The sequence below is a fragment of the Bacillus sp. FSL R9-9410 genome, assembly GCF_038050385.1.
GTDB classification, from domain to species: domain Bacteria; phylum Bacillota; class Bacilli; order Bacillales; family Bacillaceae_G; genus Bacillus_A; species Bacillus_A cereus_U.
Map to the genome: position 1 here is coordinate 3686849 of NZ_JBBOTV010000001.1, position 115343 is coordinate 3802191.

Consider the following 115343-nt stretch of genomic DNA (forward strand, 5'->3'; position numbering starts at 1 on the left):
TCTTCATACAACCTATTCGCCTTATACGAGCAAACGAAAAACATCCCTATCATAACTGGGATAAATACCCATGAAATACCTCTCATTAATGCAAATGGTGTTTCAAATAAGAATGACCCTAAAAATGCTGCACCTTGCTTATCCCATAAACCCGGTGTAAAGTACAGTTCTCTTGGATTTATAATCGCTCCTATATTAACCGTATTATTAAACATAAATAGGATTAACAGCGGCAAATAACATATCGCCAATTCTAAAAATGTCTTAGATAGACGCTTGTACTTCCCTGCTCGTGACATTTGATCTGAAAAAATGTCATCTTCACTTTCCTCATTTACCTTTTTAAAATATTGCGTACCAGACCACCATTTACCGGCTATATGCTTCCAGCCACTATCTTCAAATAACGTACAATAATTAATAAAATCACTTCGTCTATTAAATATTCGATGATCTATTTTAATTTTCGTATCTTCCGGTTCTGCGATTCTAAATCTATAACCAAATGTATTACTTTTTAGTTGATAGCCTTTCCAAGCCATCTCTTCTAACCATTTCTCCTCTTTTTCAAAATCTAAAAAGAATTTCAATCTCCACATCATCGATTCCCCCTAACTATACATTTAATAAGCTTTTTGTAACTCCAACAATGTGCTGCATCCTCATAAAGTCTAAGTGTAATACTTCTTTCCCGCGTTCAGTAATGACATACACTTTTCTTCGTTTATCTTCACTTTTTACCGATTCTATTAATTGTTGCTTTAATAAATTTTCAACCGCACCATACAATGTACCCGCTGCGATTTTCACTTGATGATTACTAAGTTCCTCCACCTTTTGCATAATTAAATATCCATGTGCTGGCTCTAATAAAGCTAAAAGAACGTAATACGTTGTTTCCGTTAATGGTAAATTTTTATCTCTATTCATTGAGACCTCCAATGTAACGATAGTTATATAGCTAAACTATATAGTTCAACTGTATAGTTTTATTTTATACAGTCAGACTGTATATGTCAAATTCAGGTATAAAAAAACAACCTAGATCCTTCATGGATCTAGGTTGTTTTTACTACGTAAACGTAATCGTCACTAAAGAATATCCTTCTTTTGCATTATACGGCTCCGCTTTATAAGAAACGCGGTTCGCGCCTTGCGGGAAACGAATTTCTCCAATTGCCTTCTTCACATCTTGCAGTGAGCCGTCCATTGATTGTTTATACAGAATTTCAATCTTTTCAGGCTTTGCACTATAGCGCTGCTGCATTTTACTTTTTAATTCGTTATAGTTATTTGCGATGTATTCATTTCCTAAATAATTTAACTTTGTATCTTTCAAAATTTGCTCGTACGCCGTTGATTTAGAGTTTCTCCCTGCAATTTTACTCGTCAGTGTATCATAATAATTTGTTGTAGCCTGCGGATAATCCCCGCGGTTCCACTCATGATTTCTTGCGATTTGTTCATCTGATAAGTTGAAATAAGAATATGTTACTCGTCCTTGTTTATCAGGTATTGGATCATCGAATGTTGTATCAAGATGGTACCATTTGTTATCGATTTTAACTAAATTCCAAGCATGAGGCTGACCGTCTCCAGTTCCTACTACAAAATGATTCTCAATTCCAGCTTCTTTTAATAATTGATAGGTTAATAGTGCGTAACCTTGGCAAACGGCAGAACGATTCACGAGTGCCTCATATGCTGTATACGCTTTATAAGACGTATCGTAAGAAACATGTTTTACTACGTAATCATGAATCGCCTTCACTTTTTCATGATCATCCATTCCGACTTGAATAATAGAAGAAACGATTGCTTTCACTTGCTTCATCACATACTCTGTTTGTTCTTTCGTTTCGCGATATGTAATATTTAACGTAAACGTATAATCTCCAGGTGATCCAGAAAGTCCATATGAAACATTCGATCTATTATAATTTGTATACTCATTTTTACTTGCAACTTCTTTATATGCGGTGAAAAGTGTATTCATCACTTCTTTTGTATTACTATTTTTCGTTTTATATGGAAGTGTAATGTTCGTTTCGTACGTATTAATACGCGTTTGCACTTCATTTTTGAATGCTGTTAATAATGCCGCATCTCCTGTATCCTTTACATCAGTATTTTTATATTTCAAAGTTTTATATAAAAACTGTGCATACTGTTCACGTGTTACCGTGTTATATGGTCCAAACTTCCCTTCCCCAGTACCAGCTGCAATCTCATTTGACTGCACGGCACTAATCGCGTTTTCTGCCCAAAAACCATTTGGAACATCGTTAAATGTGTGTTTTTGTTTAGCAGAAAGATGAAAAGCATTTGTTAGAATTTGCGCCATTTCCGCACGACTAACAGAATCTTTCGGTCTAAAACCGCCATTTCCATCACCTTTAAAAATCCCCAATTTCGTTAGCGCTAAAACCTCTTCAGGAAAGAGTGTAGAACCTGAGCGAATATCACGATAAGGATTGTTTAAAGTAGACCCATCTTTTAATACATAACGAGCACCATCATTACTAAACGTACCACCTTGCTTATTCGGTACTAACACTCGATAAACTAAGGCTGCCACCTGCTCCCTCGTCGCAACATCACCAAAACCAAACATCCCATTTCCATAACCTGAAATAATATTTTTACCCGCTAAGTCTTTAATCGCAGGATAGGACCAGTGCGATGTAGGTACATCCGAAAAAGCACCCGTTTCAGCAGCTTTCACATCACTGCCATTTGTATATAATAAAGCACCACCAATAAGTGATAATGATGTAATTGATTTTAATAGTTTTATGTACATAATGCATTCTCCCAATACGCCTTCTATTTTTGTTATTTTTTGTCGAAAAATCTAAAATAATATGACAAAACACATTATACAATCAAAAGTTTTCGGAGGATATACTGAATTTCAAAATATGCAAAAATTCATATCACTATAGGGATTCATACTGATATTATGCTATTTCACTTGTGAATATATAAATAAAAAGTAAATATAACATACAGATAGTCCTCCGCAGCATATTTCACAAAGTTTTACAAAGGGACATGGTGTATCATGTCGAAAACACTATTTATAACCAAGTTAATTTACTTCTATTTGTAAAGGAGATGGAGAAATGTATTTTACAATAGAAAAACACACCAAAATAAATATCAACCTAAAGAGGTGTTAGTACTATGAAAAATAAGAGATGTGATAATTGCGGTTCTACTAAATTTAAAGAGGGGAAAGTTGGATTTGCTTATCATGCATATGTTTGTGAAGATACGTCTAGTTCGCTCTTTAAAGCAGGAGGCCGTTCTAAACTATTAACAACATTCTGTTTAGAGTGCGGTGAGGTAAAATCATTCAGAGTTGAAAAACCAGCAATATTTAAAGGATAAAATATATCCAAGACACTTAAATTATTTATACTTTTGAGTGTCTTGGAAATTAATTTGAAGAGACGCTTCGTTCCGGCAACAACATTGGCTAGAATAGCAATTATAGCTGCACCAATAATTATATATTTGATTTTAGGTTTAATAACAGATTCTAGAAAAAGAATAGATACAATTATTGGAATCCACTTCATACCTCCATGCAATATTCTTTGGAACTTTTGGATACATTAAATGTGCATAGCATTGGAGTTTGCATATATTTCACTTTTGTATTTTTGGACCACGTATTAGGAGGGTATTTATGATGAAAAGCTGTACAGCATTCCTTATTATTGATGTACAGGTAGGTTCATTTGAGGAGAGAAAAGTCCTATATAATAGAACGGAATTATTAAGAGTTATTCAATTATTGATTTCTAAAGCACGTTCTGCTTCAGCCCCTATTTTTTATATGAAGTTTAACGGGAAGCCTGGTTCCTCGCTTAGACAAGGGACACCTGGATGGGAAATTCATAAATCAATTGCTCCAGCAACAGGAGATGTCGTTCTTGAAAAGAATCATCCGGATTCTTTTCATAAAACGAGTCTTCAACAAGAGCTGGAAATGAGAAATATAAACCGAGTTGTTATAGCAGGCATTCAATCTGAAATTTGCATAGATGCAACATGCCGGCGTGCATACAGCTTGGGATATGACGTTACTCTTGTAAAGAATGGACATAGTACATATAATTCTACAGTATTATCGGCGTCTCAAATTATTAAGCATCATAACGAGATAATAGGTCAATGGTTTGCTTGCGTAAAAAATTCCGAAAGTATAGAGTTTTGATTCTATCTCTATATAAACGAAACCGCAGTCAGGGACTAGACTGCGGTTTTTCGACGTACAATGAATTACAGTAATTACTAAGAGTTGCATAATCTTTCATTGTAATTAACTTAACTTTTTATTTGCTAAGAAGCATTGCAACAGAACCTAGTAAAGTCTCAAAAAACAACTTATTATCAATCAATATTTAGTAAAAACATATTAATACTTTAGAATTTCTTTAATTTTCATTATTTTTTATTTAAGATTGTCCTTTATATTTATAATGTGTTATTTGAATTTATCGTATTGAAGCGGATTTTCACATCACTATAAGCAATTTGAAAATGGAAAAAATAAAGTCCCCATTAGATTAATTATCCTGTTCTTTTGCGTCTTTTATCTATTTATGTTAATTATTATGCAGCTAAAAAAAATACAACTTATTGATGGAGAGAGGAAATAAAATGAATTTAGTGAACTTACGTCCTAAACAGCGGTCTAAGTATCGCATTCTACTAGGGACATGGTATTACTCTACAAAGAGGTACATTCAGTGGTTAGCAGACGGCAAAACATATGCAAAAACGTTTCAACAAGAAAAGTTACCCTATACAGCGATTCAGCACCGAACGATACTACTTCGTAAGCTCAAAGATGTAGATATGTGGTATCAACAGAATAAAGTTGTTAATTTGAATATTGCTATTAAACAACTAAATGGTATCGTCATTAGACCGGGAGAAACATTCTCTTACTGGCGTTTAATAGGTAAGCCTACGAGAAGAAAAGGGTATGTAGAGGGCATGATACTACACTATGGATCTTTTCAAGCAGGCATTGGAGGAGGGCTTTGTCAGCTTTCAAATTTAATATATTGGATGACCTTACATACACCATTGACAGTAACAGAGCGATATCGTCATAGTTTTGATGTCTTTCCTGATTCCAAGCGGACCCAACCATTTGGAAGTGGAGCGACTTGTTCTTATAATTATTTGGATTTACAAATCAAAAATGAAACGGACCAATCGTATCAACTTCACCTTTATATTACAGATAAGCATTTAGTCGGTGAATGGAGAATTGCCCATCCGCAGCTTTATCAATATGAAGTATATGAAAAAGAACACTCAATCCAATCTGCATACTGGGGTGGTTATATACGACATAATGTTATTCAACGTAGAGTATATAATCAACAGAAACAGTTTATAGAAGACCAATATGTAACGGAGAATCACGCTATAATGATGTACGAACCACTATTAGCTTATAATAATGAGGAGGGTGAGTGAAGGTAACATTGGTGTATTAAGTATTTTTGTCTAGTAACACAATACATGCCTCTCTTCATATAATTAATAGGCACAACCCTTTTTGCAACATAACTTTTTCTTGTTAAAAAACTTTGTAACAGAACCTCTTTTTAGGTTCTAGTGTGAAAATAAAAGGATGTGATAATTAATTTTTTCTGTACATCATAAAAAATCAATTATCAAAGTCTTCTTTAAATGGTCTTAAGGATAATAACAATACAATTATACCAACGATACTTATCATTTCTTACAATCAAGTCTGATAAGTATTTTGTAATTTAATAAAAATCTCGTATGAGAATGTATTTTTGCTCATGCATTTCAGTTAATTTGAATTATGCTAGATTGTAATTTACTGATTTATTTCTACTTTTAAAACTAAAGCGACATGCTACATAAATCTATTTTGATTTCTCGACATATAAATCGCTGCTATGCAGAATATAACAGGACCGCTACTGACTTTCTCCCTTTGTTTTACACCTCGCACATGGAAGTAAAAGGAAATTTTCTAGCGATATCATTTCTCGTTTTTATTGAAAATGAATTTTATATCTTCCTTTCCAATGAACTGGTTCCTAAACTAAACTGCCACGTTTCTAGAATAAGAAAAGAGCTGCCCATAAGTCGGTTTCACCAACTTATGGGGCAGCTCTCATAGTTTCCCCTTATTCTATCGATGAATCCAAACTGCACCTGCAGACTTGTCTTCAGCTTGACCTACTACTTCAAACTTCAATCCTAGTTTCGGCAACTTACGTCCTGCATCTGGAATCGCGCTGTTGATGTACTGCTTAGAGTCATCAAATTTTGCAACTCCTGGTAATCCTTTATAGTCAAAGATACCGCGAGTTGGCGAGTCTACTCTCCATGCTGGCGCTTGATCAAATGAGAATGCCGCATCAGCAATTTGATAACGTGTACTGCTCTTCACAGTCGGTTGTCCGTTTAATGTACCTACGATTGCCTCTGGATGAGAATCTACTACTCCTAGGAATCCTTCACCTGGATGAACGCCTACCCAGTTATCTGTAAAGCTTTGATCCGCATACCATACAACCATTCCTGTATTAAAGACTGGGCCACGCGCATGTTGTAACGCCGTGTCAGAACCAGCGTAATTTCTCCACTCTACATAGTAGTTATGCTTTTTCTGTTCCAATCCGTTAGATACAGTAAATCCTTTTAACGTCATTGCTGACTGGCCTTCTGCATCATCCGAGAAGACAACTTTTCCATCTACAGTTAATGCTGCATTATCTAACGCAAATCCTTTATAAGCTACTGCAATATCTGTTAAATACTCAAATTGCAGTTTTACTTTTTTCCCTTTGAATTGACTTAAATCGTATGATTTATCAATCCACTTACCATCAGTCGTATCCACGCCGGCTTTTACATCTTTATCGCCCATTCTATCAATACGCTTCTTCGTTCCGTCTTCTGCAATCGCATATACGTCAAGGAAATCATACTGCGCTTCAAGTTCGTAGAATGCCTTATAATCGAACTTAGCATCCTTTGCATTTGTTAAATCAAATACTGGTGTCTCAAGTGTTGTATGAATGTCATTTCCTTTTGTACTGTAATAAAACTTCTTACCAAATGCCGATTCGATATTTTTGATATCTTTGTCTGGTAAGTTAACACGAACGATTCCTGGTCGTTTTGATTTTGTAACACTTTGATCTAAATATGTCGCAACACCGACTCCCGTGCGAAGTTTATCATAATCTACCTCAACGATATTCGCCCAGTTGCCCTTCATGTTCTTTTGGAAAAACTCTTTATTTTGTGGTGAGAAACTCGTTGGCTCTGTTCCTGCAATTTTTCCAGCCCAGCTGCCGCCGCTCATAATAGACCATGACTCAACAGGTTCACCTTGTCCTGAATACTTTGTATCGTACTCATCTGGTAAGCCTAAATCATGACCATACTCATGCGCAAACACACCAACCGCTCCATCTTCAGGCTCGATTGTATAATCGTATGCAGCCATCTTTCCGCCCCAATTCGAAACAGAAGATTTTGTGCCATCAATCGCATATGGTTTTGATCCAAGTTTTGAACGATGAGACCAAATCGCATCATCTTTCAATTTACCGCCGCCAGCTTCTTGACCAACGCCAGCATGCACAACCATTAAATGATCAATAATGCCATCTGGCTCGTTTTTATTTCCATCACCATTTTGATCATATTGATCGAATTGATCATAGTCTGCTAAATTAATTCCTTTTGCTACCGCTGCTTTTAATGCTTCTTTCACAAAATCGCGTGGCCCTAAAGGACCTTTGTTATCATGGCCAGTACCTGCATCCGCACCATAATCTGAAGCTTTTCCTGGAACAGTAAGCCATTCCGTTACAGTTCCATCAACTGTGTAGCTCCCGCCAGATTGTTCTTCATAATATTGTTTAAATGTATTAATCTTCGATCCATCAAATAACGTAAATGGTTCATTACCAAATAACATTTTTTGATAATGTTCACGATTAAAGTCCTTAGAATACATGTATCCTGGCTCTTGATCAATATTGTTATGCTTAAAATCGCTAAATTCTACAAGTAAAACAAGTACTTTATCTTTTCGAACAGCGCCGTTGTACTCTTCTTGCTTCGCTGGTGCAGTAGGTACTTTTCCATTTAATTTACTAGAATTCAATCCTGCACCTTGTCCAGCTGCTGGCCCTACTGTGGGCTGTTGCGCCTGTTCATTTTCCTTCATTTTTGCATCTTTTACTTTTTTCATAAAATCAGAAGCCTCTTGCGTAAGACTATCTCCTGTCAAGATTTCTTTCCCAGGGTTTTCCCCTTTCTTGTTCTCAACATATTTCTCAACAGCCTTTGACGTCTCAGCTTGTGATGCAGATTGATCAATTACTCCCCGTTGTTTTAGTGCTTCTGCCAAACGCTCTTCCGGTATTAAATGCTCATCTATTGGTAGAGATGGTGTTGGCGTCTCAGCATACGCTGCATGACTTCCAAAAGCAAAACTACTACTTAGCACTGCCGCTGTTGCTAATACTGATAACGGTTTTAACTTCTTATTCTTTTTCAATGCATTTCCTCCCCGATACTTGCGAATTATCGTTTTTTTGTCGATAACAACATAATATTCGTTATAATACGAATATTCAATATTTTTCAACGAATGCAATGTTGAGAAATATTTTTTGTGCAGGGTGAAATGCGTAGGATAGCAAAATACAAAGGTTCTGCTGGGTTATGCTTTTTTAAGTTTTTTACATAACCATAAAGTATGATCCACTTGTTTTTTTATCTTGATGACGATGGAGTAAAATGCTTATTTACAATATTAAGGAAATACAACATACAAACAGCCCAAGTTCCTCATTGGAACTTGGGCTGTTTGTTATTTGAATGAATACTTTCCATATGGATTCTTATAAGATTCTGAATCAGTTTATGTAGATTCACTTTACAAAAAGGCTGTTTATTTGTTTTAAGTGCAATAGTCATACTTGCTCGATTCACTTATTTTTTGGAAATAAATAAATGATCACCACCTAAGGAATCCCATTAAATTCCTTTTCTATTTATATTCTAATTACCCCTTAAATTATCAGAAAATTATTGAAAAAGTTTTTTCTTGCAATATATCACTCTATCACACTTAATTTCTTGTTAGTATATACATACCAATATACAAATAAACATAGTAGAAAGCGGGGAGAATTATGGTAAGTCATCTAAAAACAAAAGATATGATCACACAACTTTTAAATAATTGGTATCAAGAGATACGTGCCCAGCACCTAAAAGAAGCAAAACATTTAAAAACAGAGATTGATACACACATAAAAAGTATTAATGAAAATCCAAATTTACTATTCCATTACTCACTTCTTACTTTTCGCTTTAAAGTTTTGCTTGATCATTTAAGCATCACACCAACAAGCTTCCAGGCAATTGATTCACTGGATATACCTAAAAATGAATCGTTGTCTTATTATTATCACTTTTTCAAAGGGATTCACGCCACACTAATTTCCAACAACAATGAAGCCTGGGAATACTACGAAAAAGCCGAAACGCTATTACAACATATTCATGACGATCTTGAAATAGCCGAGTTTAGCTATCGTTTTGCTAACTTCTATCTTCATACTTATCAACCTCTATTAGCAATTCAACATGTGACTAAGGCTAAAGAAATCTTCTCTAAATATAATGGTTATGAAAATAATGTTGCCGCTTGTGAGAACTTATACGGTTTAGCATGTATTGATATAAAACAATTCCCTGTAGCAGAAGAAAAATTTAATTCTGCAATAGATATTTTACGTAAAAAGAATGAGGATTCCCTAATATTAAGAGTCCGCAATAATTTAGGTTTTTTATATAGTAGCCAAAACTTATCCACTTTAGCAATTCGACACTTATCAGAAGTAACAACTAAAACTCCAGAGCATTTTAGGGCCATCTTCCTTAAAGCTAGAGAACATTTAAAGATTGGTGAACTTGAACAGTCGGCCGAGTTAATCGAACGAGGATTAGCAATTTGTGAGAAGCTAGACAACAAAGAATACCTATATCATTTCAAACTTTTAGATTGTATGAATAAAGGTGTTCCAGCTGTTATTCTCGAAGAATTATCTTTGGAAGCTATCTCATTTTTCGACACACAACAACTCTATAATTACACACAAGAATACAATGAAAAATTAGCAATCAAGTTTTACGAAGAAAGCGACACTGTAAAAGCTAGTAAATACTTTTATATTAGTCATCAAGCTAAAGAAAAAACTTTCGAAAAAGGAGCGTTAAAATAATGAAGAAAATTTTCGGAACGATTTTAGGTTTAACACTTTCAGCTGCTTTATCTATAGGATTAGCATTCCCTTCACAATCAGAATTTAAGGAACAAGTTGATTCGACTAAATCTAGTACAATTATGTACATGCAATCCAGCCACGGTGACTCCTGGTAATATAAAGAGATTCTATATCATGAATTACGAAAAGGGCACTCCCTCAATGGAGTGCCCTTTCTTAAACAACATATAGCAGACTACTTATTAACTTCAGCCCATTTAACCTTGAACTATGCACCGAAATCATTTGCAACTAAAGTAATTGATTTGCTTCTAAACCATATTAATATATCATTCAACTATATAAAAAAACCCCCTCCACCATAAGGCAGAGGGGATTTTCTCATTCCTATTTCAAACTACCCGCAATCTCCGTAAAGATAACCCCAAGCGCATGCGCACCTGCATCTGGATATCCTAAGCTTCTTTCACCAACTGTACCAGCGCGGCCCATGCGAGCAACGATTTCTTTCGTATACTCTGCTCCCTTAACGGCTGCTTCTGCTCCTTTTTCAAAGGCAGTTTTCACGTCTGTGCCATTTGAAGCACTGTCGATCCAAGAATCTACACATGGAGCAAGTGCATCAACAAGTGTTTTATCACCAACTACCGCTCCTCTACCGAACGATCTTTCACCGATAGATTGTATGCCGTGAAGTGCTGCTTGTAACATTTCAGCAAATTCTCCTACTGTTAGTTCACGTTTTTCGCCCGCTTCTTTACTAGCTGCGCGGAACGCACCACCCCAAATTGGGCCTGAAGCGCCGCCGCAATGTTCCATAATAATCATAGAACAACTATCGAGGAACGATCCAATCGTTACATTCTCTTGTCCTAAAATAGAATGCCACTCACGTTTTAATTGCTTAAATCCTTTTGCCACACTCATTCCGAAGTCACCGTCACCAGCATGCGTATCTAACTCACAGAACGGTACTTCGTTTTTAATAATGATGTCGCTCATTTTATCAACGAGATAAATCATGTTGTTTAACGTAATGACATTATCTTTCATAACAGCGTGCTCTTCCGCTGTTTCTATTTCAAATGAAACTTCCTTCTCTTCTACATCTTCAAGCACATTCACGTACTCTACACTTTCAACAGGTCCATCTACTTTAAACGCAGGTGTATTGCACTCTTTCGATAGTAATGTTTTTAGCTCATCATCTAATTTCATTACTGTTAAAGACATACCAGCCATATCGATACTTGTCATATAGTTACCGACGAATACTCTATTAATTTTAATGTTTCTAGCAGCTAATTCTCTCGTAACTGCATTATTAAATAAGTAAAGTTCTTGCAGTGGTGTGCCGCCAAAACCATTTACTAGAAGCGCGATTTCCTCGCCATCTTTTACTCCTAAATCTTTTATTAAATCATTTGTCATACGGTTAGCTAATTCATCAGCCGACAGCATTTTTTCGCGTTTAATACCTGGTTCGCCGTGAATACCTACGCCGTATTCCATTTCATCTTCAGCAAGTGTGAAAGTAGGTGATCCACTCGCTGGAACTGTACATGAAGTTAACGCTAAACCGATCGTGCGCACGTTAGCCGCTGCTTTTTCAGCGATAGTTTTCACCGCTCCTAAATCCATACCTGCTTCCGCTGCTGCGCCGGCAATTTTATGAACGAATATAACTCCCGCAACGCCGCGGCGTCCTACTGTATAAAGACTATCTTCTACCGCAATATCATCGTCCACTTTTACGTAGTCGACTTCAATTCCATCTTCAGTCGCTAAATGCGCACCGTTTTTGAAATTCATAATATCGCCGCTGTAATTTTTAATAATTAATAACGTACCTTTTTTACTAGCCGTCTCTTTAATCGCTTGATATATCTGAATTTGCGAAGGAGAAGCAAACACATCTCCGCACACTGCCGCATCTAACATTCCTTTTCCGACTAGACCTGCATGTGCTGGCTCATGACCACTACCACCGCCGCTAATTAACGTTACTTTATTTTCATTCATTTCTTTCTTCTTAATAACTTTATATTTTTTCAAAAACTCAAGCTCTGGATGGGCCATCACCATTCCGTTGCACATTTCCATTACTAATGTTTCTGGTTTATTTATAATCTTTTTCATTGTGATTCTCCCTCAATTCCTTTAATATATTGTGATATATTTGAAATCTTCTTCTTACTACTCATGTTAAAATGAAAGCGTTTTATAGTAAACGGACAAAATGGACAATTTGTCTAAAGACACTTCATTCATTTGTAGATAGGATTTTCATATTACTACATTCTAGGGATGATTATGATGACCTCTTCTATAATTTCTAAAAAGATAATCGCGAACTCGTTGAAACATTTAATGGAAACGGAGTCGTTTCATAAAATATCAGTAAGCGATATTATGTTACACTGTCAAATGCGTAGGCAAACTTTTTATTATCATTTTAAAGATAAATTCGAACTATTAAGCTGGATTTATAAAGAAGAAACGAAAGAAAATATTATAGACTTTCTCGATTATGAAACATGGGAAAACATTTTCGATTTATTATTTGATTACTTTTATGAAAATCAAAAATTTTACCGAAATGCATTTAAAGTCATTGAGCAAAACTCATTTAATCACTATTTATTTGAGCATACGAAAAACTTATATATGAAGATTATTGATGAACTATCGATGAGCTGTAGACTAACTCTTTCTATTGAAACAAAAAATACGATTGCCTCCTTTTATAGTCACGGCTTCGTTGGAACGATAAAAGATTGGATTGAAAGTAAATGTGAAGTAGATCCATCCATTATGTCTTCTCTCATGAAAAACATGATAAACAATCAATTATTACTTTTACTCGAGCAATCAGCAAAGTAATTAAAGGGTGGCAAAAGCAATGAAAAAGATTATGAATGATGTAGAAAATATTGTTCAAGATATGCTGCATGGCTTTTATTTTGAACATAACGACAAAGTAAACTATGACGAAACACATAACATCATTTATGTAAAAGATATCGAAAAAATGAAGCAAAACGTTTTCCTTATAAGCGGCGGTGGTAGCGGACATGAACCCGCTGATATTGGTTATGTAGGAAAAGGAATGCTTACAGCGGCAGTAAACGGGAGTATTTTCACTCCGCCTACAGTGGAACAAATTATTGCGGCAACCCGCCTCATGCCAAAAGATAAAAGTATTTTATTCATCATTAAAAACTTTAAAGATGACGTAGAAAACTTTCTAGCGGCGAAGCAAATCGCCAAAGAAGAAGGAAGACAAATTGACCACATCATCGTAAATGACGACGTTTCAATTGAAGATGATGCTTCATTCAATAAAAGAAGACGCGGCGTAGCGGGCACTGTTTTCATTCAAAAAATACTTGGTGCGGCCGCTCTTGAAGGCTATTCTTTAGAAGCACTAACAACACTCGGCCGTTCTGTCACCGAAAACTTACATACATTAGGAGTCGCCCTTTCGCCTGCCAATGATCCCATGCAGGGAAAAGATTCCTTCACATTAAACGACGATGAAGTCTTTTACGGAGTTGGTATCCACGGCGAAAAAGGTTACCGTAAAGAAGCACTATCCTCTTCTGAAATATTAGCGATTGAACTTATGAACAAACTAAAAAGCATTTATCGCTGGAAAAAAGGTGACAACTTCGCCATCCTCATTAATGGACTCGGTACGACACCATTAATGGAACAATACATTTTCGCAAACGACATTCGCCGTTTATGTGAGCTGGAAGGCTTACATGTGAAGTTCGTAAAGGTTGGTACCCTTCTCACTTCTTTAGATATGAAAGGTGTTTCGTTAAGTTTGCTTAAGGTAGAAGATTCTGATTGGGTGAAGTGGTTGAAGGCGGATGTTGGAGTGAGTAGTTGGTAACAAATTTGCAAGTTATCCACCAGTTCCCATAATCCAACACATGAAATGTGGTTATCCAGTCGGAGGAAGGCACCTTAGAGTGTCTTTTCTTTATTTTCAAAAGGACCTGCTCCATTCTTGCGTAAACAACATAAAGTAATTTGAATCCGTTAAAATACATGAGTGTACCCTTGTTTTCCCCTCTTACTTAAAGGAGGAACTATTGTGGGATATGGTGGTAGTTGCGGCGGAAGCTGCGGTTTTTCTGGAGGATTTGCTTTATTAGTTGTATTGTTTATTTTATTGATCATTGTTGGAGCTTCTTGCTTCTGCTAAAAAACTATCGGAAAAGACACTCTTATATGGGTGTCTTTTCTTTGTAATAAAAAACTATCCATAAAGGAAAGTTTTTAGGTTTATACATTCAAGTCATCCAAATTAGTTATTTACGCAACACTTTATCACTTTCGGTCAGTGTGACATACAAATAATCCTTCCGCTACATAAAGTTGCTCAACTAACTTTAATTCCTTAGATCCAAGACTTATATAATTAAAACACACATCATCATTTAACATATACACTCGTTTTCCATCTGTATGAAGAGCTGGTTTAGACTCTTTTAGTAAGTATTGAGATAATTGAACACTTAACACATTTACACCTACCTACCTTAATAATTTTAGAAGCAAGCCCCCTATTGAACTTTATACCCTTGAGGTAGAGATGAGCACAACACATAATGATGCCCTGTATCTTTATGGGAATATCATACATTAAATGCACCATTATAACCTTTTCCAGTTGTTTTATGAACTAATTTGCTATATTTATATTATCTGACAGTATCTTAATTACCTCACTGGAGGATTACAGGTCTTCCAAATACAACTGGATAATAAATTAACATCACACCTACAAATGAACACACCAAACAAAAAATAGCCTCGTATTTTATTACTAGAGAAGAGTTATTATCAAGCTTTTTTTCATCTCTTTTATCTATCATTTTAAATAAAACTCTATATAATACATACCCAACAATCGCCCCGAGGGTGTTCGTAAATAAATCATCTATATCTGTAATTCTATTATTTAGTAATTGATTTAACTCAATTGCCAATGAAAAAAAGAATCCCGCACATACGGTGTTTTTCATTTTTCTAAAATGCGGCCAAATAGTCGGTAATAAAAAACCTAACGGCATAAACAGAAAAATGTTTAAAAGATACGCAGTACTACCTGCAGAATCAAATAGAGTCAAGTTAATTTGACTTACACGAATCCACGTTTCATATCTACTTATATCCCATACAGTCGCTATTTGCGTCACCTTATACACTAACGAAAGGTAAAACAGAAAAACATACACCCATAGAAAATGCCGAATAGATATATTTTTTTTCGCTTTAAAATAAAATCCAATTTGAAACACAATACAAAAAATAATAGTAAAGAAATAAGTATACAAATAACTAATCAAAACTCCTGTATGCATGTAGAATCCCCTAACTTTACATTGTAATCTATGACTTCATCTTTTTTAGTCTCCTTCTTGATATAACTCATTTATAGGATAGGAAAAACTTTTAAAATAAAAAGCAGGGTAAACATTAAATTTCCCTTAAATTTTTACTTGGATTTTATTATTACTCTTCTTAGGAATCCGCCATTGTTAGCTAGACAACAACATGCTTAACCCTAACAATATTATCATTTTCGCACGAAAGCCTCATAGTACTTTAACCGATGAAGCATATATAAAATCATGTGAATCGTTTGTTCAGTTAAAACATGAAATGAAGAAACATATGACGTACTATAATCATTCTAGATATCAATGAAATTTAAAGAAGATGACTCCTGTTTGCATACAGAAATCATCTTTTTTAGGTTGCTTAACTTTTTTTAGAATGTCCTTTACAAAGGGTACAGATCAAGAGCACCTTATTCCTATTCAAAGGGATCACCTATACCTTCTTTCCTTAAAATCACCAAAAACCCATTTACAAATCTATAAAAATAGATATAATATCCTTATGGAACCTTTATTAATTTATAAAGCATTGTCAAATGAAACAAGATGTCAAATTTTATCATGGTTGAAAAATCCAGAAAACCATTTCGATGAAAAACCTTATATAGAGCAAGGCCTTAGCTTTCAAGTTGGAGTGTGTGTAGGAGATATCCAGCTTAAAACTTGCTTAGCCCAATCGGTTATTTCTAGTTATTTATTAACTATGAAAAAAGCAGGCTTACTAGAATCTGACCGAATTGGAAAATGGACCTACTATCGTCGAAATGAAAAAACAATACGAGAGTTTTCTGAATACGTTCAAAACGAATTATAAAATGAAAGCTAATAATCAATCTGCATATCAATTGATTATTAGCTTTCACACATTCTGCTTTTTTACAGGCATCCAATTACTCTTTTACAAATTGCACTGCCTAGAAAAGCAAGAAACATAGAAAGGAGAAAATTTTTTAATATATCACATCTAGTTATTTAGATATCTGTTATTGTATTTAGAATTACATAATCCTGATAATATTGGCATCCAATCATGCTTGTAATAATGCTTCTTTGTTAATGAATTCACTTTCAAAATACTGATACGAATGGAGAGTTTTATAAATGAAAAAAGTAAATCCTTTACTTATTCTGACACTCGCAATAGGTGTGTTCGGAATTATTACTACCGAGATGGGTATTGTCGGCGTATTACCACAAATCACTCAAAAATTCGGAATTTCAACTACACAAGCTGGATTTTTAGTAAGTATATTTGCACTAGTTGTTGCTATTTCTGGTCCGTTTTTAATTCTGCTCGTCTCTAGTATTAATCGCAAAATAATTTTATTAACAGCAATTTTCATATTTGTTATTTCAAATATAATCTACGCTTATACAACACAATTTGAAATCATGCTTATTTTTCGTATTTTACCGGCAGCGCTTCATCCACTCTTCTTTTCAATCGCTCTTGTCACAGCTGCTAAACTTGTCCCTCCAGAAAAGAGCGGTCAAGCAGTTACAAAAGTTTTCATGGGAATTACTGTTGGCTTTGCTTTAGGTGTACCACTAACCTCTTACCTTGCAGACCAATTTTCACTCGAAATTGCTTTCTTATTCGGAGCGCTTGTTAACACTCTTGCATTCATTGGAATACTAATCCTACTTCCTTCTATGCCTGTTAAAGAAAAAATGTCTTTCGGCAAACAAATTCGTATACTCGGCAAACCAGGATTATGGTTAAATATTTTAACCGTCACATTCCTTTTTGCAGCCATGTTTTCCGTATACAGCTACTTCGCCGAGTACCTTGCAAAAGTAACTTCCATGAATGGATCTCTCATCAGTATCATGCTATTCATATTTGGTATAGTTATGATTTTAGGGAATCATTTATTTGGTAGTCTCCTGCAAAAAAACATAATAAACACCGTAATATCATTCCCTATTCTATATTCTGTTGTTTACATATTGGTTTATTATTTAGGTTCCTACCTTGTTCCAATGATCTTTATCGTATTCATTTGGGGAATCGTACATGCTGGTGGATTAATTGTTGGTCAAACATGGTTAATAAGTGAAGCAAAAGAAGCACCTGAATTTGGTAATAGTCTATTCGTTTCGTTCTCAAATCTCGGAATTACTCTAGGAACAACTATTGGAGGCTGGTTCATTTCAAACTTAGGTATTCACCAGCTTATTTGGAGTGGATTTATATTCACACTACTCTCATTTCTATTAATTATAATAAAACTAAAATTTTTCAATTCAAATAGCCAAGCTTCATTATCAAGCTAGTACATTTTCAATTCCAAATTTGATAAAGTGAAACTTTACTCAGTGGGGGTTTTGTCCATCCCCCACTGAGTATTAGCCTTCACCAATCGGGCTGCCCGTTAATGCGGGATAAAAAAACATTATAAATCCTTCTCATAAGATTTTATAAAGTGAAAAGTATAATGCTCAAAGCCTTTAGCCATAATTACGACTAAAGGCTTTTTTTATACAAAAATAAATCTAAAAGGAGCTAGTTTTATGGAACATAATCAAAATGGAGTACTTGCTTTAATTGTTTTGTTTTTAGGATTAGTGTTTTTTGTTAGTGGAATGGTTTATCATTTATGGGGTTCTTATTAATTTCAACTTTTACACAAATAAATAATTCAAAAACTAAACCGTGTATTGTAATTATCGATATGAAATATTCCCAAAAACAACTTAACATGGTAAAATAATATTCGGACGGGAGTCCAATATTATTAAAATTAAGATGGTTCAAGTCGAAGGAAGGCACCTTAGGGTGTCTTTTCTTTATTTTCAAAAGGACCTGCTCCATTCTTGCGTAAAAAACATAAAGTAATTTGAATCCGTTAAAATACATGCGTGTACCCTTGTTTTCCCCTCTTATTAAAGGAGGAACTATTATGGGATTTGGTGGTAGTTGTAGTAGTTGTGGCGGCGGCTTTGCTTTATTAGTTGTATTGTTTATTTTATTGATCATTGTTGGAGCTTCTTGCTTCTGCTAAAAAACTATTGGAAAAGACACTCTTATATGGGTGTCTTTTCTTTGTAATAAAAAGCTCTCCATAAAGGAAATTTTTTAGGTTTATACATTCAAGTCATCCAAATTAGTTATTTACACAGCACTTTATTTCTTCGCATCTCTCATACTGTAATATCCTAAATTAATAATAATCAAGAAATACCCACCCATAATTCCAGCAGCAAATGTCCACATAAAATCATGGTGTTCAATTTCATACATAATAATCGCACCGAGTATCGCGGCTGCAAATCGATTCATCATTCCAAGCATCGGTGCTTTTTTATATTTGTCATTTCGAATAATCAAACATAATCATTAAACAAATTCCATATAGACCCATTATTGGTTAAAATGCTATAATAAAATCACCCTACATAGTTCCTCATCGCCAGACTGAGGAACTAGCGTCTTATTAAGTAATGCGCATAACTTAAATAAAAAAGACACTTTGCAGTGTCTTTTTTATTTACATCAAGTTTCCTTTTTATCCCAAAGTCAATATAATAAGATATAACATTTAATACACATAAAGAAAAATATAGATTTACTAAATCATCATGGCGCCCATGAAAGTACTTCTATTTTGGAGGAACAAACTATGAACAAAAAGTTATTAACATCATTATTATGTAGCACATTCTTATTTGGATTATCAGCTTGCAGTTCACATGATACATCTAGCAGTAACACGAAAAACGAACAGGAGACTTCTAAAGAAACAAAAAATGATGAACTTAGCAACAAGGATCCTCAAAAAGAACTTCCCACCCATGGAGATTCTTCTGATGTATACATATCAATAGGCTATGTCGATTCATTAGATGTTATAGGTAATGGAGAAGTTAAAGCACAAGGTGTATTTAAAGTATTAGACGTCGCAGTTTATAATCGTCAAGAGGAACCCATTACACTAAATAGCAATAACTTTACATTAATTGACGGAACCGGAAGAGAATATCACATTTCTAATGAATCTCAATTAACACTTAAAGCTGCCAATACCGCTACATTTAAATTTGGTGTTCTTAATCCTAATGAAAATTCGGAAGGGAACATTGTATTCGATGTACCGAAAAAAACGCAAGGATTAACTTTGAAAATTAATGGAGATATGCTGGATGAAGGGATCGAGCTAAAGGTGGAATAGTCAAAGAAAATACAAACCTCCTATCACAACTTAAACTAACACAACAAAAAGTACAGCCTCTGTATTAACTACAGTAGACTGTACTTTTTCATTTATAATTTTGTATAACTTACTATAACAGGATTTCTTAATCCCTTTGAGTAGATGCTCTCCAATCACGAAAAGATGTTGGGCGTCCAGAATTAGCTCTTTTCTTTGGAGCAGCTGGTTTTTCTTCAAGAGCAGTCGGTTTTTCTTCAAGAATGGTCAATGCTATTTGCATTTTCTCCAGCTGTTCTCTTAAAGCTTGCTGTTCAATCTTTAAATCCGTAAGTAAACGTAATATCATCTCAGAATTAGCCATAACGATCTCCTTTCCCCAAATGCACAGAATAAAATACCATATGTAATAAGCGTAATACTCGTGACAAAAATAAGTTCGTCAACTCTCCTAAAATACCCAGTACTTTTATTTTTCAAAAGGACCTGCTCAAGTTTATCCGTAAAAACATAAAGTGAAATAAATCCATTAATATATGGACTTTATGGAAGGAGGAGTTAATATGGGCTATGGTGGTAGTTGTGGTGGAGGCTGTGGTTTTGGCGGTGGATTCGCCTTACTTGTTGTGCTCTTTATTTTATTAATCATCGTTGGAGCTAGCTGTTGGGGCGGCGGATTAAGCTGCTAATAAGAGGCACTCTTGAGAGTGTCTTTTTTTTATTTCTCAATATGAAACTAACATATATGTGTTACTATCAAAGCGTGAGATTCCCTAAGCGTAATATAGTAGTTTACCAACTATGAAAGCCACTGTCACAAGAAAACAGTAGGCTTTTATTTTGTTATTTAACAAGATTAAAACAGGGATTACCATTTCCCCTCAGTAACATTTTAAAATTGACATAGCACTTCATGCACCATATACTGTTAACAACAGTACACTGTCATTAACAGTATAAATTCCAATTCATTCTAGGAGGTATATTCATGAAACATACAGGAAGACATACAGGTGCATTTCTTTTGTTATTTTTAGCAGAAGGTGATAACTATGGCGGGCAACTACTTCAGAAATGTGAAGAAGAACTTCCAGTCAATCCAATCGATAGTGCCATCCTTTACCGCACGCTGAAGAAATTAGAAAACGAAGGTGCTATTGAATCTTATGTAAGTACATCCGTTCCAGATAAGCCGAGAAAGATGTACAAAATTACTATAGCCGGAAAAGAACAATTAGCAGATTTTCAAATGGATATTGAGGAAAAAATGAAAAACTTATCATTTTTCTTAGACAAATATAAAGACTTAAAGGAATCTAATCATGATTAATGGCGCTATCCTTTACACTTTGGCCATTGTTCTTACGGGGATTTCTTTTATGAAGGATCGGAATAAAACGAAAGCTTCCCTATTAAAATCATGGAAAATATTTCGAAACCTCCTCCCTGCCATGCTCTCCATTATGCTTTTCGTTGGACTATCACTTTCTATCTTAACGCCGTCCTTTATCTCTTCCATCATTGGAGAACAGTCCGGATTTTTAGGTATTATTTATTCAGCATTACTCGGATCTGTGGCACTTATCCCAAGTTTTGTCGTGTTCCCACTTGGTAATACGTTAGTACAGCACGGCGCAGGCCTTCCTCAAGTTGCGGCACTCATGTCTACACTCATGTCAGTAGGAATTACAACATTACCGATGGAACAAAAGATATTCGGACGAAGCTTTGCTTACGCTCGTAATGCATCTGCATTACTCATGTCACTCCTATTCTCATATATCATTTGGGTGGTGATGGTATGAATGAACTAAAAAGATATCGCTTCTTTTTCATATTACTGTTTGGGCTTCTCGTACTAACTTTTATAAACCAATCGTTAGGATGGAGCGCATTACAATTAACGGGGAATAGCATTTTAGATATGCTGTTTCTACTCCCCCCTGTCCTTGTATTTGTAGGGTTACTTGATCAGTGGGTGAAAAAAGAAACACTAATGAAATACATGGGAGAAAAGTCCGGCATATATGGAATATTATTCTCCCTATTATTAGGCGGCATTGCAGCTGGCCCCCTCTATGTTGCCTTTCCGATTGCAGCACTACTATTAAAAAAAGGCGCCAGCATTAGGTACATCGTATTTTTCTTAGGTGTTTGGACAACTGCGAAATTACCAATTATGGTGTATGAATTTTCTTCATTTGGAGCTACCTTTACGCTCATTCACATTTGCTTCGGTCTATCGTTCTTCTATGTAATGGGCATTATTTTTGAAAAATTTTATGATCAGCAGCAATTGTTGCAGTATGATATTACGAAAGAAATGTAAAAAGACATCTTTAATCGTAAAGATGTCTTTTTAATATGAACCTTAATTCTCGTTCTGTAAAACCTGCGTTGCCTTTACTCCCTCTTTCTCTTCTTTTAAAAGCAATAACGATAAAGATTAGCCCTAGTGTAAATGCACCTTGGAATCCAGAAGTTAAACCGTTTAACTTCTCTACTGGGTCCATTAGATTTGCGGAGCTTTCCATATACTTAGTTGTTCCTGAAAACATTTTCGAGAAATTTACGTTTAGAGACAATTGTTACCGTATGACGTTACAAAATATATATTTTAAAAAAATCTTACATTTTTTAATTTTCCCTATTGTATTTTTGAATATTAGAATGTAAAATATTTCAATGTACTACATAATATTGGGAAAAGGGAGAAATTCATGAAAAAATTATTAGTTTCAGCAACAGCGTTCACACTTTTAACTGTGGGGTACAGTTCTTCTGCATTTGCAGCAAAAAATCCAAACGACAAGAACTGCGGTCACTTCAACAACAAACAAGAAGTTATGGAGTTCTGGCATAGCAATGGATATAGCGCAACAAATGATCCTCATGATTTAGATCGTGACAACGATGGTTTACCTTGTGAAGTAAAAAAAGGGGATTACGATCAATTTGTAGCTAGTAAACAAACTACTAAAAAAGAAGAAAATAAACCACAAGAACAACCTAAACAAGAAGATACTAAGCAAGAACCTGCTAAACAAGAAAACAAAAAGCAAGAACAAACTAAAACTCAAACAACTGCAAAAGAAACAAAGAAAGACACAAATACAGCTGTTAAACAAGAAAACAAAAAACAAGGCGAAAAATTGCCAAACACAGCATCAAATGGTGTTACAATGATGCTAGCAAGCTTAGGTTTAGCTGCAATTGGATCTGTATTAATGTTCCGTCGTAAAAAAACAAACGCATAAATAATTCCGTAAAACGACAGGTCTACTCCTGTCGTTTTAAAATGGAGTGATATAAATGAAAATAAACCAATGGATAGGCCTATGTTTATTTATAGTTGGAATTTCAATCTTTTCTTATTGTTTTATAGAATGGTATAGTGCTAGAAGTTCAGCGGAATCTTTAGCATCTAGTGAAATAAAGAAATACGAAACTCAAACACCAATCACAACATCTCCTGAAGACAATGAAGATAAAATAGAAACTCCTCAAAACCATGAAGAAATTGTACAGATTCCATCTTCAGAAGTAAATCATCAATTAGGGCAAAAAGTAGCATATTTAATCATTCCTAAAATACAAAAGAAATACTCCATATATTGGGGAGCTGATGATAAAGTACTAAAAAAAGGTGTGGGCATGTTCGTGAGCGAATTGACGACTACCCCATCCGGAAACGGTCATACAGTTTTAAGTGGACATCGAGATACTGTATTTACCGAACTAGGTCAGCTAAAAGAAAATGACCAACTGATTGTAGAATATGAAAATAAAACATACACATACAGCATTAACAAACATTGGATAACAGATGCAGAAGATCGGACTGTTATTGTAGAAACAAATGAACCTACATTAACATTAACAACATGTTATCCTTTCAACTACATCGGCGATGCTCCAGATCGATACATCATTGAAGCATCTTTAGTTTCTAAAACTTAAAAGGAGCTTTACCATAAGTCGCTTTTTTTGACTAGGTGACGGCTCCTTTTTAAAAACAGTACCAATAAAAAAACATCTTTCACTCGTGAAGAAAAAATGACGTGAATATTAAAGAAGGAATAAACAAAGGATTTAGTGAAGACTTGATCATTACATTCTTCGGATCCGTTATCGTAGGAGTCGCGGAATAGCTTGGATTGTTGTTGGATCGGAATCTTTAAATGGAAAGGGTCTATGTTATAGTCCGGTGAAATCGGCTTATAACATAGACCCTTTCTTATGGAGAAAAAACCGTCGATAAATTTTTGTTCCAAATATTCAGAATTAATATTAAAATAAACAATGGGGATAGGGGTATGGGATCATAAATTATACATAACGAGGGAATAGAAATGAAAATTCAATTAAAAGCTGATTTAGGGCTACTACTAGTTACATTTTTTTGGGGTGCATCCATCCTACTTACAAAGCTTGGACTTGATGGCATAGAAGAATATAATTTAATCGCATTACGATTTATTATTGCCTTTCTTTTATCAGGTTTAATATTTTACAAACACTTATTCAAAATTGATTTTAAAACTGTAAAGTATTCTTTTATACTAGCTTCCGTTTTATTTATCGTCTATATTTTTGCGACTTTCGGTACAAAGTATACGAGTGTGTCTAATGCCGGTTTCTTACTATGTCTCACAGTCATTTTCATTCCGATATTATCAGCTATATTTTTAAAACACATTCCTGAAAAGAAAGTTATATTAGGAATTGTGTTAACGATAATAGGAATCGGATTACTAACATTAACTAGTGAATTCAAGATCGGTAACGGCGATATATTTTGCATACTGTCTGCCTTATTTTATGCGATTCACGTCATCATTACTGGAAACGTAACAAAACATGTGAATTCAATTGCACTTGGGGTAGTACAACTCGGTTTTGTCGGCCTATTTAGTCTTATTTTTTCATTAGTGATGGAAACCCCAAAACTTCCTGGCACTATCGACTCATGGCTAATCATCTTAGCCTTAAGCATATTTTGCACAGCAGTCGCTTTCATTGTGCAAGTTATCGCCCAGCAATACACGACGCCCACACATACAGGTCTTATCTTTTCATTAGAACCTGTCTTTTCAGCGGGCTTTGCCTTCTTCTTCACAGGCGAAACACTCACAGGGCAAGGGTATTTAGGGGCGACACTTATATTATTAAGTGTGTTGATTGCTGAGGTGGATTTTAAGGGGTTGTTGCGGGTGAGTTATAAGAAGAACGTGGAGTAAGAAAAGTAAACTTTTACTTCTCTTATTCCACATCCGCATCATCTGAACGAATTAATAATATCCTGTTTCGTACTACCAAATCCTATCCCTTTTTCTAAAAATTCAATTCAAACTCTCCACAAACCTTCCAAACTCCTTCAAAAATCTTAGCTTAAAACTACCCACAGGCCCATTCCGATGCTTCGCCACATTGATCTCCGTCATCTCTTTCTGCATCGTTTCCTTATCATAATAATCTTCACGATACATAAGCATAATGACATCCGCATCTTGCTCAATTTGTCCCGTCTCTCTTAAATCAGATAAAAGCGGACGCTTATCTTGACGTGACTCTACGGAACGAGACAATTGCGATAATGCTACTATACAAACATTTAAATCACGCGCTAATAACTTAAGCTTACGTGAAATTTCACTTATCTCCTGAAATCGATTGCCCTTATGCTTTGGATCGCCCGTAATAAGCTGCAAGTAATCTACAATAACTAAAAGCTTTTTATCACCGTGCTTCCGCTTTAACTTACGAGTCTGCATCCAAATATCCTGCATTGTAACACCGGCCTTATCATAAATCTCAAGTGGTAACTCACCAATCTCCGCAAACGCCTTACTCACCTTTTCCCAGTCTTCTATCGTAAAACGATGCTTCGGATTTTTCAGCCTACCTCCCGACACTTCGCCCGCGCAAGACGCCAGCCTTTTTAACAATTGCTTACTACTCATCTCTAATGAAAACAATCCAACCGCCGCTCCAGACTTCGCCGCATGCAGTGCAATATTTAACGCAAACGCCGTTTTCCCCATAGAAGGACGCGCTCCAAGAACGACAAAATCACCTTCCTGCAATCCGCACGTCATCTTATTTAACGATGTATAACCAGTCTCAATACCAGTATTCTCTTTCGTATCTTGATGAAGCTCCTCATACAAACCAACTAACGCATCCTTCAAATCAAACTCACATACACAGTCCTTTTCCTCTAACTCACAAAGTTCCGTAATCGTCTCACCAATAATTTTCTCGTCCTTCTCCGCAATAAGACGCTCTCCCATCTTGTGCCCGAGAACACCGGCCTGATACATTTTCCATGCACCTCGAACAAGCCCCTCATAATAAGAGAAGTTGGCAGTTGTAGGCACACCCTCTATTAACGCTATAAAATACTCCATCCCCCCGATATTCTCCAAAAAATTTGGATTCATCCTAGAAACGAGCGTCACAAGATCAATTGGTTGCCTTTCATCTTCAATTTTTCGCATTAACCGAAATATAGACTTATGCACCGGCATAGAAAAATAATGCTCCGTCAAACGGCACTCCTTAATAAGCTCTCCATCAATTAATAGAGAACCTAATACCGTCTTTTCCGCCTCCACATTTTGAATACTCATGGACGCCACCCGCGTTCTGCTAAAAAGCGCTGCAACTCTTCCTCTGACAGCGCATTTTTCTCCCACTCCTCGCACCTCGTCAAAAACTCCTCCGTCTCCCCAGTACTAACAGACGACTCCTTCTTCCTAAACTGAGCCGTATCTGCCTCAACCTCAGACACTTTCGTAAACCCTTTCCCGTGCCATCCCCTCAAAATCCCCTTCACATAAGCAACCGTCCGCTTATTATTCTCAAACGCAATTTGAAGAGCCTTCAGCACAAGCTCCTCTGACAAATCTTCCATCCACGCACTCAGTTCCTCCACAGTATGAGGAGACAAACTACCGAAATGTTGCTCATAAAAAGAAAACACACGGCTTCCCGTTTCTTCCTCTACAACCTCTTCTTCCGCCTCTTCACAAACTGGCTCTACATCATCCACAGCCAAATCAATCGGCATACCGAAATGTGCTAAAAGCATCGGAACATTCAGCTCCTCCTCTACACACTTCTGAAGAAACATATGTACAAACTCCTTATTCTTCACACTCTTCAGCTCACGAAGCACACACTTCTCCACATTCGTATTCGTCACAGGATTATAACGAAGCCAATTTAGAATAAATAACTCCCTCGTCTCCGCATCATAAAGAATCTTCCCATAATCAACAAAGCGCTGCACAAGCTTATCAACAGTCCCCCTGTTATAACCCGTCTCCATCTCAGCTAACCGCTTCGGAAACGGAAAAATCCCACACTGCGTCGTCTTCGAACAAGTTAACAAATAAACATAAAAATACCGCTCCTCCGGCGTCAAATCCAAAACAAAATCATCCTGCCAAAAATTCACCTGCACATTACGATACACCGCCATCCCAATTCCTCCCATTCTCATTCAAAAATGAAAAATTCCTCTTTGTACTATATATAGGAAGGAAGGGTGGGTTTTTGGCGTGTTATTTCAAAAAAATTTTTACAACTACTACGGTCTTTGTAGTTGTTTTTGTTTTGTTGTGTTTTTTATTAGTGATTTATTACTTGGTAGGGGCTTGAAAGGGGCTTATGAGGGGCTATTTATCGGTTACTTCGATTAGAAACACTCGATCTGAGAAGCCGCCTCGTTCTTTTGCTTTCTTTTTACGGATGTTGTTGATTTCTTCTAGTGTTGTGCCTTCGTGTTCGGCTAGGGCGTTTATTAGTTCTAGTAGGTCGGATAGTTCTTCGAGTTTATGTTCTTTAGTATTTGCTTCTAGATATTCGGTTAGTTCCTCTTCTGTTTTCTTGCAGATTTCTTTTATGTATTCGTCTTTGGGTAGGATTCTTGTTGTGGGGGTTTTTCCGTTGGATTTTATTATTTGTGGAATTTTGTTTCGGATTAGTTTGTTGTAGGTTAGCATGGGATTTCCCTCCGTTTGGTTTTTCTTCTATTATAATGGAAAAACAGTTTAACTAATGAACTATACCTCTAATTCTTTGACTATGTCTAATGATTAGAGGTATAGTTTTTTATGAATAAACTTACTTCAAAAGACAAGATAAATGCAGTAATATATTATCAATATGGAAACAATAGTATAAAAGATATTGCAATCTCATAATGAAAATAAGATTACAGCTGTCCGATTTTATCAATTTCATATGCCATTAAAGAAGAAACATCATCTCTCTTCAAATTCTTAACAAAATAAATTAATTCTTGCCCCTTTAAATCATCAGGAATAAGATGATCTATTTTATTAATTACCGATGAAGGAATACCCATATCAATTAATAATGAAAACCTTTCTTCCACACCTTCATTTTCTAAGTATGAAGCAAAAAAGGAATAATCCCCACTTGTAGCTAATCCTTCGTTCTTACAAAGCACCTTTTGTAGTGAATTAACTACATTTAACCATTTTGGAACTTTATATGAAATCCAATGACGTTTTTCTCGAAAAACATTTTCAATCGCAGTATCAATAACTCTTTTTTCTGTCCATTTTGGATTTTGTTGTTTTAGATATTTTTGCTCATCCATAATTAAGACATATAAACTGTTTGAAATGTGCTTTCTAATAGTTACAGGCAACTTATTTATAGTCATTGGCCTTGTTGTCTCAGTTGGCTTTAGAAGATAATTCCAAGACAAAGAAATTAAAAAATTAAGTTGATATTTATTAGGGAACTTATCCCACATAATTAACTCTGGATTACTTTTTAACTTTTGTCTTAGTTTTTTAATAATTTCTTTTTGTCCCGCTACTGAAACTGCATTCTTTTTAATAACTTTTAACAGTTCTTCATCGTAGTCATGTAATTCATCGTATCTTTCTAAATGTGATGTATGGACTTCATTCCTGTCTAAATTAACTAATATTTCATCATTAATATATTTTTGATCATGATAAGGTATATCTAAATTAATATCCTCTCTTTGAGGAACACTATTAAATATGTATACCTTCCCAGTGTAATGTTTTAACATTCTTCCCGCTCTACCCTTAATATTCGAAAAATCAAAGAAGTCCAGTGGATTAGGTCCTTTTTTATTATCAAAAATAAATACGTTTTTGGCAGAAGTATTTACTCCTTCTATAATCGTAGAAGTACAAAATAACACATCTAGCTTTCCTTCATTAAAATATTCAATCATAGAATGTACTAAATGTTTCGGTATAATCCCCGAATGAACACCAATATAATTCTTTATAAGATTATTGAAACCCCAATCCTCACTTAAGTTTTCTTGAATCCATTCACTTACGGGCAAACATTGCTCTTCTTTCACAAGTCCATTTTCATTTAGATAATCATAATATTTCACGGCTAAATTATATGCTCTTTGCGGTGAAGAAACATATACAATAGATTGCTCATGCCGCTGCGTATACAATAATTCAAACAACTTTTGTTCTTTTTCTTTTGCCTGCCTTCGTACTCCTGTCGTTTGATATTCTAAATCTACTTCAACAATTTCAGTATTAACCAATGAATATTGAGTTTTAAAAAATATTGCATTATACCTTTCTTTAAATCCTTCAGGTATATTGTCAATATTAGGACCTATAAAGTAAAAAATAGGATCCGATTTCAAAACTTTTCTTAAGGCAATATTTAATACATCCGATCTTTCATCATCTCTAAAGGAACTCAATTTATAAAATTCGTCTAAAATACAATAATCTATCTCCGGAAGACCTTCATACTCTAAAACCCTCTCCGCAGTTAATATAAAAATATTTTTAGACTCCATTTCCTGAGAAGTGTTTACAATAATATTATAATTATTAATAAACTTTCTTAAGCTTACCCTAGTTTCATTAATTAAAGCTAGCGTAGGCTGTATTATCAGTATATTTTTATACTTATTCAAAGATATGATTTCTTGTATCAATAAACTCTTTCCAAAGCTGGTTGGAGCGCTTACTATTAAATTCTTTTCTTCTGCAATTAAATTCGCTAAAATTTTTTGTTCTTTGTGAAAAGTAATATTCTCTAGTTTTTTAGAAGAATGATATGCTGAGCGAATTTCAGATGTAGTATCTAGCTGATTCTTGGCTTCAATTATTCTAAGTAAGTATGGATAAAAACCTGCACTTTCTATTAAATCTATCCATAAATCTTTTGTCGAATCGTCAACATTCTCCCATATATCTAATACTTTTATAATAATTTTATTAGCGATTTCTTCTGTGACTACATCTTTTTGCAATATATATTTCGCCAAAGAAAAACTTTCCTCAAAATTTAAACTTTCTATATTAGATATGTCTACTTGATTCCAATCCACTAAAATCACTCTCCTAACATTTGCAAATTTTTTAATTTACGATGCAATGCAGCAATTAATTTTTTCTTGCTTTCCAAAGGCACTAAAATTACTATAATATTCAAACGTTCATTCCACGGATGACTTCCTTTTTTTTTCATAAATCGTTTATTTAATTTAGATATTTCTTTTATATATTCCCTTTCAAACTCTGTAGGATCACCATACTTAGAAAAAACTTTAGTTTCATATGCACAAAACATAGGTACTATTATGTTATTTAATTTATCTGATAATTTAGTGTATTTATTTAATATATTAATAAAATGTTCAGGATCTGTTCCTGCATCAACTAAATTTTGCTTTGTATCTTTTATTCTTTTAGATATGATAGTAAACTCGCTTTCAAAATAGTCACTATTAAAATGCTCAAATAAGTCTTCGACTAAAGCATCTATTCCTCGTCCACCATCGGTATATATTTTAGATTCGCCTAGCCATAAAGTATTTTCTGTAGGATCGATATGAACTGAGTCAAATCCATGTACAGCATGTCCATATGAATCCTTAAAATAAATCTTTGCAACAAGGGGTAATGTATTAAAGAAATATTTTAAGATAAAATGAAGTATTAATTCTCCAAATTCACCTCTTTTTAAATATTTATCCTGTAGGTCATCACTCCAACATTCATTATTTAAATATGTTGTTGCCGCCTTTTCATATGCATCAATTTTATAAATAGAATTTGCAGCCTCTATCAATACACGTAATATATTCTCTTGCGCAACCATTACTCCTTGATGATATCCTAAAGCAAAACTAGGTATCTCTTCAGTTAACAGCGTTACAAAATCTTTAAGCATTTGCTCAAGATTCCCGTCATCATTAATGTCAAAATCTATAAAATACGAATGTAAATTAGTATCATTAATTTTACAAGTTAATACACTTCTAACTTCCACGGCTCTACTCAATTTACAACCACCTTAAATAATTTTAATTTTATTATAATTATAACGTATTTTAATTTATTATAATATACATATTATACACCTGATAAAACATTAACCAGAAAAAGGATTGAATAATATAAAAACTATTTAAAACAAATTATAATACATGGTTTGTGTCATACACATTGTTTACCACTGTTTGAAGCAGGAGCTAGTATTAAAGCTCCAGATCGTTTAGGTCACGCAGATATAAAAACTGCGATGGACATCTACACACATTACACAAAAAACAACAGAAGAAGCTATCCGAAAATTTGAAACCTCTCTGCAAATGTGACTACACTTTTGAATACTTCAAAAGGTAGAGTTAACCAGCATCACCTAAAGTCATTGGATTTTTTCACTTTTCACTTTATAATTTATAAATGTACAATCTAATAAGGATAGGAGAAGATAATTTTGAAGTATAGTCTACTCGAAAACGGTATAGATTCACTTAAAGCAACGTACATTTCCCTTGAAACATTATATGAGTTAGTAGAAGGTGTGGAACATCATGCAAAAGATGCAATTTTATCTCTAAATCATGCCAATGAACTTTTATTCAAGTTGTTACTGAAAAGAAATAGAGAGTATCTTATTTTCAGTGATATAAATTCTTATATGAATGCCAAAGAAAAAATGATAACACAACAAAAGACAAATATATTTGAAATCGCTCCCGGATTACAAACAGTAGGCTTCAGTGAAGCCATTAGAAGGCTAGAACTGTTATGTGATATCGAGGTACCATCAAAACTAAAAAAAAGCTTAATGTATCTCAATAAAAAACGTAACGAAATTATGCACTTTGAAATAGAAATGAATGAAGGGGAATTCAAAGCGCTAATAGAAAAACTTCAGGTCTGTTATGAATTATCCATCACTTTCTTCTCCCAACATGAATCTGATTTAGAAGATTTAATTGCCGAATCAAGATTTGAAGTTACAGTAGAGGACTATTTTGAACCTGATGTAGAAGCAATGGCTGAGGATGCATATGCAGATTGGATTGAAGGAGCCTATGAAGATGCTGGAGAAGGTAAATGGTGAAAATTGAATTTAAATAGAGAAAATAAAAAACACTTAGTTTTTAATTTAAAGTGAACCCGAATAAGTAGTACATAATAAAAACACTCCCATTGAATTCGCATACTAAGTATACAAATTCAATGGAAGTGTTTTTCGTTTGAAGACAAGTGCTCATTCCCCAGAAGAAATAAAGTGAAAAGTAATTGAAATGAATAAGGATGGCTATTCTAACCGAGGGCGAAAAGTAAAAAATCCCCTTCTCCACTCGGATCAAGGAAGTATTTATACAACGAAAGAATTTCAAGCGTAAATTAAAGGAAAAGGCATGATCACCAGCATGTCCCGAAGAGGAAATTCCCATGATAATGCGATCATGGAAAGCTTCTTCGGTCATTTAAAAGGTGAAACTTTCTATTCATAAAAGATAACAAAAGTATCCAACACAACCGTGCGAATTCAAGAAAAAATCAAACCACCTATCCCCTTTTCGGGGTTCACTTCAACTTGACGAGGTTTTCCATACAAAATATTAATTGTTATGCATCAATAAAATTAATCACAAATGACTTATACTATGCAGTCCTCAAAATTACATTTTAAACTTTTACTGTATTTCGGAATATCTAAGACCACATTTAGATCTCCCGCACCTAAATATTTCAGATTCAAATAAACTGAATATAATTCTGCATCCGATTCTGTATCGGTAAAAATTACATGTAAATCAAAAATTGAATTATCTCGTTTAATTTCTACAATAGCATCCATGGCTTTCGCAATATCAACACTTGTTTCAGACGCAAAAAGATATTCATCATCACAAGTTATTACAAATACACCTGGTAAGTTAGAGTGTTCATCAATAAACTTAAAAATATCCCCATTTAAAACGAACAACTCAAACTTTGAAAAGGATTGAACATGCTTTTGTAAAGGTAATAAACTGATTCTTAAATTATCAGGATCAATTTTTGCATAATCATCGACCAAATCATTGGCATAATCCAAAAAGCTTTCGATGTCAAAGTTTTCTTCCTTTGAATCCGCTTCCCTAAGTTTCCAAGTAAACGTCTCTGAGGGTAATCTAATTCCACATTGTAAAAGAATATCATCATACTTTGCAGTAACAGTATGAATTAGATTAGCAAAATATAAAACTTTCACAGTATGTAACTCATTTATACCTAAAGAACGACATAGTTTACTACAGTACCTCGAATAAAAATCCGGATTATCTTTAAAATTCTCATACCAGTAATTACTCATTTGTATACCTCCATTCTTCATAATTATTAAAAATATTTTAATATAAAGATTTTCATGAAATTAGACTAGAAGAATAAAGTTATTGTTTGCAAAATACAAAAACAAGAGCTTAGAACTCTCTTAAGTCAAGGATTCTAAGCTTTTTCTAGTTGCTATTGTATTATTCCACTCGATAAAATGGATTACAGATAAAACGTTAATATATAAGGCCATTACTTTATAGAACATAGCTAAAATTATCTTATTAAGAAATTTTAGTATCAGAGTTGCATCATTTTTTAAGTTCATCAAACTTCCACTTTAATAACTCCTGCGAAGGCCAATCCTTTTGATTTATTGGGAATCTAATTTTTTCTCTATTTATACTAACATCCTCATGTTTAAGAATGATAGTTCCGTCTTCACAAATTTTTAATTCCCCACGGTCAAAAGCTATTTCGTGGTTCGTACATAGGCAAATCCCATTTTCAATAACTTCCTCTCCACCTTTTGCAGCATCTTTAATATGAGCTGCTCGTAAGGAGCTAGGATTAGATTGTAAACAAACAGCACATTGATTCTCGTATGCAGCTAATACTTTTTTACGAAAATCTTTTTGATTTCCTCTGTAAACTTTTTTATATTTCACTTCAACCCATTCTTTTCCATTGTAAGGCATTTTTTTACGAATTTCAGATTCTGAAGGGAACTTAATTTCACCATTTTGATCACACACAGCATTTGGGATCATTGAAAAGCGCTCCATCGACATATCTAATAAAGCAAAACCATGTTCAGGTCCCAAAAACACTCGAGTTCTAACTTCATCAACAACATTATGTACCATTAAATATTCAATAGGAAAGCGACATTCATCAGGAAGAGCATCTAAGATGGATGGCTCAATACATCGATTTCTTTTTTCTCTTTTCGCTGCATTATTGAACTCTATTAAGATTTTTTTCGGTAAAAATTTCATGTTATTTTTCATTCCTCCCTTATAGCTATAAAGTTTAGATTGCACAACAGACTATTAACAATGGTCTTAACTAAATTGGTTTTTGACAGTAGCAAAATTGATAATTATTCTAAAAAATCTAAAGAAACTATTGTCAACTCTATATGATAGTTCTAATTAAAATATTATTAATAAAAACAAAGTAATTTGCATCACCCCTAGGTTTACGCCACTCACATGCTTCATTTAATAATTTTATATTCAGCTCTCAATCCAATTAGGCGAATCAATATCTTTTCTTAGTATGTGTCATCCTTAATACAACTCGTCATAAATCTGGATAATTTAATTATGATACATAAATACCCCAGCCAAACATAAAAGATAAGTCTCTTAAAATACGAATTGAAAGTTTTAAAAAATTTGAGCTTGCAAGGTTTCCGGGACTTATTTAATCTCCAATATTTCCTTCATATACTTTTTAAATGCATCATTTTTCCAAAATCCCAATCGAATCCCGTCAATCCCTCTAGTCATTAGAATATAGTAAATATTCAATACAAACAAAGTAAACTCTTTTGCATTTTCCGGGCTTTCATCGTCTTTAGAGAATTTGCCGTTTACATTATGGAAATTTTCTGGATTGCCGAATAATCGGCCCTTTTCGTCGACTTGAAGATCGTTGCCGACTAATACGCCGACTTTATTCAAGTCAATTCCCTGAACTGCAAAGACGGAGCCAATTTGATCTTCAGCATCGGCATCCTCTGAATAAACCCAATTTTCTTGAGTGGAATTCCATCTTCGTTTGATATTTCCTTCATGCCAATGAGTGATTGACGGGTCTTTGCCATCAGCCTGCTTCCAAGGTTCAACTAATCCACCTAGCACGCGGTTTATATGTTCAGGACTGTAATTTCTGTCTTCTTCTATCCAATCAATCAAATTCTTTAAAGGTTCTGTTTCGAAATATCCAAAGTAAGCATCAACATCACTATCTTGGAACACAGCTCTGTCAAATTTCGGGTTAAAATTCGTTTGTTCTAATAGACCGGTATCCTTATACAAAAGATATTTTATGCCATTTACAAAATCTTCTGACGTATAGTTCTTTCCCACTGGAGCTTGGATTCTAAATTGAGTTGTTAAGTATCTCTGTTTAAAGTCTTTCGTTGCTTCATTGAATTGCGCACGTGTCATATTGGCAGGGCGAATAGCTTGTAATACGTCATACATTAACACCATTTGGTCGCCTAATTTTTTTAAAGCCTCCAAGTGATTCTCGTCCTGAGCAAATCTTCCCTTATACACTTCGTTAAAAGATGCCATTTGCTTGGAAAATTTTCTAGAAAGCTTATGAGATTCGTCAACAATTACAACATCATAATTTTCATTGGCATTAATGAGCTGTGTCGAGGTAGCAATTGTCAAATTGCTGTTGTTCATTCCATATACTCTAAAGATATCCTTTGCCGTTTTAATCCAATTAGGCTGCAAAACGACCGCTATTCGATGATTAGGTTTTTCTTTCAACAGCTTAGCGACCAAATGAGTCAGCAATACGGTTTTGCCAGTCCCTGCATCTCCATTAATTACAAAGCTTTTATCAGGATTCGATTCAATCTCCTCAAGATACTCCATTTGCTGGCTTGTTAATTCTTTGATTGGGCTATATTTGATCAGTGCTCCATTACGTAGCTCCTCTAAAGTCGGTGTACTTACCCATTCTTTAGGGTATAGCACTTTTTCCCAAAAAGGCAAAATGATTTCTAGAGCAACCCTTTCTCGTTCTCTGTAGTCATTCACCCTGTTGCCATTGTTCCGATTAATAACCTCATCATTATCATATTGAACCAGCTGTTTTTTAGATTTTGGATTATCGGCCATAAAGTAGGTAATCAACTGGCTTTCGACATCATCTAAGGCTGAACCGTTAAAATAGGATGAAGTAAGAATAATTACTTGGTCGAAGTCTGCTATATTAAATTTTTCCTCTTGACCACTGTAGTGTTGCTTATTCCGCTCAGTAAATTGTTTCGTTTGTCCAATGTAAATCTTTTTTGACTTCGTTCCTTTGTAGATATAAACGACATTGCGATTTCTAAGAATATTTTGTTCAGGCTGGCGAAGTTCATCGAAACCTTCCAGTTCTCCATCCTTCACTTTCAATGTTATATATTTGTACTTAACCATTGTTCAATCCACCTCATCCAATTCATTATATTTCTTTTTTTGACCAAAGCTTTTTGGAACTGGATATTTTTGGTCATTCTTAATTAGTTTTTCAGCGATGATTTCATCGATATCAAAGCCTAGATTATCAGCCATCATATAAGAGTAAATCAGCACATCGGCCAGTTCTTCTTTGAGTCGCTCGGGATTTCCCTTGGCTTCCTCTGGTGTTTTCCATTGGAATAATTCTAATAATTCATTTGCTTCTAAAGAGATGGAAATGGCTAGATCTTTTTCATTATGAAATTGCCGCCAGTTACGTTCATCTCTAAATTGATTAATTCGCTTCATTGATTCGCTCATATTCATTTCCTTTCATACCTTCCAGAAAATGTTCCCTTATCTCTTGATTACTAAACCAGATATAGGTTTCTTTTCTAGCTCGTGAGTTCGTATTACCAATTTAATAACATGGAAAATTTTTCTTGCAATCTTATTGTTATTTTATCACAGATATTATTTGGCTTGTTTAACAAATGTAGAATCCCTCATCTTTTCTAAGGCAAATTATCAGCACTGATTTTTCTTTTCCCAAAATTTTTTTGTTATATGAAACATTAATACTATCGCTATCAAGCTAATCCTAATAAAAAAATACCCCCATCAGAATTTGACAGGGATATTTGCTTCCACGCTCCACCAATTTTTGGGCGGAGTACCAATTAATTTCGAGTAAAATTAACCTTCCTATAACTCGCAAATCCCTATTGAATCAGCGTAAAAACTTCATTTCTATTTTATAATTTATTCCGAATGGTAATGTACGGTACTCCCCCAATCCCTTACCTGACAGTATTTCTCGAAAAATCATATTGTTTTGGTGGTGTGTTTGGTGAGAAATGCAATTACCGAGCATTCAGGGAGTTAATGCACACTATATAACAGGCAAAGTCGCCAAACCGTTTTCTATCATTTTCTATAATTCCTAAATCGTCCATCCATTCAGAGTCCCATCCTTGATTTTTCATATATCTCGCCAGTAAATAGTTCTGGGAGTTCTTGTACTTCTTTTAATAACACATAGTTGTTATTGTGTATGTTTGAATGCCATATCCTACTGAGCGGATGAGGTGGTCTAGTTTTTTCCACGGCTCTAGTTCGAAATGTACATACTCATCGTTTTGTTGCATTTGAATGTGTTTGATTTTTGCTACGTATTGAATTTCGCCATTTTTTCCGGTGCATATAATGCTATGTACTTCGTTCCTTGCCATCCTGGTTTTAGCTGTGTGACTGGTAGCTGATATAAGCCTTCTTTCCTATATTTTTCATGGTCGTTTTCAGTTTTCACGCTTCCTACTAATACTTTTTCTTCTAGTGAAGAGTGCCATACTTCTTTTTACACACTACAGCATATGAGAAAGATCCATCCCATTCTGCCCACACCACTGAAATGAACCCACAAAAACCAACAAAAAACACATTACAATCCAATAAATAAGGCCATATCAAAAGCATACTCCAATGTCATTTTGATACAGCCTCATCTTATCTACCAATACTACTTCTTAATCATTGTAAGGACATGCTGGTATTAAAAACTTAATCTACCTACAAAACATTACTATCCTTTAAATAATCATAAAGCTTATTATCCATCGATTTCTCCATAATCATATTCATCGTAACAACCGGTAGTTCTTTTCCATTTTTATCTTGCATTTCAGTTTGTTCTACACTTGCTGTATCAGGTCTCGCTTTTCCTAAATAGTAAAAGTCGCTTCCCTCGTCATCATCTTTTTTTACAAAAATATGGACATCAATATTATTTTCTTTAGCAGCAATAATCGTCTGAACTTCCTTTGACTTTAACGTTCTATTACTTCTTGTATACCATTTAAGAACATCTTGATTAAGGAATTCATCGCCGTAGTCCACACTAGATTCTACCTCATCATTTTTATGGTATGTGATAAATATTGGACAAGTATAGTACTTTGTCTTATAACCATACATAGTTGAGCTCTCATCATTATGCCAATTTAAAAGTTTACAAACATCTTTTCTTGAGTATTTTTTATATACAGTAAGGTTACTATCACACTCATAGTTTTTGCTCTTTTCCCTTGCACATTTAATAATGTCCATAACCATACGCTTAAAGTATTCATTTTGTTCTAAGCTTTTTCGGATAGAATCATTAAACATATACGTCTTATCGTCCTGTAAAGAGAGAATTGGCTTTTCTCCATATTTCTTTTGGCTGTTTTGCAAGAAAAATTCTAATTCAAAAATTCGTTGCACAGAAGTAATCGTGTCATCATCTGTTAAGCAATTAGATTTTTCAAGTTGTTTTATATACTCATCTTTATCAACTTTTTCTTGCTTTAATAATAAGTCTAACAAGACGATTTCGTTTTTACGTTTTCCATTTAATACTTCCAATGAGAACATTGTTAAAACTTTATTTTCGTACTCTGTTAATGCAGGGACATCCTCTTTCATTTTCAATAGAAACTGATAATAATTCGAATATCCTTCCACAAGTACAACTGGATCAATAGAATGGTTTACTATAAAGTCATATAGATATGGAGTTCTTCCTATTCTATTTTTCAACTCACCAAAAGCTTCTTTTAATATTTTCATTGCTGTTAAATTGCTATTATTAATCGCTTTAAAGATTTGTTTTTTCGCTATCTCTTCAAAGTTAACTGTTGAAATACCTTTAATATAACTCGTGTCATTTGTATATCGACGTATATTATCTTTATTTTGTGATCTATCTCCTGAAAGAGCAATTGGAATTAAATAGTTGTTTTTATAGTTTCCAATAAAATCAATGATCGTAACAAAATCTTTCGAATCGTGTTTTCGAAGTCCACGCCCCAGCTGCTGTATAAAGATAATACTTGATTGAGTTTGTCTCAACATAACAACTTGATTCACACTTGGAATATCAATTCCTTCATTAAAAATATCTACTGTTAAAATATAATCCAGTATGCCATTTTCTAATTGATTCACCCGCAGTTCTCTTTCCTCTTGGGAATGATCGCCGGTTAATGCAAATGTGCGAAAACCTCTATTATTTAAGGCACATGATAATTGTTCTGCCTCATCTTTTCGGCTGCAAAACATTAATCCTGTTACTTTCTCACCAGAAAAACCATAATATTTTACTTTTTCAACTACATGATCCACTCGCTCTTCCGTAACAAGTTTAGATAAAGCAGTAGTGTCATCTATCTTTTCACCATTATATTCAAAATCAGTAACTCCAAAATAATGAAAAGGACAAAGCATATCTTCTTCAAGTGCTTCTTGCAATCGAATTTCATAAGCAATATTGTAATCAAATAGCTCATAAATATTAAAATTGTCTGTACGTTCAGGTGTAGCAGTCATTCCCATTAAAAATTTTGGTTTAAAATAATCAATAACCCTATGATAAGAACTAGCACCAGCTTTATGAACTTCATCTATTAAAATATAATCGAATAGCTCAGGATCAAATTGGTGTAAAGTGTCCTCTTTTGAAATGGTTTGGATCGTCGCAAATAAATATTTAGCATTCATTTGCTTATTTGATCCTGATAAAATTCCAAAATCCTCATCGGCTCCACCAAGAACCTTTTGAAAATCTGATTTTGCTTTATTTAATATTTGCTCTCGGTGAACAATAAAGAGCATCCGTTTAGGTGCAAAATTTCTAACATCAAATGCTGAAAGATATGTCTTACCCGTTCCAGTTGCAGAGATAACTAATCCTTTTTCTTTTCCAGCGTCTCGAATAGCTTGTATTTCTTTTAACGCAGCTTGTTGCATTTTATTTGGCGTAATTTTCAACGCTTCTTCAATTGCATTATGATATTGACCAGGTAATTCTATAACTCGATCTAACAACTTATTTTCTGCAACTTGTTCATATATTGTTTCGTAATTTGCAATTAACTCTTCAGTTAATACTTGAGAATGCTCCCAGACTTCTTCAAATTGATTTTTAAAATGTTGAACAATCTCTCCATCTTCATGCGATGTTAACTTGACGTTCCATTCATAGTTTACCTTCAAAGCATGTGCAGTCAGATTTGAACTACCGACAATTAATGAACAATGTGTTTTATTATCAAATATATACCCCTTTGAATGAAAACCAGATAAGTTTGTTAATCTTACTTCTACATTTTCAAGTTTCATTAATTCTCTAAACACTTTTGGTGTATTAAAATTTAAGAATGTAGATGTTAATATACGTCCTTTAACCCCTTTTTGTTTAAGATCAAGGAAATGTGATTTTAAAGTCGCTAGCCCACTTTCCGTAATAAAAGCCACTGAAAAAATAAAGGCTGTACTATTTTCAAGCTCTTCCAACAATGAGCTTAAAACATTTTCATTTTTTTTCGTATTGTTTACTAATAATTTAGGTTTATATATTCCAGGATGATTATGTTTTTGATTAATAAATCCTTTATATAAAGACCCTTCTAACTTTTGAATGAAATTCTCCATATGATCACCATTTATGACAAATTTTTATACTAATTGTATTACTCACTGATTTAAAGTGCAAATTTATTACAATAAAAAAACTATCCGCATAAAACGAATAGTTTTTAATCAAATTACTTTACAATCGATTCTTTTGATAATTTCTCAATAGTTGGGATATCCGCAGGTGCCCATTCTAAAGCTGCTAGTTCATTCGGATATAACCATTTAATTGCTACGTGCTCAGTTAGAACCGGACTTCCTTCAACAAGTTTACAATAGAAAGTTTTCAAATGAACAATACCAAAATCATACTCATAGGCTGTATAATCAATTTGCTCACCAATCTGCACGCTACAATGCATTTCTTCATCAATTTCACGCTTTAACGCCTCTTGAGGTGTTTCTCCCTCTTCTATTTTTCCACCTGGAAATTCCCACATAAGAGGTAGCGATTTAGATGGTCCTCTTTGTGCACATAAAATTTTCTCATCTTGGACAATTACTGCTCCAACAACATAAATATTTTTCTTCATTATATCCTCCTTAAATCTCACAGAAACTCTATAATTTACGTTCCCACACCTTATAGACTGAAAAATGCCTTTTATATCTTTTAACGACTAATATATTTTTAATCAGTAAGATAGATTTTATCTATTCCTATCTAGCACCTTTAATGTAATTAGCCTAACACTCTCATCTCTTTTATATTATATAGAAGTAACTACAAAAATAAAGCATGATTGAGCACTTCCCTCTTAAGCCTCTTTTTTCACCATCTCCTCATACCTAAAATTACTCTCCTCCAAAAACCCCCTACTCTCCCCACTATCCTTATAATAAGAATTCCAACCCCGCTCCCTCAAAATCCCCTTCCAACTCTCACTCTCCACCATCCTCTTAATAATACTATCCCAATAAGCAACCTCTTCCTCAGTCATATCTTTCGGGCCCATAATCCCTTTCCAGTGCTGGAAGATGACGTCGATTCCTTGTTCTTTCCACGTTGGGATTTCTGGTAGTCGGTCTAGACGTTTTGGTGCGGATACGGCTAGTATTTTTATTTTGCCGGCTTTGTATTGTTTTTCGGCTTCGGATAGGGTCATGGTTGCGGCGTTGATTTGTTTGTTCGTTAGGGCGTTGATGATTTTTTCTTTGTTTTCGTAGACGAAGAATTCTAGTTCAGCAGGGTTTATGCCGAACTCTTTGCTTACTTGTACGAAGGATAGGTGATCGTCGTTTCCTAGGCCCGGGGCAACGCCGATTTTGAAGTTTTTCTTATCTTTCTTTAGTTGTTCCATTAGTTGTTTTGCGTTTTCTATGGTGCTGTCTTTTGTTACGACAACTACTTCCCAATCTGATGCGAGTAGCGCGAGCGGTGTGAAGTCTTTATATGTTAGTTTACTGTGGCCTAGTAGGTTATTCGTTATGAGTAAGCTTGAGTTAATCGCAAGTACGTGACCGCCTTTTTGTTTCGTATATTTCCATCCGACATCACCGCTGCCGCCTACTTTGTTTGTGACTGTGATTGGTTTTGTGAAGATTTTTTCTTCTGTCAGCGTTTTTTGCATCGCTCGTGCCGTTAAATCCCATCCCGCTCCTTGAACGTTTGGCGCAACGATTTCTACTTTGTCTATGTTTACTGTATTCGTTTGAGATTTTTCTGAAGAACAACCAGCTATTACTCCTGTTATGATCCATATACATAGTAATAATCGTTTTTTCATAGTCCTTGTCCTATTCGATATTTTCGTTCTGGTCGTCCGATAATGCCGTATGTGTACTCTACTGTGCATTCGTTTGTCGCTACTAAGTATTCTAAATATCTTCTTGCGGTTGTTCTGGAGGCACCCATTTGTTCTCCCATTTCTTCTATTGTAATTCCCTCTTCGAATCCTTTTATAATCCCTTTCACCTTTTGAAGTGTTAGTGGATCAACACCTGTCGGTAAGTTTTTTATTTCTTGTGTTTGAGGAGTACCGAAGAAGTTATCGATTAGTGCTTGATTTACTTCATTGTTACTATGTAATAATTGCTTCTTTCTTTTATAGTCTTCAATTGTGCGAACGAATTTTTCTAACGTGACCGGTTTTATAAGGTAGTTGCTTACGCCATTTCGAATTGCTTTTTCTAACATATGGTTTTCATTCGCCGCAGTAACCATGATGACGTCAACGTTTGGAAAATCCGCATGAATTTTCGGCAATAAGTCTGTTCCAATTCCATCTGGTAAATAATTATCTAATAGAAGTAAATCGATTTCTTCCTTTTGTAGTAGTTCCATCGTTTCTTTTGCGTTCAATGCTTTTCCGATCACTTTTACGTCCTTTATTTTTGATAAAAACTCCTCTTGAATTTGCGCTACGCGGAAATCATCTTCTGCAATTGCAACCTTCAACATATGCCCATCCCCCTGTTTGTCTTATACTTTCTCTCAATGTTTTTGGAAGGTAAATTGTAAAAATAGCTCCCCCATTTTTCTCGTTTTGAATTTCAATTGTTCCTTCTAGTAGATCTACCATTTCTTTCACGTTTGCTAGCCCGTAACCACGATCGTTTCCTTTCGTTGAAAATCCTTTTTGAAAAATGGTACTTATTTTTTTTGCGGGTATCCCTGCTCCACTATCTATCACTTCAAACACAATATCGTGTCCAATATCCGTAACAAAAAATGAAACACTCTTCTCATTTTGATTACTCACCGCATCAAACGCATTGTCGATTATGTTTCCAACGATCGTAATAAGGTGTGAAACTTTTATATGATCTGATAACGGATGAAGCGCACTATCTTCTTCAATATGAAAATCAATTTTCTTCTCAGATGCTGTTCCGATTTTTCCTAATAAAATAGCTTGTACTTTCGCATCATGAATTTGATGGAATAAAATATGGTTTTGGCTTTGATGAATATTAGATTCTTGCTGGATAAATTCAATCGCTTCTTTGTAATGTCCTAACTGAAGTAATCCTGATAAGACAAAAAGCTTATTTGTAAATTCATGTGTTTGGGCGCGTAAGTCCTCTGAATACTTTCTTACTTCAGATATTGTATTCACTAGATTTTGCAGTTCTGTTTTATCTCTAAAACTACATACAACGCCTACCGTACTGTTATTTTCGAGTATCGGTGTCATATTTAAAATAAACACTTTATCTTGAAATGCGATTTCTTGATCGTTTTCTAGCACTCTTTCCATATTAAAATTCGGTAAAACTTTTAAAATGTGCTGTTGGATATAATCATCATTTACATGAAGCATCTCTTCTGCCGAAGTGTTCATCATAGTAATAAAACCGTTTTGATCAATGGCGATAATCCCTTCTTTTATAGATAGTAGTATTGCACTTCGTTCCCGGTATAGCGCTGCGATTTCATTCGGTTCCAGACCGAGTGTATCTTTACGAATACTACGCGCTAACAGAATGCCGCCAACAATTCCAACTAGTAATACCGCTAAAGAAAAGAGTATGATTTCTTTCGTTCTACTCAATATGTTAGATTCAATACCTTTTATTAAAAACTCTACTGTAACAACGCCTACTACTTGATCGTAGTCTCCGTTATGAACAATAATAGGTGCCTTCGCCATTAAAGCTGGACCACTTGCCCCATTTCCTTCGAGCGTATAATATCCCCCAAAGGTGAGCGCTTCATAGTTATATGGATTGTCGCTCTTTGTACCAATCAACTCCGAATTAGAATGTGAATACATAACCCCATAACGATCTTCTATAATTACATAATCTGCACCAGCTTGCTCACGAACTTGTTCCGCAATGGATTGAATAGTACTTTTATGCTCGTTGTATTGAAAAGCATCTTTTATAGCTGGCATAAAAGAAAGAGACTTAGCCGTTTGCAGAGCTAACTGCTCCACTTGACGCTTCGTATCAACGGACTGAATGTAAACAAATATTCCTGCTAACAGAAGAACGACAAATAAAATTAATGTAATAATTAAGCTTAATATTTTCATTTGTAATGACACTTTGCCTGACTTTTTCATACTTCATATCCTTTGATAAAATATTCAAAAATATCATTCTCCTTTTCTATTATTATGACAAAACTGAAAATGAATCAACTATTAAAAATACCCATGTACATAAAGTACAAAAAGAATAAAATTGTCATAATATTGAGATTTTAATCAAATAACAGTACAATTCAACTACATTGAACACGCTTTCATATATACCTTTTATTTATAAGCAAGAGGAGGAATTATTATGGCTCAAGCAAAATCTAACCGAGTCGCCGGCAATATCTTTAAAGGTTCCGTCGGCAATTTAATTGAATGGTACGACTGGTACGTTTACTCTGCTTTCGCTGTTTACTTCTCAGCAGAGTTCTTTCCTAAAGGAGATCCAACGAGTCAGTTACTGAACACAGCAGCTATTTTCGCAGTCGGATTTTTAATGCGCCCTATCGGAAGTTTATTAATGGGACGCTATGCAGATCGGCACGGACGCCGGGCAGCATTAACGCTTTCCATTACAGTTATGGCCGGTGGTTCTTTAATTATCGCCTGTACACCTAGTTACGAAAGCATCGGTATTATGGCGCCAATTATTTTAGTTCTTGCCCGTTTACTACAAGGATTATCACTTGGCGGAGAGTACGGAACTTCCGCAACGTATTTATCTGAAATGGCTAGTAGTGGACGCCGTGGTTTTTATTCAAGTTTTCAATATGTAACGCTCGTTGCTGGACAGATGGTTGCGTTAGGTGTTCAAATTGTTCTTCAGCAATTACTAAGCGAACCAGATATGAAAGCTTGGGGATGGCGTATTCCATTCATTATTGGTGCGATGGGAGCAGTAGCTGTATTGTGGCTTCGACGTACAATGGATGAATCAGAGCAGTTCTCAAATATGGAATCGAAAAACCGCGAAAGCGCAGGAACCGTTCGCGCTCTTATGAAACACCCGAAAGCAGTATTAACAGTAGTCGGCCTAACACTAGGAGGCACTGTTGCATTCTATACGTACACAACATATTTACAAAAATTCATGGTAAACACAGTCGGTCTCCCGAAAGAAGTTGTAAGCTGGATTAACTTTGTCGCACTACTTATTTTCGTCGTACTTCAACCAATTGCGGGGCTATTATCCGATAAAATTGGACGCCGCCCACTATTAATGGCTTTCGGTATTCTTGGAACGTTACTAACAGCACCAATCTTCTTCTTTATGGAAAAAACAACAGAACCAATCGTAGCATTTTTACTCATGATGGTCGGTCTCATTATCGTTACTGGCTACACTTCCATTAACGCAATTGTAAAAGCAGAACTATTCCCAACTGAAATTCGTGCACTCGGCGTAGGTTTACCATATGCACTAACCGTTGCGATATTCGGTGGAACAGCTGAGTTCATCGCTTTATGGCTAAAAAGTATCGGAATGGAATCACTATTTTACTTCTACGTAGCTGGATGTATCGCAATAAGCTTTATTACGTATTGGCGTATGGATGAGTCATCGAAGACTTCGCAGATTGAGGCGGAGCTTGGTAGTGGAGATAGCTTGAAGAATGGTACTAGTTCAAAATAATAAAGTATAGAAGATCATCTTGAACAGGATGACTTCTTTATATAACACCCCTCAAAGAGAATTTTTTCTCTTTGAGGGGTGTTATTTTTCAATTTTCACTCGGTCTAGATTTATAATCTTTCTTCCGAGCAAACCCCATGTTTTGCTTTTTCTTTTAATTCTTAAGATACCGATTGTGGTGAGTTTGACGACCTTTTTTTACTTTTAAATACTTTTTGAACGGGCAACCAGAACAATCCCACACAAGCCACCCCACTCCTTCCCGCGCAAAAGATAAAAGCACCTTCAATTAGCTGTAACACCAATGGATTCTTTGATAGTTTGTTCGTAACAAATAGTATGATTATAAATTTTAAAAATAAATGTTATAGTCAATCAAAATAAAAGGCGTGAGCTATTGGGCTCACGCTTAAGAAGAATTTTAATTTAAATGTTTTTATAAAAGTTAATTTTTTAGTTATTATTTTTATACATTTTTTGTTCTTGTCCCCAAACTTCAATTAAATTTCTAAGTTCAGTTGTTTCAATCTTACATATATTAGGATCATGGATAGAATATAAATCTACAAGTATAGTTTCATCCTTTTTTACTTGAATTGCACATAATGTACCTTGAAATTCATTATATTCTTTTAAATTATTTAATACTTCATCAATTTTTTGTAACCACCATTTAACTGGAATCCCTTGGATATCGTTTTCTAAAAATGTTGCTACAATTTCTAGTTCTTTTGGTAATTCTATTTTTAAAGAATCTAGGTCTTCATTTTTTGTCACTTTATATATATTTCATTTGTAACTACTCAGCTACCCTAAGGTTTTAATGGTTTAATATTTTGATTTTCAAGTTTGCCTTCACAAATTCCTGTTAACACTGATAATAAGAAAAACAGGCCGTAAAACGGGCGATCAATTTGATCATAAAGGTCATACGCTTCGCCAAGTGGAACATCCGAATCATGTGGTTGTTCAGCCTGTAACAATTACTAACAGCGCGTAGAAAACGTTTGGATAAATAAGAAGCAAATAAATTATTAAAGGGTTGTAACCCCTACTATAAGAAATACTATTATTACCAAAGGAAGAATGATAATCATAAAGGACACTATTATTGTTAATAATGCTTTCCATGCTGAAAATTGGTGTGCTTCTCCTAAACATTTTAAGGAAATAATGATTGTCCAAATTCCAATAACTATATCAATTATGGCAAAAATAAGAAACAAAATCGTTAAAGTTATGCTACTATCCATTTCCGGTGTCTCACTCGTAAAGTTTTCTATCCCAAACAAGAAAAATGAAGGCACCCAAACTAATATAAGAGAGTAAACGTAAGGGATATAAGAATAGGCAACTGAGTAACGTGTTTTTTCAAAGGTACCTTGTCCACCAAGTTTTTTTGCCACCCAATTGAATAACGCTGGTAGCAAAAAATAATAAATTAAGAAAGCAACGAAGGTACCGAATATAACTATTGAGATTATTGAAAATGGACTACTTATTGAATCCGCCATATTTTTAGAAGATGCTCGATCTAAAGTCTGTACGAATGAGCCTAATAAAATGAGTAAAAACACATTCTTAGGTTTGGATATAAAAATTTCTTTCATTGTATCACGTGGTTTTGTCCAAATGGAGAACCAAGGATTAAGTGCACGTTTAAATTGATTTTCTGGAGTTTCCATATAAAAAACATTCCCCTTTCTTAAAACATATTAAATATAATTTCCTAATCATCCCAGTTATGTACATAGAAATATTAAAGCATAAATAGTCGGTTATTTAAATATAAATATTCAATCATTTAATTTCATCTGAAACTTAGGGGGAGTGCTTCTTAGCAATTACCTCTATATTGTCTTGCATTTTTAACTATGGGCTGAGTAGTTACTTTCATTTTTGAGTAACTCACATTCTTTAATACATTGGATAAACAGTTATAATCTTATCATTAATAAGAACAAACCTAATTTCCATTCCTTCAGATGTTTTACCAGAATATAATCTTCCACTTATACATCTTTTATTGCTATAAGCCTCGTGAATGGCTTCCATAAGAAGAATGCGCTTATATACTTGAAATGCAACAAATTCTCTTTAAAAGCCTATACGTATTTTCCCTCCATCTTCTATATGCTTCGTAAATAATAATACTTATGGAGTTCTATAATCATATAAATCAAAACAAACGAAATCACTGTGCATGCAGACATAAATACAATTGCCCCCATGCTCCAATCACTTTTTCTACGTTATGAACCCCTCCAAAACCAGGATGTAGTGGCATCGGAACACCAACAGCTTGACCACCACCAATATGGTGATGAACTAATTTAGTTCCACGTAATCCTGTAAAATTATATTGTGGAAATTTCCCTTTAAATCCTTAATGATTTATTCATATTTTGAATTCCCCTATCACATAAGTAATATCATTTCTTATTAAATTTACTGTGCACCAGTTCAAAGAATTTATTTGCACCAAGTGAAATTGCGCCAATAATAAGAACACCCATAATAAAATAAATCTTTTTAAATAAGTTGTAAGGAGATAAAATAGCAACTACAAGAAGTATTATAATTGCAACGAATGTAACTAATTTCCCAACTTTAAATGCTTGCATATCAGCTTTCCTCTTTCTTTGGTTTTTCAAATTTAATAACCCCTACAAGACCAAACTCTTCCCCAAAGTATCCCCCATTTTGAGCTCCAAGCTTTGCTTTAAAACCGAATGTACCTAATCCTACTTCCCCTTTTGCTATTACATCGCAGTTTCCTATAAAGTGAAACTTTAATCAGTAGGGGTTTTGTTCATCCCCTACTGATTATTAGTTGAACCAATCGGACTTTTACGGGCTACCCGTTAATGCGGGATAAATGTTATGCAATTTCAAATAAATTTTTTAATTCATTGCACGTTGAAAAAACGAAGTTTGGTTGCAAACTTCGCTTTTATTTATAAATGGCATGAATCGTTTCGATTACTTTCCCTATTTCTAGATCATATTCAATTAAGCAATCCTACAAATGCCTCTTCTTCCTCATCTATAAAACCTACAAATATAATTTCTTCAATAGCATCATGATTAAATACAAATGTATAATCAGGATCAATATATCCTTCTGGATAAAAACAGCCTATGTAGTCATACATAACCGGTTCTTCAACCATAAGTAGTTGTTTTCTTCCGTAAATTACAACCTTTTTTGTCCCACCTTTTAACAGAACAATAGAGCCATTTGGTAACAGCTTTTCTTTAGAAAATTGCATAATTCTCCGCCCTTTCTTATACGGCTTATATATTTTTCAAAGATTATTTGAATAGCGCAGAATCTCACTTGCACCATCCTGCCGTTTTCGATTAAGTATTATTTATCCCTATCACCCAAAATAGAAAAAAGATATCTCTGCTATCTAAATGTAATTCCACATTCATGAGATTAACTCTCCCTCCTATTTTTTCTATCCTTTAACCAACTATAAGAAGAATGCGATTATATACTTGAAATGCAACAAATCCTCTTTAAAAGCCTATACGGATTTTCCCTCCATCTTCTATATGCTTCCGTAAATAATAATACTTATGGAGTTCTATAATCATATAAAACAAAACAAACGAAAACACTGTGCATGCAGACATAAATACAATTGCCCCCATCTGTTGTGTTGCAATGCTAAGAATTATATTAGCAATTAACTGCCCCGATCCCGCTGCAATAGCTGCTACTTTTACACCACCAGTTCCTTTCGATGATTTTGATTTTTTTCTTGGTTCCTGAAGTTTTTCAATATTATTTTTATAAAAATAATACAAAGCAAAACCATACAAACCAAATGAAAGAATAAAATAGATGGGAGTTTGTAATTGTAACACTTCATAAGCATATTTTTGAGTTATAACCAATAATCCGACTGAACATATAGTGCCATATACTCCTCGAAATAGAGTGTATTGTAATTGTCGTTTCCGAGGATTGATAGCAATCCATATCGCCCACAGATTTAAAAAAACAACTGGAGGAGTTACTATATATACATAGAGTAATCGAAAAGGATTCGCAAAAGCGGGTAACAGAATAAATATGTCTGCTCCCACAAGAACAAGGGCAATTATTTGGAATCTTATTTCATTTACAGGATAAACAGCCATATAGTGTTCAAAAGCTTTCTTATTAAAATTTATATTTTTTTTCATGTTAATTAAACCACCCCGCTACTGTTGACCAAGTTTTTTTCGCACCCGTTTTCACCATATCTTTAATACTATCATCTTCACCATCACCATCTAAATCAACATCCCATTTCACACCTTCTGTGAAATATGTTAGTCCTACTGAAACCGCAAATCCAGCTGCGGCAACCGCTAGAACTGGTGCTGCTGGGAGGGCGGCAACTGTAAGAGCCGTTGCCCCTACGGTTACTGCTCCTCCTACAACAACATTACCAATAATATCCCCTGCGATTTTATCATTTGATTCATTATTTTTGATATTCTCACTTGTATCCGTATATGAGTCTATAGCCACACTAAACCATCCAAGTTTATCCTTTAAAGCCATTTTAGACGCACTTAGCGCACTTCCATTTTTTATAAGAGCATCTATTTCTTTTATCGTCTTGCTAGCAGTTCCATTTGTCATTTTTGCCGCGACATCATCTACATAATAAATCTTATAATCCCTATATTTCCCATTAATTTTTTTATTTCCCTTAAAATCGGAATATTCTCTTACAAGGACGCGTTGTGCTCTTCTGTCCAAATCGTATGTTACCTTATAACCATTAATTACTTTATTAGCCTTTTCTATTACTGCCGCTGCACTTGTAAGTGTTCCGAATATATTCCCCGGTCCATCCAATGGTGCATTCCAACTGAATCCAGTCATACCTAAAAATGAATCTTTTTTATCTACTTCACCAGATTCAGAATCCTTATTTAACCTTTCAACTTCACGAGCTTTATCTTCTGTAATTTTTTGAATAGGCCCCGTCCAATCCATATTCAATCCTTGTGTACTAAATGTACCGCTGACAACACTAAATCTCTTCCCACTTTGAACTTCCGCAAGACCTGCAGCAATGCTAGTTGCTAATTGAATTGCTGTACTATAATTATTACTAGAGGTCTGATTGAATTGATACAAATGATCTAGCTTTTCTTGTAGTTTTTGCCTCATAACAATAAAAAGATTTACCATGGCATCCATACCCGGCATTGGCATAGCTTGATTGACAGCTTCCATACTTGTTTTCATTCGGTCAATTTCTCGAATTTGTTCTAACACTTCTTGTTCAATAACATCAGTTGAAGCTACCTGTGATTGAAATTGACTTGGAAAGGCATTATTCTGACGGATTAGTTCTTCACATAAGTAAATAATTCCTTGCGCTAGAGGACGAAAAGTTTGTACAAAAAATGATTTTGCACTGCTATACGTTTGCCCTTGTAACACAGTATCAATTGCAAAAGCATCAATCGACTGAATCGCTTGTTCCATACCTTGAATGGTCGCCGTACATACAGCATTCATACTTTGAGTTTGGTTCTGTACTTCTCCCAAATACATATTTAAACTCATGAATTAGCCTCCTTTACTAATTGTTGTTGCTGATATGAAAGGTCGTTTTCTAAATCACTAAGATCTCGTTTCTCTTTAAACAATGTTTCTTTTTTGTTTTCCAATTCAAATGTGACTTTTCGTTCAATATGTTGTGCATCTTGATACGTATTCATAAAAAACTGGGACATTTCTCTATCACCATGCCAAGTTCCTAAAATTCGATCAAACAAACGACGATTTCGACTTCTACATTCATAAAAATCTGCTTCCGCTTGTTCTTGAGCTTGAATCGCAGATTGATTTCGGTCCTGTTCTTCAAATACACTTCGTAACTTTTGATTTACTTGATTAATTTGTTTTTCAATATCTTGACTCATCATATTCCTCCTACTATTTTACTTTACGTAGGTTGTCACATTAGCGAAAAGTGTTGTGAAGTTCGTTATCCATTCTCTCAAACTCTTGGGCTACTGAATGAATATTATCCACCGCTTGTTGAAAGGCAGTGGAAAATTGTTTCGTAAAATCTAACATTTGTTGATTCGCTTCTTGTGCTTTGGAATTAACAGATAGTGTTGTACGCGTTGCCTTTGTTATAGAACGACTGGTTGCACTTTGAATCCTATCAGAGGCTGATTCCATTTTCGTAGCAATTTGCGCTGCTGTTTGTAAATTACTTTGAAATTGTCCCATTCTTTCAAACCCTTTCTATAAGTTTTCCAAACGCATCAAAGAAATCTCATTAAATATATATCCCTATCAATATCACTCGCTGGGCACGCAATCAAATGAGCCATACAATATAAGCTGTATGGCTCATTTGAAATGATTGTTATATAGAATAAAGTGTTTTTAATTCAAACCGAAATTACGTGATAATTCTTCATCATGAGAAGCAACAGCCTCTGCAGTTTTATTAAGCTGCATATTAATTTCTTGCAATAGCTGTGCAAAGTTTTGTACTTTTGGCTTTAATTCATTGAACTGTTGATCAAAACCTTCGAAAGCACGACCTTCCCATTCTCCTCTTAATTCATTTTGTAAGTTTTGTAATTGACGTAAAATATCCTCAATTTGATTTGCACCTTGTCCATATCGAGTCGCTTTTGATTTAAGCTCCTCTGGTGACATACGAATTTGTCCAGCCATTTTCATTTCCCCTTTAATACATAATAAGCAAAATATATTTTGGTTAATTTTACTAAACATATTATACTGTATTATTTTGAACTTTTAAATATTTTATCTTTCTATTGAATATTAGAATATTATCAATTCTAATCATTAAATATTCTACTTCTTCTCGCTTTAATTGTTTCTAAAATATAGAAAAGAATCCCTAGATCAAATATCCTTTCAGCGTTAGAGATATTATTTCCGAATGTAATAATAGGTGCATTTAATCCAAATCTTTCATTCCATAGCAGCAAATGTTCCGTCGATGTGAGAAAGAGCATACACAGCGCCCTCAACACTATCTATTGGATGTAAAATTGTGTTTAATATTCCTTTAAGTTCATCTAACACCACTTCATTTTGCCCTTTTTTGTAGTTATGATATTGCCCGATAATAGGAGTATTTTCTATCTGGCGAATAAATTTTTCGTACAACTGATCCATCGCTTCTACGTTATTTTCAACAGTATCTTTAAGTTTATCAAACAACGTTTCTTCTATGTTCTTCGTTTACCTGAACTCGATTTTCTTTATCTAAAAAAGCATAATTCATTAATATACAATTTAAAAACCTCTACTTATATGTAGAGGTTTTTGTATGACGAAAAAACACGTAGTTCCATTGTTATTTTACAAACCCCAAATTCTTCCTCATCTTAAAGTGGAACAAATTTATTACTTAGAGTGTCTAATAAGTGTATTTCTAATATTAGTTGTCCAGATTGGATACAACATATCCCGTTTTACATCTATTTTTATGTATTACAAAAAAAAAAGAAAGGACTTATTATTCCCAAAAGTAAAAAACATGTATTGTAATACTACGGTTAAGTATTACAAGTTTAATACTTTCACAGGTGAACCATTACAAGTAGCAACAAAAAAGAAACACCCCAAACCGTGATTTATCAATCATATAAACGTTTTGGATGTCCTTTAACCTGTGAAATTTTAGCTGCAGTAGTATTGTTACCCTATGCCATCTTTAATTGCATTGGTATTTAGAATACCTAGACAAAATCCATATATTCTTGAAAGAGGTTGAAAATTTATGTTCGTTTTAAACAAGTTCTTTAACATTTTACATTACAAAAAGATTGTGCCTGTAGTATTACTTTCATGTGTATCACTTATAGGCTGTTCCAATAGTAACACTCAATCTGAACCACCTAAACAAACTAATCAAGCTAATCAAATTAAACAAGAAAATACAGGTAATCAATCTTTCGCTAAACTTGAAAAAGAATATGATGCTAAGCTTGGTATTTATGCACTGGACACAGGTACAAATCAAACCGTTGCTTATCATTCAGATGATCGTTTTGCATTTGCATCTACATCTAAATCATTAGCTGTGGGCGCTCTTTTACGCAAGAACTCATTAGAAGCTCTTGATCAAAGGATTACGTATACTCATGAAGATCTTTCTAATTATAATCCAATTACTGAAAAGCATGTTGATACAGGCATGACGTTAAAAGAACTTGCAGATGCTTCTGTTCGATATAGTGACAGCACAGCACATAATTTGATTCTTAAACAGTTAGGAGGGCCCTCTGAATTTGAAAAAATCTTGAGAGAAATGGGAGATACTGTTACTACTTCAGAACGATTTGAACCTGAATTAAATGAAGTGCATCCAGGAGAAACACATGATACCAGTACACCAGAAGCGATAGCTAAGACACTTCAATCATTTACATTAGGAACTGCACTCCCAATAGAAAAACGTGAACTATTAGTAGATTGGATGAAGAGAAATACAACTGGAGATAAATTGATTCGTGCGGGCGTACCAAAAGGATGGGAAGTAGCTGATAAAACAGGCGCGGGATCTTACGGAACAAGAAATGATATCGCAATTATTTGGCCACCAAATAAAAAGCCGATTGTTCTTGCTATACTTTCTAATCATGATAAAGAGGATGCTAAATACGATGATAAACTTATTGCAGACGCAACCAAAGTCGTGTTAAATACCTTAAAAGCTACGGAATAAAGGATAATAGGTTAAAAGTTTTCTATTTTAGGCAGGTGTTTTCATCAACTAAAAATTTAATAGTGTCCCAAAAACGAAATTTGGTGCTAACTTGTAATAAAAAGCTCATTTTTATTGTTTGGGGATAAATCGTTCTTTAAGCTTGATGGCGATTTGGTGCTATCCCTAAAACATCTGGACTTTAATAGCCAACTAAAAAATGCAAACAAAAAGACCTTTAATCAGTCGTTTTGTTTGCATTTCCTTTTTCTAAAACCACAGAAAAGATAAGTACTATAGTTAACACCATAATAAACCTTACTTCACTTCCATCACTTACAAAAAATGAATACAAAGTATAAATTAAAATTAATATCCCATAAATAACTTTGTGCAATGAACTCCCCCCTTTTTGCCGTATATATTTTAGTGTAAAAATTTAATTCAAGCCCTATATCAAAATGAAAATAAAAAGCACCTGTGATATACACAAAGTGCTTTTCTCTTGTCAATTTATCTATTTTCACTATATTTATCTATTTTCTTTTTATAACTCAAATTTCTTCGAATCGTACTTTTCTAGAGTTTGCTGCAATTCATTTTGTTCATATGGAATATGTTTATCTGTCTGTACATCTTCAACATTTTCTCCACCTGTTAATAATCTCCTGTACTTAAAAGAGTGCCCTGTTAATACTGTTTTAATCATTTTTTATTGCCCTCCTTTTGTTTGATTACTTGTATCATAAAACAAGTATCTGAAGTTGATATGTAGTTTATCTAGAGTGTATGTAAATTTAAAAAATCTCTAATAAAATGTTTATGTTGTAACGTTACCACCAAAACTAGTGCTTCAAACACCATGATTTGAAGAGACAGTAACCCATATTCTAGCTTGAATTCCCGCTACAGTTCTATATTGAGTAAAACCGGTTGATTCCTATAATATAAAAAGAGCACCACTTTTTGGATGCTCTTCGTTATAACTATATATTATTTAATTTCCTTCTTTTGTTGGTACCATTTTTCCTTCTTGAGAGTCTGTGCCCTCTGTTCTTTCAACAGTTTTTGCATGCTCTGGTTTTTCAGGGGCTCCCATTTCAAATCCAGGTTGAGAATCTGTACCTTCTTTTGTTGGTACCATTTTTCCTTCTTGAGAACCTGTACCTTCTGTTCTTTCAACAGTTTTTACGTCTCCTTTAGGAGTTGCTGGCACTGCATCTTTAGGTAAATCAAAGTTTTGTGAGAAAGACGTTGTTCCATCTGCACTCTGTGTAATTACTTGATTTGAACTATCTTCATTTGATTTTAAATTGTCCATTTTCGCATCATCTGCACCTACTGCACCTCCCGCTACCAATCCTGTACTTAAAAGTGCTCCTGCTAATAATGTTTTAATCATTTTTCATTACCTCCTGTTTATTTGTAATATTCATCAAAAAAGTATCTAGAGTTAATGTTTTAGTCATTATCTTTATCTACTTGCTTTTTGATTACATTTAGCATAAGACAAGAATCTATAGTTGATATGGACTGTATCTGGAGATTATGTAAAGAAAAATAGATGATCAATTGTATATCCTAATGGATGCTTAGACAAGATTGAAACTTTATATGAGTTTGAACAATTGAGTTCCCCTTTGTTTTTGGGTGTGAGGTTTTTAGCTGGAGTGAAGTGAGGGACTAACCTTTTCTAATTTGAAAGCAAACTTTTTATTATTAGTTTACATTCAAAACACTGTAAATAAAGATGTTAAAAATCCGCGAACAAAAAACCAAATCTCATTGATGTCCACCCCATCAGAAGTAAAGAACAGCTTGAAGATATGAAATGGGCTCTCAAACGTCATTATTCTGAACGAGACTATATACTCTTCCTTATTGGAATCCATACAGGATTATGTGTCAGCGATCTACTCCAAATTCAAACAAAAACCATCGTAAAGTTAAAACGGAAAAAGATAAAAGAATTCAAAATCAAAGAGGGGGAAACGAAGAAAGAACGCATGATTAACCTTACTTCTATTTTTGATGAAGTCTATTCGTATTCCCAAACACTAGAAAGTACCTGGTTATTTCCTTCTCGAAAAGGAGACAAACCCATTAGTAAGATCCAGGCTTATCGACAATTGCAAAAAGCCGGAGATTTTTCCGGCGTAGAGTCCATTGGGACCCACACTATGCGAAAAACCTTCGGCTATTGGTTCTATAAACAAACTAAAGATGTAGCCATGTTGCAAGAAATTTTAAATCACAGTACACCACAAATCACACTAAAATACATTGGTATCAACAAAGAAGAAAAAGATAATATTCTTGATACATTTCTTATTTAAATTTATCTAAAATCAACATAGATTTCCTTTTCCATACTGATCACACATCTTTTGTAGAGTAATAATATCAATATGTCCAAATTCAGGAGATTACTTGCAAGAATTTCGCACAAAAACCACCTTAAATCAGTATGCCACAATTATCATAAAACAAGCTAAACAGCAACGTAATCAAAAGTTATTCGAAGCATCTAGAGCAACATATGAAATTGGCAGAAAGGCAGCTATTTAGATGGAAAAGAATTCTTTTCATAAAAAAGACATGCTAAATTATAGCATGTCATCTTTTAAAGATTTCTCCCAAGACGTTTAAAGTATTTTTACTAAAAGGATATCTATAAACAAAAGCTTTATTTACATTTCTAATAACTTTTCACGTAAAACTAATTCTTCATCCGTCATGTATCCTTTATGCATTTCTTCTGTGATTTTATCGTAGTTAAAACACAACACATTTTCGTTACCTATAAATCCAATAGGGTAAAGAACACCTACATAATCAAATTCACGTTTATCTTCTGAAATAGCCATTCTTCCAATAATCATAACGCTTTGTTCCATATCTTCTAGCTTAACTACTGTTCCAATTGGTAATAGTTTCATTGATACGTTTGCCTCCTAAATATTAAATAAATTTTGCAGATTATAAATCTACTGCTTTTTCTTATTGTCTATACGTTTATAGATATACTCTACTGTAAAGTATGCAATAACATTGCAAATTAGTAACAAACCTATAAGTAAAAGTTTGTCTTCTAACCGTATAGTAGAAGAAGCCCCAATTAACAACATAAACATAATACATACAGTAAAAGACAGAATTCTATTTATTGTACGCATATCTTAATTACTCCAGTCTTATATTAATCCCGTTTTTTTGTAAATTTATCATAAAATTTCTCTTGCGCCCACCGTCCGAATTTTAAAAAACATATTAAACCTGCTCCCAAAAGAATGAGAACGATAGTTCCTAACAATTTTTCCCACCAATTGTTGGATGGAGTAATCATTAACCCTATAATAGATACAGATATTACGACATAAACTAAAATATATAATGGTTTATACGATGGAGTTTTCATATCATTTTTTCTCCTCAGGTTTTTCAAATTTAATACTACTTCCCACAGTAAAACCCTCTAAAGCAGGAACTGTTATACCAGTTTCTTTTCCAACGCTACCTTTCAAACCTATTGCGCCTAATCCCAAATCACCTTTAATTTTCAGGTCTGTACCTCCAAAAATTGGCAACCAATCTGGAAAATGTAGCATACTTACTTCTACTTCATACTTAAGTGTAGAAGCTTCCGATCCTGCTTTTAAGGAGTAATCGTCAATACCTGCTATAACTTCTCCTGAAAAAATTTTTTGAGTAACTGTAACCTCTCTATCTTTTAATTGTATGATACCTACAGGTGTGATTAAAGGAATTGTGGATTTAAATTTATATGAGTTATCTAAAATACCTGCTTCCCCTTTTACGCCAATAACTTTACTAGCAAGTGCATCTTCTTTTAAACTCTTCCAATCATAGGGTATATTCACATCCAATTTACCAGCTATAGCCTTTGTTGAAAGCTCATCAATATATCGTTCCTTAATAAGCTTATCACCATTAGAGAGGCTGCTCTTTTTTTCCATTATAGACCCTTCAGCCTCAAATCCAATTCGCTTTCCTTCTTTATCCTTTACTGATCCTTCCATGAACTTAGCATCTTCGTCTCGTGAATTTTTCTTATCCGCTTCAAGAGTTTTCTTTTCTGTAATTTTCTTTTCTGTAATTTTCTGAATAGGCGCTATCCAATCCATATTCAAACCTTGTGTACTAAACGTACCACTTACGGGACTAAAACCTTTTCCACTTTGGACTTCCACCAAACCTGTCGCAATACTAGCTGCTAATTGAATTGCTGTACTATAATTATTACTAGAGGTCTGATTGAATTGATACAAATGATCCAGCTTTTCTTGCAGTTTTTGCCTCATAACAATAAAAAGATTTACCATGGCATCCATACCCGGCATTGGCATAGCTTGATTGACAGCTTCCATACTTGTTTTCATTCGGTCAATTTCTCGAATTTGTTCTAATATCTCGTGTTCAATTACATCTGTTGAAGCTACCTGTGATTGAAATTGACTTGGAAAGGCATTGTTTTGTCGGATTAGCTCTTCACATAAGTAAATAATTCCTTGCGCTAAAGGACGAAAGGTTTGTACAAAAAATGATTTTGCACTGCTATATGTTTGCCCTTGTAACACAGTATCAACTGCAAAAGCGTCAATCGACTGAATCGCTTGTTCCATGCCTTGAATAGTAGCGATACATACAGCATTCATGCTTTGAGTTTGGCTTTGTACTTCTCCGAAATACATATTTAAACTCATGCATTGACCTCCCTTGCTAATTTTTGTTGTTGATAGGAAAGGTCGTTTTCTAAATCACTAAGGTCTCGTCTTTCTTTAAGCAACGTTTCTTTTTTGTTTTCCAATTCAAATGTGACTTTTCTTTCAACATGTTGTGCATCTTGATATGTATTCATAAGAAACTGAGACATTTCTCTATCACCATGCCAAGTTCCTAAAATTCGATCAAACAAACGATGGCTTCGACCTCTCCATTCATAAAAATCCGCTTCCGCTTGCTCCTGAATGTGAATCGCGGATTGATTTCGGTCTTGTTCTTCAAATACACTTCTTAACTTTTGATTTACTTGATTGATTTGTTTTTCAATATCTTGACTCATCATATTCCTCCTACCATTTTACCTTTATGTAGGTTGTCACATTAGCGAAAAGTATTGTGAAATTCGTTATCCATTCTCTCAAACTCTTGGGCTACTGAATGAATATTATCGACCGCTTGTTGAAAGGCAGTAGAAAATTGTTTCGTCAAGTCTAAAACTTGTTGATTAGCTTCTTGTGCTTTGGAGTTAACAGATAGTGTTGTACGCGTCGCCTTTGTTATAGAACGACTTGTTGCACTTTGAATCCTATCAGAGGCTGATCCCATTTTCGTAGCAATTTGCGTTGCTGTTTGTAAATTACTTTGAAATTGTCCCATTCTTTCAAACCCTTTCTATAAGTTTTCCAAACGCATCAAAGAAATCTCATTAAATATATATCCCTATCAATATCACTCGCGCTAGGCATGCAATCAAATGAGCCATACACTATAAGCTGTATGGCTCATTTAAAATGCTTGTTATATAGAGTATGAAAATTTTTATTTCAAACCGAAATTATGTGATAATTCTTCATCATGAGAAGCAACAGCCTCTGCAGTTTTATTAAGCTGCATATTAATCTCTTGTAATAGCTGTGCAAAGTTTTGTACCTTTGGCTTTAATTGATTGAACTGTTGGTCAAAACCTTCAAAAGCACGTCCTTCCCATTCTCCTCTTAATTCATTTTGTAAGTTTTGTAGTTGACTTAAAATGTCCTCAATTTGATTTGCACCTTGTCCATATCGAGCCGCTTTCGATTTAAGCTCCTCTGGTGACATACGAATTTGTCCAGCCATTTTCATTTCCCCTTTAATACATAATGAGCAAAATATACATTGGTTAATTTTACTAAATATATTATAAAGTATTATTTTGAACTTTTAAACATTTTATCTTTCTGTTGAATATTAGGATATTAACATTTTACTTTTTCTTACTTTAATTGTTTCTAAAATATAGAAAAGAAGCCCTAAACCAACTATCTTTTCAGCGTTAGAGATACTATTTCCGAATTTAATAATAGGTACATTTAATCCAAATCTTTCATTCCATTAATTAATCTTAATACCCAATTACCCTTTAAATATATTAAGGACAAAATATACAATCTAACATGTCATTCAAATTATAATAAAAAAATAAGGGGAATTATATGATAAGACATGCAAATATAGACAGTCGCTGACCATTAGTCTACAACCAATCCCACTCTTTACAAAAATATATCAACGTTTCGGCATAACATATCGATTTACCGACAAATTTCGCGCGCACTATCTCCTAAACTAACAACCAATCCCACACCACGTCCACCTACAAAGAAAAAAGCACCAGGTCCCCCCACTGCTTTTCCCCCACTCTAAAACAAATGACAAGCCACCTCATGCCCCTTCGCAATCTCCACCATCTTCGGTACTTCCTGTGCGCATTTTTCAGTGGCGAATTTGCAGCGCGTTCTGAATTTGCAGCCGGATGGTGAGTTGAGTGGGCTTGGAACTTCGCCTTGCAGAATGATCCGTTCTTTGCCTATGTTTGTTGGATCTGGTTCTGGCATGGATGAGAGTAGTGCTTGTGTGTATGGATGTGCCGGTTTTGTGTATAGGTCTTCACTGTCGGCAATTTCTACTATGTTTCCTAAGTACATGACTCCGATTCTGTCTGATATGTGTCTTACCATGGATAGGTCATGTGCGATGAATAAGTATGTGACTCCTGTTTCTTCTTGAATATCCTGCAGCATGTTTACGACTTGTGCTTGGACTGATACATCTAGTGCTGAGATTGGTTCGTCACATAGGATGAAGTCCGGTTTTACAGATAGTGCGCGCGCGATGCTGATACGCTGTCTTTGGCCTCCGCTAAATTCGTGCGGGTAGCGATATAGGTGTTCTTCTTTTAGGCCTACTTTTTTTAGAAGGTCTAGAATGATTTCTTTTCTTTCTTCCGCTGTGTAGGATCCGTGAATGTTCATCGGTTCGCTAATAATTTGGAATACGTTCATTGTCGGGTTTAATGATGCGTATGGGTCTTGGAAAATGATTTGCATTCTTTTTCGATATTCTTTTAGTTCACTTTCTTTTAGATCTGCGATATCTTGTCCGTCGAATAGGATGTTACCTGAAGTGACGTCGTGTAAACGAATGATGCTTCTTCCTGTCGTTGATTTTCCGCAGCCGGATTCCCCTACTAGTCCGAATGTTTCACCCTTTTTTATTGTGAAGCTAAGGTCGTCTACTGCTTTTAGTTGCTTTGTTTTTCTGCCGAATAGTCCTTTTTTAATAGGAAAATACTTTTTTAAGTTCCGAACTTCAATTAAGTTTTCTTCATGCATGGGAATCACCTACCGCCCTATCGTTTAACCAGCACATAGAGCGTCTTCCGTTTCCGATTTCAAAATAAGGTGGACGTTCTTTTTCACAAATGTCCATTTTATGTGGGCAACGCTCTGCGAATGGGCATCCTTTCGGCGGGTGTAGTAAGTTTGGTGTTACACCTTGAATTGGCGCTAGTCTTTCTTTTACTCCGTTCGATATTTTTGGCAGAGAGTTTAATAGCCCTTTCGTATACGGATGATTCGGCGATTGGAAAATATCAAGTACATGTCCTTCTTCCATAATAAGCCCGCCGTACATAACGATGACGCGTGTACAGTTTTGCGCAACAATTCCAAGATCATGTGTAATAAGAAGTAATGACATATTCGTTTCGTTTTTTAAGTTTTTCATTAAATCTAGTATTTGTGCTTGTATCGTTACATCAAGCGCTGTCGTCGGTTCGTCCGCAATGAGAAGGTCTGGGTTACAAGACATTGCCATTGCGATCATAACCCGCTGCTTCATACCACCGCTTAGTTCATGTGGATATTGTTTTATCCTTTCTTCCGGTGAAGAAAGACCAACTTGTTTTAGCAAGTTGACCGCGATATTTTGTGCTTCTCTCTTTTTCACCTTTTGATGGCGCACAATTACTTCTGTCATCTGTTTTCCAATTTCCACAACTGGATTTAATGCAGACATTGGATCTTGAGAGATGAGTGAAATTTGATTTCCTCTAATAGAGCGTAATTCTTTCTCCGATTTAGAAAGCACGTTTTCATTTTGAAAAAGAATCTCTCCTTCTTTCACTTTCCCCGGAGGCGTAACGAGAGCCATAACGGATTTCGCCATAACGCTCTTTCCGCTTCCCGATTCGCCAACAATCCCAACGACTTCACCCTTTTTCAAACTAAATGAAACGCCGCGAACAGCTTCTACTTCGCCGTCTTCTATGAAAAAAGAAGTCTTTAAGTTTTTTACTTCTAATAGTTTTTCAGACACGCTTTTCACTCCCCCTCACTTAAAGCATTAGTTCTCATGATGAGCCCCTTTTGGTGCGAAAGCTTTTTTCAACGCTTCACCGATTACGTTAAAACTTAGTACAGTTAATAAAATAAGGAACCCCGGGAAGAGTGTTAAATACCAAGCTTCACCTATGTATCCTTGCGCATTGTTTAGCATGCTGCCCCAAGAAGAATCCGGTTCTCTAATACCTAAACCTAAGAAGCTAAGTGATGATTCCATTAAAATCGATGTCGCAATTGTTAATGTCGCTGCGATAATAATGGTTGATAAAATGTTAGGAATGATATGTCTTACAATAATCATAAGTGACTTTTGTCCCGACACTTTTGCGTATAAAACGTACTCACGCTCTTTTACAGATAACGTTTCTGCCCTTACAATGCGGGCGGTGTCCATCCATGTTAGTAATCCGATAATAAGAACTAACGTCGTAATTCCTGGTTTTAAGTAAGCATTTAATAGTAGCATTAAGAAGAATGATGGAATCGACATAAGAACTTCAACAATTCGCATTAAGAAGTTGTCTAACTTTCCGCCAAAATATCCGCTAATTGTTCCTACTGCGGTCCCGATTGTAATGGAAACAACCATCGCTAGAAAACCCACCGCAAGGGAAACTCGTCCGCCATATAACGCTCTCGTTAAGTAATCCCTTCCGTAATCGTCTGTGCCGAAAGGATGACTTAAACTCGGTTCTTGTAAACGATCTGGAATCGACATTTTGCTAGGATCATACGGTGATATGAATGCGAAAAGAGACGCGATTGTTAAAACACCAAGTATAATAACTCCCATTACTACAAACTTATTTTTTGTAAAACTATTTTTTATCGTTTGAAATCTCCTATTGTTCATTCCAAATCACCCCCTCATTCGAATGCGCGGATCTACTACGCCATATAAAATATCAGCAATTAAATTACCGAGAATTAACATGAACGATGATAATAATGTGATTGCCATAATAATTGGATAATCAAATCTAAAAATGGCATTCACCCCGAGTGAACCGAGTCCCGGCCATGAGAATACTGTTTCCGTAATGAACGCTCCGCCTACTAAACTCGGAATGGATAATCCGAAAATTGTAATGATTGGTATTAATACGTTTCGAAGTACGTGATTAAATAAAACTGTTTTCTTTGAAGCACCGTACGCATATTGAATTTGTACGTAATCTTCTTCTAATTGCTGAATTGTGCTTGAGCGAATATATCTCATATAGACAGAGATGTTTTGGAACGCTAGCACTATGCAAGGTAAAATGCCGTGCTGGACAATATCCCAGAAGGAATCTTGACCGACTGTGCGCATACCCATACTCGGAAGCATGTTCAACTTTAAAGAGAACAAGTAGATTAATAGTAACGCGAACCAAAAGACTGGCATTGAGATTCCCACATAGGAGATGAAGTTCACGGTGCGATCAAAGAACGAATTCTTTTTCACCCCTGTAAATAGTCCGAGCGGTATTGCGATTACAAATGAGACGAGTAAAGATGATCCCATTAATCCGATTGTTGCGGGTAATCTTTCTGTGATAAGTTCTAAAACAGGACGATGGTTTTGAAGTGAGTATCCAAAATTCCCTGTTAAAATATTTTTTAACCATAAAAAATATTGCACGTAAATCGGCTGATCTAGTCCTAAACTTTTGCGAATACGCTCGACATCAATTGGACTCATATTCGGCGTTACAAAGTTTCGAACGGGATCGCCCGGCGCTAGTTTTATTAATAGAAAAGAAATAATAGAAATAACAAATAAAAGCGGAATTGCATTTAAAAGCCTCTTTGCAATTACTTTATACACAAACTTCCCCCCTCAAGATAAAGTGAAACTTTAATCAGTGGGGGTTTTGTCCATCCCCACTGATTATTAGTTGAACCAATCGGGCATTTACGGACAGTTGATCTCCCACCTAGCTTCTTTGCTTTAGCCGAATTTTGAGGTGGGAGTCTTACTGACCGTTAATGCGGGATAAAGTGAAACTTTAATCAGTGTGGGGTTTGTCCATCCCCTGCTGATTATTATCCCGCTTACGGGCAGCCCGTTAAAGCGGGATAAAGAAGCTGATTTCCACCAGCTTCTTTACAGTTTCTTATTTCACTTCATAAATTTTCGATAGATCTTCAAACATTGTGACAGGAATTGCTTTTGCTTCTTTTAATCCATCAAACTTTTTATCTACTGCAATAACCGCTTTCGGATATGCGATTGGAAGATAAGGTAAGTCTGCTCTCGCTGTATCTTGGATTTTATGGTATAGCTCTGCTCGTTTCGTTTTATCTGTTTCAACTGCAGCTTCTTCCCATAACTTATCAAAGTCAGTATTTTTATAACGCGCATAATTGTATTCTGCATTACTTAAGAATAAGCTCTTATATGAATCAGGCTCTGGTCCCATTATGTAACCACCGAATGTAATGTCATATTCTTTATTCTCTTTATCTAAGCTCTTCTCACTTGCCGCACTAGCATCTAATGCATTCAGTTCAACTTGTAAGCCAACTTCTTGTAATTTTTGTTGTGTATATAGCGCTAGACTTTCCATGATTTTATTATTCGTTACATACATAACGCGTACTTTTTCTTTATCTTTCACACCAGCTTTTGCTAGTAAATCTTTCGCTTCTTTTTGATCATACTTATACTCTTTAATATCTTTCGCATAATACATAGCGTCTGGTGTTAAGATTGAATTCGCCGGTTCTGCAAATTGACTAGAAACGAATGCTGAGTTAATCATTTCTTTCTTATCTAATGCATGCGCAATTGCTTGGCGCACTTCTTTTTTCTTCATAAGGTCTGTATTAAAGTTATAAGCTAAGTAGAATAATCTACCTTCAGGGAATGTCACCATTGAGAAGTTCCCAGTGCTATCTAATTTCTTAAAGTCTTGCGGCTCAATCATCTTCATATTGATTTGACCATTTTGAAGTGAAACGTTTGCCGTATTACGGTCTTTTACAACGCGGTACACGACAGAATCTAATTTCGCTTTACCAGCAAAATAATCATCGAATCGCTCTAGCGCAACATATTCATCTGATTTAAACTCTTTTAATTTAAATGGACCTGATCCTACAGGTTGTAAGTTTTTCTTACTCTTCACTAAATCCGCTTCACCTTCAAATACATGTTTCGGAATTGGGAAGAAATCGTTCATAACCCCTTCGAAAGATGCACTTACTTGCGGTAATACAAATTGAGTCGTTAGCTCATCCACTTTTTTCACCTCAAGCGGCTTTCCTTTAAAAATAAAGTTTTCACGGCTTGAACTATTTTGCTTCTCATCTAAAATAGATTGAAATGTAAATACAATATCATCTGATGTAATTTTCTTACCATCATGCCATTTCAAATTATCCTTTAATTTTAAAGTCCATGTTAATTGATCCTCTGAAGGCGTAAAGCTTTCAGCAAGAACAAATTTTTTCTTACCGTCTTCCATATGATACAGCGGTGCATATAAAGCTTGCTGTATCGTTAACGACACACGATCATTCGCATAAAGCGGGTTCATCGTATCTGGATTATCACTAACACCAACTGTTAACGTTCCTCCATCTTTCGGAGTCCCTGATTTACTAGTGTTCGCTTGCTTCGAAGAATCTTTCTCCCCTGAGCAAGCTGCTAATGCAATAAGTAATAGTAGGACAAATGGTAATGCAAACAACTTCTTCTTCATATTTCGACCCCTCTCGAATATTTACACCTATAAGAAAACTCGGAATTAATACCGAGTTTTCTTATAGGTTTTAAATTACCACTACCCGTATGTATTGTCAAACTTTTTCGCAAAGATAGACAGTTTGAAATCTATTAATGAATTCTTGCGATAAAATATATTTATGCGGGGGATAAAATAAAAAGACCACGAATAGGTAGCCTCGTAAAATGAGTTGAATGACTAGCAGCCTACAGACAGTTTCTCTGAAATGGTTGTTATATATAATTGAAAATGTAGAATGAGATTAAAGATAAAAAAACATTTTTAGGAGGTTATCATGACGTTTGATGAATTGAAAAAAAACAAACCAACAACCCCATGGGTTGAGCATGATGAAGATGGGGAATTTTTCACTGAAGAAAATATAAGTGCAACAAATAAGGTTCTTGACACTTACATTAACCATCTAGAGCAATTAGGTGAGAATCCAACCGAAGCCGAAATAATGCAAGTCGTTAAAGAGGTAGTTATTAAAATAAATGATCTAAATGCTGAATATGACTGCTTTATCGAAACAATGGAAAGAGAAGATCTCTATGAATTTATCGATACAGCAGCACGAATAGCTGGCTTAGAGTCCGAGGAAGATATAACAGAAGAATGGCGGGAATGGTAAAAAAATCTGCATAGAATTCACATGTTCCAACATAATATCAATTTGATTTTTACCACGAGGATTTAATGATAAATATAAATATTGGCACTTGCTGTGAACAAACAATACTCCCTCAATACACTCTCATGCGCAAATACATAAAAATTCCCTCTTACTATTGTCAATCTTTATCAGTAAATCGATAAATTTAACCTCAATTAAAAAGACCACCAAAAGGCGGTCTTCCCACCTAAACTATCTCCTACTCCTCCAACATCTCATTCACATTATCCAAATCAAATTCCTCTGGATCAAATCCCCCTAGCCATTCCAGTAGTCCTTCATCCAGTTAACCTTCTCCTCGCAATGCCTTTTGAATTTCGTTGTACATATAAGGGCCGTCACAATCTTCGGGTGGGCATGCTCTTTTTCCTTTTTGGCATATAGGAACTATCGCTTCTTCATCAAATGGTAATATTTTTTCTAACACTAGTTCATGTTCCCAACCATCACCGAAATCATAGGTGTATAGACACTTTTGTTTTTCTTTCGTTATTAATTCACCAATTTTTGTGCCTGTTGCATCATGTTTTTCACTGGATGATGCGAACATATCTATGCCATCATATTGCTCTTCTATATATGAATCATTCGTATAAAAGTTATATAAATGGCATGAATCGTTTCGATTCCTTTCCCTATTTCTAGATCATATTCAATTAAGCAATCCTACAAATGCCTCTTCTTCCTCATCTATAAAACCTACAAATATAACTTCTTCAATATCCTCATGATTAAATGCAAATGTATAATCCGGATTAATGTATCCTTCTGGATAAAAACAGCCAATATAGTCATACATCACAGATTCTTTAACCATAAGTTTTTATTTCCTTCCATAAATCACAATACTTAAAATTCAATAAACCTCTTTAAAAGGTTTCATGTGTTCTACCTCCACCTTCTATATGCTTCCTTAAATAATAATACCTATGAAGTTCCATAATGAAATGAAACAACATAAACGAAAGCATTGAGTATACACACATTAATACAATTGCTACCGTCTTTTGTGTTGCGAAACCAAGACTGATATTAGCAACGAGTTGACCCAATCCTATAAAAGCCACTACTCCGAAACCAGAGTTTTTTTTCGATGATTTTGATTTTTTGATGGGTTCCTGAAGTTTTTTAATATGATTTTTATAATAATAATTCAAAGCAAAAATATACAAACCAACCGAAAAAATAAAATAGATGGGAGTTTGTAATCCTAACATTCCATATGCAAACTTTTGGGTTATAACTAATAATCCTACTGAACATACGATACCAAATACCCCACGAAATAGAGTGTATTGTAATTGTCGTTTCCTAGGATTTATAACAATCCATATTGCCCATAAATTTAAAAAAGCAACTGGTGGAACTATTATGTACATATATATCGGTTGAACAGGATTCGCAAAAGCAGGCAAAAGCACAAATATATCTGTTATCCCAATCACAAGAGTAATTATAGTCGATCTTATATCATTTACAGCGTAAAGAGCCATATAATATTCAAAAGCTTTCTTATTAAAATCTGTATTTTTTTTCATGTTAATTAAACCACCCCGCTACTGTTGACCAAGCTTTTTTCACACCCGTTTTCACCATATCCTTAATACTATCATCTTCACCATCACCATCACCATCTAAATCAACATCCCATTTTACACCTTCTGTGAAATATTATTCCCTTCTCGAAAAGAAGATCACCCCATTAATAAGATCTAGGCTTATCAAAAATTTCAAAAAGCCAAAGATTTTGCTGGTATCGAATCTATTGGGACTCACACCATGCGCAAAACCTTCGGCTATTGGTTCTATAAACAAACTAAAGATGTTGCTATGTTGCAAGAGATATTAAACCACAGCACACCAAAGATTACACTCAAATATATTGGAATCAATAAAGAAGAAAAAGATAATATTCTTGATACATTTCAAATTTAATTTACTTAAAATTACTATTTCAACTGTCATAAAAAATAGTGGAAATTTATAAAGAAAGACCTTTTATTTTAAATTAAAAGGTCTCTTCTACAAACATATATATTAAGATTTATATTTTTTTACTGTACAAGGGATAGTTACGATGTACAAATCTATAGCATAGATTGTAACCCAAATACCTTTCCCTTCAGCTTCTAACTTTTTATTTAGTTGAGATAAATGCTCTGAAATTTTTCTTTTCCCCCATCTTCTAGGAAACCATTGAAAAACCTTAGGAACATTATGTTTCTTATTATACCGAGCATTCAATCTCCAGAAAGTGAAAAAAAACAAAGCAATAATTATGATACAAAAAATATCAAAATATGAAATTCCTAAAATCATATTATATTTTCTCCATTTCCACTAAAACTCAGATAATTTACTTCTTAATTCTAATTCACCCTCTGTTTCAAAACCCTTAAATAATAAATGAGCAATTTGATTATGATTAAAAAATACATTATATTCTTTTGATAAATTACCATGAGGATATGGACAAGAAACATAATCCCATAATTTATTATCATCTTGTTGTTGCTTTCTACCATAAATCATAAGGAGTTGATTAATTTCTTCTACAAGAACTACAGAACCAATTGGTAATAATTCGCTTCCTATTGGTAATTTTGGTATATTTATATTTTCCATACAAAACTCCTCCTAAATAAACTAATTACTACTTTAAAAATAAAGATGTGATTTTATAAAAAATAAAAAAAGCTAGCGGCATCACTATGCCAAAAATTAGAGATAATATCATTTTCTCTTTAAAAGTAGCATCTGCTCCAAGCCAAACGGCTAATAAACTAGAAGGAACAGCAATAAAAACAAAAATAATTAAAATCTTTTTAAACACTTGCAATGAAAACAAAAAAACTTCCCCCTCATAAATATAACATTCTAACTCTTTTCTACTTTTCTACTCCAAATTTTATTCCTAAACCAACAGGTCCAAGACCAACACTTAATTCATTTTTTAATCCAACTTTTGCCTCTCCACCTATACTACCATAAGCTACATCTCCGCCAACAACTAGTTTCCAATCATCAATAAAAGGTAACGGTATTTTAACTTCTCCCTCAACCTTAGCTAAATCAGCCTTTGCACTAAAACCACGGTAACCATCTTTAGCGAAGATACCAGCTTCAGCATCTCCCAGTTTAATATGTAATTTCCCATAATCATGATCTACACCAATATCATTAAAAGTACCAGCAATCTTTGCTTCTCCACCTATACCTCCACCAAATTGAACTTTAGCTTCGGCTCTTAGTAACTGTTCATGAATTGTAAAATCTCCTGCTTTAAAACCAGCATCTATCAATGCACCTTTTGCCTCTCCACCAATTTTATCAAAAGATTTTAAATCACCAAAAAAGGTATTTATATTTTTGGGTAATTGTATATCAGTTTCATACTTTAACACTTGAGCGAAAGCACTACTTTTTTTATCTGGATCCCCAACTACTGCACCAGATTCTTTAAATTTAAAATGATCATTTGAATCAATTTTTGTATTACTCATACTATTCAACTTAGTAGAAAAATAATTATTATCCACTTTTTCAGAATCCTTATTCAACCTTTCATGCTTTGTTCCTTCTTTAATCAAATTATCAACTTTACGAGCTTTATCTTCTGTAATCTTATGAATAGACGACGTCCACTCCATATTTATCCCTTGTGTACTAAATGTACCACTTACAGGACTAAATCCTTTTCCACTTTGAACTTCCGCAAGACCAATAGCAATGCTAGTTGCTAATTGAATTGCTGTACTATAGTTATTGCTAGATGTTTGATTAAATTCATATAGATGATCTAGCTTTTCTTGAAGTTTGCGCCTCATGGCAATAAAAAGATTCGCCATAGCGTCCATACCCGGAATTGGCATAGCTTGACTGATGGCTTCCATACTTGCCTTCATTCGGTCAATTTCTCGAATTTGTTCTAATATTTCTTGTTCGATTACATCTGTTGAAGCTACCTGTGATTGAAATTGACTTGGAAAAGCATCATTCTGACGGATTAATTCTTCACATAAGTAAATGATTCCTTGTGCTAAAGGACGAAAGGTTTGTACAAAAAATGATTTTGCACTGCTATATGTTTGTCCTTGTAGAGCCGTATCAATTGCAAAAGCGTCAATCGACTGAATGGCTTGTTCCATACCTTGAATGGTAGCCGTACATACAGCATTCATGCTTTGAGTTTGGCTTTGTACTTCTCCCAAATACATATTTAAACTCATGCATTGACCTCCCTTGCTAATTGTTGTTGTTGATAGGAAAGGTCGTTTTCTAAATCACTAAGGTCTCGTCTTTCTTTAAGCAACGTTTCTTTTTTGTTTTCCAATTCAAATGTGACTTTTCGTTCAATATGTTGTGCCTCTTGATATGTATTCATAAAAAACTGAGACATTTCTCTATCACCATGCCAAGTTCCTAAAATTCGATCAAACAAACGATGGCTTCTACCTCTCCATTCATAAAAATCTGCTTCCGCTTGCTCCTGAATGTGAATCGCGGATTGATTTCGGTCTTGTTCTTCAAATACACTTCTTAACTTTTGATTTACTTCATTAATTTGTTTTTCAATATCTTGACTCATCTTTTTCCTCCTACTATTTTACTTTACGTAGGTTGTCACATTAGCGAAAAATATTTTGAAGTTCGTTATCCATTCTCTCAAATTCATTAGATACCGAATGAATATTATCAACCGCTTGTTGAAAGGCAGCGGAAAATTGTTTCGTCAAGTCTAAAACTTGCTGATTCGCTTCTTGTGCTTTGAAGTTAACAGATAATGTTGTACGCGTCGCCTTTGTTATAGAACGACTGGTTGCACTTTGAATCCTATCAGAGGCTGATCCCATTTTCGTAGCAATTTGCGTTGCTTTTTGTAAATTACTTTGAAATTGTCCCATTCTTTCAAACCCTTTCAATAAATTTTCCAAACGCATCAAAGAAATCTCAATAAATATATATCCCTATCAATATCACTCACTGGTCATGCAATCAAATGAGCCATACAATATAAGCTGTATGGCTCATTTGAAATGCTTGTTATGTAGAGTAAAGTGTTTTTTAATTCAAACCGAAATTACGTGATAATTCTTCATCATGAGAAGCAACAGCCTCTGCAGTTTTATTCAGCTGCATATTAATTTCTTGCAATAGTTGTGCAAAGTTTTGTACTTTTGGCTTTAATTCATTGAACTGTTGATCAAAACCTTCGAAAGCACGACCTTCCCATTCTCCTCTTAATTCATTTTGTAAGTTTTGTAATTGACGTAAAATATCCTCAATTTGATTTGCACCTTGTCCATATCGAGCAGCTTTCGACTTAAGCTCCTCTGGTGACATACGAATTTGTCCAGCCATTTTCATTTCCCCTTTAATACATAATGAGTAAAATATGAATTGGTTAATTTTACTAAATATATTATAATGTTTTATTATGAATTTTAAAACATTTTATCTTTTTATTGAATATTAGAATATTAATATTCAAATTCTAATCATTAAATATTCTACTTTTTCTTGCTTTACAAGATTTTATGCAAAAAAAGACCACCAAAAGGCAGTCTCTCAAAACTCAATCCTATTCCCTATCCCGCGCTCCACCGCTTTCTCATACAAATACTTCGCAACAATTATATCTACTACCGCTAAACCAACTGATTTAAAAATAGTAATCTCTTCATCGTTCTCTCTACCAGCTTTTTCCCCGCTAATGATTTGACCAAGTTCGGCGTGGATGTCACTTGCCTCAAATAAGCCTTCTTTTATTGGAACTTGGAGGTCACCGGTTTCTTCTAGCGCTGCTTCTTTTGATTCGACTACTACTTTGTTTGCGTTAGCGATGGCGTGAGATGGTAGCTCTTGCATGCTCGGTCTGAATGAACCGACGGCGTTTATGTGGACGCCTTTTTGTAGTTTTTCTGAGAAGACTGGTGTGGATGCATTCGTTGTTGTGACGATGATGTCTGCTTCGCTTATTGCTTCATTTGGATCTCTGTAGACATAAGCCGGTTTGTTAAATTTCTCTTGTATATATTGCGCGAATGCATACGCTTTTTCTTCCGTTCGGTTATATAAAATGATTTTTTCAATGTCCCTAACGGCGAGCACAGCTTCTGCAATTCCTTTCGCTTGTTCTCCTGTGCCGATAATACATAAGTTTTTTGCGTTATGACGAGCTAAATATTTTGTCGCTACTCCTGATAAGGCACCTGTTCGGATCATCGTTAAGTACGATCCTTCTAAAAGTGCGAGCGGTTCTCCCGTTTGAAAGTCTGATAGCATAACGATTCCGTTTATCGTTTTCTTTCCTATCTTTTTATTATGAGGAGCTACTGTTACTACTTTTAAACCGAGTGCTTCAAGTCCTTCCGCTACTGAAGGCATAATTAATGCGGTATTTTGCTCGTTCGCAAATGGTAATGAGCCGCGAATTGGTGTAATCGTTCTTTCTGCTGAAAATTCTTTTAAAGCAAGCGCCGCGTATTCAATGACTTCATTCATATTTACTAAGTTTTTTTGTTCGTTCGCGCTTATGACTAGCATATCTTTCCACCTCCTCCTCCTATCCTAACAAAAACCCCCGATTCAAAACATCCCTCGGATCTACAACAAACTGATGGAATCCTGTAATAAATGCATTCCCTGTTACTTTCGGAACGACAGCTTCATATTTATCTACCTCTGTTACGGATAATACTTCTCCCTCAAATTGGCCGTCAGTAATGCATTCGTGGATGAAAATCTCTCCTTTTTGTAAGGCATCTTTTTCAAAAAGAGTTGCGATTCTTGCAGAAGTTCCTGTACCGCAAGGGGAACGGTCTACTTGCCCGTCAGCAAAGATTGTTACATTTCGTAAAGTAGCGTCTTTTCCTTTCGGTTCATCTGAGAAAATAACGCCGTATATTCCTTTTAAACCTTCTTCAAGTGGATGTTTCACTTCCATTTGGCTTTCAATGTAGTGCTTAATTTTACCGCCCCACGTTTGAATAGCAGCTAAGTCTTTGAAATCAACTTTCAAACCAAATTCTTTACTATCCACTACCGCATAAAATGCTCCGCCAAACGCGATATCTACTTGGAATTCATAGTCATCTATTTTAATAGGAACGTCTTTTTTGTATACGAACGAAGGAACGTTTTCAAATGATACGGACTCTACCTCGTTCCCGTTATATTTTGCGTACGCAATAACTTCCCCAGCAGGGCTATCAATAATGAATTTTTGTTTTTCACCTGTAATTTCAAACATACCCGTTTCAATCCCTACTGTAATAACAGCAATAATTCCGTGACCGCACATCGTACTCCAGCCTTCATTGTGCATAAATAATACGCCAAAATCAGCATGAGGACTTGCAGGCGGAGTAATGATACAACCGTACATGCCGTGATGTCCTCTCGGTTCATACATAAGAATCTCACGAAGATGATCTAAATGTTCCATGCAGTATGCGCGTCTTTCTAGTTGTGTTTCTCCCTTTATCACTGGTACTCCGCCCGTAATAATTCGAAGCGGTTCCCCAGCTACGTGAGCATCAATTGTCGTGTATATTTTACTAATCTTCATTTCTATCTCTCCCCTATATGTTAATACTATTTTCATTGCAAGTATCATGCCAACGCATAGAGTATAAAGTGAAACTTTAATCAGTGGGGGGTTCTTCATCCCCCACTGATTATTAGCCCACACCAATCGGGCTTTTACGGGCAGCCCGCCCACACCTAACTTCTTTGCCTTCGCTGAATTTTGAGGTGGGGGTCTTACTGCCCGGCGAATAGCGGGATAAATCTGTATACATTTTTCAAAAAAGCATACATTACTGTCTACTTTTTTATACAGTAGACAGTTGGCGACCATTAAGCTACAACCAACCCCACACTCCGTAAAAATATATCAACGATTATTCAATTATATCGACCGCAACTCCGAATATATCGGCGATTCGACACAACATATCGACTTACCGACAAATTTCGCGTTTCTACACCCGATAACCACCAACCAATCCCACAACCAGCACCCGCCGAGGACACCCGCGCATCCAAAACTAAAAAAATCCCCCGAAACCTCGGGGACCCCATCAAACCCTAACCGCCACCACATCCGGCACTTGCTTAGCAATTTCCTCACCAATCTTTATACTAGCCGTTGCCGCCGGGGATGGTGCGTTGCAAATATGCAGAGAATTGATACCAGGGATAATGCAGAAGTCATCAACCATATTTCCGTTTGATAAAATGGCTTGTGCCCTTACACCTGCATGTGTTGGCACGATATCTTTTTCTGTAAGTTCTGGTATTAGGTGCTGCAAGCTTTTTAAAAATGATTGTTTACTGAATGAACGCACCATTTCTTTTATGCCTTCTTTCATATTTGGCATCGCCATTTTCCAAAATCCTGCGTATGTCATTGTTTCCATGAAGTCTTTAATATCGAAGTCCGTTTTCGTATAGCCTTCTCGCTTAAAGCTTAATACTGCGTTCGGTCCTGCATGTACGTCTCCGTTTATCATTCTTGTAAAGTGAACACCTAAAAACGGGAATTCTGGATTTGGAACTGGATAGATTAAATGTTTTACAAGATAGCGTTTTTCTGGGACAAGTTCGTAATATTCACCACGAAACGGAACAATTTTCATATCCGTTAATATACCTGTCTTTTTCGCAATACGATCGCTATGTAAGCCGGCGCAGTTAATGAGAAATTTCGTTTTAAATACACCTTGATTCGTCTCAATTGTTACGGCGTCTTTCTTCTCAGTAATACGCTCCGCCGTTGTTCCTAAATGTATTTCTCCGCCGCTTTCTTGAATCAAACGCGCGAATGCATAACTTACTCCTCTATAGTCAGCAATCCCGCAAGAAGGAACACGGATTGCGCCAAGTCCTTTTACATGAGGTTCAATTTCAGCTAATTCTTCTTTATCTATTTTTGAAATATGTAAATCGTTTTGTAAGCCTCTTTCATATAAGTGATGTAAAAGAGGAAGTTCGTCATTTTCTGTAGCGACAATTACTTTTCCGCACATGTCATAAGCGATGTCATTTTCTTTACAAAATTGAACCATAGCTGCGTTTCCTTCTTTAGCAAACTTTGCTTTATAACTCCCTGGTTTACAATAAATTCCAGAGTGAATTACGCCGCTATTATGTCCAGTTTGATGATGTGCAAGTTCCTTTTCTTTTTCAATGATCGCGATTTTCGCACGAGGGAATTTTTTCGTTAAAGCCATCCCAGTTGCAAGCCCAACAATTCCTCCGCCAATAATTATAAAGTCATACATCCTACTTCCCCCTTAATATGATGAAAGGCAGGCCTTTTTTAAGACCCGCCGTACATATTATTTAGAAAAACAACCCCGTTGACGCATTAGTTCTCTATATAAATCTTTATTTTTTTCAAATGCAGCTCTTCCGTGCATCCAAAATAAGTTATTTAAAAGAACTAAGTCACCAATTGGTAATTTCAATGCATGTGTTGCTGGTGAGTTTTCAACAGAATAGGATAAGTCTTTCAGATAGTTTGCTTGTTCAATATTATCTGGATAAGCGAACTGATCAATAAAACAAATACATGGTGCATTATTTACATCAAAAAATGTTTCACGATAGACGATTTCTTGCGCATTTTTACTTGGTGGTGCTTTATACGTAACTTTAACAGATGCGAGCGAATGATTTCTAAACTTTTGAAGATCTTCCCAATCATCTAAATGTAGTAAACGGGATTCCCCACCTACTGCATTTTGCTCTTCAATTTTCATCATAAGAAGCCAATCTGTCGGTTCATCAACGAATGTACCGTCTGTATGAAGTGTAAACAATCGGTACGCTTGACGAAGGTAAGAATCACTACTATCTGTATCTTTCACATTAAATCTAGCATAATACGTTCCCGTCATTGCATCAAAGTTTGGCTCCCCGATTAAATGTGTTAATGCTGTTGCAAATTTCACGTAGTCTGCTGGATCTGCCGTTTCACCTTGCACCCCAATTGTAAATCCGCCCGTTTCACGGTCATGAACAATGCCGCGAATGTTATCCATAAATGATTGCCCAAAAATCTTTCTCATGTCATCTGCAAGATTAAACCGAGAATAAGGAATATATTGTAATGACTGCTCTGAATGCTCTTTTACCTCTTCAAAAAACTGCTTAAGCAATTGCTGCTTTAACACAATATGGTATAAACGCTTATGCTCTGGATGAGGAACAATTTCATACCCCTCATATTTCTTTGCAAATTTCATCTTCGTACTTTGTTCTGTAATAATCGACATTTCAATTCCTCCCTAATTTAAATATGAAGAACTTATGGACGTTTTTTACAGACAGTTATCCTTATCTTCTTATGCTGAGATTCGGTCTTACTGCCCTAACATCGAAAAAGCCAGTCATACGCATCCACGACATAAAATCGTAGAAACGTACAACTGGCTCATAATTACGAGTGTTCTTTAATCTCTTAAAGTACAATAATAATAGACAGTTTGTATGAAAATATTTGTAAAACAGGAAAGCAAGATCGGATATAGAGAAGGCTAATTTCTCGTATGGATCTTATTAATTAAATAATAATTAGAAATATTCTAACTGTCAATTCGTTTTTTATTATTTTCTCTACATACTTTATACGTTTTAAAAATCCCCTTACTTTCTACGCACCCTCTTTTTTTCATCTCTTGTTTTACAACTTGAACTTCATTTAACTTTTTCATATTCCTTGCCTCCTCAATAAAATAAGCCAGTCGTATCTCTTTAAAAGAAATACAACTGGCTCTCGTTTATGGTTGTAAACTAGACAGTTTTTATGGTGTTGTGTCTTCGTACTCTCCCCTGGGCTGTTCATCATTTAAATAACTTACGTATTGGCGATGTAAATCTTTTACCGCACTGACGATAGCATTTTGCGCTTTTCCTTGATAATGGTCCGTAATATCTTGAATGATTTCTTCAATACCATCTTGCAAACTATGTCCTCTCAACATTTGAGCGACGAAGTCTCTACCATGCTCTGTCGCAAGCGTACATGACGCTTCAATAATGACGTGATATTTATGATCTGCTTCAATTGTAATTGTTAATGTCTCGTACATACTGCGAACAGCCATCCCTTTCGGAAGTCTCGAATGTCCCGCCATAAAAAAAGTCCCTTTACGCATATTTCATCCTCCGTTACTATGTTAAGAACCAGTAAAACAATGTACACATTTACATTGGATTTGACTGCCCCTATCCTTATGGCTCGTCCTCCTGCTAAGGAAGTTCAAGTGGAAAGAAGTTGTTCCTCTATTCATTTTCAAAAAGGCATTCGGGCTTACAGAGAGGCTAATCACTGTCATCCGATAATAAGTTAATCATAATTCAAGTACACTGAATATTCAATGTTCTTTTTTTGCAAATTTCATGAATAAAAAAAGAAAATTCTCTCGCCCCGGCACATATACTGTTCAAAAGAAAAAAGGAAGTGGTCTCATGTATTACGGAACGAAAGGTTGGTACGTAGCTGAGCTTAAAAAATTAGGTGTTCGCTATCATGAAGGACGAAAACTAGAAAGTTACCGCGCACACGTATTACGCAATTTATTAATCGCACAACAAGAGACAACGAAAGAAGAGTAATTTACTAACAAAACAACTCTCGAGATATATCGTCTATTCAACAAATTCCGGCAAATCACCCATCTAAACTACCAACTAATTACACATTGATACAAACCCAAAAAAGGTCACCCAAACAGGCATGCCCATCAACTTAAGAATTCCGAATCACCACAAAACGAAAAAATAAGCTTTTTTGTCACAAGTGTAGTTTTGTAAAAAAGATTGATTAAAAACATCAAACCTCTATAGATTTCTTAGAGGTTTGATGTTTTCTTGTTGGATATTTATGTTAATCTAACGATAAACATTGTGAAGAAATGTAGTTCAACTAACGGGGCAGGTTAGTTGAAGATTACTTTGACCTTTGTTCAACAATTGGGCCATTTAGTTGAAGATTTCATCAAATAAGTAATAATATTTAAAGGAATAATTCATTCTGATAAAGAACATTAAAAAACGTGATGATAAGGAGGCGATTGTATGGCAAATCATGTAGAAAATCTATATAACTATCATGTATGGGCAAATCAACGGATTATTGATCATCTTAAGACACTTTCTCCTGAGAAATATCAAAAGGAAATGAAAAGTGTCTTTTCTTCTGTTTCAAAGGTTTTATCTCATCTCTATTTGGTGGAATATGGATGGCTTCATACCCTCGAGGGTCAGAGTATGAATGAAGCAATGCAATCTTCATTTCAAATTCAAGAAAAGATTGAGAAACTGCCCATTGAAGACTTAGAAACGGAATTTCACACTTTAACATCCCGGTTTAAAACCTTTTTGAACAGACAGGAAGATATGGAAAAGAGAATAATGTTGGATAATCCATGGGCAGGATTAAGAGAAACAAGTATATCTGAAATGGTCTTACACGTTGTGAATCATGGAACCTATCATAGAGGGAATATTTCAGCTATGTTACATCAGTTGGGTGATTCTTCAGTTATGACTGATTATGCTTTTTATTGGTATTCTTGAAATGTTATTCATTAAGGCTCAGTAAAATAATCAAACTTTTTTATAAAAATCTCATACTTAGCTAAAAAGAGTAACTCCATTTTGATCAATCTTTATTCAAAATGGAGTTTTTGTATTTGTTGTTAAATAAAAAAGGATAATCAGCCCTCATAATGGACTAACTATCCTGTAATTTATTATCTAAATTTAATAAACAGGTGACCTTTCCTATTCACAAACAAGAATTTGTCTAGAAAATGATCCTTTTCTTGTAATACAGCGATCTGTAATTTCAAATCCTGCTTCATGGATCATGTCGTCCATTGTTTCCATCGTGACAACGACTACCTTTTTAGCGATGCGGCGTGCACTGGAAAGAATGGAGAACTGGTCTTCTGGTGTTGCATGCGTAAATAAGTCGTACGGCATATCGATAATTGCGACGTCGTAGTTCTCAGTAAGTTCTTCAATCGGGCCATTTGTTACTGTTCCTTCAAACCCGAAATGCGCGATATTTTTTCTCGTTCCAAGAACTACAAGTGGATTGATATCTCTACCAACGATGTTAATCCCCATAGAAAGTGCTTCTACTACTACTGTTCCAATACCACAGCACGGGTCAATTGCTCGTACTCCATCTGGATTTGGTACAGCAATATTGGCAACTGATCTCGCAACACGTGTGCTCAGAGATGTCGAATAACTATGCGGTTTTTTTATGTGATGATACCAAACTGGTTCACTTTCTACATAGTGTCCGAAGTACCAACGTCCTCCAAGAGGAACAATCCCGAATACACGCTCTGGATTACGAACATCAGCTTCTCCTTCAATATGCATGCCGAGGTCTCGTTCAATGAGACGTCTGTCTCCATATTCAATTTTATTCTCTCCAACAAGGTCATTAATTTTAACGAAGATGACTTTGAACGTCGCCCCCGCCAAATCAATTTGTTCCACTTGTTTTAGAATACTTTCTAAGTCGTCTCCTTCATACATAACCTCAACGCGCTCTTTAATAAACGCACTTCTACTCGGGTCAATTTTGACATCACTTTTCAAAATATTAACGTGAGACTCCATTCCAAAGAACGAGCGCATTTCCAAGTAACATAAAGCACGCTCCTCCTCGCGAAATGCATACGTATATATACATGCAGGTGTTTTACTATGATTACTCAATCTATTATCATCCTTTATCGTTTTAAATTGTTATGATTACAATTACTCGAATACTATTTATATAAAATTAAATGATATCACATGCCCGAAATAAAGAGAAACCTTTATAATTCGTTTCACAAATAAAAAAGACTGCCTATTGATATTATCCCCTTTAGGTAGACAGTGTTAAAAAGACCATGTATAAACATGGATGTTACACTATTACTTGGAGGGGATTTTTCATGGCAAAAAAAGGTACAACATTTAATACATACTCGGAAGAAGTAAAGTTATCAGCTGTTCAAAGTTATTTAAACGGAGAAGGAAGCTACGATATGATAACGGAGAAATATCAGATTAAAAGCTCTACACAACTTAAAAATTGGGTAAAAAAATATAAAGAATGTGGTGAAATTACAGATGCTCGTGGGAAAAATAGTGGAATGAAAGGGATACCAAACCCTTTAAAAGGCAAACGTGTTCATTTCAACACCATTGAAGAGGAACGTGACTACTATAAGGCTCAGGTTGAATATTTAAAAAAGCAGTATCCAAATCTGTAAATGGGGGCGTACCAAAATATAAAGAGAGATATCGTATCATTGAATCATTAAAGAGAAAATATCCAGTTCTATGGCTTACTAAATTTGCGGGTGTACATCGTTCAAGTTACTATAAGTGGATTCATACAAAAAGCATAAAAAACATGCGACTAGAGTCCGATCAACGATTAAAAAAGGTAATACAATCTATTCACGTAAAGCACAAGGAATATGGTTATCCACGTATGAAAATCGCTTTACAAGAAAAAGGTTATTTTATAAATCACAAAAAGGTATATCGCTTAATGAGTGAGCTCAACATTCAGTCTATTATTCGGAAGAAGCGTCGCTTCTTTAAAGGGAACTATTCCAATGTTTTTCCGAATGTTTTAAACCGTGAATTTAAAAATCGTCAACAAAATGAAGCACTTGTTACAGATATTACGTACCTACGATTCCAAGAGGGATTTCGGTATCTTTCTGTTGTCCAAGATATTTATAATAACGAAGTTGTTTCTTGGAAAATATCCAAGCGCAATGATAATGAACTTGTATTAGATACAATTGAAATGTTGGCACAAAAAAGAGATGTGCGTGGAACCATTCTCCATTCAGATCAGGGATTCCAGTACACATCTCATGCCTACAACAAACGACTTTTAGATTTAGGTATCATTGGCAGCCACTCTCGCAAAGGAAACTGCCATGATAATGCCTGTATCGAGTCATTTTTCTCCCATTTTAAATCGGAGATGTTGTATTTGAATCATTTTAAAACAGAAGAAGATTTAATACAAGCAATTGAAGAATATATTTACTTTTATAACTATAAACGGTTCCAAAAACGACTCAACCATCGAGCTCCGATAGAATATCGAATCTCGATGGCTGCTTAGTCTTTTTAATACTGTCTACTTGACAGGGATAAGACCACTATTGGCAATCTCTTTTACTATTATCTCTATTAATTAACGGAAAGAAGATACGTTGTTACCCGTTTCTTCGTAGTAATCTAAAATACCTTGATAAATAGCTTCCGCTGCACTTTGTCTCTGTGCTGGTGTAGCTAGTTTATCTGCATCACTTTTATTATCTACAAATGCTAATTCTGCTAATACAGCTGGCATTGTGTTTTCTCTAATTACATATAAATCGCCTTTCTTCACACCGCGATCTTTTGTTCCAAGTGCATCTACAAGACGCTCTTGAATTTTCTCTGCTAATAAACGACTTTCTGATACATTCGGGTTTGTCCCTCTTGCTGTCGCTGATTCATAGTAGAATGTTTCTGTACCTTGTCCTTGTTTACTATCCGTACCATTACCATGAATACTTACAAAAATATCACCTTTATTTGCCTGAGCAAATTCTACACGTTTTTGTAAAGACTCAGCTGCAGTGTTTCCTGGACGTGTATCATTCTCACGAGTTAACAACACAGTAAACGGTGTCTTTTTCTCAAATATTTTCTGTAATCGTAATGATACATCTAATACGGTTTTACTTTCTTTCTCGTAATAACCAGGGTTCCCCGAGTCAATTCCACCATGACCTGGATCAATAATAATCGCTTTACCTTCTAAGAAATTATCTTGTTTCACTGGGTTTAATTGATTTTTATCAACCCATTGGAAGCCAGTGCCCATACGGATACGAATCCAGCTATCTTTTTCTTCAATAACAGTTACTTGTTGTGCTTTATGTGTTCCTGCCACGGTAGACTTATGTGTAGCTTCTTGATATGTAGTAAAATCTTGATTAATAGATTCTGTTTTTTCTTGTGATGGTGTCCACTTCTCACCTTTACTTGTTACAACCTTTAACCAACCATCCGCTCTTTGCTCTTTCACTTCAATCATTTGTGGTTTATGTTGAGTGTCAGTAATACCAGATGATAATGATGCTTGATGATATGTAATAAAGTTTCTATTCATATACATTCTTTTCGATGTATTTGTTTTATTTTTATCTGCCATCGCGATGAACTGAGCTGCTTCAGCACGACTTACAGTACCGTCAGGATTCCAGCCATTTCCTGTACCTTTAGAAATCTCTAAAGCTACTAAAATATTAGCTTGTTGCTTACCCCAATGCTTTTCTAAATCTTTAAACTCGGTTGGAAGTTCTCCAATAATTTTCTTATCTAATGAATATGCTTGTACAAGCATAGATGCCATAGATGCACGGTTAATTTGGCTTGATGGATTGAATTTCCCAGTACCATCTCCACTAATTACACCCGCTTTTTCTACCGCAGCAATATATGGTGTTGCCCAATGATTTTGCGAATCTTTAAAAGATGGTTTCGCTTTTGGATCAATTGGTAAACCAAGAACGGTTGCTAATATTTTTGCAGCTGATCCTTTATCTACTGCTTCAGATGGAGAAAACGTTCCATCTGGTTTTCCATCAAGCGCTTTTTTCCCTACTAAATAATCAACTGATTCTTGCGCCCATGTAGGAACATCCGAAAACTTTTTCCCCGCTGCGAAACTACTAACTGGAGACGATAATAAACTTGCGGCTAAAATACCAGCCGCGACTGCACGATACTTCATAAATAATAATACTCCTCTCGAAAATCAACGTTTACAACGCGAAATCTTAATATATAAATTACAGAAACAGACGAACAAAAAAAATTAGTGCGCCTCTATCATTTTATAATACTAGAATTCTGTAGTAAACCTACTTTATTAATATTTTAAAATAAAATACATTTGTATTTTTTATACACAAAAAAGTGGTTGATTCATAGAATCAACCACTCTCTCACTATTCTACTATCATTTCTGATAACACATATGCATAAACAAGTGCTTCTGTATGTGAAATCGAGCTTTCATGCGTACGCTCAAATGCGTGAGAAGAATCAATACCAGCTCCAATTAACGCATGTTTCACATCAAATCCAGCGCGAATCGCAGCTGATGCATCTGATCCGTAGTATGGATAAATATCCACTTTATATTCAATAGCGTTCGCTTTCGCCAGTTCAACTAAATGTTTACGTAAAGCGTAATGGTATGGACCACTAGAGTCTTTCGCACAGATGGATACTGTATATTCATCAGATGCTTGTCCATCACCTAACGCTCCCATATCAACTGCTAAATATTCTACCGTTTCCTCTGGAATATTTGAGTTTCCACCGTATCCAATTTCTTCATTATTAGAAATTAAGAAATGTGTTGTATATGGTAATGTTACCTTTTCATCTTGCAATCTTTTAATTAGTTTTAATAGAATTGCTACACTTACTTTATCGTCTAAATGACGTGATTTTATGTATCCACTCTCTGTAATTTGAACGCGTGGATCAAATGAAACGAAGTCTCCTACTTCAATTCCTAACTCACGTACTGCATCTGCTGAAAAGACACGCTCATCAATACGAACTTCAATATTTTTCTCATCGCGCTTCGCTTCCCCTGCATCTTTGTACACATGGACAGAAGTTTGATGCATTAAAATTGTACCTGTATACTTCTTACCGCTTGACGTTTCAATTTCGCAATATTCCCCTTCTACAGAGTTCCAGCGAAATCCACCAATCATAGATAGACGAAGACGACCGTCAGGCTTAATTTCTTTCACCATCGCCCCTAACGTATCAACGTGTGCAGTTAATAAACGATGCTGCTCATCATTCTTGCCTTTCACCGTTAAAATAAGAGCGCCTTTATTATTACGCTTCGTCTCTACATTCCACTCACTTACATAGTTTTCAATAAAATTAATAATTTTCGCCGTGTTTCCAGATGGACTTGGAATAGAGACAAGCTCTTTAATTAATTCCATCGTTTCTTTTGCATGATGTGCCATTGTCATGTTCCTCCTCATTCTCTCTACTATTTAGTATACAAAATTTACTATAAAACCTCTACTAATATAGTTTAATTTTCTAAATTATAATAAAATTCACTTTATCCTAACCTCAATGACAAAAAAGCACAGCATTAACGCTGTGCTTTTTTTATAAAGTGAAACTTTAATCAGTGGGGGTTTTGTTCATCCCCCACTGATTATTAGCCCGCACCAATCGGGCGTTTACGGGCAGTTGATCTCTCCCACCTAACTTCTTTGCTCCAGCCGAATTTTGAGGTGGGAGTTTTACTGCCCACAAATAGCGGGATAAAACTACTCTTCCGAAACGTCCATCAAATAAATCCCTCTTGTAAACCCGCCGCGCTCTTCTTCTTTCTTCTTACGAATACGCTCTACCTCTTCAATTGTTGCACCTTCTGCGCGCGCTAATGAAACAATAACTTCAAGTGCATCTGCAAGTGAATCTAACGCATGTTCACGATCTTTCATCGAAGCAAATTCACGAATTTCTTCTGTACCAATTTTCGCTAACGCTTGTATGTAAGCTTGTCCTGTTAATTTTTGTGCTGTATATGTTTTTCCAGACATTAAAATTTTCTCCGGGACACGATCTCTTACTAACCTGTTATAAGTTGACATCACTTATCCTCCTACTTTTAATAACACCCGCGCTCTGCTTTATCCCGCTATTTGCGGGCAGTAAAACCACTCTTTTTTCACACAAGCACTTAACATATCAATTCCTGATCCGTGCGCCCTTACTACCGGAAAGAAGTAATGCTCTGGTTCTTCTTTCTTATCACCGTATAAGGTTTGATACTCATCAGGAATCGCCTCTTTTTTCACATCCCGTTCTTTCTTCAATTCACCAGAGAAAGCAACAGTTGGATGTCCCTCAAAGCATAATATGTAAGTAAAATCATAACGATAACACCGATCATTTTCTTCATTTATTACTCCTAAAAAAAGTGCTAACACAATTATACTAAAATGTGTTAGCACTTTCTTCCCTTTATTCCCCTTTAAATGTTGGTAAACGTTTTTCTAGAAAAGCAGCAATACCTTCTTTATGATCCGCTGTTTGTCTCATCGCATATTGACCACGCTTTTCGAGCTGAAGCGTTTGTTCTAAATTAGAACGATTTACTTCACATAAAATTTGTTTCGTTTGAATCATCGCCTTGATTGGTTTTTGTAACCATTCATTAATTTTTTGCTTCACAGCCGTTTGGAAATCCTCACTGATTACTTCATCAATTAAACCGATATCCAGCGCTTCTGTCGCTGATAATTTCTTCCCTTCCCAAATGATTTTCTTCGTCATATTTTCACCGACGCGCTTTTGAAGGAAGAAATGGCCGCCACCATCTGGAATTAAAGCAATTCCAATAAAGTTCATCGCAATAACTGATGATATATCTGCCATGACATAATCAGCTGTTAATGCAATACTTAATCCAAGTCCAGCAGTCGGCCCGTGAATTGCACTAATAACAAGCTTCGGCATCGTATATAACGTCACAACGATTTCAGAAATTGTATTCATGATGCCTTCAAACTTACTTTCATCATTACTTGAAAGCATCGATTTAATATCTCCACCCGCAGAAAAACCACGGCCACTTCCGCACAACACAACAACGTGAACAGAACTTTCCGCCACTTCTTTCAACTTTTGTAATAACTCTTTTAACGTTGGTTCATCTAATGCATTTAAAACCTCTGGACGATTGACCATAACCGTTGCTACGCGTCCTTCATATTTCACAACAACAGATTCTTTTTTACTTGTTACTTCCATTATATATACCCCTCTTTTCCACATAAAGATTATACTTATATAATTATAGAAAGCATGTTAAAAATCCTTCTTTTTTTCTTAATTTTCTGTCTAATATCCTCATAATTTGTATATATCTCCGTATAAAACATACAATTTCGTTAAAAAATATAGAAATTAAAGTCGGTTTATCCATGCTTTTCATCTATTTACCATTACAATGAAATGGTGTATTCTTAAGTTTGATGCAAAAAAACAAATATTGAAATTCATTCGCCTTATTATGTAAATAAGGCTTTTATCCCCATCTCTTGGGTATTGAACTAAAGGAATGAAGAAATGGAGGAATATATGGTTAATAAGTTGAAACAAACGGATAACTACTTCCCGCATTTCCTATTGCTATTCATTGTGTTTCAACCAATTTTAGATTTATTAACGTCTTTTTCAATCTATGTATTACACATGAGCGCAACTGTTGGAATCGTAGTCCGTTTTGCCTTTATGCTTCTTGCATTAGGTTATCTACTTCTTCATAGAAAACAACATGGGGCGAAAAAGTACATTCTCTATTTATGCCTACTCGGGATCGTACTAGCAATTGGCCTTGTAAATAATATGATGATTAAATCTCCAGTTTCATTTGGCGAAGAAGTGAAATTTATTTTAAAGAGCATATATCCAATTGTGCTACTGTTTGGATATATTATCGTCTTTAAAGAGTTAAAAAATAAAGAATATACGTTTCATAAAATCATTACATATTTCTTATATGCAACTTTAATTTTAAGCATCACACTGATTGTTGCAATGCAAACTGGTACAGATTTCCCAAGCTATCCTCACTCAAAGATCGGTTCAAGAGGTTGGTTCTTTGCTGGAAATGATTTAAGTTCTATTTTTGCAATTATGTTCCCAATCGTATTGTTATATTCGATTCATAAAACAACTTCTTTCTCGAAAATCTATTACTGGATTCCAACAATACTTGCGATGTATGCAAGTATTATGGTCGGAACGAAAGTAGGATATGGTGCAATTGTTCTAACGCTTGGCGTGGCACTTTTATTCTCATTCATTGAATATATGATTCATCGCAAAAAAGAAGGAAAAGGATTCACATATCTCATAAATACAATTGTTGCCGCTATTGTACTAGGAGGTTTACTTGCCCTTACACCGCATACTCCTATCGCAAAAAATATGGGCATCCACATGCAAATATACGAATACAAAAAGTCAGTACAAGAAGAAAAGGATAGAAAAGAAGGAAAAGTAATTAAAGAAGATCCAGACGCAGAGAAAAAACATGCAAAAGGTGAACTAACAGACTCTGAAGTCAAAAGTTTAATTTACAGTGATCGCGATAAGTTTTTAAAAGTATACAAACAATACTATAAAGACGCACCACTATCACAAAAATTATTCGGAATGGGCTATGCTGGTAACTACACAGTTAAAATTAAATTAATCGAAATGGACTTCCACGATCTATTCTTTGCATTCGGAATCGTCGGTTTCCTTATTTACTTAATACCGCTTCTATACTTCGGTATTAAATTATTCATTCGCATCATCACAAACTTTAAGAAAATATTAACCGTGAAATATATGCTATTAGCTAGCGCCATTGTACTATCACTCGGAATCGGCTTTATGTCCGGCCACGTATTAACAGCGCCGTCCGTTAGTATTTTCTTCGTCGTTATACTCGCTTACTTAATTGTTGATTTAGAGGTAGAATAACGTGAAACCTTATTCAGTGGGGCTTTTGTTCACCCCCCACCATCGGGATAAATGAATAAAAAAACGCTTAGAGAAATAATTCTCTAAGCGTTTTTTTGTCCTAACACTCCCTTACCGCCTCTAGTATTCAAAGTACTAATTCTTTCTGCTCCAGTAATAAGTGGTTTTGCTCGTTTAATTAAATTTTGCGTAGACCCTAAAGTTAAAGATGCCTGGTGCGCATCTTCGCTATCCCATACCTCAAAAACATATACAGCATTCGGTTCATCATCAGAAGTACTTATAATATACACCTCACACGTGTCCAATGACTTCATCGATTCCGCCGCCTCTAACAAAATATCCGCTAATACATCTCGATTACTTTCTTCTACAGTGAATTTTCCATACAACCCGAAGTTACTCATTTTCTCTCCTCCTTAATTATGAAACTCCCCTTATCCAAACTAATATTTCTACGTCAATATGTATGTTTCCTGTAAAAAAAAGACCGAATCACATTCTGTTTCGGTCTTTGAAGCAAAACTATTTCTTTCTATTGAAAAGACGCCCGAATCTCCTCCAACACCTCATCAATATTATCCTTCGTAATGACAATACCGAAATCTTTCGGGACATTGCTATCTTCCTCATTCACAACTTCATGCGCAATCAACTTTCCAATTTCCGGTCTAAAATGATGCCCATCCATATAGTTATCTAAATTCGTTGTAACGGAATTGATATACATGAAATGGTAAACTTCTCCAAATACATCTACAGCGTCATGAAGCCATTTTTTATAATCATCCCATCGCCCTGATTGAATCATCGTACGGAACAGAGGCTCTGAAACAGGCGTTGTAAAAATATAAAACTTCGTGTTCGGATTATGAGCCTTTACTGTTCCTAATATTTCTTTCATATTTTGATACTCATAATTCCCGCCATAAATCTCTTTACTAAACTTATCTACTTGCGCCGCTATTTGCGCATCACGTTCTTCTTTCGTATAATCGCGCATCGACTTTACATTCTCTCGATTATACCGATCAATAGTCGTATTATGATGGATAGAGTTTTCAATTGTATTCTTTGAATAAGTAATCCCGTCCATACTTACATACGATTTGACCGGATACAATAAACTTTGCGCCTGATTAATATACGCTTCTGGTTTATCAAAACCAATTTCCCGATTTTTGTTCGTTCCAAGGAAATCTAAACCAAGTACAATAGAAGATAATTCACTACCTTTTTGTTCTTTTGCATATTCAATATATGCATCATACTCACGCGGGTCTGTACTGCTTACCGCATAATTAAATGCGTTTAACCCGGTGAAGTCATTCTCGTTAATAAAAGTCGTTCTACTACTTCCAAGTATAACTCCATCATATGTAAACGGACGGTATGTTATATAGTTCGTTTTCTGTTGTCTCTCGTTAAACCCGTACTGAACATCATTCCACTTATTTTTATGCGGGAATAACCAAAGAGAATCTATATAGCTATTAAATATCCCGACACCTGCCAGAGGAACAAAAACACATACAAAAACGACAATAAGCCAATGTTTGTTTTTCATATTCTCCACCTAGAAATTAAAGTATAAAAACTCACTAATACTCGTTAAATGTAACACGCTATATACGAGCAATACTGCAGTAAATAAAGCAGTCCATACATTCGGACGGAATGAATCTTTTAACTGAATTGAATTTTTCAAGAAGAAACTAATACATAACGCTCCGAAAATATACGCTACCATTTTCGGATCTAATAAAGAGACATGGTACCCTTCTGTAAATGAAACACCGTACTCTTTTAAAAATTGCAGCTTCTCTATTATAAATGCCGGGAATACGCTATTTGCTAATTCGATTCCATTTAGCCCGAACATTCCTTTTAACACTTTCACCGCATCATGCATAGATGTTGACCTAAAGAATACCCACGTTATATTAATGAAGAAAAACGTAACGAGCCAACCAGCAAAGGCTGGCATCCGCCCTCCCGCTTTACTCCATAAGCGATGAATAACAGAAGCTGCGCCGTGCAAGAATCCCCAAAAAACAAATGTCCAACCAGCTCCGTGCCAAAGTCCACTTATTAAAAATACAATCATAATATTCACGTATGTACGCGTAATCCCTTTTCGGTTCCCTCCTAGAGAAATGTATACGTACTTCGTTAAAAACTGGCTAAGCGTCATATGCCAACGATGCCAAAAATCTTGTATATTCACTGCCTTATACGGCGAATTAAAGTTTTGAGGTAATTTAATATTAAACATTAAAGCGATTCCAATTGCCATATCACTATATCCACTAAAATCAAAATACAATTGGAATGTAAACGCTAATGACGAAAGCCATGCTTCGACAAATGTTAATGATTGCTGCACATCAAACCCTTCATGTACAAGGGGTGATAATACATCTGCAATACCTACCTTTTTGAAAATACCAACTGCAAATACAAATATACCAAGAACGATATACTTCGATTGCCAGCTCTTTTTACTATCGTCGGCAAACTGCGGCATAATTTGCGCATGATGTACAATCGGTCCTGCAATAAGCTGAGGGGAAAATGTTACAAACAATGCGTAATCAAGAAAATGACATGCCTTCGTTTCCCCGCGATACGTATCTACTAAAAATGCGATCTTTTGAAACGTATAGAAACTAATCGCGAGTGGTAACGTTAAAGATAATAATGTAAAATGAGTTCCAATTAATGCATTAACATTTTGTAAGAAAAAATCATAATACTTGAAATAACTAAGCATTCCTATATTAAATATTAATCCTACCGTTAAAAGAAGTTTACTCTTATGTTTTACGAGCCTCATTCCGATAAAGTAGTTCACAATGAGCGACACTAACATAAGCGGTAAATATTTCACATTCCAATAACTATAGAAAAATAAAGAGGCCGTAACGAGCCAAGCTTTCGCTAATGTAGCATGTCCAAATTTATTTAATAGAAAATATAAAAGAAATGCTATCGGTAAAAATAAAAAAATAAACTCAAATGAGTTAAATAACACACCATCTCTTCCCTTCTAAACAAATCACACCTTATTCATCTTATCTTATCCAAATAGTGAGTGTCAAAAGGATTCCGCTCCCCTTTTCTTCTATTATATATAATAATCATTTTAAACGAATTATTAACATGATAAAATATTAAAGGCGCTTTTATATAAAAAAATATATAATAGAAATGTCGGTTTTTTGCACGAAATGTATTTTGAAAAAAGTGAGGAGAGTCCTTTGGTATTTAGTAGTTCTGTTTTCTTATTTATCTTTTTACCTCTCGTATTATTTTTCTATTTTATAGTGCGTGCCGAGCTACGTAATTTCGTATTACTTGCATTTAGTTTAATTTTCTATGCATGGGGAGAACCTCGATTCGTCCTCTTAATGCTCTTTTCTATTATATTAAACTACTGCTTCGGCCTACTCGTGCATCATTATGATAAACGAAAAAATATGAAAGTCACATTTTTAATTATGGCTGTGGTCGGGAATATTTTATTACTTTCTTATTTTAAATATATTTCCTTTTTCACAGATATTTTAAATCAAACTTTGCATTTATCTATTCATGTGGAACCCATTCCACTTCCGATTGGAATTTCATTCTATACGTTCCAAGCGATGTCATACGTCATCGATATATACCGTAGAGATGGCGCAGTTCAAAAAAATCCACTTAACTTAGCGTTATATATATCAATTTTCCCGCAGCTTATTGCCGGACCAATCGTTCGTTACAATATCGTTGCTGAGCAAATTAAAACGCGCATCCATTCTTTTGAACGATTTACAGAAGGTATCCAAATTTTCGTTTTAGGACTAGCGAAAAAACTATTAATCGCCAATCAAGTTGGATTTGTCGCAGATAAAATCTTTGCCTTACCACCGTCTGAAATGAGCGCTGCAACGGCTTGGATTGGTATTATCGCCTATACGCTTCAAATTTATTTCGATTTCTCTGGATACTCTGATATGGCAATTGGACTTGGAAAAATGTTCGGATTTGATTTCCCGAAAAACTTCAATTATCCGTACATCTCGAAATCCATTTCAGAATTTTGGAGAAGATGGCATATTACACTAGGCTCTTGGTTCCGCGACTATATATACATTCCGCTCGGCGGAAACCGTGTATCCAAACTAGCAAATTACCGTAACCTCTTCATCGTATGGGGATTAACCGGTTTATGGCACGGGGCAAGCTGGACATTTATCGCCTGGGGATTATATTACGGCTTTATTATTTCCATTGAAAAAGCTGGATTTGAGAAAATATTAAATAAGCTATGGAGGCCGCTGCAACATGCATATGTACTAATCATCGTTATGATCGGTTGGGTCTTCTTCCGAGCTGATAACTTCGCCTACTCGTTCCAATATTTAAAAGCGATGTTTGGCATAGAGAGGCAATCTTTCATCGATGACAACACAATGCTATATATACATGAATACATTGTCATATTTATCATTGCCTTTATCGCAGCGACACCAATTTTGAAACGTGTTAAAAACATATTAGAACTTGCACCCAAAACGTATATATTCACGATGCAAGTTGTACGTCCTATATTATTACTAACATTATTTATGGTTTCGATTATGTATTTAATTAATTCGACGTATAATCCATTTATTTACTTCAGGTTTTAACTTATCCCGCTATTCGCCGGGCAGTAAGACCCCCACCTCAAAATTCAGCGAAAGCAAAGAAGTTAGGTGGGGGGCGGGCTGCCCGTAAAAGCCCGATTGGTTCAACTAATAATCAGTGGGGGATGAACAAAACCCCCACTGATTAAAGTTTCACTTTATGTAGGAAGGAAAAGTTATTATGAAAAAATTGGGGAACATCGTCCTATTTATCGGTTTTCTCACCATTATCTTTTCATTTGGCATATTATCGCTTCTCAAAACTGACCGAGCAGTTTCGCCCGTTGAAAATCGTCCGCTCGCTCAAGAACCAGCTCTTACAAAAGAAGCTGCCTTAAATGGTAGTTTCTTTAAAGACTTTGAGACATATACAAACGATCAATTAATCGGAAGAGATGATCTCATAAAAAACTATACACTTACCCAAATTAAAATGGGCAAGTCTCTCATTAACGATATTATTCTAACTGATGATAAATGGCTTCTAAAAAACCCTGCTTGGACTACAAAATATAATGAGATTGACCAAGCTATGCCAGCTGTAAACGACTTATCTCAGTTTTTAAAAGAACAAAATATTGAGTTTTACTTTGCTTTACCACCGTCCAAAACGAATGCATTATCATTTAAATTACCTTCTCATATTCACACATATGCACAGGAAAATTTAAATTATTTTCTTAATAAACTTCCTGCGGACGTAACGCCAATTAAACTCATGGAACATTTCAAGAAAAACTATACAAATGAAGAAATACAAAGTATGTACTTCAAAACAGACCATCACTGGAATATGGATGGTGCCTTCTTAGGCTATCAATATATAATGAACACAATCGCGCAACAATCTTCTATATATAAAGGAAAAGAAATAAAAAAAGAAGATTATACTCGTACGTGCGCTCCAAATAAACATCTAGTCGGAAGCTTTAACAATCAGCTATACCAACTGATCGATGCAACTGGTGAAAAACTATGCTACTACACACCGAAAGACGGTTTCAACTTTACAAGCGTAGCCGCAAAAGATGTAAACGGCACTGTATATCGCACATTGGATGAATTATATGGCGTAGAAAAACAAAATGATACAACATCATACGCAGGTTATTACACAAACGACTATCCAGAAATCGTCATCGAAAATAACAATGCGCCAAATGATGTACGAGCTTTAGTCCTAAAAGATTCATTCGCAAACGCAATCGTGCCTCACTTAGCACAAAGCTTTAAACACACATCCATCCTCGACCTCCGTCACTATCACGAAAAGGATGTATATCAATACATTAAAGACAACAATATTAACATGGTATTGTTTGTATATAGTGATTCGAATTTGAGTGGTGAAATGTTTAAGTTTAAGAAATAAAAGAAGCCTCTTGTAAACAATTTACAAGAGGCTTCTTCTTATTTATTCCACTATTTGTGAGAAATAATAAATTAAACTATTATGGGTTTCGACATTGTTATTATTTCACTTGTACCTTCTCTTTTTTATCACTACCTTCAACTACAAAAAGGAGAACGAGCTAGGAAATTCCCCTCTACCTCTCTAAAACTAAGATTACATCCCTCTTTTTATAGACTCTTTTGCATGTAAGTCACTAATAATATATTTGGATGCTCTTGAAATTTGTTCTCGTAATTCCTCTACCCTTTGCCCTAAAGTTTCTTGCATATATTCTTTTTGTTCTATTTGGTTTATTGCCATGCTATATAGTGTCCCTGGCGTCCAGCCTCCATCTACACTCCCAATACTTGGTTGGTTTACTTGTTGTACAAACGAATCGATCTTTGGATCATATGAAATGCCAATCATAGGAGTATTAGCAACTGCCGCTAATATAAGAGCATGGAGTCTCATTCCGATTAGCAAGGAGCATTCTGATAAAATAGAGATTTTTTCATGAATATCCATTTTATAAGGGAGCATATGTGCTTCTTCTCCCATCAAATTAATGATTTCCCTTGATGCATTTTGATCAAATGGACCATGCATCGGTACAAATAAAATATGATATCCCTCTTGCTTAAGTCTTTTTAGCGTGCCTGCTAACTTCTTCATATAATCTTCTTTTGCATCCCAGTACCGTACACTAACCGCAACAACTTTCCCTTGTAAAGAATGTTTTTGCAGCCAATTGGTCTTCTTTTTTTCTGGCATACAAGCTAATACTGGATCTGGAACAAGTTCGATGTCTTTCTTAATACCAATTTCTTTTAAGTACAAAAAAGAGTCTTCATCGCGCACTGATATATATTCAGCCTTTGATATATGCCATTTCACCAATAAACGATTTTGCTTCTTCGTAATAGGCCCGATTCCTTGGGCATAAATATAATACGGCTTTTTCAACAAAAGAGCCAACCGCATAATACCTGTATAATATAGAATACTTCTTATACTCGTCTTATCTTGCAAGAGACTTCCGCCTCCGCTAATTAAACCATTACTTCTCTTTATTTCTCGGTAAATCGCTCTTATATCCCAGCGATTTACTGCTTCTACACCGTACATTTTCCTTGTATAGTCGGGGTCATTTGAAAGTACAACAAGCTCAAGAGTAGGATCCTCTTCATGTAGCGCTTTAATAATTGATTGCAAAATTGCTTCGTCCCCAACATTATAAAAACCATAATATCCTGATAAAACTAACCGCACTCTTAATCTCCTCCAACATTTCGCAATCAACTCTTTTTGTAATTAAACAAATTGTTATCCACTCCTTGCCGAGAAAGGTTTGATAACTTCAAATTGATTTCTTTCACAAACATCTAACAAGTCATACCCATTTATAATATGGTTCATCTTCTATAATAAACGATTTTATTTACGTAAAAATGGAATTTGTTCTTTCGATATCCAGTTTAGTTTCAGTGCACATATGCCATATAACACTGAAGCTACACTTAGCGCTACAGCACTATATATCATTGCTAAAATCCTGGAATCTGTCACATTGATTAATGTGGACACAAAGTATAATGCTATACCTAAAATACTAGATACTCCAATCACAGCCAAAAATTTCCCTATAGCTATTGGGTAGGAAAGATCTTTTCTAATATAAATATGATTTGCGATACAAATCATTATATAAATAATTAGAGTACTATACGCTGCTCCATTTATACCGAATTGGTTTACTAGCGCTATATTTAATATAATTTTTACAAAGCTTGCACCGATGACAATCCATGCTGCTTGCATCGAACGATTAATCCCTTGCAAGATTCCTATTGATAATACCATAAGTGATGTGAAATACGAGCTACCAATTAAAATAGCTAACATGCCACTTCCTTTTGTATCTGTAAATAATGCAACATTAAGCGGTACTGCAAGCGCCATAAGCCATATCGTTATCGGCATTGTTAAAACGTGCGCAAACTCATTTGTACGTTTTACTGTCAGTTTAGCTAAAGCTATATCTTTTTTTGTTAAAGCCGCTGTTAATAATGGAATTAACGGAAATACTATCGCACTTGCAAATACAACAATTAATTGCGTAAATGCAAAACCACGGCTATATATACCAAATTGTTCCTGAATCGTTGTAAAAGATTCATGTAATACATGTGGAATTGTTACAGAATCAACTAAATTTAAAACAGGCATCGATAACGCTCCGATTGCAATAGGAACTGAAACACGGAGTATGCTTTTCGCGTTTTTCTTAAAGTCTTGTAATGAATATGTTTCACTCTTATAGCGATACGTGCTTTTCACATATTTCATTCGCAAATATATGAGTGACGTAATAACACCAAAGCAAGAACCAATCATCGCTCCACCTGTTATGATATCACTACTTTTATTCCAATATACAAATATATAAGCAATTGTTAGCATAAAGAACACGCGAATCAACTGTTCAATTACTTGCGATACACCAGTAGGTATCATATCTCCAAACCCTTGGAAATATCCACGGTATACTGCCATATACGGTGCGATTAATAAAGCAAACGAAGTAACAATTAATGGTAGCCTCGTCTCTTGTCCACCAAGCATATTTGCAATGCTACTCGATCCAATGATAATAATTAAAAATCCGAGCACCCCAAATATAACACCTATAATAGATGCAGACGTAAACAATTTCGCTATTCCGTCACGATCATTTTTTTCATGAAGTTCAGCAATTAGCTGGGATATTGCTAGCGGAACCCCCGCTACTGATAAAGTTAAGGCTATCATATATACAGGAAAAACGAGGCGAAAAATCCCAAGTACTTCATCTCCCGCTATATTTTGCAATGGAATTTGAAAAAAACTCCCCACCACTTTCGATAGGAACGTTGTAATGGTTAAAATTGCAGCGCCTTTTACAAACTTTTTATTCATCTTCTATCTCTTTTCTTTCAAATATGATCTAAATAAATATCAAGTCAGTATTCTTGCTCAATCTAGAGAAACTTCACTCTATTTTATTTAGTTATCATACCAAATTTCTGATATATTGAATACTCTCGTTCCAAATATAATATGTACAAAATAAGATTATTCCCATCCTGTTTTCCCTTAAATTTACTACTTTTACTTATTCAAGATAAACCTGTAATATACTGTAGCTCTTGTCAGTAAGAGGATTGTTTGCAACACGCTAAATTAAGTAAAATAATTCTTAAATTTCCCTTTTCAAGAGGAAGTTGAGAAGGTTGAAAAATCAGACGAAATAGGGCTTATTCAACCTTCTTAAGTTTATGATTTCGTTAACCGTACACAATTAATTTGTGAAGGTAGCCATTTCTCAACGCGTGAATATAATTTGAAGTTAGATGATGTAATTGATGCTCAACAGATTTACAACATCCAGATATAAGGGTTTCTCACATAAACAACACATATCCAAATAAAAAGAACCCTCACACTCTACAATACAATTCATGTGAAGGTTCCTATTCCTATATTGTCTCAGCTTTCAAAAACTGTAATTTCTCTTTTTGCTCATCATTCGCCATCATCACTATCGTCTTTTCAATATGCGGATGTACATGTTCAAGTGTCACACTCGCTCCTGCTTTATCCGATTGCTCAACAAAGTTTAATAACGCCATAGCTCCTGATACATCCATATAACGTACATCTTTCATACGCAAACTAACTGGTGACTTCACATCTTGTAAAGAAGCAAAAATACGATCTACTGATAGAAATGAAAGTGGTCCCTGAATCGTATACGTCGCTTCTTTTTCTTTTATAATAGAAGCTTTACGTTCTTTACACTTCACCATGTATATAATGAAGGAAAGAATAATGCCAAACGCAACAGCAACCATTAAATCGAATTTCACTGTCACAAACATTGTCACGAACATAACAATCGTATCACCTCTCGGTGCTACATGCGCTTTCTTCATGCTTTCCCAATCAAACATCCCGATGCCAGTTAAAATTAAAATACCTGATAAAACAGCAAGCGGAATATATTGTACGACTGAACCGAGTCCCATAATGAAAATAAATAAGATGACACTATGCATACAAGCTGAAAGTGCCGTCTTCCCCCCGCTTCTTATATTGACGATAGATCTAACAGTTGCACCTGCTCCTGCTAATCCGCCGAATAAACCGCTCGCAATATTACCAATACCTTGTCCGATTAACTCTTTATTACTTTTATGACGTGTCCCCGTCACATTATCCATTACGACAGACGTTAATAATGAATCAATTGATCCTAGTAAAGCAATACTAAGTGCTGGTAATACAAGTGCTAACATGCCATTTGCGTCTAAAGCCGGTACGTGAAGAGATGGCACCGCCTCTGGAATTGCACCAATCTTTTCAATCATCTTATTTAAAGAAAGAGTTCCTACAACTGGTAAGTTTACTGTAATTCCTTGTAGCATAGAAGAAAATAACGGCAACGTTACTGTAACACCTACTAATGCTACTAAACTTGATGGAATGGCCTTAATCCATTTTCCAGAAACAATCATTACAATGATAGTTAATAACACAAGTAGAAAGCTATTTTGTACGTGCTTCATTTCACCTAAAATAATAATCAGTGCAATTCCGTTCATAAATCCTGAAACAACAGGATATGGAATGTAACGAACGTAAGAGCCGAGCTTACATACACCAAATAAGATTTGAAATAACCCCGCCATCATAAATACAATAAAACTTGCTTCTAATCCGTGAGTTGCAATAACGCCTGTTGCAATAACTGTAATCGGCCCAGTAGGACCTGTTACTTGCCCTGGTGTACCGCCAAATAACGCCGCAAACAAACCTGCAAAAATCGCACCATACAATCCGACCAATGCTCCCTCTGACGTTCCCGTTGCGGCAATACCAAATGCAATTGCTAGCGGCAAAGCAACAATCGCAACAGTAAACCCTGCTAAACATTCCTTTGCTATTTTTTGAAACATATAAATAACCACCTTCGTATAAAGTGAAACTTTAATCAGTGGGGGTTTTGTTCATCCCCCACTGATTATTAGCCCGCACCAATCTGGATAAAGTCCACGTTCCATTGTACATCTAAAACAAATCATTCGTTAGCGTATTTATAAAAAACTCTTTACAGTCTCGTGAAGTAAACGTCTACATTTACAAATAGCCTTCCCAAATCAAACTAAAAAACAGCAATATGACGAATCTACCTTTGGAAACAAACTTGACTATGCTATAATAAACAAATTAAATCTTTTACTATATACTTGGAGGCACTATGCTAACTTTTGAAGAAAAATTATCAATTATTGAATCTTTCCCGGAATTAGAAAGAAAGAACGTATCATTAAAACGCGTAAACTTTCACTTTGAAGAAAGTCGTTTAGATAAAAAGAACGTTGTATATCATTTACACCCAAATGGAAACGGATTTGTATATGCATACTTCATTAAAGGTTATAGAACAGATGATAAAGGTATGATTAACATCCGTGAGTTTTCAGAAGAAGAACTGCGTTCATTAATTGAAAAAGTAATTGAACGTCTATCACAAGAGCAAGAGGAAATTGTAGCACCAATGGAACCTGCTGCCGAAGAAGAATGGCGTAACGAAGATGGTCATATCCTTACTCTTATCTCAGAGGATGACATGTGGAACGTTTACGCTGGCGTAAACTTAGACGGTACATTCAACTCTTATCCAGAAGCTGCGGAATACCTTGATGAAGAAGGTTTCTCACGTAAATAATACGTTCCTTACTACTCATGAGGCCGTCCCATTTTTTTGGGGGACGGCCCTCTTTTTATCAATAGGTAGGCTATCATTGTCGTATTTTGTAGTTAAGCCGATATAATGAGATTTATGTTGCAATTTTACCCAATAAAAGCATAACTCCATTTTAAAGTTAAGCTTTTGGGACAGTCCCCTCCAAAAAATTATGGAATCAAAACTTCTTATTCTCACTATCCCCTATAAAAATTTGAATTTGACAACTATAAGACTCCGTATTAAAAAAATCATTAACTAACTCTACTTCAATAAAACTCTCTACTTCTATATTGTTTTCTTTTATATATTTAATTATGGTATTTCGACGTTCTTCTTCATTTTCTTTACTATACGCTAATGTTACATATTTCCCGCCCGGTAATACTTTTATATTTTGCATCTCTTCCATATGTACATGATCTTGCACCTTATTAAAAACATACTTTGGCTCGACATCCCACTTTTCATTGACATTGTATAGAATACCCATTTCCATTGACATCTTATCTTCATACTCTTGAATGATTTTCTCTAAATTAGAATAATACAGTAACTCTTGTAAACTCCCCACTTCTTTACAAGGCGCCACAATGACATAACGCTGTTCAAAGAACTGAACACACACTTCATCACTTTTTAATATTTCCTGTGAACTCCCTACTTTCTCATTTAACCCATCAATTGTTTCAATTACCTCTTTCATTTTCTTTATATGCTCTTCCGCTTCCGCCCTCTTTAATTGTAAAAATTGCAGTAATTTATCCGTATCACATTCCTTAAAAATCTCTTGGAGTTCTACTATACTGGTGTTCAACTCTCTACAGCTTTTTATAATATCAATGTGAATGAATTGATCTATAGAATAATATCTATATCCTGTTGATTCATCAATATGTTTTGGAATAAGAATTCCCATCTTATGATAGTACCTTAACGCCTTTATCGTTATATCCTTTATTTTTGCAACTTCTCCAATAGAAAATATTTTTTTCATTTGAATCTCTTCCCTCATATTTTTTCTCACACAACTATTGACTCTCCCCTTAGAGGAGACCTTACTATTTATAATAAGTCATTTACATTGATAAAGGGAGTATACAATTATGAACACAGTAAAATATAGAAGTCTTGTTAAGGAAGACTATGAGCCTATAAAACATTTAATTGGTGAGGCATTTGGATTTAATAAATTCATTACAGATAAAAAATTTTTAAATTCACTATTAAACTTCTACCTACACAGTTGCATTTTAGACAGTTCCTTTAGTAAGGTAGCTGAAAAAGATAATAAAATTATCGGTGTCATTTTAGGCGATTCCGAAAAAGATAAAAACCGTTTAAAGAGATTCCATAATACTGTTAGCTTTGCCTTTAACACGCTGAAACTATTCATGACTAATAAAGAGAATAGAGGGTTTTTAAAAGCATTTATAAAAGTTCAAAAAACATATAAAGAACTAATTCAAGGAAAAGAAGATCATTTTCAAGGCTGTATACAATTATTCATCGTATCCGAAGAATCTAGAGGTCTTGGAGTTGGGAAATCTTTATTAAATCATTTATTCCAATACATGACAAAAGAAGATGTAACATCTTTATATTTATATACAGATAATGAATGTAACTATGAATTTTATGACAGGCAAAACTTCCAACGTATACAAGAAAAAGCAGTTAATTTTGGACCAACAGAAGAAGCTTTCAACGTATTTTTGTACCGCTATAACTTTAACTAATAGTAACATTTACACTTCAATGCTCTTTGCTAATTAGCAAAGAGCTATATTAAGTATGATCATAAATGAAGCGAGTCGTTGTCAAAAAATCATACTAGCTTAAATCCTCCAGCCAAACTCTACTACTACTATTGTTTCAGTTCGATCAGTGCGAGAAAGAGGAAGATGTGTAACAACTTCAATGTAAAAAGGAGCGCACAATATGGAATGGATTCACGAATTATTTCAGCAATATGGGTATTATGTAGTACTTATTGGATTACTTTTAGAATATATTGCTCTTCCGTTTCCAGGGGAGCCCACATTAGCCTATGCAGGATTTTTATCGCATCAAGGTGATTTAAGCTTACCTATTTTAATCATTTTATCCTTTATCGGGACAAGTGTAGGTATGACATTCCAATACTTTTTAGGAAATAAACTGGGCATGCCTTTCATTCAGAAATACGGGAAATATGTATTTTTAACAGAACGAAAAATTAATTTAACGAAAATGTGGTTTGATAAATACGGATATTTTCTAATCTTTATCGCCTTTTTCATTCCAGGCGTCCGCCACTTCACAGGATACTTTGCAGGAATTATCAACTTACCGTTTCGCCGCTTTGCGATGACAATTTATTCAGGCGCCCTATTTTGGGTATCAATCTTCTTAATCGGTGGTTACTGGTTAGGGGAAAACTTAGAAGATATATTCATCGTACTTGAACAACACATTTGGAAAATTATCTTCGGTATTATTATCATTACGCTAATCACCCGATTTCGCAAAAAAATAAAGCATGTGATTTTAAAACGTATAAAGTGAAACTTTAATCAGTGGGGTTTTGTCCATCCCCCACTGATTATTAGCCTTCACCAATCGGGCGTTTACGGGCAGCCCCACTCCCACCTAACTTCTTTGCTCCAGCTGAATTTTGAGGTGGGAGTTTTACTGCCCGTTAATGCGGGATAAACTAAAACAATAATTATTTCATCAATAAGTAGCATCCCACTTAGCTACGCACAAAAATAATAAAAAGGCGGAGACCCCTAGTCTCCGCCTTTTTACACACATTTTGTTTCCGAACTAACTCTCACGCTCATTAATTTTTTTTACGTCTAAACAACATCGCTCCAAAAATTAATGCGAACATACCTGCCATAATAGAAGTAGATTCAGTTGATGCTCCCCCTGTTTGAGGAAGTAACTTTGATTGCTTATTATTTTCTTTACTAGATGGTACTTCAGATTTATTTTGTACCTCTTGTTTGCTTTGTACTTCTACTTTACCTTGTACATCTTGTTTGTTTTGCACTTCTACTTTACCTTGTACATCTTGTTTGTTTGATACTTTCGGTTGCTCTTTTACCTCTGGCTTCTCTAATACAGTTGGTTCCTCTGTCACCTTTGGTGTTTCCGGTTTTAATGACTCTTCGATTTCTTTTGTTGTTTCTTCTTTATTCTCTTCTTCCTCTGGTGTTACCAAGATTTCCGATTTGTCTGTTACCTCTGGCTTCTCTAATACAGTTGGTTCCTCTGTCACCTTTGGTGTTTCCGGTTTTAATGACTCTTCGATTTCTTTTGTTGTTTCTTCTTTATTTTCTTCTTGTTCTGGTGTTACCAAGATTTCCGGTTTTTCTGTTACCTCTGGCTTCTCTAACACATTCGGTTCTTCTGTCACCTTTGGTTCTTCCGGTTTTTCTTCTTTTAACTCTTCTGTTGTTTCTTCTTTATTTTGCTCTTCCTCTGGTGTTGCCAAAATCTCCGGTTTTTCTGTTACCTCTGGCTTCTCTAACACATTCGGTTCTTCTGTCACCTTTGGTTCTTCCGGTTTTTCTTCTTTTAACTCTTCTGTTGTTTCTTCTTTATTTTGCTCTTCCTCTGGTGTTGCCAAAATCTCCGGTTTTTCTGTTACCTCTGGCTTCTCTAACACATTCGGTTCTTCTGTCACCTTTGGTTCTTCCGGTTTTTCTTCTTTTAACTCTTCTGTTGTTTCTTCTTTATTTTGCTCTTCCTCTGGTGTTACCAAGATTTCCGGTTTTTCTGTTACCTCTGGCTTCTCTAGCACATTCGGCTCTTCTGTCACCTTTGGTTCTTCCGGTTTTTCTTCTTTTAACTCTTCTGTTGTTTCAACTTCCACTTGTTCTTCCTCTGGTTTTACCCAGATTTCCGGTTTGTCTGTTACCTCTGGCTTATCTGGTACATTCGGCTCTTCTGTCACCTTTGGCTCTTCCGGTTTAGTTGGGTCTTCCAGTTCTTCTATTGTTTCTTCTTTATCTTGCTCTTCTACTTCTGTTGCTTCCTGTATCTTTCTATTTGTAATATCATATCCGTTAACTTTCGATTGATATCCTGATACTGGTTGTTCTTTCACTTCATACTTATAAGCTTTTCCTTCAGTATCAACTGCTGGTAACTTTTCAAACTCATATTTCCAATCATTTGTTGCCGTAACTTCTTTCGTTGCAATTACTTTACCACCTTGTAATAAATCTACTTTAATTGTTTCCGGGCGATCGTTTACTTTGTCACCTTCCCACTTTTTCGTTCCTGTAACAGATGTAGTTTTTAACTTATTTGGAATCATAAGTTTTACTCCGTTTACATCATCCTTCTTAATTGTAAAAGGAATTTTTGCTTTTGAATCAAACTCTACATAATTCGGTGCTGAAATTTCTTGTACATAATAATTACCTGGAGTAAGATTTGGAGCTTCAACTACTCCATCTTCATTTGTTGTATATGAACTACCAATTTTCTGTCCTGACTCTGTATACAATTCAAAAGAAACACCTGGGATCACTTTTCCTTCGTTTCCTTCAATATGCTTAACAATTCTTAACGTTCCTTTAGGAGGTAAATTACCTTGCGCACCACCATCTGCGCTTATATTTTTAACCCCTGACTCCTTTGAAACGGTTACCGGTGGCTGATTTAGAATTTGATAATTAATTGTATAATCATTATACAATTATTCTTCGTTCATTCCGCTATCAGTTATAACCGAGCTATAGTGCATACCGAAATACTTCCCACTTACATAATCCTTATAACCTCTAATCTCGAAAGAGTTACCGTTAAACGTAATCGTTCCATAGCCTTTATCCCTAAATTGTTGTGGTGTTAAACCCTCACCTCCAACTATTATAGTAAAGTCTTCCAGCTTAAATGTTTGACCCGATCGTAAAGTATCAGTCAAAACAACATCAGAACTTAACTGTTCCGAACCAGTAGTATTTACATTCAGCTGCCACTTGATTTCATTCGGAGCCTCTGGGTAAATTCCACCTGTTTTGTAAGTAAATGTTGTTGTACCCGTCCCCTCAGTTGGTCCTTTAATTGTGACTCTTTGAGTTGCTAAACTTGTACCTAAATTTGTATCAACCGGTATCGTTTGATTCACTCCTACATTACTAGTTGCTTTGAATTCAAAATACAAATAGCCTCTAATGTTTTGAAGTTTCTCAACCGTATCATTAAATGTACATACCACATTAGTTGTTGTTACTTTGCAAGTACCAAAACTAACACCCGCATCATTCTTCAAGTCAATTACTTTACTATACCCTGTTAGTTCTGCAGGTAGTGTTAATGTTAGCGTATCTCCAGCCTTCATTTGATTTCCAGATTTATCACTAAAATCTACTCTTATTCCCGATCGTTCTCCATAATGTAATTCGGTTTTGTCGAATGCAAAACTATCAACAAATCCTGTTGTGTTTAATTCTTGAGCATGCCCTATGATAGGCATAAAAACTTGTCCAATAATAACAGTAAAAATAAAACAAATTACAGATATTCTTTTTAAATATGTACTCATAATGCCTCCATCTTTAATTATCACATTTTTTTATTGTGAAATCCTTTCCACCCTAAACCACCTTTAAAAAAGGTACAACTAAAGAATATTTGCAGCATCAAACTATCTTTAATCATGCAAAACAAAGCAGTAAACAACACAATTCATTAACCATATTGTTCCTTTCTACTTCTTGTTTTGGCAGCCAACAATAAATACTAATACTTATAAAAATGCATTACAAGACTGTTTATTTACATATTAATTTGTTACTATATTCATGCTAGCAAAATATACTAAATGACCAATTTATCCATAAAGTCATCTGATGACTGACCATTTTTCTCTTTCAAATATTATCCATTACCATTCTCTCCTAATAACTTTTTCCACTAGTACTGAAGTACGAACATATTCCGAAATTACACACCTATATTTACTATTTTAATATTCCTCATCCATTTCAAAACTCAACCTATTTAAAACGGATTATATGATTTTAAAATCAAAGTATTAAGTAAAAATATATTCTACTATAATAATAGGAAGTAATTATAAATAGAAGGTACATACTATTTTTTATCACTCTATATATCACATTCAATATTTTTCAAAAAATAAGGCTACCTTTCCTTATTAAGAAAGATAGCCTTATTTGTATAGACGACTGCTTTACTCTTTATTTCTTCACGCCTTTCAACGACTCTCTCAGCACAAATTTTTGTAATTTCCCACTCGCATTACGCGGAAGTTCATCCACAAATAAGTAATGACGCGGACGTTTATAGTCTGCTAATTCATCACTTTCTTTGCAATACATTTCTAAATCAGCTTCTTTAATATTTTCATCTTTCTTTACAACGACCGCAACGACACGCTCTCCCCATAGTTCATCTGGCTCACCAAGTACCGCAACATCTAATACACCAGGGTGACTATGAAGGAAATCTTCAATTTCGCGAGGATAAATATTAACGCCGCCACTAATTACCATATCATCAACGCGGTCTGCAACGAATAAATAACCGTCTTTATCGAAGTAGCCTAAATCACCAGAATGATACCAGCCTTTATACATCGATTTTGCATTTGCTTCTTCTCGATTATGATAACCAGCCATCATAGTTGGGCCGCGCAAAATAATTTCTCCTACTTCATAAGGAGGCAACATATCATCTGGCTCTGCTGGTCCATCTTCGTTCGGTTTAACAATTCGAATTTCATGGCTAAAGCACGGTGTTCCTGCTGAACCAGCTTTCGTAATTTGATCCTCCTCTACGAGAAATGCAACAACCGGTCCCATTTCTGTCATTCCGTAAATTTGGACAAGATCAATATAAAGACGCTCTTTACATTCCTTCACTAACGCTGGAGCCATCGCAGCCCCGCCATATACACCAATCTTCATCGAAGTTAAATCATACTTAGTTAGATCTTTTTGCAGTAACATATTCCACATCGTCGGTGCTGCAAAAAACGTCGTAATCTTCTCTTCTTGAATTGTATGTAATACTCTATCCGTATCAAAATGATGTAAAATAACATTCTTTCCACCAACTTGAATGCGCGGTATGATTCCAGCATTTAACTCGCCGCAATGATATAAAGGTGCTACCACAAGTCCGGCGCTATCCCTGTTATATTTTATGAAATACGTACAAATCATACTATGCTCAGCCATATCACGATGGCGATGTAGTACGCCTTTCGGATGACCCGTCGTACCACTCGTATAAAGCATCGAGCAATAATCCATTTCATCGACTACAATATCTACTTTTTCATCTGATGCTTCATTTACTTTTTCATGGTAAGAACTAGCATAAGAAGGTGCATCGTCTTCTACATACCAAAAAGACGAATTTGGAAAATCTCGTTCAATCATAGCAACTGTTGATTCGACTGCTTTTTCAAAGACAACTACTTTCGATGCTGCATCTTGGAGGATATACGATAATTCTTTTGCTTTTAAGCGGAAATTAATCGGGTTAAATATCGCCCCAATTTTGGCACAAGCTAAGTAAACGTTTACAAATTCACGACAGTTATATAAGTAAACAGATACACAATCTCCCTTTCTTACTCCTTCTTTCAATAGAGCTTGCGCTGTTTTATTTATTTGCTCATCCCACTGTTTATATGTCCAGCGAATATTTTTTTCTGGTTCTACTAACGCCTCTTTATTCGGATACTTGCCAACTGCCAAATCAAAAATTCTCCCTATCGTCATGTACATGCCAACAATTTCCCCCTTTTCTCTTTCATAAATCTATCATTTCGTCTATAAGTAGACATTGTCCTCTATTAATACGACTAATTTTTCTGATTATTATCGACATAGTTTTACAAAAAGGGCTGTTTGATGGTAAATGAAATTATATCGGCGATTTTTTGAATATATCGAACGCAACTTGAAATATATCGGCGATTTTTAAAATATATCGAACGCAACTCAATTTATATCAGCGATTTTTCGAATATATCGACTTACCGACAAAAACTGACAATATAAAAAGAGGCTGTTCCAAATCGGAACAACCCCCTTCTTCTTAAACGAATAGCTCTTCTAAAATTTTCAGTTTATCTTCTGTATATTTCACGAAGCCATCGTTATATGATTTTGGATCTTTCGGATTCGCAAAGTGTGTAATTGCTCCTGTTTGTGGGTGAACAAATTTACTTGATGCGCCGCAACCAAGTCCGATAATCGATTGTACTTCTTCCATAATAACAATATTGTAGATACTTTCTTGCGTCGGGATTGCATACCCAACGTTTTCTAAGTTACCTAAAATATTCTTTTGACGATATAAATAGTATGGTACGTAATTATGGTTCTTCGTCCACTCTTCCGCCTCATGCATCATCGCAGTAATTTCTTCGCGACCTGCTACTTGATATTTACGTTTGTTTTGCGTCATTTCAGAAGCACGTTTAAATGATAACGTATGAACTGTTAACGATTCTGGCATTAACTTTTCTGTTTCATCTAACGTATGCTTAAAGATGTCTAATCCTTCACCAGGAAGACCAATAATTAAATCCATATTAATATTGTTCATTCCCATTTCACGTGCTAAATGATACTTCTCAATCGTTTCTTCTACAGTGTGATGACGTCCAATTGCCTTTAGTGTCTCTTGATGGTATGACTGCGGATTAATACTAATACGGTCAATGTTCCATTTATTTAACACTTCTAGCTTTGCTGGTGTGATCGTATCTGGGCGACCTGCCTCCACCGTTACTTCACGTACATCTTTTACATCTGGGAACGCTTGATACATTTCTTCATACAGCATATCCATCTCTTCTGCTGTAATACTCGTCGGTGTACCACCGCCGTAATAAATCGTCGTAACTGTAACACCTTTTTCTTTTAAAAACTTACCAATTTCACGAACTTCATAATGTAACCCGCCTAAGAACGAATCAACTGATCCTTGGCGTCCGTTAATTGCATAAGCCGGGAACGTACAGTACGCACATTTTGTAGGACAAAACGGAATACCGATGTAAATACTTACTTCTTCTTTCAAACGGTATAAATCCGGAACAACCGCTAATTGGCAATCAACAATACGCTGAAGAAGTTCAATTTTCTCTTCATGAATTAAATAACTTTCACGAAGTTCTTTATGCGCTTCTTCTTTTGACATACCATTTTGAAGCAGTTTGTGAAGAAGCTTCGTTGGGCGTACCCCTGTTAAAATTCCCCAGCTCTGTTCAAGTCCAGTTAGCTGTTGAAGTACAGAAAGATATACGTAAGAAACAACATGTTTCACTTGCTTCATACGTTCTTTTTCTTCTGTGAAAGCAGATAAATCTTTAGAGAATGTTTCTTCATATACATTTCCAGTCGCAACATCTGTTAAACGAGCCGATGCTGTCACATTACCTTCTATCTGTATATCAACGATAAGATTTGCTTCTTCTTTCTCAAACCCTATCGTGCTCTCTTCAAAAAATAAACCGCCAATATTTTGTAGCGGACGTAAAAAACGATCGTCTTGTAACGTTTTAATTGAAATTAACAACATTATCACCTTTTCATTTGCAAACTCTCTTTAGTTTACTTGAAGGGCGTTTGCAGGTCAATACAGAAGGTTTTACCTTATTTCTTCTATTAAAAACTTAAAGGCATAAGAAATAACATTTCTCTTATGCCTTTTATAAACCTATTAGCTATTTTTAATCATAAATCTTAAACGTATTCCTAATAACATAAGAATTACACCTATAAATGGAAGGTAATTCGTATTATGCCCTGTAGCTGGAAGTTTTTGATTATTAGAAACGCCTTGTTCTTTTTCTGGTAAGTTAGGCTTTCCTACTTCTTCACTTGAAGTTTCTGTTTCTCCACCTGGCTTTTCTGTTCCTTCACCTGGTGTTCCTGTTTCTCCACCTGGCTTTTCTGTTTCTCCACCTGGTGTTCCTGTTTCTCCACCTGGTGTTTCTGTTTCTCCACCTGGTGTTTCTGTCTCTCCACCTGGTGTTTCTGTTTCTCCACCTGGTGTTTCTGTTTCTCCACCTGGTGTTTCTGTTTCTCCACCTGGGTTCTCTGGACCTTTTCCTGTTTCTTTTTCATTTGTAATTTGAAGATTTCTAACTTCTATTTTCTCATTAGAAATCTTAAATTTAGTTTCCTTATCAGATAATTTATATCCTTCTGGTGCCTGAACTTCTTTTAAAATGTAATCTCCTGGTTCTAGCTTCTTAGAAATTGCTTTACCGTTTTTATTTGTTGTTAATGTGTCTATTTTTGTTCCGTCTTTCCAAATTTCAAACACTGCGCCCGCTAATGTTTTATCTGTATCATTAGCATCTATCTTTGTAATTTCTACTTGGCCTGTAATTTTTTCTTTCACTTTTTCATTCAATACTTCTTGTTTTGCTACTTCATTTGCTACAACATTTACTTTTACTGTAACTTCTACCGCTTTGTAGCCTTCTGGCGCTTTCGTTTCTTCTAACGTGTACTTTCCTGGCACTAAGTTTTCGAATGTAACAACACCATCTTTATTTGTTGTCTTCGCCTCTCCAACTACTTGACCATTTTCATTCTTTAATTTAAATTCTGCATCTTCTAGAACTTTTCCACTCTCTGCATCCTTTTTGATTACTTGTAAGCTTCCTAGTTCTTTCGTATTTTTAACTGTTACTGGTACTACTCTGTTCGCTTCAACAGTAACTTCAATTTCTTCTTTTAGTAATTTATATCCTTGTGGTGCTTTCGTTTCTTTTAACGTGTATTTTCCTGGTTCTAATTTTCCAGAGATGACTTTACCTGTTTTATCTGTTTGTAACGTCTCTACTTTCTTACCATCTTTATACACTTCAAATTCTGCGTCTGATAAAAGCTTCGTTTTATCGTTTGCATCTACTTTTACGATTTCAAATTGACCAAGGCTCTTACTATTCGTTACTTTTACATCAATAACTTTTTCACCGTCTACTGTTACATGAATTACTTGTTTTGTTAACTCATAACCTTCTGGTGCTTTTGTTTCTTCTAACGTATACTCACCCGGTACTAGTCCTTCTACTTTAACCGTTCCAGACTTATCTGTTGTAATTTTTTCTTTTACAACATTTCCTTTAGCATCTTTCAATGTAAATACTGCGCCTGCTAAACGTTTCGCTTGATCTTTGTCATCTGTTTTAATAATTTGTAGAGAGCCCAAGAGTTTTTCATTTTCTGCCTCTACTTTTACTACTTCTTTCTCATTTTGAATTGTTACTTTCCATTCTTTATTTGAAATCTTGTAACCTGCTGGTGCTTTCGTTTCTTTCACTGTGTATTCACCTAATGGTAATTTCGGTGACATCGCTTTTCCACTCTCATTAGTTTTCAACTCTGCTACCTTTTTACCATCTTTATACACAGTAAACTCTGCATCTGATAATAGCTTTGTTTTATCTTTCGCATCTACTTTTACGATTTCAAATTGACCCAGAACTTTTTCGTTCATTACTTCCTGTTTTACTACTTCATTTGCTACAACATTTACTTCCACTTTTAATTCTACCGCTTTGTAGCCTTCCGGCGCTTTCGTTTCTTCTAACGTGTACTTTCCTGGCACTAAGTTTTCGAATGTCACAACACCATCTTTATTCGTTGTTTTCGCTTCTCCAACTACTTGACCAGTTTCGTTTTTTAGTCTGAATTCCGCGCCTTCTAGAACTTTTCCACTCTCTGCATCCTTTTTGATTACTTGTAAGCTTCCTAGTTCTTTCGCATTTTCTACTTGTACTTGTACTACTTTGTTTGCTTCCACAACGACTTCAATTTCTTCTTTTAGTAATTTATATCCTTGTGGTGCTTTCGTTTCTTTTAATGTGTATTTTCCTGGTTCTAATTTCTTAGAGATTACTTTACCTGTTTTATCTGTTCGTAATGTATCTACTTTTTCACCATCTTTATACACTTCAAACTCTGCATCTGATAATAGCTTTGTTTTATCTTTCGCATCTACTTTTACGATTTCAAATTGACCTGTTACTTTTTCAACGATCTTTTTATTCAACATATCTACAGTAACTACTTTATTAGCCTCTACATCAACACGAACTGAGCTAGATGATAGTTCATAACCTTTTGGTGCTTCAACTTCTTTTAATGTATATGTTCCAACTGGAAGTTGTTTTGATAAAGCTGCACCTTTACCATCTGTAATAATTGTTTCAACAACATTTCCATCTTTATCTATAACATCAAATTTTGCACCTGGTAGAAGTTGACCAGATTCACTATCTTTTTTCAATAATTTAAATTGGCCATTCTCTACTTTTTTCGTATTCTTCATAACAATTTTAATTACGTTTGTACTATCAATTGTTACTTTTACTGGTGTATCAACTTTTATATATCCTTCTGGTGCACTTATTTCTTTTACAAAATAGTCACCAAGTGGTAAATCCTTGACTTCAGCAATACCCTTTTCATTCGTTGTAACAGTAGCCACAACATTATTATCTTTGTCTATAACATCAAACTTTGCGTCTTTTAAAACAATATTTTCATCATTTGCATCAACTTTTTTAATTTGTAAGTTTCCTTTTTCAACTACTGGCTTATTCCACTTTGGCCAATTAAATTTAAAGTTATGAACCTCAAATCCATCTCTTTGGTGTAATCCTCCAACATAGGCTTGTCCGTTAATAGAACCACCTTTTGTCTCTACAACAGCATTAGGCGCAAACACACTACCTACTACACCATAACCTTTAGTTGTTATCTTTGTAGCATTAGGGAACACCCAAATGACTTTACTAGCTAACTCAGTAAAAGCTGAATTAGGGTCATATGCTTGAGATGTATTAATTAAGTCTGTTGCCATCCCAGTATTTCTCGTATCGTACAAAATTGCACCGCTACCAAAATTCACTTCTTCTGCGTCTGAATAAATAACAATAAAGTCTTTGTTATTTACATTCGGAAGATAAACATCTCTTACATCAAATATTTTCTTTCCTGTTAAGCCTGAAGAAACGTAAATATTAGGGTTGTTTACATCTTCACCGATTCCAAAGCTCATATTAAGTTTTGGCTTATCAGTTTGCAATTGACCCGCATCCCCAATTACACCATCAACGTCTTTTCTAAATTCTTTAAATTTAGCATCAATCTCTGCTTGCTCTTTATAAGAGATACGGTCATATGATGATTTCATTGCGCCTTCTGGGTCACCATCTTTTGTCATTGCCACTGTTCCATCTTGGATAATTACTTGTCCTGCTCCCGCTTTCGTAAATTGACCACCTAGTAATAATGATGGATATCCTTCATCTTTCCATGTTGCTCCAGCTAAGTTGTTTGCTCCAGTTGCAGCCGCTAAGACTGTATAACTTGATGCATTCATATTTTTTTGAATAGCCATCGCACCCTCAATATCCGCACTCGTTGCACTATGATCTCCAAAAATGATGGCGTTGTAATAAGATACATCGCCTAAACCTTTTAATTCTGTTGTAGCTGCCTCTGCTTTAATTGGTAAATGGATTAAAAAATTCATACATATTAGTAATACAACTATAAAACTACTACTTATTTTTTTAAATTTTTGACTAAATGATTTCCTCAAGAAATTCATTCCCCCTTTTAAACTTCCTAAAACAACAA

The 115343-nt window shown here is 35.0% G+C and carries 110 protein-coding genes and 11 pseudogenes (1 of these 121 cut by a window edge); 35 read left to right on the forward strand and 86 right to left on the reverse strand.

Translation table 11 applies throughout. From position 1 onward, the window contains the following. The 3 genes from MKX77_RS19190 to MKX77_RS19200 all read right to left on the reverse strand — a co-directional run. Positions 1–602 carry the 5' portion of a DUF2812 domain-containing protein gene (locus MKX77_RS19190; protein ID WP_341307509.1) on the reverse strand. It extends 16 nt beyond the left edge of the window, so the window shows 602 of its 618 coding nt (coding positions 1–602); it begins with the start codon at positions 600–602; its stop codon lies beyond the left edge, outside the window. Between the two features lie 13 nt (positions 603–615). Beyond that, positions 616–930, reverse strand: coding sequence for a PadR family transcriptional regulator (locus MKX77_RS19195; protein WP_002134744.1), 315 nt, complete (start codon positions 928–930; stop codon positions 616–618). Between the two features lie 142 nt (positions 931–1072). After that, the gene (locus MKX77_RS19200) at positions 1073–2803 is read right to left on the reverse strand and encodes an S-layer homology domain-containing protein (RefSeq protein ID WP_341307510.1); all 1731 of its coding nucleotides are present in this window, start codon (positions 2801–2803) and stop codon (positions 1073–1075) included. Between the two features lie 383 nt (positions 2804–3186). On the opposite strand from MKX77_RS19200, the gene MKX77_RS19205 reads away from it, so the two are divergent. The 3 genes from MKX77_RS19205 (at position 3187) to MKX77_RS19215 (ending at position 5502) form a co-directional block, all read left to right on the forward strand. Beyond that, positions 3187–3393 (forward strand): hypothetical protein, encoded by a 207-nt coding sequence (locus MKX77_RS19205; protein WP_215555445.1) that lies wholly within the window; start codon positions 3187–3189, stop codon positions 3391–3393. Positions 3394–3694: 301 nt separating this feature from the next. Continuing rightward, positions 3695–4225 carry a cysteine hydrolase family protein gene (locus MKX77_RS19210; protein WP_215555444.1) on the forward strand — a complete coding sequence of 177 codons (531 nt, stop codon included), beginning with the start codon at positions 3695–3697 and terminating at the stop codon, positions 4223–4225. Positions 4226–4671: 446 nt separating this feature from the next. Then, positions 4672–5502, forward strand: coding sequence for a VanW family protein (locus MKX77_RS19215; protein ID WP_341307511.1), 831 nt, complete (start codon positions 4672–4674; stop codon positions 5500–5502). Between the two features lie 694 nt (positions 5503–6196). Here the strand turns inward: MKX77_RS19215 and MKX77_RS19220 are convergent. Then, positions 6197–8584 (reverse strand): immune inhibitor A domain-containing protein, encoded by a 2388-nt coding sequence (locus tag MKX77_RS19220; protein WP_341307512.1) that lies wholly within the window; start codon positions 8582–8584, stop codon positions 6197–6199. Between the two features lie 640 nt (positions 8585–9224). Here MKX77_RS19220 and MKX77_RS19225 point away from each other — a divergent pair. Together MKX77_RS19225 and MKX77_RS19230 are read left to right on the forward strand one after the other, a co-directional pair. Next, entirely contained in the window at positions 9225–10319 is a 1095-nt protein-coding gene (locus MKX77_RS19225; protein ID WP_341307513.1) for a response regulator aspartate phosphatase, read from the forward strand. Then, entirely contained in the window at positions 10319–10477 is a 159-nt protein-coding gene (locus MKX77_RS19230; protein ID WP_341307514.1) for a general stress protein, read from the forward strand. The genes MKX77_RS19225 and MKX77_RS19230 overlap by 1 nt, the downstream gene beginning before the upstream one ends. 232 nt (positions 10478–10709) lie before the next feature. Here the strand turns inward: MKX77_RS19230 and dhaK are convergent, their stop codons facing one another. Next, the gene (gene dhaK, locus MKX77_RS19235) at positions 10710–12461 is read right to left on the reverse strand and encodes a dihydroxyacetone kinase subunit DhaK (protein WP_341307515.1); all 1752 of its coding nucleotides are present in this window, start codon (positions 12459–12461) and stop codon (positions 10710–10712) included. A gap of 177 nt (positions 12462–12638) precedes the next feature. On the opposite strand from dhaK, the gene dhaS reads away from it, so the two are divergent. The 3 genes from dhaS to MKX77_RS19250 all read left to right on the forward strand — a co-directional run bounded on the left by dhaS (position 12639) and on the right by MKX77_RS19250 (position 14538). After that, on the forward strand, positions 12639–13205 hold the full coding sequence (dhaS, locus tag MKX77_RS19240) for a dihydroxyacetone kinase transcriptional activator DhaS (protein WP_215555439.1): 567 nt from the start codon (positions 12639–12641) through the stop codon (positions 13203–13205). 19 nt (positions 13206–13224) lie between these two features. Next, positions 13225–14223: a DhaKLM operon coactivator DhaQ gene (dhaQ, locus tag MKX77_RS19245; RefSeq protein WP_341307516.1), complete on the forward strand. Its 999-nt coding sequence runs from the start codon at positions 13225–13227 to the stop codon at positions 14221–14223. Between the two features lie 204 nt (positions 14224–14427). Next, positions 14428–14538 (forward strand): YjcZ family sporulation protein, encoded by a 111-nt coding sequence (locus tag MKX77_RS19250; RefSeq protein WP_341307517.1) that lies wholly within the window; start codon positions 14428–14430, stop codon positions 14536–14538. A gap of 125 nt (positions 14539–14663) precedes the next feature. Here MKX77_RS19250 and MKX77_RS19255 read toward each other — a convergent pair whose 3' ends face one another. Together MKX77_RS19255 and MKX77_RS19260 are read right to left on the reverse strand one after the other, a co-directional pair. Beyond that, positions 14664–14858 (reverse strand): hypothetical protein, encoded by a 195-nt coding sequence (locus tag MKX77_RS19255; RefSeq protein ID WP_341307996.1) that lies wholly within the window; start codon positions 14856–14858, stop codon positions 14664–14666. A gap of 203 nt (positions 14859–15061) precedes the next feature. Next, a complete protein-coding gene (locus tag MKX77_RS19260; protein WP_341307518.1) occupies positions 15062–15700 on the reverse strand; it encodes a VanZ family protein in 639 nt (212 codons plus the stop codon). Between the two features lie 541 nt (positions 15701–16241). Here MKX77_RS19260 and MKX77_RS19265 point away from each other — a divergent pair. The 3 genes from MKX77_RS19265 to MKX77_RS19275 all read left to right on the forward strand — a co-directional run bounded on the left by MKX77_RS19265 (position 16242) and on the right by MKX77_RS19275 (position 18744). Next, positions 16242–16553 (forward strand): ArsR/SmtB family transcription factor, encoded by a 312-nt coding sequence (locus MKX77_RS19265; RefSeq protein WP_341307519.1) that lies wholly within the window; start codon positions 16242–16244, stop codon positions 16551–16553. Between the two features lie 287 nt (positions 16554–16840). Next, positions 16841–18016 (forward strand): MFS transporter, encoded by a 1176-nt coding sequence (locus MKX77_RS19270; protein ID WP_341307520.1) that lies wholly within the window; start codon positions 16841–16843, stop codon positions 18014–18016. Between the two features lie 626 nt (positions 18017–18642). Further along, positions 18643–18744, forward strand: coding sequence for a YjcZ family sporulation protein (locus tag MKX77_RS19275; protein WP_000505688.1), 102 nt, complete (start codon positions 18643–18645; stop codon positions 18742–18744). Between the two features lie 122 nt (positions 18745–18866). Here MKX77_RS19275 and MKX77_RS19280 read toward each other — a convergent pair. After that, positions 18867–19052: pseudogene (locus MKX77_RS19280) on the reverse strand (ATP synthase I); the annotation flags it as partial. Positions 19053–19362: 310 nt separating this feature from the next. Between MKX77_RS19280 and MKX77_RS19285 the strand changes: the two are divergent. Then, entirely contained in the window at positions 19363–19911 is a 549-nt protein-coding gene (locus MKX77_RS19285) for a DUF4352 domain-containing protein (RefSeq protein ID WP_341307521.1), read from the forward strand. 127 nt (positions 19912–20038) lie between these two features. On the opposite strand, the gene MKX77_RS19290 is transcribed toward MKX77_RS19285, so the two are convergent. Continuing rightward, positions 20039–20254, reverse strand: coding sequence for a preprotein translocase (locus MKX77_RS19290; protein ID WP_341307522.1), 216 nt, complete (start codon positions 20252–20254; stop codon positions 20039–20041). Between the two features lie 199 nt (positions 20255–20453). Between MKX77_RS19290 and MKX77_RS19295 the strand changes: the two genes are divergently transcribed. From MKX77_RS19295 to MKX77_RS19310, 4 genes are all read left to right on the forward strand, one after another. Beyond that, a complete protein-coding gene (locus MKX77_RS19295; protein ID WP_341307523.1) occupies positions 20454–20579 on the forward strand; it encodes a YjcZ family sporulation protein in 126 nt (41 codons plus the stop codon). Positions 20580–20878: 299 nt separating this feature from the next. Continuing rightward, positions 20879–21220 carry a PadR family transcriptional regulator gene (locus MKX77_RS19300; protein ID WP_002087269.1) on the forward strand — a complete coding sequence of 114 codons (342 nt, stop codon included), beginning with the start codon at positions 20879–20881 and terminating at the stop codon, positions 21218–21220. Next, positions 21213–21695 (forward strand): hypothetical protein, encoded by a 483-nt coding sequence (locus MKX77_RS19305; protein ID WP_341307524.1) that lies wholly within the window; start codon positions 21213–21215, stop codon positions 21693–21695. The genes MKX77_RS19300 and MKX77_RS19305 overlap by 8 nt, the downstream gene beginning before the upstream one ends. After that, on the forward strand, positions 21692–22219 hold the full coding sequence (locus MKX77_RS19310; protein ID WP_341307525.1) for a permease: 528 nt from the start codon (positions 21692–21694) through the stop codon (positions 22217–22219). The genes MKX77_RS19305 and MKX77_RS19310 overlap by 4 nt, the downstream gene beginning before the upstream one ends. A 42-nt stretch (positions 22220–22261) precedes the next feature. Here MKX77_RS19310 and MKX77_RS19315 read toward each other — a convergent pair. Then, positions 22262–22454, reverse strand: a pseudogene (locus tag MKX77_RS19315) (MFS transporter); the annotation flags it as partial. Between the two features lie 156 nt (positions 22455–22610). Here MKX77_RS19315 and MKX77_RS19320 point away from each other — a divergent pair. From MKX77_RS19320 to MKX77_RS19330, 3 genes are all read left to right on the forward strand, one after another. Continuing rightward, the gene (locus MKX77_RS19320; protein WP_341307526.1) at positions 22611–23147 is read left to right on the forward strand and encodes an excalibur calcium-binding domain-containing protein; all 537 of its coding nucleotides are present in this window, start codon (positions 22611–22613) and stop codon (positions 23145–23147) included. A gap of 55 nt (positions 23148–23202) precedes the next feature. Then, positions 23203–23850 (forward strand): class D sortase, encoded by a 648-nt coding sequence (locus MKX77_RS19325; protein ID WP_341307527.1) that lies wholly within the window; start codon positions 23203–23205, stop codon positions 23848–23850. Between the two features lie 392 nt (positions 23851–24242). Then, positions 24243–25130 (forward strand): DMT family transporter, encoded by an 888-nt coding sequence (locus tag MKX77_RS19330; RefSeq protein WP_341307528.1) that lies wholly within the window; start codon positions 24243–24245, stop codon positions 25128–25130. 102 nt (positions 25131–25232) lie between these two features. Here the strand turns inward: MKX77_RS19330 and dnaB are convergent, their stop codons facing one another. From dnaB to MKX77_RS19355, 5 genes are all read right to left on the reverse strand, one after another. Beyond that, positions 25233–26522: a replicative DNA helicase gene (dnaB, locus tag MKX77_RS19335; RefSeq protein WP_341307529.1), complete on the reverse strand. Its 1290-nt coding sequence runs from the start codon at positions 26520–26522 to the stop codon at positions 25233–25235. After that, positions 26519–27376 carry a DnaD domain-containing protein gene (locus tag MKX77_RS19340; protein ID WP_341307530.1) on the reverse strand — a complete coding sequence of 286 codons (858 nt, stop codon included), beginning with the start codon at positions 27374–27376 and terminating at the stop codon, positions 26519–26521. The genes dnaB and MKX77_RS19340 overlap by 4 nt, the downstream gene beginning before the upstream one ends. A gap of 196 nt (positions 27377–27572) precedes the next feature. Then, positions 27573–27899 (reverse strand): nucleoside triphosphate pyrophosphohydrolase, encoded by a 327-nt coding sequence (locus MKX77_RS19345; RefSeq protein ID WP_341307531.1) that lies wholly within the window; start codon positions 27897–27899, stop codon positions 27573–27575. A 212-nt stretch (positions 27900–28111) separates the two neighbouring features. Then, on the reverse strand, positions 28112–30274 hold the full coding sequence (locus MKX77_RS19350) for a DEAD/DEAH box helicase (protein WP_341307532.1): 2163 nt from the start codon (positions 30272–30274) through the stop codon (positions 28112–28114). Between the two features lie 5 nt (positions 30275–30279). Then, entirely contained in the window at positions 30280–31230 is a 951-nt protein-coding gene (locus MKX77_RS19355) for a HamA C-terminal domain-containing protein (RefSeq protein ID WP_341307533.1), read from the reverse strand. A 438-nt stretch (positions 31231–31668) separates the two neighbouring features. On the opposite strand from MKX77_RS19355, the gene MKX77_RS19360 reads away from it, so the two are divergent. Further along, positions 31669–32301, forward strand: a complete 633-nt coding sequence (locus MKX77_RS19360) for a hypothetical protein (RefSeq protein ID WP_341307534.1) — start codon at positions 31669–31671, stop codon at positions 32299–32301. A 211-nt stretch (positions 32302–32512) separates the two neighbouring features. Next, positions 32513–32813, forward strand: a pseudogene (locus MKX77_RS19365) (hypothetical protein); the annotation flags it as partial. 34 nt (positions 32814–32847) lie between these two features. On the opposite strand, the gene MKX77_RS19370 reads toward MKX77_RS19365, so the two are convergent. The 10 genes and pseudogenes from MKX77_RS19370 to MKX77_RS19415 form a co-directional block, all read right to left on the reverse strand. Further along, positions 32848–33546, reverse strand: coding sequence for a hypothetical protein (locus tag MKX77_RS19370; protein WP_341307535.1), 699 nt, complete (start codon positions 33544–33546; stop codon positions 32848–32850). Between the two features lie 271 nt (positions 33547–33817). Beyond that, positions 33818–34516, reverse strand: coding sequence for an HNH endonuclease (locus tag MKX77_RS19375; RefSeq protein ID WP_341307536.1), 699 nt, complete (start codon positions 34514–34516; stop codon positions 33818–33820). Between the two features lie 414 nt (positions 34517–34930). Then, positions 34931–36676: a DUF2075 domain-containing protein gene (locus MKX77_RS19380; protein ID WP_341307537.1), complete on the reverse strand. Its 1746-nt coding sequence runs from the start codon at positions 36674–36676 to the stop codon at positions 34931–34933. 3 nt (positions 36677–36679) lie between these two features. Then, the gene (locus MKX77_RS19385; RefSeq protein ID WP_046198893.1) at positions 36680–37018 is read right to left on the reverse strand and encodes a nucleotide pyrophosphohydrolase; all 339 of its coding nucleotides are present in this window, start codon (positions 37016–37018) and stop codon (positions 36680–36682) included. Between the two features lie 678 nt (positions 37019–37696). Beyond that, positions 37697–38054 (reverse strand): annotated as a pseudogene (locus tag MKX77_RS19390) (restriction endonuclease-like protein); the annotation flags it as partial. A gap of 212 nt (positions 38055–38266) precedes the next feature. Next, positions 38267–41167, reverse strand: coding sequence for a DEAD/DEAH box helicase (locus tag MKX77_RS19395; protein ID WP_341307538.1), 2901 nt, complete (start codon positions 41165–41167; stop codon positions 38267–38269). A 113-nt stretch (positions 41168–41280) separates the two neighbouring features. Further along, positions 41281–41682: a (deoxy)nucleoside triphosphate pyrophosphohydrolase gene (locus MKX77_RS19400; RefSeq protein ID WP_000739608.1), complete on the reverse strand. Its 402-nt coding sequence runs from the start codon at positions 41680–41682 to the stop codon at positions 41281–41283. A 225-nt stretch (positions 41683–41907) separates the two neighbouring features. Next, positions 41908–42876, reverse strand: a complete 969-nt coding sequence (locus tag MKX77_RS19405; RefSeq protein WP_341307539.1) for a tripartite tricarboxylate transporter substrate binding protein — start codon at positions 42874–42876, stop codon at positions 41908–41910. After that, positions 42873–43550, reverse strand: coding sequence for a response regulator (locus MKX77_RS19410; RefSeq protein WP_341307540.1), 678 nt, complete (start codon positions 43548–43550; stop codon positions 42873–42875). Before MKX77_RS19410 ends, MKX77_RS19405 begins: the two co-directional genes overlap by 4 nt. Then, complete coding sequence (locus MKX77_RS19415; RefSeq protein ID WP_341307541.1) at positions 43522–45159, reverse strand: sensor histidine kinase; 1638 nt, start codon at positions 45157–45159, stop codon at positions 43522–43524. Before MKX77_RS19415 ends, MKX77_RS19410 begins: the two co-directional genes overlap by 29 nt. A 223-nt stretch (positions 45160–45382) precedes the next feature. On the opposite strand from MKX77_RS19415, the gene MKX77_RS19420 reads away from it, so the two are divergent. After that, complete coding sequence (locus MKX77_RS19420; RefSeq protein WP_328009645.1) at positions 45383–46708, forward strand: MFS transporter; 1326 nt, start codon at positions 45383–45385, stop codon at positions 46706–46708. A 453-nt stretch (positions 46709–47161) separates the two neighbouring features. Here the strand turns inward: MKX77_RS19420 and MKX77_RS19425 are convergent, their stop codons facing one another. The 12 genes and pseudogenes from MKX77_RS19425 to MKX77_RS19480 form a co-directional block, all read right to left on the reverse strand. Next, entirely contained in the window at positions 47162–47485 is a 324-nt protein-coding gene (locus tag MKX77_RS19425) for a hypothetical protein (protein WP_002010945.1), read from the reverse strand. Positions 47486–47520: 35 nt separating this feature from the next. Then, positions 47521–47691, reverse strand: coding sequence for a hypothetical protein (locus tag MKX77_RS19430; protein ID WP_002010943.1), 171 nt, complete (start codon positions 47689–47691; stop codon positions 47521–47523). Between the two features lie 51 nt (positions 47692–47742). Next, positions 47743–48393 carry a Yip1 family protein gene (locus MKX77_RS19435; RefSeq protein WP_002010942.1) on the reverse strand — a complete coding sequence of 217 codons (651 nt, stop codon included), beginning with the start codon at positions 48391–48393 and terminating at the stop codon, positions 47743–47745. A gap of 509 nt (positions 48394–48902) precedes the next feature. Further along, positions 48903–49079, reverse strand: a pseudogene (locus MKX77_RS19440) (hypothetical protein); the annotation flags it as partial. A 61-nt stretch (positions 49080–49140) separates the two neighbouring features. After that, positions 49141–49332: a hypothetical protein gene (locus MKX77_RS19445; RefSeq protein WP_002125631.1), complete on the reverse strand. Its 192-nt coding sequence runs from the start codon at positions 49330–49332 to the stop codon at positions 49141–49143. A 384-nt stretch (positions 49333–49716) separates the two neighbouring features. After that, positions 49717–49980, reverse strand: a complete 264-nt coding sequence (locus MKX77_RS19450; RefSeq protein ID WP_001160636.1) for a DUF4176 domain-containing protein — start codon at positions 49978–49980, stop codon at positions 49717–49719. A gap of 253 nt (positions 49981–50233) precedes the next feature. Then, complete coding sequence (locus tag MKX77_RS19455; RefSeq protein ID WP_341307542.1) at positions 50234–50905, reverse strand: hypothetical protein; 672 nt, start codon at positions 50903–50905, stop codon at positions 50234–50236. A 1-nt stretch (position 50906) separates the two neighbouring features. Then, a complete protein-coding gene (locus tag MKX77_RS19460; RefSeq protein ID WP_341307543.1) occupies positions 50907–52289 on the reverse strand; it encodes a T7SS effector LXG polymorphic toxin in 1383 nt (460 codons plus the stop codon). Continuing rightward, positions 52286–52648 carry a DUF3958 family protein gene (locus MKX77_RS19465; protein ID WP_002201591.1) on the reverse strand — a complete coding sequence of 121 codons (363 nt, stop codon included), beginning with the start codon at positions 52646–52648 and terminating at the stop codon, positions 52286–52288. The genes MKX77_RS19460 and MKX77_RS19465 overlap by 4 nt, the downstream gene beginning before the upstream one ends. Before the next feature lie 40 nt (positions 52649–52688). Then, positions 52689–52964 (reverse strand): TIGR04197 family type VII secretion effector, encoded by a 276-nt coding sequence (locus MKX77_RS19470; protein ID WP_241138885.1) that lies wholly within the window; start codon positions 52962–52964, stop codon positions 52689–52691. A gap of 159 nt (positions 52965–53123) precedes the next feature. Beyond that, positions 53124–53420, reverse strand: a complete 297-nt coding sequence (locus MKX77_RS19475; protein WP_000918597.1) for a WXG100 family type VII secretion target — start codon at positions 53418–53420, stop codon at positions 53124–53126. Positions 53421–53687: 267 nt separating this feature from the next. Continuing rightward, positions 53688–53957, reverse strand: a pseudogene (locus MKX77_RS19480) (hypothetical protein); the annotation flags it as partial. Positions 53958–54498: 541 nt separating this feature from the next. Between MKX77_RS19480 and blaIII the strand changes: the two are divergent. Beyond that, positions 54499–55446: a class A beta-lactamase BlaIII gene (gene blaIII / locus MKX77_RS19485; protein ID WP_002016516.1), complete on the forward strand. Its 948-nt coding sequence runs from the start codon at positions 54499–54501 to the stop codon at positions 55444–55446. A gap of 217 nt (positions 55447–55663) precedes the next feature. Here the strand turns inward: blaIII and MKX77_RS19490 are convergent, their stop codons facing one another. The 3 genes from MKX77_RS19490 to MKX77_RS19500 form a co-directional block, all read right to left on the reverse strand. Then, a complete protein-coding gene (locus tag MKX77_RS19490; RefSeq protein WP_002087303.1) occupies positions 55664–55822 on the reverse strand; it encodes a hypothetical protein in 159 nt (52 codons plus the stop codon). 150 nt (positions 55823–55972) lie between these two features. Beyond that, the gene (locus MKX77_RS19495) at positions 55973–56134 is read right to left on the reverse strand and encodes a hypothetical protein (protein ID WP_171903091.1); all 162 of its coding nucleotides are present in this window, start codon (positions 56132–56134) and stop codon (positions 55973–55975) included. Between the two features lie 288 nt (positions 56135–56422). Further along, the gene (locus tag MKX77_RS19500) at positions 56423–56827 is read right to left on the reverse strand and encodes an alpha-ketoglutarate permease (RefSeq protein ID WP_341307544.1); all 405 of its coding nucleotides are present in this window, start codon (positions 56825–56827) and stop codon (positions 56423–56425) included. Between the two features lie 382 nt (positions 56828–57209). Between MKX77_RS19500 and MKX77_RS19505 the strand changes: the two genes are divergently transcribed. Further along, positions 57210–57761: a tyrosine-type recombinase/integrase gene (locus MKX77_RS19505; protein WP_341307982.1), complete on the forward strand. Its 552-nt coding sequence runs from the start codon at positions 57210–57212 to the stop codon at positions 57759–57761. Between the two features lie 354 nt (positions 57762–58115). Here the strand turns inward: MKX77_RS19505 and MKX77_RS19510 are convergent, their stop codons facing one another. The 12 genes and pseudogenes from MKX77_RS19510 to MKX77_RS19565 form a co-directional block, all read right to left on the reverse strand. Beyond that, a complete protein-coding gene (locus MKX77_RS19510; RefSeq protein ID WP_000771621.1) occupies positions 58116–58364 on the reverse strand; it encodes a DUF4176 domain-containing protein in 249 nt (82 codons plus the stop codon). 260 nt (positions 58365–58624) lie between these two features. Continuing rightward, positions 58625–58843, reverse strand: a complete 219-nt coding sequence (locus tag MKX77_RS19515) for a hypothetical protein (protein WP_000856866.1) — start codon at positions 58841–58843, stop codon at positions 58625–58627. Position 58844: 1 nt separating this feature from the next. Next, entirely contained in the window at positions 58845–60149 is a 1305-nt protein-coding gene (locus MKX77_RS19520) for a T7SS effector LXG polymorphic toxin (RefSeq protein ID WP_341307545.1), read from the reverse strand. After that, complete coding sequence (locus MKX77_RS19525; RefSeq protein WP_002166286.1) at positions 60146–60508, reverse strand: DUF3958 family protein; 363 nt, start codon at positions 60506–60508, stop codon at positions 60146–60148. Before MKX77_RS19525 ends, MKX77_RS19520 begins: the two co-directional genes overlap by 4 nt. Before the next feature lie 41 nt (positions 60509–60549). Further along, positions 60550–60825 (reverse strand): TIGR04197 family type VII secretion effector, encoded by a 276-nt coding sequence (locus tag MKX77_RS19530; protein ID WP_341307546.1) that lies wholly within the window; start codon positions 60823–60825, stop codon positions 60550–60552. 162 nt (positions 60826–60987) lie between these two features. Beyond that, the gene (locus tag MKX77_RS19535) at positions 60988–61284 is read right to left on the reverse strand and encodes a WXG100 family type VII secretion target (protein ID WP_227593424.1); all 297 of its coding nucleotides are present in this window, start codon (positions 61282–61284) and stop codon (positions 60988–60990) included. Between the two features lie 111 nt (positions 61285–61395). After that, a pseudogene (locus MKX77_RS19540) lies at positions 61396–61539 on the reverse strand (ABC transporter ATP-binding protein); the annotation flags it as partial. Positions 61540–61847: 308 nt separating this feature from the next. After that, positions 61848–62819 (reverse strand): ABC transporter ATP-binding protein, encoded by a 972-nt coding sequence (locus tag MKX77_RS19545; RefSeq protein ID WP_341307547.1) that lies wholly within the window; start codon positions 62817–62819, stop codon positions 61848–61850. Then, complete coding sequence (locus tag MKX77_RS19550; RefSeq protein ID WP_341307548.1) at positions 62812–63804, reverse strand: ABC transporter ATP-binding protein; 993 nt, start codon at positions 63802–63804, stop codon at positions 62812–62814. Before MKX77_RS19550 ends, MKX77_RS19545 begins: the two co-directional genes overlap by 8 nt. A 27-nt stretch (positions 63805–63831) precedes the next feature. Next, a complete protein-coding gene (locus MKX77_RS19555; RefSeq protein ID WP_002140566.1) occupies positions 63832–64683 on the reverse strand; it encodes an ABC transporter permease in 852 nt (283 codons plus the stop codon). Between the two features lie 6 nt (positions 64684–64689). Further along, on the reverse strand, positions 64690–65640 hold the full coding sequence (locus MKX77_RS19560; protein WP_341307549.1) for an ABC transporter permease: 951 nt from the start codon (positions 65638–65640) through the stop codon (positions 64690–64692). Positions 65641–65929: 289 nt separating this feature from the next. Beyond that, complete coding sequence (locus MKX77_RS19565) at positions 65930–67519, reverse strand: ABC transporter substrate-binding protein (protein WP_341307550.1); 1590 nt, start codon at positions 67517–67519, stop codon at positions 65930–65932. A gap of 319 nt (positions 67520–67838) precedes the next feature. Here MKX77_RS19565 and MKX77_RS19570 point away from each other — a divergent pair, with 319 nt between their 5' ends. Continuing rightward, the gene (locus tag MKX77_RS19570; protein ID WP_341307551.1) at positions 67839–68177 is read left to right on the forward strand and encodes a hypothetical protein; all 339 of its coding nucleotides are present in this window, start codon (positions 67839–67841) and stop codon (positions 68175–68177) included. A gap of 328 nt (positions 68178–68505) precedes the next feature. Here MKX77_RS19570 and MKX77_RS19575 read toward each other — a convergent pair. The 3 genes and pseudogenes from MKX77_RS19575 to MKX77_RS19585 form a co-directional block, all read right to left on the reverse strand. Beyond that, positions 68506–68823: pseudogene (locus MKX77_RS19575) on the reverse strand (plasmid pRiA4b ORF-3 family protein); the annotation flags it as partial. 48 nt (positions 68824–68871) lie between these two features. After that, positions 68872–69075, reverse strand: a pseudogene (locus tag MKX77_RS19580) (DUF4176 domain-containing protein). 13 nt (positions 69076–69088) lie between these two features. Then, positions 69089–69757, reverse strand: coding sequence for a hypothetical protein (locus MKX77_RS19585; protein ID WP_341307552.1), 669 nt, complete (start codon positions 69755–69757; stop codon positions 69089–69091). A gap of 133 nt (positions 69758–69890) precedes the next feature. On the opposite strand from MKX77_RS19585, the pseudogene MKX77_RS19590 reads away from it, so the two are divergent. Continuing rightward, positions 69891–70154 (forward strand): annotated as a pseudogene (locus MKX77_RS19590) (tyrosine-type recombinase/integrase); the annotation flags it as partial. A gap of 102 nt (positions 70155–70256) precedes the next feature. Here MKX77_RS19590 and MKX77_RS19595 read toward each other — a convergent pair. From MKX77_RS19595 to MKX77_RS19655, 13 genes are all read right to left on the reverse strand, one after another. Then, the gene (locus tag MKX77_RS19595) at positions 70257–70538 is read right to left on the reverse strand and encodes a hypothetical protein (protein WP_002125625.1); all 282 of its coding nucleotides are present in this window, start codon (positions 70536–70538) and stop codon (positions 70257–70259) included. 21 nt (positions 70539–70559) lie between these two features. Beyond that, positions 70560–70844, reverse strand: a complete 285-nt coding sequence (locus tag MKX77_RS19600) for a DUF4176 domain-containing protein (RefSeq protein WP_002125622.1) — start codon at positions 70842–70844, stop codon at positions 70560–70562. A 28-nt stretch (positions 70845–70872) separates the two neighbouring features. After that, positions 70873–71067 carry a hypothetical protein gene (locus MKX77_RS19605; RefSeq protein WP_002125620.1) on the reverse strand — a complete coding sequence of 65 codons (195 nt, stop codon included), beginning with the start codon at positions 71065–71067 and terminating at the stop codon, positions 70873–70875. A 40-nt stretch (positions 71068–71107) separates the two neighbouring features. Then, complete coding sequence (locus MKX77_RS19610; RefSeq protein ID WP_341307553.1) at positions 71108–72448, reverse strand: T7SS effector LXG polymorphic toxin; 1341 nt, start codon at positions 72446–72448, stop codon at positions 71108–71110. Continuing rightward, a complete protein-coding gene (locus tag MKX77_RS19615; protein WP_016101711.1) occupies positions 72445–72807 on the reverse strand; it encodes a DUF3958 family protein in 363 nt (120 codons plus the stop codon). Before MKX77_RS19615 ends, MKX77_RS19610 begins: the two co-directional genes overlap by 4 nt. Positions 72808–72847: 40 nt before the next feature. Further along, positions 72848–73123, reverse strand: coding sequence for a TIGR04197 family type VII secretion effector (locus MKX77_RS19620; protein ID WP_000529658.1), 276 nt, complete (start codon positions 73121–73123; stop codon positions 72848–72850). A 160-nt stretch (positions 73124–73283) separates the two neighbouring features. Then, on the reverse strand, positions 73284–73580 hold the full coding sequence (locus tag MKX77_RS19625; RefSeq protein WP_341307554.1) for a WXG100 family type VII secretion target: 297 nt from the start codon (positions 73578–73580) through the stop codon (positions 73284–73286). Positions 73581–73787: 207 nt separating this feature from the next. Beyond that, a complete protein-coding gene (locus MKX77_RS19630; protein WP_341307555.1) occupies positions 73788–74765 on the reverse strand; it encodes an ornithine cyclodeaminase family protein in 978 nt (325 codons plus the stop codon). Positions 74766–74784: 19 nt separating this feature from the next. Then, complete coding sequence (locus tag MKX77_RS19635; RefSeq protein WP_341307983.1) at positions 74785–75837, reverse strand: proline racemase family protein; 1053 nt, start codon at positions 75835–75837, stop codon at positions 74785–74787. Between the two features lie 466 nt (positions 75838–76303). Beyond that, positions 76304–77506, reverse strand: coding sequence for an L-2-hydroxyglutarate oxidase (lhgO, locus tag MKX77_RS19640; protein ID WP_341307556.1), 1203 nt, complete (start codon positions 77504–77506; stop codon positions 76304–76306). A 57-nt stretch (positions 77507–77563) separates the two neighbouring features. Then, positions 77564–78502 (reverse strand): glutarate dioxygenase GlaH, encoded by a 939-nt coding sequence (gene glaH, locus MKX77_RS19645; protein WP_215555394.1) that lies wholly within the window; start codon positions 78500–78502, stop codon positions 77564–77566. 309 nt (positions 78503–78811) lie between these two features. After that, on the reverse strand, positions 78812–78940 hold the full coding sequence (locus tag MKX77_RS19650) for a hypothetical protein (protein ID WP_273539319.1): 129 nt from the start codon (positions 78938–78940) through the stop codon (positions 78812–78814). 90 nt (positions 78941–79030) lie between these two features. Beyond that, on the reverse strand, positions 79031–79384 hold the full coding sequence (locus MKX77_RS19655) for a DUF3870 domain-containing protein (RefSeq protein ID WP_341307557.1): 354 nt from the start codon (positions 79382–79384) through the stop codon (positions 79031–79033). A 244-nt stretch (positions 79385–79628) separates the two neighbouring features. Between MKX77_RS19655 and MKX77_RS19660 the strand changes: the two genes are divergently transcribed. Together MKX77_RS19660 and MKX77_RS19665 are read left to right on the forward strand one after the other, a co-directional pair. Further along, positions 79629–79844 carry a YflJ family protein gene (locus MKX77_RS19660; protein ID WP_003187606.1) on the forward strand — a complete coding sequence of 72 codons (216 nt, stop codon included), beginning with the start codon at positions 79629–79631 and terminating at the stop codon, positions 79842–79844. Positions 79845–80306: 462 nt separating this feature from the next. After that, positions 80307–80807, forward strand: a complete 501-nt coding sequence (locus MKX77_RS19665; RefSeq protein ID WP_001273686.1) for a DinB family protein — start codon at positions 80307–80309, stop codon at positions 80805–80807. A gap of 207 nt (positions 80808–81014) precedes the next feature. Here the strand turns inward: MKX77_RS19665 and MKX77_RS19670 are convergent, their stop codons facing one another. Then, positions 81015–81968 carry a TRM11 family SAM-dependent methyltransferase gene (locus MKX77_RS19670; RefSeq protein ID WP_215555392.1) on the reverse strand — a complete coding sequence of 318 codons (954 nt, stop codon included), beginning with the start codon at positions 81966–81968 and terminating at the stop codon, positions 81015–81017. 224 nt (positions 81969–82192) lie between these two features. On the opposite strand from MKX77_RS19670, the gene MKX77_RS19675 reads away from it, so the two are divergent. Then, positions 82193–83388, forward strand: a protein-coding gene (locus MKX77_RS19675) for an IS3 family transposase (RefSeq protein WP_341306816.1) whose coding sequence is annotated in 2 segments (ribosomal slippage) — positions 82193–82499 and positions 82499–83388 — 1197 coding nt in all. Because the reading frame shifts where the segments join, the coding sequence is not laid out codon by codon here. Between the two features lie 72 nt (positions 83389–83460). On the opposite strand, the gene MKX77_RS19680 is transcribed toward MKX77_RS19675, so the two are convergent. The 5 genes and pseudogenes from MKX77_RS19680 to MKX77_RS19700 form a co-directional block, all read right to left on the reverse strand. After that, positions 83461–85050 carry an N-acetylmuramoyl-L-alanine amidase gene (locus tag MKX77_RS19680; RefSeq protein ID WP_341307558.1) on the reverse strand — a complete coding sequence of 530 codons (1590 nt, stop codon included), beginning with the start codon at positions 85048–85050 and terminating at the stop codon, positions 83461–83463. 217 nt (positions 85051–85267) lie between these two features. Next, positions 85268–86317: a M42 family metallopeptidase gene (locus MKX77_RS19685; protein WP_215555390.1), complete on the reverse strand. Its 1050-nt coding sequence runs from the start codon at positions 86315–86317 to the stop codon at positions 85268–85270. A 315-nt stretch (positions 86318–86632) separates the two neighbouring features. Further along, positions 86633–86959, reverse strand: coding sequence for a nucleoside triphosphate pyrophosphohydrolase (locus MKX77_RS19690; protein ID WP_341307559.1), 327 nt, complete (start codon positions 86957–86959; stop codon positions 86633–86635). A 39-nt stretch (positions 86960–86998) separates the two neighbouring features. Next, a pseudogene (locus tag MKX77_RS19695) lies at positions 86999–87270 on the reverse strand (hypothetical protein). 62 nt (positions 87271–87332) lie between these two features. Beyond that, positions 87333–88121 carry an enoyl-CoA hydratase gene (locus tag MKX77_RS19700; protein ID WP_215555388.1) on the reverse strand — a complete coding sequence of 263 codons (789 nt, stop codon included), beginning with the start codon at positions 88119–88121 and terminating at the stop codon, positions 87333–87335. 330 nt (positions 88122–88451) lie between these two features. Between MKX77_RS19700 and MKX77_RS19705 the strand changes: the two genes are divergently transcribed. Then, positions 88452–89846: an O-antigen ligase family protein gene (locus MKX77_RS19705; RefSeq protein WP_215555387.1), complete on the forward strand. Its 1395-nt coding sequence runs from the start codon at positions 88452–88454 to the stop codon at positions 89844–89846. Positions 89847–89929: 83 nt separating this feature from the next. On the opposite strand, the gene MKX77_RS19710 is transcribed toward MKX77_RS19705, so the two are convergent. From MKX77_RS19710 to MKX77_RS19720, 3 genes are all read right to left on the reverse strand, one after another. After that, entirely contained in the window at positions 89930–90253 is a 324-nt protein-coding gene (locus tag MKX77_RS19710; protein ID WP_215555386.1) for a putative quinol monooxygenase, read from the reverse strand. Between the two features lie 128 nt (positions 90254–90381). Beyond that, positions 90382–91413 (reverse strand): hypothetical protein, encoded by a 1032-nt coding sequence (locus MKX77_RS19715; protein ID WP_215555385.1) that lies wholly within the window; start codon positions 91411–91413, stop codon positions 90382–90384. A 9-nt stretch (positions 91414–91422) separates the two neighbouring features. After that, on the reverse strand, positions 91423–92880 hold the full coding sequence (locus MKX77_RS19720; protein ID WP_341307560.1) for an MBOAT family O-acyltransferase: 1458 nt from the start codon (positions 92878–92880) through the stop codon (positions 91423–91425). Positions 92881–93106: 226 nt separating this feature from the next. On the opposite strand from MKX77_RS19720, the gene MKX77_RS19725 reads away from it, so the two are divergent. After that, positions 93107–94522 carry an MBOAT family O-acyltransferase gene (locus tag MKX77_RS19725; RefSeq protein ID WP_341307561.1) on the forward strand — a complete coding sequence of 472 codons (1416 nt, stop codon included), beginning with the start codon at positions 93107–93109 and terminating at the stop codon, positions 94520–94522. Positions 94523–94700: 178 nt separating this feature from the next. Beyond that, positions 94701–95891 (forward strand): secondary cell wall polysaccharide O-acetyltransferase PatB1, encoded by a 1191-nt coding sequence (gene patB1 / locus MKX77_RS19730; protein ID WP_341307562.1) that lies wholly within the window; start codon positions 94701–94703, stop codon positions 95889–95891. Between the two features lie 195 nt (positions 95892–96086). Here the strand turns inward: patB1 and csaB are convergent, their stop codons facing one another. The 3 genes from csaB to MKX77_RS19745 all read right to left on the reverse strand — a co-directional run bounded on the left by csaB (position 96087) and on the right by MKX77_RS19745 (position 100909). Continuing rightward, positions 96087–97184 carry a polysaccharide pyruvyl transferase CsaB gene (csaB, locus tag MKX77_RS19735; protein WP_215555381.1) on the reverse strand — a complete coding sequence of 366 codons (1098 nt, stop codon included), beginning with the start codon at positions 97182–97184 and terminating at the stop codon, positions 96087–96089. 165 nt (positions 97185–97349) lie between these two features. Continuing rightward, positions 97350–98870, reverse strand: a complete 1521-nt coding sequence (locus tag MKX77_RS19740; protein ID WP_341307563.1) for a putative polysaccharide biosynthesis protein — start codon at positions 98868–98870, stop codon at positions 97350–97352. A 560-nt stretch (positions 98871–99430) separates the two neighbouring features. After that, positions 99431–100909, reverse strand: coding sequence for a SulP family inorganic anion transporter (locus MKX77_RS19745; RefSeq protein ID WP_341307564.1), 1479 nt, complete (start codon positions 100907–100909; stop codon positions 99431–99433). A gap of 302 nt (positions 100910–101211) precedes the next feature. On the opposite strand from MKX77_RS19745, the gene MKX77_RS19750 reads away from it, so the two are divergent. Then, positions 101212–101682, forward strand: coding sequence for a hypothetical protein (locus tag MKX77_RS19750; RefSeq protein WP_341307565.1), 471 nt, complete (start codon positions 101212–101214; stop codon positions 101680–101682). Positions 101683–101878: 196 nt separating this feature from the next. Here MKX77_RS19750 and MKX77_RS19755 read toward each other — a convergent pair whose 3' ends face one another. After that, entirely contained in the window at positions 101879–102727 is an 849-nt protein-coding gene (locus MKX77_RS19755) for a MerR family transcriptional regulator (protein ID WP_341307566.1), read from the reverse strand. A gap of 79 nt (positions 102728–102806) precedes the next feature. On the opposite strand from MKX77_RS19755, the gene MKX77_RS19760 reads away from it, so the two are divergent. Both MKX77_RS19760 and MKX77_RS19765 read left to right on the forward strand, forming a co-directional pair. Next, complete coding sequence (locus MKX77_RS19760; protein WP_341307567.1) at positions 102807–103439, forward strand: GNAT family N-acetyltransferase; 633 nt, start codon at positions 102807–102809, stop codon at positions 103437–103439. Positions 103440–103641: 202 nt separating this feature from the next. Further along, positions 103642–104247, forward strand: a complete 606-nt coding sequence (locus MKX77_RS19765; RefSeq protein ID WP_341307568.1) for a DedA family protein — start codon at positions 103642–103644, stop codon at positions 104245–104247. Positions 104248–104524: 277 nt separating this feature from the next. Here the strand turns inward: MKX77_RS19765 and MKX77_RS19770 are convergent, their stop codons facing one another. From MKX77_RS19770 to MKX77_RS19790, 5 genes are all read right to left on the reverse strand, one after another. Further along, positions 104525–106393 carry a Cna B-type domain-containing protein gene (locus tag MKX77_RS19770; protein WP_341307569.1) on the reverse strand — a complete coding sequence of 623 codons (1869 nt, stop codon included), beginning with the start codon at positions 106391–106393 and terminating at the stop codon, positions 104525–104527. Continuing rightward, complete coding sequence (locus MKX77_RS19775; protein WP_341307570.1) at positions 106394–107242, reverse strand: Ig-like domain-containing protein; 849 nt, start codon at positions 107240–107242, stop codon at positions 106394–106396. 658 nt (positions 107243–107900) lie between these two features. Further along, complete coding sequence (locus MKX77_RS19780) at positions 107901–109457, reverse strand: fatty acid--CoA ligase (RefSeq protein ID WP_341307571.1); 1557 nt, start codon at positions 109455–109457, stop codon at positions 107901–107903. A 313-nt stretch (positions 109458–109770) separates the two neighbouring features. Further along, positions 109771–111261, reverse strand: coding sequence for a coproporphyrinogen III oxidase (locus tag MKX77_RS19785; RefSeq protein ID WP_341307572.1), 1491 nt, complete (start codon positions 111259–111261; stop codon positions 109771–109773). 141 nt (positions 111262–111402) lie between these two features. After that, the gene (locus tag MKX77_RS19790) at positions 111403–115305 is read right to left on the reverse strand and encodes an MSCRAMM family protein (RefSeq protein WP_341307573.1); all 3903 of its coding nucleotides are present in this window, start codon (positions 115303–115305) and stop codon (positions 111403–111405) included. Positions 115306–115343 lie beyond the last annotated feature (38 nt).

Bases quoted from the DNA above. Each gene is read 5' to 3' on its own strand.
- MKX77_RS19205 (WP_215555445.1), top strand. From the start codon at position 3,187: ATGAAAAATAAGAGATGTGATAATTGCGGTTCTACTAAATTTAAAGAG.
- MKX77_RS19710 (WP_215555386.1), bottom strand. From the start codon at position 90,253: ATGAGTAACTTCGGGTTGTATGGAAAATTCACTGTAGAAGAAAGTAAT.
- MKX77_RS19415 (WP_341307541.1), bottom strand. From the start codon at position 45,159: ATGAAAAAGTCAGGCAAAGTGTCATTACAAATGAAAATATTAAGCTTA.
- MKX77_RS19745 (WP_341307564.1), bottom strand. From the start codon at position 100,909: ATGTTTCAAAAAATAGCAAAGGAATGTTTAGCAGGGTTTACTGTTGCG.
- MKX77_RS19260 (WP_341307518.1), bottom strand. From the start codon at position 15,700: ATGCATACAGGAGTTTTGATTAGTTATTTGTATACTTATTTCTTTACT.
- MKX77_RS19650 (WP_273539319.1), bottom strand. From the start codon at position 78,940: ATGAAAAAGTTAAATGAAGTTCAAGTTGTAAAACAAGAGATGAAAAAA.
- MKX77_RS19210 (WP_215555444.1), top strand. From the start codon at position 3,695: ATGATGAAAAGCTGTACAGCATTCCTTATTATTGATGTACAGGTAGGT.
- MKX77_RS19750 (WP_341307565.1), top strand. From the start codon at position 101,212: ATGCTAACTTTTGAAGAAAAATTATCAATTATTGAATCTTTCCCGGAA.
- MKX77_RS19780 (WP_341307571.1), bottom strand. From the start codon at position 109,457: ATGTACATGACGATAGGGAGAATTTTTGATTTGGCAGTTGGCAAGTAT.
- MKX77_RS19470 (WP_241138885.1), bottom strand. From the start codon at position 52,964: ATGGGACAATTTCAAAGTAATTTACAAACAGCAGCGCAAATTGCTACG.
- MKX77_RS19395 (WP_341307538.1), bottom strand. From the start codon at position 41,167: ATGGAGAATTTCATTCAAAAGTTAGAAGGGTCTTTATATAAAGGATTT.
- MKX77_RS19380 (WP_341307537.1), bottom strand. From the start codon at position 36,676: ATGGTTAAGTACAAATATATAACATTGAAAGTGAAGGATGGAGAACTG.
- MKX77_RS19370 (WP_341307535.1), bottom strand. From the start codon at position 33,546: ATGAGTAATTACTGGTATGAGAATTTTAAAGATAATCCGGATTTTTAT.
- MKX77_RS19555 (WP_002140566.1), bottom strand. From the start codon at position 64,683: ATGAACAATAGGAGATTTCAAACGATAAAAAATAGTTTTACAAAAAAT.
- MKX77_RS19535 (WP_227593424.1), bottom strand. From the start codon at position 61,284: ATGGCTGGACAAATTCGTATGTCACCAGAGGAGCTTAAATCGAAAGCG.
- MKX77_RS19740 (WP_341307563.1), bottom strand. From the start codon at position 98,870: ATGAATAAAAAGTTTGTAAAAGGCGCTGCAATTTTAACCATTACAACG.
- MKX77_RS19705 (WP_215555387.1), top strand. From the start codon at position 88,452: ATGGTTAATAAGTTGAAACAAACGGATAACTACTTCCCGCATTTCCTA.
- MKX77_RS19410 (WP_341307540.1), bottom strand. From the start codon at position 43,550: ATGTTGAAGGTTGCAATTGCAGAAGATGATTTCCGCGTAGCGCAAATT.
- MKX77_RS19775 (WP_341307570.1), bottom strand. From the start codon at position 107,242: ATGAGTACATATTTAAAAAGAATATCTGTAATTTGTTTTATTTTTACT.
- MKX77_RS19635 (WP_341307983.1), bottom strand. From the start codon at position 75,837: ATGATACTTGCAATGAAAATAGTATTAACATATAGGGGAGAGATAGAA.
- MKX77_RS19660 (WP_003187606.1), top strand. From the start codon at position 79,629: ATGAATAAAAAAAGAAAATTCTCTCGCCCCGGCACATATACTGTTCAA.
- MKX77_RS19715 (WP_215555385.1), bottom strand. From the start codon at position 91,413: ATGAAAAACAAACATTGGCTTATTGTCGTTTTTGTATGTGTTTTTGTT.
- MKX77_RS19600 (WP_002125622.1), bottom strand. From the start codon at position 70,844: ATGGAAAATATAAATATACCAAAATTACCAATAGGAAGCGAATTATTA.
- MKX77_RS19595 (WP_002125625.1), bottom strand. From the start codon at position 70,538: ATGATTTTAGGAATTTCATATTTTGATATTTTTTGTATCATAATTATT.
- MKX77_RS19525 (WP_002166286.1), bottom strand. From the start codon at position 60,508: ATGAGTCAAGATATTGAAAAACAAATCAATCAAGTAAATCAAAAGTTA.
- patB1 (WP_341307562.1), top strand. From the start codon at position 94,701: ATGAAAAAATTGGGGAACATCGTCCTATTTATCGGTTTTCTCACCATT.
- MKX77_RS19345 (WP_341307531.1), bottom strand. From the start codon at position 27,899: ATGCTAACCTACAACAAACTAATCCGAAACAAAATTCCACAAATAATA.
- lhgO (WP_341307556.1), bottom strand. From the start codon at position 77,506: ATGTATGACTTTATAATTATTGGCGGAGGAATTGTTGGGCTTGCAACT.
- MKX77_RS19465 (WP_002201591.1), bottom strand. From the start codon at position 52,648: ATGAGTCAAGATATTGAAAAACAAATTAATCAAGTAAATCAAAAGTTA.
- MKX77_RS19400 (WP_000739608.1), bottom strand. From the start codon at position 41,682: ATGAAGAAAAATATTTATGTTGTTGGAGCAGTAATTGTCCAAGATGAG.
- dhaK (WP_341307515.1), bottom strand. From the start codon at position 12,461: ATGAAAAAGATTATAAATAAACCAGAAACATTAGTAATGGAAATGTGC.
- MKX77_RS19620 (WP_000529658.1), bottom strand. From the start codon at position 73,123: ATGGGACAATTTCAAAGTAATTTACAAAAAGCAACGCAAATTGCTACG.
- MKX77_RS19495 (WP_171903091.1), bottom strand. From the start codon at position 56,134: ATGATTAAAACAGTATTAACAGGGCACTCTTTTAAGTACAGGAGATTA.
- MKX77_RS19405 (WP_341307539.1), bottom strand. From the start codon at position 42,876: ATGAAAAAACGATTATTACTATGTATATGGATCATAACAGGAGTAATA.
- MKX77_RS19330 (WP_341307528.1), top strand. From the start codon at position 24,243: ATGAAAATTCAATTAAAAGCTGATTTAGGGCTACTACTAGTTACATTT.
- MKX77_RS19200 (WP_341307510.1), bottom strand. From the start codon at position 2,803: ATGTACATAAAACTATTAAAATCAATTACATCATTATCACTTATTGGT.
- MKX77_RS19460 (WP_341307543.1), bottom strand. From the start codon at position 52,289: ATGAGTTTAAATATGTATTTGGGAGAAGTACAGAACCAAACTCAAAGT.
- MKX77_RS19320 (WP_341307526.1), top strand. From the start codon at position 22,611: ATGAAAAAATTATTAGTTTCAGCAACAGCGTTCACACTTTTAACTGTG.
- MKX77_RS19510 (WP_000771621.1), bottom strand. From the start codon at position 58,364: ATGAAACTATTACCAATTGGAACAGTAGTTAAGCTAGAAGATATGGAA.
- MKX77_RS19420 (WP_328009645.1), top strand. From the start codon at position 45,383: ATGGCTCAAGCAAAATCTAACCGAGTCGCCGGCAATATCTTTAAAGGT.
- MKX77_RS19530 (WP_341307546.1), bottom strand. From the start codon at position 60,825: ATGGGACAATTTCAAAGTAATTTACAAACAGCAACGCAAATTGCTACG.
- MKX77_RS19625 (WP_341307554.1), bottom strand. From the start codon at position 73,580: ATGGCTGGACAAATTCGTATGTCACCAGAGGAGCTTAAGTCGAAAGCT.
- MKX77_RS19760 (WP_341307567.1), top strand. From the start codon at position 102,807: ATGAACACAGTAAAATATAGAAGTCTTGTTAAGGAAGACTATGAGCCT.
- MKX77_RS19515 (WP_000856866.1), bottom strand. From the start codon at position 58,843: ATGAAAACTCCATCGTATAAACCATTATATATTTTAGTTTATGTCGTA.
- glaH (WP_215555394.1), bottom strand. From the start codon at position 78,502: ATGTCGATTATTACAGAACAAAGTACGAAGATGAAATTTGCAAAGAAA.
- MKX77_RS19685 (WP_215555390.1), bottom strand. From the start codon at position 86,317: ATGGCACATCATGCAAAAGAAACGATGGAATTAATTAAAGAGCTTGTC.
- MKX77_RS19340 (WP_341307530.1), bottom strand. From the start codon at position 27,376: ATGGCGGTGTATCGTAATGTGCAGGTGAATTTTTGGCAGGATGATTTT.
- MKX77_RS19630 (WP_341307555.1), bottom strand. From the start codon at position 74,765: ATGCTAGTCATAAGCGCGAACGAACAAAAAAACTTAGTAAATATGAAT.
- MKX77_RS19325 (WP_341307527.1), top strand. From the start codon at position 23,203: ATGAAAATAAACCAATGGATAGGCCTATGTTTATTTATAGTTGGAATT.
- MKX77_RS19445 (WP_002125631.1), bottom strand. From the start codon at position 49,332: ATGCAAGCATTTAAAGTTGGGAAATTAGTTACATTCGTTGCAATTATA.
- dnaB (WP_341307529.1), bottom strand. From the start codon at position 26,522: ATGAGTATTCAAAATGTGGAGGCGGAAAAGACGGTATTAGGTTCTCTA.
- MKX77_RS19310 (WP_341307525.1), top strand. From the start codon at position 21,692: ATGAATGAACTAAAAAGATATCGCTTCTTTTTCATATTACTGTTTGGG.
- MKX77_RS19520 (WP_341307545.1), bottom strand. From the start codon at position 60,149: ATGAGTTTAAATATGTATTTCGGAGAAGTACAAAGCCAAACTCAAAGC.
- MKX77_RS19225 (WP_341307513.1), top strand. From the start codon at position 9,225: ATGGTAAGTCATCTAAAAACAAAAGATATGATCACACAACTTTTAAAT.
- MKX77_RS19455 (WP_341307542.1), bottom strand. From the start codon at position 50,905: ATGAAAAAAAATATAAATTTTAATAAGAAAGCTTTTGAACACTATATG.
- MKX77_RS19700 (WP_215555388.1), bottom strand. From the start codon at position 88,121: ATGGAAGTAACAAGTAAAAAAGAATCTGTTGTTGTGAAATATGAAGGA.
- MKX77_RS19195 (WP_002134744.1), bottom strand. From the start codon at position 930: ATGAATAGAGATAAAAATTTACCATTAACGGAAACAACGTATTACGTT.
- MKX77_RS19475 (WP_000918597.1), bottom strand. From the start codon at position 53,420: ATGGCTGGACAAATTCGTATGTCACCAGAGGAGCTTAAATCAAAAGCG.
- MKX77_RS19450 (WP_001160636.1), bottom strand. From the start codon at position 49,980: ATGCAATTTTCTAAAGAAAAGCTGTTACCAAATGGCTCTATTGTTCTG.
- MKX77_RS19230 (WP_341307514.1), top strand. From the start codon at position 10,319: ATGAAGAAAATTTTCGGAACGATTTTAGGTTTAACACTTTCAGCTGCT.
- MKX77_RS19765 (WP_341307568.1), top strand. From the start codon at position 103,642: ATGGAATGGATTCACGAATTATTTCAGCAATATGGGTATTATGTAGTA.
- MKX77_RS19215 (WP_341307511.1), top strand. From the start codon at position 4,672: ATGAATTTAGTGAACTTACGTCCTAAACAGCGGTCTAAGTATCGCATT.
- MKX77_RS19655 (WP_341307557.1), bottom strand. From the start codon at position 79,384: ATGCGTAAAGGGACTTTTTTTATGGCGGGACATTCGAGACTTCCGAAA.
- MKX77_RS19585 (WP_341307552.1), bottom strand. From the start codon at position 69,757: ATGAAAAAAAATACAGATTTTAATAAGAAAGCTTTTGAATATTATATG.
- MKX77_RS19690 (WP_341307559.1), bottom strand. From the start codon at position 86,959: ATGTCAACTTATAACAGGTTAGTAAGAGATCGTGTCCCGGAGAAAATT.
- MKX77_RS19270 (WP_341307520.1), top strand. From the start codon at position 16,841: ATGAAAAAAGTAAATCCTTTACTTATTCTGACACTCGCAATAGGTGTG.
- MKX77_RS19665 (WP_001273686.1), top strand. From the start codon at position 80,307: ATGGCAAATCATGTAGAAAATCTATATAACTATCATGTATGGGCAAAT.
- MKX77_RS19785 (WP_341307572.1), bottom strand. From the start codon at position 111,261: ATGTTGTTAATTTCAATTAAAACGTTACAAGACGATCGTTTTTTACGT.
- MKX77_RS19610 (WP_341307553.1), bottom strand. From the start codon at position 72,448: ATGAGTTTAAATATGTATTTGGGAGAAGTACAAAGCCAAACTCAAAGC.
- dhaQ (WP_341307516.1), top strand. From the start codon at position 13,225: ATGAAAAAGATTATGAATGATGTAGAAAATATTGTTCAAGATATGCTG.
- dhaS (WP_215555439.1), top strand. From the start codon at position 12,639: ATGACCTCTTCTATAATTTCTAAAAAGATAATCGCGAACTCGTTGAAA.
- MKX77_RS19680 (WP_341307558.1), bottom strand. From the start codon at position 85,050: ATGAAGTATCGTGCAGTCGCGGCTGGTATTTTAGCCGCAAGTTTATTA.
- MKX77_RS19290 (WP_341307522.1), bottom strand. From the start codon at position 20,254: ATGGCTAATTCTGAGATGATATTACGTTTACTTACGGATTTAAAGATT.
- MKX77_RS19375 (WP_341307536.1), bottom strand. From the start codon at position 34,516: ATGAAAAATAACATGAAATTTTTACCGAAAAAAATCTTAATAGAGTTC.
- MKX77_RS19275 (WP_000505688.1), top strand. From the start codon at position 18,643: ATGGGATTTGGTGGTAGTTGTAGTAGTTGTGGCGGCGGCTTTGCTTTA.
- MKX77_RS19565 (WP_341307550.1), bottom strand. From the start codon at position 67,519: ATGAAGAAGAAGTTGTTTGCATTACCATTTGTCCTACTATTACTTATT.
- MKX77_RS19500 (WP_341307544.1), bottom strand. From the start codon at position 56,827: ATGATTAAAACATTATTAGCAGGAGCACTTTTAAGTACAGGATTGGTA.
- MKX77_RS19545 (WP_341307547.1), bottom strand. From the start codon at position 62,819: ATGCATGAAGAAAACTTAATTGAAGTTCGGAACTTAAAAAAGTATTTT.
- MKX77_RS19385 (WP_046198893.1), bottom strand. From the start codon at position 37,018: ATGAGCGAATCAATGAAGCGAATTAATCAATTTAGAGATGAACGTAAC.
- MKX77_RS19615 (WP_016101711.1), bottom strand. From the start codon at position 72,807: ATGAGTCAAGATATTGAAAAACAAATTAATGAAGTAAATCAAAAGTTA.
- MKX77_RS19300 (WP_002087269.1), top strand. From the start codon at position 20,879: ATGAAACATACAGGAAGACATACAGGTGCATTTCTTTTGTTATTTTTA.
- MKX77_RS19435 (WP_002010942.1), bottom strand. From the start codon at position 48,393: ATGGAAACTCCAGAAAATCAATTTAAACGTGCACTTAATCCTTGGTTC.
- MKX77_RS19285 (WP_341307521.1), top strand. From the start codon at position 19,363: ATGAACAAAAAGTTATTAACATCATTATTATGTAGCACATTCTTATTT.
- MKX77_RS19305 (WP_341307524.1), top strand. From the start codon at position 21,213: ATGATTAATGGCGCTATCCTTTACACTTTGGCCATTGTTCTTACGGGG.
- blaIII (WP_002016516.1), top strand. From the start codon at position 54,499: ATGTTCGTTTTAAACAAGTTCTTTAACATTTTACATTACAAAAAGATT.
- MKX77_RS19295 (WP_341307523.1), top strand. From the start codon at position 20,454: ATGGGCTATGGTGGTAGTTGTGGTGGAGGCTGTGGTTTTGGCGGTGGA.
- MKX77_RS19570 (WP_341307551.1), top strand. From the start codon at position 67,839: ATGACGTTTGATGAATTGAAAAAAAACAAACCAACAACCCCATGGGTT.
- MKX77_RS19265 (WP_341307519.1), top strand. From the start codon at position 16,242: ATGGAACCTTTATTAATTTATAAAGCATTGTCAAATGAAACAAGATGT.